Source organism: Massilia sp. P1_C10, assembly GCF_056406475.1.
This window is the reverse complement of the sequence record NZ_JBFUAC010000001.1, coordinates 1-111983: the sequence shown is the minus strand read 5'-3', so window position 1 is coordinate 111983 and position 111983 is coordinate 1. Positions and strand designations below refer to the sequence as shown.

Below are 111983 nucleotides of genomic sequence, written 5' to 3'. Positions count from 1 at the left end.
CCAGTAGCGCGCGCGTACAACGTCTTGCAACCGACCCATTCGCGCGATCCTTCCTCGCGAACTAGATCGCGATTACGGATACGCCCGATCCAATCGAGATCGAGCTCGCTGGCCAACTTGAACCAAGTCGCGCGAAAGCCCGCGTCCGTGACCAGTACTGGTTTGCAGTGTGCCGGTAGAACCGCGCGCAGATTGATGAGGAATTCTCGGTGGACCTTGGACGCCCCATAGTCTTTGCCAGCATGTACTTCCTCATACACGACGAAGGCCCGACCTTTTACAATCGCCGCGGCGCGCAGCAAATGGGCGCTGCCATCAGGGCGCAGGTCGGACCAGTCAATGATGATGCCGATATTTTTCTGTTGTGCGAGAACTCCGTCATTCATCGCTCGGTAGATTTGGCCGCGCTCCTTTAACAGGTGCGGATTGCTCAGCAAACGATCGCAGCACTTAATCCGGTGACGCAGCGCGGATGCGCCGCCGAGTGCTCGGCTCATTCTCAGCAGGCTAAGTCCGCTCTTTCGCCCAGCCTCCACCAACTTCGCCAGACAATGCCGCCGCTTGGCATGAATAGACGCGCATTTTTTGCTGAGCAAATCTTGTATGATTCTCGCTGCATGCATGGTTGTCTCTCTTTCGCAGTTTGGACGCTACGAAACAGAGGGTTAACACAGCCATGCATGCACCGTTTTTGACAGTAAAGTTAACAGCGACTGAGATTGTTTACAAGAAAAATTTGAGGGGAAGGGTCAGGGCCAGGTCCGCAGGACCAGACCCAGCCCGCGGACTCAGTGCGCCTCGTCCCAGTTCTTGCCGATGCCGACTTCGGCAAGCAGCGGCACCTTCAGCTCGGCCACGCCGGCCATCAGCTCGGGCAGCTTCACTTTCACCAGCTCCAGTTCGGCCTCCGGGACCTCGAGCACCAGTTCGTCGTGCACCTGCATGATCATGCGCGTGCCCAGCTTCTCGGCCTCGATCCAGCCCTGCACAGCGATCATCGCCAGCTTGATCAGGTCGGCGGCGGTGCCCTGCATTGGCGCATTGATCGCGGCCCGTTCGGCGCCCTGCCGGCGCGGACCGTTCGGCGAGTTGATCTCGGGGAGCCACAGGCGCCGTCCGAACACCGTCTCGACATAGCCGCGTGCCTTGGCCTGCATGCGCGTGTCGTCCATGTACTGCTTCACGCCGGAGAAGCGCGCGAAGTATTTGTCGATGTAGCTTTGCGCCGCGCCGCGCTCGACGCCCAGGTTGCTGGCCAGGCCGAACGCGCTCATGCCGTAGATCAGGCCGAAGTTGATCACCTTGGCGTAGCGCCGCTGCTCGCTGTCGACGTCGGCCGGCGCCACGCCGAAGATCTCGGCGGCGGTGGCGCGGTGGATGTCCTCGCCCTCGGCGAACGCGCGCAGCATCGCCGCGTCCTCGGAGATATGCGCCATGATGCGCAGTTCGATCTGCGAATAGTCGGCCGAGACGATCACGTTGCCCGGGCCGGCGATGAAGGCTTCGCGGATGCGCCGCCCTTCCGCTGTGCGAATCGGGATGTTCTGCAGGTTCGGATCGTTCGACGACAGCCGGCCCGTCACCGCCACCGCCTGCGCGTAGTTGGTGTGCACGCGGCCGGTGTCGCGGTTGACCATCTTCGGCAGCTTGTCGGTGTAGGTCGACTTCAGCTTCGACATGCCGCGGTATTCGAGCAGGATCTTCGGCAGCGGGAAATCCTCGGCCAGCTTCTGCAGCACTTCCTCGTCGGTCGATGGCGCGCCGCTCGGGGTCTTCTTCACCACCGGCAGTCCCAGTTTGCCGAAGAAGATCTCGCCGATCTGCTTGGGCGAGCCGAGGTTGAACGGGCCGCCCGCCAGTTCGTGCGCCTTGGCCTCGAGCTCCATGATGCGCTTGCCCAGTTCTGCCGACTGCACGTCAAGCAGCGCGGCGTCGATCAGCACGCCGTTGCGCTCGATTTTCTGCAGCACCACCGACGTCGGCAGCTCGATCTGGCGGTAGATGAAGGCCAGCTTCGGTTCGCCCTCGACCGAGTCCTTCATCGCGTGGTGCAGGCGCAGCGTGATGTCGGAGTCTTCGCCGGCATATTCGGTCGCGCGCGACAGCTCGACCTGGTCGAAGCAGATCTGGCCGGCGCCCTTGCCGCACACTTCGGTGAACGGGATGGTGGTGTAGCCGAGGTGGCGCAGCGCCATGTTGTCCATGTCGTGCGGCTTGTGCGACTCGAACACATAGGACTGCAGCAGCGTGTCGTGCACGATGCCGCGCAGCGTGATGCCGTGGTTGGCGAAGATGTGGCTGTCGTACTTGAGGTTCTGCCCAAGCTTCGGCTTGGCCGGGTCTTCCAGCCAGGCCTTCATCTGTTCCAGCACCTGCTCGCGCGGCAGCTGCTCGGGCACGCCGGCGTAGCGGTGCGCCAGCGGGATGTAGGCGCCCTTGCCTTCTTCGACCGACAGCGAGATGCCGACCATCTGCGCCGTCATCGGCTCGAGCGAGGTGGTCTCGGTGTCGACCGAGGTCAGCTCCGCCGCGCCGATCAGCGCCAGCCATTTATCCAGCTGCTCCTGGGTGGTGACGGTTTCGTACTCGCCGCGGATCAGCGGCACCAGCTGCGGCTCGCCGAACAGGTCGGGCGAACTCGGCGCCGGGCCTTGCGGGCGGCCGGCGTCCGGGCTGCCGACGATTTCTTTGAGCAGCGTCTTGAAGCCGTAGCGCTGGAAGAAGTCCTTCAGGCCCTCGAGGTTCTCCGGCTGGCCGACCAGCGATTCGGTGATCGACACCATGTGCCCGGCCAGGTCGCAGTCGCACTTCACGGTGATCAGCTCGCGCCCTTTCGGCAGCCATGCGAGCGCGCTTCGCAGGTTCTCGCCGACCGCGCCGGTGATCTTGGCGTGGTTCTCCATCACGCCTTCCAGGCTGTCGTGCGCGGCCAGCCATTTGAGCGCGGTCTTCGGGCCGCACTTCATCACGCCGGGGATGTTGTCGACGGTGTCGCCGATCAGGGTCAGGTAGTCGATGATGCGGTTCGGCGGCACGCCGAACTTGGCCAGCACGCCCGCTTCGTCGAGCTTCTCGTTGGTCATCGTGTTGATCAGCATGACCTTGTCGTTGACCAGCTGCGCCAGGTCCTTGTCGCCGGTCGAGACGATGGTGTTCATGCCGAGCCTGGTCGCTTCGACCGACAGGGTGCCGATCACGTCGTCCGCTTCGACGCCTTCGACCATCAGGATCGGCCAGCCCATGTGCTTGACCCCTTCGTGGATCGGCTCGATTTGCAGGCGCAGGTCGTCCGGCATCGCCGCGCGCGTGGCCTTGTAGTCGGGATACATGTCGTCGCGGAAGGTCTTGCCCTTGGCGTCGAACACGCAGGCAATGTAGGCCGCCGGGTAATCGGCGCGCAGGCGGCGCAGCATGTTGACCATGCCGTGCATGGCCCCGGTCGGATGGCCTTCCGGGCTGCGCAGGTCCGGCAGGGCGTGGTATGCGCGGTACAGGTAACTGGAACCGTCGACTAACAGCAGGGTATTTTGCATGGTGCTCTATATGGATGAGGGCCGCGGCAGGCGGCGAAGCGGCTGTCATTATCGCAGAATCCCGCTTGGAGAAAACGCAACAATTGACAACGCGGTATGCTCTCCATATGGGGACGGATTCGACACGTTCCACAGGCGATCGTGTCGATTTGTTACAATGGCATATAACGAATGACTAGGCAAAACATCATGGCGCGCTCTACCTCTGTTGGGAAATTTTTGCTGCTCGGCACGCTCGCGCACGCCAGCCTCATCCAGGCCCAGCAGACGCCGCCGGCCGCGACGCCGCCCAAGCTCGAGCAGATCCAGGAAGGCGCCGACACCCCGGTCACCATCACCCCGCAGCAGCGCGGCAAGCAGAAGATCACCGAAAAACGCGACGGCGGGCGCGTCACCGAAGTGCAGGTGACCACCGGCAAGAGCAGCTACACGATGAAGGCGCCGACGCCGGGCTCGGTCAACGACCAGGCCGACCTGACCGGCAGCAAGCTGCGTCCGCCGCAGTGGAAGGTGCTCGAATTCGACTTCGGCAAGAAGAAGCAGACCGACGCCGAAGCAGCCGCCGCCGCCGCCGAAGTGCCTGTGCTGGCGCCGGCCCCGCCGCCGCCCGTCATCGTCAAGTAAGCCACGCGGGGGCGCGCGCGCCCTCCCCCACCACCCTTTTCCTTACGCTCGCACATGGCAGTTTTCACCTCGGTCAGCCTGGACGACCTCTCCCACTGGATCGAGCAATTCCCCCTAGGTAAAGCCACGGCGATCAAGGGGATCGCGTCCGGCATCGAGAACAGCAATTTCTTCATCAGCACCGAGCGGGGCGAATACGTCCTGACGATTTTCGAGAACCTCGATTTCGACCAGCTGCCGTTCTACCTGAACCTGATGCGCCACCTGGCCGAACGCGGCGTGCTGGTGCCGGCGCCGGTGGCCAGCGAACAGGGCGAGCTGATCGTGCCGCTGCACGGCAAGCCGGCCGCCATCGTCAGCAAGCTCGACGGCGCCTCGCAGATGGACCCGCAGCCGGTGCACTGCGCCGCGGTGGGCGCGATGGTGGCGCGGATGCACCTGGCGGCGCGCGACTTCCCGCTGACGCAGCCGAATTTGCGCGGCCTCGACTGGTGGAATGAAGCCACGCCGCAGGTGCTGCCTTACCTGGCGCCCGAAAATGCCGCATTGCTGAGCGCCGAACTGGCGTTCCAGCAGCAGTTCGCCGCCAGCGAGGCGTATCGCCAGCTGGTGCGCGGCCCGGTGCACGCCGACCTGTTCCGCAACAACGTGATGTTCGACGGCGAGCGCCTGACCGGCTTCTTCGATTTCTACTTCGCCGGCTGCGACACCTGGCTGTTCGACCTGGCCGTCACCGTCAACGACTGGTGCATCGACCAGGCCAGCGGCGTGCTCGACGCGGCGCGCGTGACTGCGATGCTGGACGCCTATCACGCGGTGCAGCCGTTCCCGGACGCCGAGCGCGCCTGCTGGCAGGCGATGCTGCGCGCCGCCGCGCTGCGCTTCTGGCTGTCGCGGCTGTACGACCTGTACCTGCCGCGCCAGGCCGAACTGCTGACGCCGCACGACCCGGCCCACTTCGAGCGCATCCTGCGCGAGCGCATCGCGACCGCGGCGCCGGGATTGCCGGCATGAGCGCCATTCCCGCAAGCGCAGGCTGGAGCTGGCTCAAGCAAGGCATGGGGCTGTTTCGCAAGCAGCCGGGGTCGCTGACAACGCTGCTGTTCGCCAACGTGCTGTTCAGCCTGGTGATCGGCGCCGTCCCGATCCTCGGACAAATCGCCGCAGTGGTGCTGATTCCGTCGCTCAGCATGGCCTTCATGCAGGCCTGCCTGCTGATCGAGAACAACCAGCGCGTCACGCCGGCGGTGCTGCTGACCGGCTTTCGCAAGCCCGGGGTGAAGAACCTGTGCAAGATCGGGCTGGCTTACCTGGCCGTCACGGTCGTGCTGAGCCTGGTCGCCTGGCTGATGATCGGCGAGGAGTTCTTCAAGCAAGCCATCAAGCCGGGCGTGGCGCCGGTCGCGGCGGCGTCCGACCTGCTCGGCATCCTGCTGATCGGCGTGCTGCAGATCGCCACGGTGGTGGCGCTGTGCTTCGCGCCGCCGCTGGCGCTGTGGCAGCATATGCCTCCGGGCAAAGCCATCTTCTTCAGCTTCTTCGCGGTGCTGCGCTCGGCGCGGGTGTTCGTCGTGATGCTGCTGGCCTGGCTCGGCATCTTCATGGTCTCGGCCGCGGTGCTGATGATGCTGTTCGGCGCCTCGTCGTTCGGCCGCATTGCGCTCACCTGGCTGGGCTTCCTGTTCGTGCTGTTCCTGCAGTGCGCGATGTACGTGGGCTACCGCCAGATTTTCGGCGTGCCGGAAGCGGTGGCGCCGGCCGGTGCGCCGCGCTAGCGCTCCGCGTCCGCGATATTGCCCAAAAACAACATCGCGCGACCTTTGTCTTTACAGTCGGCATTGCCAGATGCACTATACGAACGATCACCTCTGTTGAGGCCGTTCCAAATTTCGTCTGGAGACCGCATGAAACATCTCACCGTGACCCGTACCCTGCTCGGCGCCGCCTGCGCCGCCGCCGTCCTGGCCGCCTGTGGCGGCGGCAGCGCCAGCGCCCCGGCCGCCCCGGCGCCGGCCGCGCCCGCGCCCGTGCTGCTCGGCATGTCCACCGTGTCGGGCACCGTCACCGGATTCGGCAGCGTGATCGTCGATGGCGTACGCATCAAGGACGATAAGGTCGCCCCTGGCAAGGAGAAAGCCGACGGCACGGTCGCGGCGGCGGAACTGAAAATCGGCCAGCACGTCGAGGTCGAGCACGACGGCAGCCTGGTGGCAACGAAAATCCGGGTCAGCGCCGAAGTCGAAGGCTCGGTTGCCACCGTCGACCTGGCCGCCAGGACCCTCACGGTGCTGGGCCAGACGGTGACCATCAACGCCGACGCGGCGCTCGGGCCGGTCACGGTGTTCGGCGCTCCGTACACCAAACTCGACGACGTCAAGGCCGGCGACGCGGTCGAAATCCACGGCCTGATCAAGACCGACGCCGCGGGCAAGGTCTCGCTCCAGGCGACCCGCATCGAGAAGAAGAGCGTGGACATCGCCGACCGCGTCAACGGCATCATTTTCGACCTGTCGGCCACGGCGCACACCTTCAAGATCGGCAAGCTGCTGGTCGACTATTCCAGCGCGACCGTGATGCCGGCGGGCGCGGTGCTGGCCAACGGCAGCGAAGCGACGGTGGCGATCCCGGTCGGCACGGTAGAGGCCGGCGTCGCGGTCAAGGCCAGCGCCATCAAGGTCAGGGACCGCAAGGCCGAAAGCCAGGGCAAGGAAGTCGAACTGGGCGGCGCCGTGTCGGCGTTCGACACGGCCGCCAAGGTGCTGACGGTAAACGGCGTGAAGGTCGACGTGTCGGCGATCGCCTTCAACCAGACCGGCAAGACGCTGGCCGACCTGAAGCCGGGCGCGTACATCGTCGTCAAGGGCACCTACGGCGCCGACGGCGTCCTCAAAGGTGCCACGGTGGTGGTGCGCGGCGTCGAGCAGGAAAAGGACCAGGCCGTTGAACTGCACGGCTCGATCTCCGACTTCCGCTCGCTGGCCGACTTCAAGCTGCGCGGCGTATCCATCGACGCCACCGGCGCCACGATCGACACCGCCTCGTGCGCCGGCATCTCCCACCTGGCCAACGAGATGCAGGTGTTCGTCACCGGCAGCCTGAGCGCATCAGGCGTGGTCAAGATCACCTCGGTGAAATGCGAAAAGGTCGACAGCGCCGGCATCGTCGTCACGCGCCAGGGCAAGGTCAGCAAGGTCGACACGGCCGCGAAGACGTTTGCCATCACGACCACCAAGGAGACGATCAACGTGACCTGGGGCGCGGCGACGACCTTCGTCGATGTCGAAGCGGCCAACATGGCCGACAAGTACGTGACGGTTGAGGCGAGCACGTCGTCTACGGGCCTGCAGGCGCGCAAGATCTCGCTGATCAAATAGTAGCCGGGCCGGTCCGGCCGCAGACTCTCCCCCGGAGCAATCCGCGGGAGAGTTTTTTTGCCCGGCGACCGCGTCTGCCGCGCGATGTTAAACTTCGCCCTTCAGACCAGAGAATAGAGCCATGACCACCCCTACCAAGACGCCGGCCGCCAAGCGCACCGAGCCGAGCGCCGAGCGCGCCCCCAATCCTTTCCTCGACGGCGACCTGTACGTCCGGACCCGCGAATATTCGCCGCGCGAAGCGATCTTCTCGAAGGAGATGAAGGCCATCAACGAACGCGGCGCCGGCAAGCGCAACCGCGATCCGCTGCAGGCGCCATCGCTCAAGCCGCTGCTGGGCATGGTCAAGAAAGGCAAGTCGCTCAAGGACATGTTCGGCCAGATCATCGCCGGCAACGACAAGGGCCTGTGGACCGGCTGGATGGAAACCTTCGGCTTCGAAATCCGCTCGGTCAACTACGCGGCGACCGGCAAGCGCAACGCCGTGATCGCGCTCGACCTGGGCATCTCGTCGAAGGCCAACGCGCTGTTCGCCAAGGAAGGCGTGCCGAACTGGCGCAGCCTGGTGGTGGAAGACTGCGCCGAGCTGAAGATTCGCCATGCGACGGAAAAGACACCATTCGAGGCGTGCGCGGTGTTCTACCTGGACAAATAATGATTCCGAAGAAACCGGATGCGGCGCGGCTCGACAAGATCGTGGCCGACGCGCGCAAGGCGGCGGAAACCCGCGAGAGCGGTTACCGGGCGCGCTCGCTGAAGATGTATCCGTGGATTTGTGGGCGCTGCATGCGCGAATTTACCAACGCGAACGTGTCTCAGCTGACGGTGCACCATCGCGACCACAATCACGACAACAATCCGCCCGATGGCAGCAACTGGGAGCTGTTGTGCCTGTACTGCCACGATAACGAGCACTCGCGCTACCTGGAAGCCGATCGCGGCGCCGGGCTGCAGGCGCCGGAGATGCAGGCGGCGACGCACAATCCATTTGCGGGATTGGCCGGCCTGATCAAGAAGAAGGACTAAGCAGTTTGTCGTAGCTGCGAAGGCAGGTACGACAAGCGTGAAGCTAGCGCCCCAGGCGTTCCAGCTTGGCCACCGACAGGTCCAGCACCTTCATCCCGGCGCGGCCGAAGTTGATCTGCGCGCGCGCATTGCCGCCGCTGCCCTCGATGTTGACGATCACGCCTTCGCCGAACTTGGCATGTTCGACCGACTCGCCGATGCGCCATCCCGGCCCCGACGTCTGCTTCTGCGTGATCTGCTGTGCGATCTTGTTGTCCGACCCGCCCTCTCTGAACTTCGCATCGTCCCACGCCGATTTCTTGTTGCCGAACCAGTGCGCCTGCACCCGCGGCGAAATCCACTTGAGCGCCTCTTCCGGCAGCTCGTCGAAGAAGCGCGACTTCATGTTGTAGCGCGTCTGCCCGTGCAGCATGCGCGACTGCGTGAAGCTCATGTACAGCCGCTTCTTGGCGCGCGTGATCGCGACGTACATCAGGCGCCGCTCTTCGTCGACGCCATCGAGTTCGCGCGAGCTGCTCTCGTGCGGGAACAGGCCCTCTTCCAGCCCGGTGATGAACACCGCGTCGAATTCGAGGCCCTTGGCCGAGTGCACCGTCATCAGCTGCACCGAGTCCTGGCCGGCTTGCGCCTGCGCGTCGCCCGCTTCCAGCGACGCGTGCGACAGGAACGCCGACAGCGGCGACATCACGGTCGGCAGCGGCGCGTCGGCGTCGAGGATCTCGATGCCGTCCTGGTTGACGATCGCTTCGCCGGCCTGCGCCTGAGCGCGCGGTCCCAGGTGCGCCGGCGCGCCCTGGCCGAAGCCTTCTTCCTGCACGAACTGGGTTGCCGCGTTGACCATTTGCTCGAGGTTCTCGATGCGGTCGGCGCCTTCCTTCTCGTTGGCGTAATGGGTCAAGAGGCCGCTCGCCTCCAGCACCACCCGCACCATTTCCGGCAGCGGCAGTTGCTGGGTCTCGAAGCGCGCGCCTTCGATCAGCTTGACGAAGCCGCCCAGCGACGAGCCGGACTTGCCGGTCACGTAAGGCACCGCCGCATACAGCGAGATGCCGTACTGCTCGGCCGCCGCCTGCAGTGACTCGATCGAGCGCATGCCGATGCCGCGCGTGGGGAAGTTCACCACGCGCAGGAAGGCCTGGTCGTTGTTCGGATTGTCCATCAGCTGCAGGTAGGCGATCGCGTGCTTCACCTCGGCGCGCTGGAAGTAGCGCTGGCCGCCGTACACGGTGTACGGCAGGCCGGCCGCGAACAGCGCGTGCTCGATCACGCGCGACTGCGCGTTGGAGCGGTACAGGATCGCGATCTCGCTGCGCATGGCGCCGTCGGCGACCAGGCTCTTGATCTCTTCGATCAGCCACTGCGCTTCCTCGAGATCGGACGACGCTTCGTAGATGCGCACCTGTTCGCCGTGGCCGGCGTCGGTGCGCAGGTTCTTGCCGAGGCGCTTGCTGTTGTTGGCGATCAGCGTGTTGGCGCTGTCGAGGATGTGGCCGTGCGAGCGGTAGTTCTGCTCCAGCTTGATCAGGTTCTCGACGCGGAACTCGCGCTCGAACGCGCTCATGTTGCCGACGTTGGCGCCGCGGAAGGCGTAGATGCTCTGGTCGTCGTCGCCGACGGCGAACAGCGCGCCGCCGAACTGCTCGCCGTGACCGGCCAGCATCTTCAGCAGGCCGTATTGCAGGTCGTTGGTGTCCTGGAACTCGTCGACCAGGATGTGCTTGAAGCGCGCCTGGTAATGCTCGCGCAGCGGCTGGTTACGCTGCAACAGCTCGAACGAGCGCAGCAGCAGCTCGGCGAAATCGACCACGCCTTCGCGCTGGCATTGCTGGTCGTACAGCTCGTACAGCTCGACCAGCTTGCGCTCGATCGGATCGTAGGCCTCGACCTTGTTGGCGCGCAGGCCCTGGTCCTTGGCGTTGTTGATGAAGTACATCAGCGTCTTGGCCGGATACTTCTCGTCGTCGACGTTGTTGGCCTTGAGCAGGCGCTTGATCATCGACAGCTGGTCCTGCGAGTCCATGATCTGGAACGCCTGCGGCAGCGCGGCGTCGCGGTAGTGCGTGCGCAGGAAGCGGTTGCACAGGCCGTGGAAGGTGCCGATCCACATGCCGCGGGTGGATACCGGCAGCATCGCCGACAGCCGGGTCAGCATCTCCTTCGCCGCCTTGTTGGTAAACGTCACCGCCATGATGCCGGCCGGCGAGACCTGGCCGGTCTGGATCAGCCAGGCGATGCGGGTGGTCAGCACGCGCGTCTTGCCCGAGCCGGCGCCCGCCAGGATCAGGGCGCTTTGCTGAGGCAGGGTGACGGCGGCGAGTTGTTCGGGATTGAGGTTGTGGAGGAGATTCTGCATCCCGCCATTATACCGGCAGGGGCAGGCGCGCCGGGTTCGGCCGGCGCTTAACGGGCGGGTGTTGTCGCTTCAACCACCAGCACGCTAAGCTCGCATCCAGGCGCTGCATGCACTGTTATTTCCTGGCCAAGGCGCGCGACCAGGGCCGGGCGGACCGGCGGCGCATTGGCGCACTCGACAGTACCGTCGAGCTTGACGCTGCCGGCGCCCTCAGGCGTCAGCACGAACGACGCCATCGATTTGCTGCCGCTGTCGTCCACCTCGACCTTGATCTGCTTGCCTGCGCTGACTTGCCCGGCGGGGGTCGATTTACCGCCGGGCTTGACGAAGGTGATCGACACGTCATAGATCTTGTCGGCAGGCGCCTCCTTCTGTCTGATCAGGGTGCCGTAGGTGCCGGCCAACAGCAGTCCGACTGCGGCGACCCGGAGTGCATTGCGAGGAGACGAGAAAAACTTGGCAAGGCCTTGATTCAAGCGGCGCTCCCTTATCGCGGTGTGGCAGGCTGCGTTTCTTCGGAAACGAGCATGGAGAGTTCGCACGGCCGGTCGCCAGGACCCTGGGCTTTGACGGTGGCGGTTTCGCCCAGGCGCGCGATCAGCACCGGACGCGATTCCTTGCCGTCGGCGCAGCGCACGCTGCCTTCGAGCTTGACCGTGCCCGCGCCGGAGGGCGTCACGACAAACGATGCGGCCATCTTTTCATCGGCTTCGCCAACGCTCACCTTGAACGATTCCGCTTCGCGCACGATCAGGCGCGGCGAGGTCGTGCTGTTCGGCGTGGTGATGGTCATGGCGATGCTGTAGGTTTTCGGGTCGGCGGCGTGGGCGATACTGGCGATGAGCGCCGCGAGCAGGACTATTTTTTTCATGATGCTCCTTTCGTGTGCAAAAGCGGGATCAGGCCCGGCGGACCTGACCCCAGGTTCTCGCTACCAGACGCGGCAACGCTTGACGGCGACCATCGGCTGGCCCGGCTTGCACGAGAAGGCTTTCTCGAACTCCGGCATGTTCACCACCAACCCGTTCACGCGGAACTTGCCCGGCGAGTGAGGATCGGTCATCGCATTGACGCGCAGGTTCTCCGGCCGGTCGTTCTCGCACGCCCACTGCGCGTAGCCGACGAAGAAGCGCTGCTCCGACGTCAGGCCGTCGCGCGGCGCTGCGGCCTGCTGCGGCATCGTCGCCATCTGCGTCTTCCACGCCATCCAGCCCAGGATCAGGCCACCGAGGTCGGCAACGTCTTCGCCCAGCGTCAGCTTGCTGTTGATCTTGACGTCGTCCACCACCACGTACTTCGCGTACTGGTCGACGATGCACTGCGCGCGGTCGTTGAATTCCTTGGCGTCCTTCTTGGTCCACCAGTCCTTCAGATTGCCCTGCGCGTCGAACTGGCGCCCCTCGTCGTCGAACGCGTGGGTCAGCTCGTGGCCGATGGTGCCGCCGGTATTGCCGTAGCCCGGCGCATCGTCCATCTTCGGGTCATACAGCGGCGGCTGCAGCACGCCGGCCGGGAAGTTGATGTCGTTCATCTGCGGGTTGTAATATGCGTTGACGGTCGGCGGCGTCATGCTCCACTCGGTGCGGTCGAGCGGCTTGCCGATCTTCGCCAGCAGGCGGCGCGCCTCGAACATCGTGCCGCGTTCGACGTTGCCGGCGAAGTCGTAGCGCTTGACGACATACGCGCTGTAATCGCGCCACGTGTCCGGATAGCCGATCTTGTTGACGATCGCGTGCAGCTTTTCCTGCGCGCGCTTCTTGGTCTCGGGGCTCATCCAGGCCAGCGACTCGATGTCCTTTTCCATCGCATCCTCGACCTGCTTCGTCATGTGCAGCGCCTTCGCCTTCAGCTCGGGACTGAAGGCGCGGCTGACGAATTCCTGGCCGAGCGCTTCGCCCAGTTGCGCGTCGACCAGCGTCACGCAGCGCTTCCAGCGCGGCTTCTGCTCTTTCACGCCGCGCAGCGTGCGGCTGAAGAAATCGAAATGCTCGTTGTCGAAGCTGGACGACAGGGCCGGCGCCATCGAGCGCGCGACGTGCCAGCGCAGGTAGGTCTTGAGCGTGGCCATGTCGTTGCCGCGCCACTGCTTCGACAGCTCCTTGTAGAACTTAGGCTCGGTGACGTTGAAGGTGTCCAGGCTGCCCTCGCCGATCGCGGCCAGATAGGCGTGCCAGTCGAAGCCGGGCGTGAGCGCCTGCAGGCCCTTGGCATTCATCTTGTGATACAGCTTGTACGGATCGCGCTTGTCGACGCGCGACAGCGAAGCCTTGGCGAGCGCGGTCTCGATGCGCATGATGGTCGCGGCGGAGCGCTTCGCCTGCTCGGCCGGCTCGCCGAGCAGCTCGAACATCTTGCCGATGTGGGCGACATACTTGGTGCGGATCTCGGCCGACTTGGCGTCGGTCTTGAGATAGGAGTCGCGGTCCGGCAGGCCAAGGCCGCCGCCGTTGGCGAAGGCGATCACCTGCGAGGAATTGCCGAAGTCCTGGTTCGAGCCGAAGCCGAAGAACAGGCCTTCGTCGGCCAGCGCCAGGTGCAGGCGCGCCAGCACGGCCGGCAGGTCGCGCAAGGTGCGCATGCCGTCGATCTGGTCGAAGTAGGGTTTCAGTGGCGCGGCGCCGCGCGCCTCGATGGCTTTTTCGTCCATGCAGGCGGCGAAGTAATCGCCGGTCTTTTGCTGGGTGACGCTGCGGCCTTCGGTGTTTTTCGCGAGGCCGTCCAGGATGCCCCACAGGTAGCGCTGATTGTCCTGGGTTAGCTTGCCGTACACCGACCAGCGGGCCTGGTCGGCCGGGATCGGGTTGTTCTTCATCCAGCCGCCGCAGGCGTACTGGTAGAAGTCGACGCAGGGGTCGGCCGTCTTGTCCATCGCCGTCACGTCCAGTCCCGGCGTGTACGGGAAGCTCGTCACCGGCTGCTCGGTCTGGGCGGCGGCCAGCGGCGACAATCCGGCCAGGCCGAGTGAAAGAAGGATGGGGGCAAGCTGGCGCATCGGCGTTCACTCCAAATCGTCCATGCTGCCATAGAATATTTGACAACGCAACGCTTCGGGGGCGGTGTCAGGTCCGCAGCACCTGACACCCAGCGTAGCTTACGCCGACGGCGCCGGTGAGGCCAAACCCTTGGCCATTGCATCCTTGATCAACGCGCGCGTGGTCTTCTCCGCGGCCCGCGCTTCGATCTCCATCTGCTTGCCCAGCACCGTCATCTGCTTGCCCAGCGCGTCCATCGGCTTGGTCGCTTCCTGCATCTGCTGGGTGATCTCCTGGTGCTGCGCCCGGCCGATCTGCTCGCCCTGCTGCCCCATCTGGCGTCCCAGCTCGCGCATCTGGTCGCCCAGATCTTCCATCTGGCGGTGCAGGCTGGCGCGCTGCGCGGCGTTCGCATCTTCCATCTGGCGGCCCAGCTTTTCCATCTGGCGCGACAGGCGCTGCTGCTCGCGCGCCAGCTTTTCCATCTTGCGCTCGACGTCGCGCTCGCCGCGGCTGTGCTCCATCTTCCGGCCCAGCACTTCCATCTTTTTGCCGTGCTGCTCCATCTCGCGGCCGTAGCCTTCCATCTCGACGCCGAGCCGGTCCACCGGCGCCCAGGCTTCGATCACCTTGGCCACCACGCCTGCGTCGCGCACCACGTAGCCCTTGCCGTCGTGGCGGAACCACAGGAACTCGCCGGGGATCGCGCGTTTCGCCGCTTCGATGTCGCGCCAGTCGGCGCGGTCGCCATTGCCGCTGGTGCCATCGCGGCCGGGGCGCACCAGTGCGAAGGGCTGGGAGTCGCCGCCGCGGATCGCGACGCGCTCGGATTTGGTGACGGCGGGTTCGGCGTGGGCCGCGAGGCCCCCGAATGCTGCGGCGAGGGCCAGGATGGGCAGGGCGAATTTCATGGTATGCATAAGTTCCTCCGGTCGATGGTTGGAATGAACCAAGGGTAGGCGCGCGCCGCTCCGCCAGCCAGCGGCGTGCGATGGACTGCGGAAATCGGGGAATGGAGCGTCAAAGTCGGGGCAAGGTCCGGCGGACCTGACCCCAGGTATGCATGCGTCAGTAGATGACGACCGAGCGGATCGATTCGCCGGCCTTCATCAAATCGAAGCCTTCGTTGATGCGCTCGAGCGGCAGGCGATGCGTGATCAGGTCGTCGATGTTGATCTTGCCTTCCATGTACCAGTCGACGATCTTGGGCACGTCGGTGCGCCCGCGCGCGCCGCCGAATGCGGAGCCTTTCCACACGCGTCCCGTCACCAGCTGGAACGGCCGCGTCGATATTTCCGCGCCGCCCGGCGCGACGCCGATGATGATCGATTGCCCCCAGCCTTTGTGGCAGCACTCCAGCGACTGGCGCATCGTCGCGGTGTTGCCGATGCATTCGAAGCTGTAGTCGGCGCCGCCGTCGGTGATGCCGATAATTTCATCGACCACGTTCTCCGACGTCGTGGGGTTGACGAAGTGGGTCATGCCGAACTTGCGCGCCATCGCCTCGCGCGCCGGGTTGATGTCCACGCCGATGATCTTGTCGGCGCCGACCATGCGCGCGGCCTGGATCACGTTCAGGCCGATCCCGCCCAGGCCGAACACGACGACATTGGCGCCCGCTTCCACCTTGGCGGTAAACAGCACCGCGCCGACGCCGGTGGTGACCCCGCAGCCGATGTAGCAGATCTTGTCGAACGGCGCGTCCGAGCGCACCTTGGCCAGCGCGATCTCCGGCACCACGATGTAGTTCGAAAAGGTGGAGGTGCCCATGTAGTGGAAGATGCGCTTGCCGCCGGCCGAGAAGCGGCTGGTGGCGTCGGGCATCAGCCCGCGTCCTTGCGTGGAGCGGATCGCCTGGCACAGATTGGTCTTTTGCGACAGGCAGAATTTGCACTGGCGGCATTCCGGCGTGTACAGCGGAATGACATGGTCGTCCTTGCGCAGCGTCTTCACGCCAGGCCCGACGTCGACCACGACGCCGGCGCCCTCATGCCCGAGGATCGCGGGGAACAGGCCTTCGGGGTCGGCCCCGGACAAGGTGTAGTAATCGGTGTGGCAGATGCCGGTGGCCTTGATCTCGACCAGCACTTCGCCTTCCTTCGGCCCTTCCAGATCGACTTCTTCGATCGTCAGGGGATGCCCCGCTTTCCATGCAATCGCCGCCTTGGTTTTCATGATGCTCCTGTGCCTGAAAGGTTAGTGAGCCATCATATCAAAGCCGGCGCCGCAGGCGCGCAATCAGGCCGGCTCGAGCCACTGCTCCCACAGTTCGTGGACCTGGCTGACCAGGCGCAGCGGCACCAGCGGCTTGGGGATCATGCCGATCGCGCCGGCCGCCAGGTAGCGGTCCAGGTCCGCGGGGGCGCTCAGGCTGGTGACGAACAGGGCCGGCGTATCGGCCAGGTGCGGCAAGGTGCGCAGCAGGGCCAGCGTTTCGAGGCCGTCGAGTTCGGGCATCATCACGTCGAGCAGGATCAGGTCGGGCTGAAAGTCGGCGGCCGCGGCCAACGCTTCGTGCCCCGAGCTGCAGGCGCGCACGGTGAATTTGCCGATCACCTCGAGCACCAGGGTGGCCGTGGTGCGCACGTGCAGGTCGTCTTCGACGTACAGGATAGTTTGGGGGGTGTCGGACATGTCAGTCTCCGGCAAAGGTTGGGTGGGTGATACCGAGCATGCTTGCAATCGTCGCCCACAGGCGGCGCGGCTGCGTCCATGGCTTCGGCAGGTAGGCGCCGGCATGGCCGCGCCACAGCGGCTCGCTGGCCGAGTACACCAGCAGCGGCGTGGCGTCCAGCACCGGCAGCAGTTCGGCGGCATCGCCATCGGGCAGCTCATGGTCGATCACCACGGCGGAAAAGACCTGGCGCTGCAGCTGTTCGCGCGCGGCGGCCAGTGTCGTCACGTGGGTGACGCGCGCTTCGGGCGTGAGCAGGATCGCCAGCGCCAGCGCGGCCGCCTCGTCCTTGTCGATGTGCAGCACGTGCGGCGCGACGTCCGGCACTTCGTTGAGGATCCGGGCGTCGCACGCGCACTCCCCGGCGCGCGCCGCGGGCAGGAGGATCGATTGCGCGTGCCGCGTCGATGCGATGCCGGCCGGCGCGTGGCCAGGCCAGTGTTTAGGGGTGTCTGCAGTCGCTGTCATCGCGACCTCCTTCATTGAACCAATACGATTGACTGACGGATGACGGCGGCGCGAAATCAGCGATGGGTCATCCGAAAGGGAAAATCGGCGGAGCGGGGCCGGAATGCTGCTGTCGGCCGCAGGGAGAAGGCGGCGCTGGGAGATCGACAATCGGGCGTGCGGGATCGTCGTTGATTACTTACCAAGAAACAATAATACTTAGGGGCAAGTGTACCGCATTTGCGGAACGCTTGCCATTCAATTGGTTTTCGCCGCCGGAAAGTGTGGCGAAAGATGGGTTCTGGCCGTGCGGACCGCCCCCATCGTCGGCATCGCCGCCCTACTTCGACTTGAGCCGGCTGGCGAAGCCCGCGTGCAGGCTGTTCAGCACTTCTTCGGCGGCCAGCAGCTGGTCGGCCACTTCGTTGATCTTGCGCCGGCTCGAACGCGCATGGTCGCGCAGCACCTCGAACGCGGTGTTGCGGTCGGCCTGGAAGCGGCCCATCAGCAGGCCCACGGCCAGGCTGGTCTCGCGCCCCGCCGCCAGCGCGGCGTTCAGGTTGGTCTCGGTGCGGCGCAGCTGGCGGATTTCGTCGGCGCGCGCCAGGCCGGACTCGAAGGCGGCCATCAGGCGCCCGGCGTCGATCGGCTTGAGCACGAAGCCGACCGCGCCGGCGCTGGCGGCCTGCTTGGCCGACTCGGCGTCGCCGCTGGCCGACAGGAACATGAACGGCACCGCGGTGTTCTCGTGCAGGTGGCGCGCCAGTTCCAGGCCGGACATGCCGGGCATCGTGATGTCGAGCAGCGCCATGTCGGGCTCGCGCGCCTCGATCTTGCGGATCGCTTCGGCCGCCGAGGACGCGCTGGTCGTCTCGTAGCCGGCGTGGCCCAGCACCTCGGCGAGGAATTCGAGCAGCAGCGCGTCGTCGTCAACCAGCAGGACCAGGCGTTTGGCGGTGGAGGAAGGGTTCATTTGTTTGGGAATCCGTCGAAGTCCAAGGTGGGCGAATTATACGCTTGGTTCGCCCGGGCATCATTTCCAGTGTCCTGGACATCTCGGCAAGAAAGCGCATTCACGCCGATCGCATTAGAATGTCGCCATGATTTCAGACGACAAAGCCAACGCGATCGCTGACGAACTGCTGGCCCAGGTGCGCTCGCAGCGCCAGCAGGCGCCGATCCTGCTTTTTTACCGTTCGCCCGAACTCATGGCGCTCGAGCCGGCCCTGAGCGCTGAAGTGCTGCGCCACGCCCAGCGCCTGCTGCGCACCGACCCGAAGGTTCTGCTTGCGCTGCTGCTCTACTTCGGCGCGGTGATCGCCAGCCTGCTGGCGTGGGACGGCGCCCCCGTCGCGCCGCTGGCCATCGCCGCGCTGGTCCCGGTGATCCTGGTGCGCAACCTGCTGGTGCGCGGCACCGCGCGCCGCCTGGCCGCCGAGCTGCTGGCGCGTCCCTGACCAGGGGGGCGCCGGCGCGGCGCAGGCAACGCCACGGTCATCTATAATGGCTGTTTTCGCCACAAACACACGCGCACACCATGGAATTAGCCAAGTCTTTCGAGCCAGCCGACATTGAACAGTTCTGGCGTACCGAGTGGGAGCAGCGCGGCTACTTCGCCGCCAGCACCGACGCCGACAAGCAAAGCTTCAGCATCCAGCTGCCGCCGCCGAACGTCACCGGCACGCTGCACATGGGGCACGCGTTCAACCAGACCATCATGGATGGCCTGACCCGCTACTACCGCATGCGCGGCTACAACACCGCCTGGATCCCGGGCACCGACCACGCCGGCATCGCGACCCAGATCGTGGTGGAGCGCCAGCTCGACGCGCAGAAAGTCTCGCGCCACGACCTCGGGCGCGACAAGTTCATCGAGAAGGTGTGGGAGTGGAAGGAAAAGTCGGGCAACATCATCACCGGCCAGATGCGCCGCCTGGGCGCCTCGGCCGACTGGGCGCGCGAGTACTTCACGATGGACGAGCCGCGCTCGAAAGTGGTCACCGAAGTGTTCGTGCGCCTGTTCGAGCAGGGCCTGATCTACCGCGGCAAGCGGCTGGTCAACTGGGACCCGGTGCTGGGCACCGCGGTGTCCGACCTGGAAGTGGCGCAGGAAGAAGAAGACGGCTTCATGTGGTACATCCGCTATCCGTTCGCCGACGGCAGCGGCCACGTCACCGTCGCCACCACCCGTCCTGAAACGCTGCTCGGCGACGTCGCCGTGGCGGTCGATCCGACCGACGAGCGCTACACCGCGCACGTCGGCAAGATGCTCAAGCTGCCGCTGACCGGGCGCGAGATCCCGCTGATCGCCGACGAATACGCCGACAAGGAATTCGGCACCGGCTGCGTGAAGATCACGCCGGCCCACGACTTCAACGACTACGCGGTCGGCCAGCGCAACAAGCTGCCGATGATCTGCGTGCTCACGCTCGACGCCAAGATCAGCGACGAGGCCCCGCAAGCCTACCGCGGCATGGACCGCTTCGCCGCGCGCAAGCAGATCGTCGCCGACCTCGATGCTGCCGGCCTGCTGCAGGAAGTCAAACCGCACAAGCTGCAAGTGCCGCGCGGCGACCGCACCGGCGTCGTGATCGAGCCGATGCTGACCGACCAGTGGTTCGTCGCCATGAGCAAGCCGGCGCCGGAAGGCACGCACTTCCCGGGCAAATCGATCGCCGAAGTCGCGCTCGAAAAGGTGGCCGACGGCGAGATCAAGTTCGTCCCTGAAAACTGGAGCACCACCTACAACCAGTGGCTGGCCAACATCCAGGACTGGTGCGTGTCGCGCCAGCTGTGGTGGGGCCACCGCATCCCGGCGTGGTACGACGACGCCGGCAACATCATCGTCGCGCGCTCCGAAGAGGAAGCGCAGGAAAAGGCCAAGGCCGCCGGCATCACGGGCGCGCTGCGCCGCGACGACGACGTTTTGGATACCTGGTTCTCGTCGGCGCTGGTGCCGTTTTCGACCATGGGCTGGCCCGAACAGACGCCGGACATGAAGATGTTCTTGCCGTCGTCGGTGCTGGTGACCGGCTTCGACATCATCTTCTTCTGGGTCGCGCGGATGGTAATGATGACCACCCACTTCACCGGCCAGGTGCCGTTCGAGACCGTGTACGTGCACGGCCTGGTGCGAGACGCCCAGGGCCAGAAGATGTCCAAGTCAAAGGGCAACACGCTCGACCCGATCGACCTGATCGACGGCATCGACCTCGAGACCCTGGTCGCCAAGCGCACCACCGGCTTGATGAACCCGAAGGACGCGGCCAAGATCGAGAAGGCCACGCGCAAGGAGTTCCCGAGCGGGATCGCGGCTTACGGCACCGACGCGGTGCGCTTCACGATGGCCAGCTACGCCTCGCTGGGCCGCTCGATCAACTTCGACCTGGGCCGCGCCGAAGGCTACCGCAACTTTTGCAACAAGATGTGGAACGCGACCCGCTTCGTGCTGATGAACACCGAAGGCCACGACTGCGGCGCCAGCGACGCCGACCTGTCGCAGGCCGACCGCTGGATCATCTCGATGATGCAGCGCGCCGAGCAGGATGTCGCCAAGGGCTTCGAGGACTACCGCTTCGACAACATCGCCGCGACCATCTACAAGTTCGTGTGGGACGAGTACTGCGACTGGTACCTGGAAGTGGCGAAGGTGCAGGTCCAGCATGGCACCGAAGGCCAGCAGAAGGCCACGCGCAACACGCTGCTGCGCGTGCTCGAAGTGGTGCTGCGCATGGCCCATCCGATCATCCCGTTCGTCACCGAAGCGCTGTGGCAGACCGTCGCGCCGCTGGCCGGCAAGACGCTCGCCGCCGGCGGCGATTCGATCATGGTGCAGCCGTACCCGATCGCCAATCCGGCGCTGATCGACGAAGCCGCCGAAAGCTGGATGGCGCAGCTCAAGCAGATGGTCGACGCGACGCGCAACCTGCGCGGCGAGATGCAGATTTCGCCGTCGGTGCGGGTGCCGCTGATCGTCGAGCCGGGCGACGCCGGCGCCAAGGCGCAGCTGGCCGCGTTCGCGCCGTACGTGCAGTCGCTGGGCAAGCTGTCGGAAGTGCAGATCGTCGATGCGCTGCCGGAGTCGCCGGCCGCGGTGTCGATCGTCGGCACCACGAAGCTGATGCTCAAGGTCGAGATCGACGTCGCCGCCGAGCGCGAGCGCCTGTCGAAGGAGATCGCGCGGATCGACGCGGAAATCGCCAAGGTCAACGGCAAGCTGGGCAACGAGAGCTTCGTGGCGCGCGCGCCGGCGGCCGTGGTGGCGCAGGAAAACGAGCGCCTGGTGAACTTCTCCGCGACGATCGCCAAGCTGCGCGAGCAGTTCGCCAAGCTGTCCGCTACCTGATCCCCTACCGGAGAACGATGATGCGTGTCCTGCCCTTCGCTATTGCAGCTGCCGCCGCGCTGTCCCTTCCCGCCGCCTGGGCCAACGATGCGTCGCCGGTCGGACTGTGGAAGAATATCGACGACGTCAGCGGGAAGCCGAAGGCGTTAATCCGCATCAGCGAGAACAAAGGGGAGCTGGAAGGCCGGATCGAGAAGCTGTACCGCCCGGCCGACCAGGACCAGAATCCGAAATGCGAGCGCTGCGAAGGCGTCAACAAGGACCAGCCGATCGTCGGCATGCAGTTTATGTCGGGGCTGAAAAAGGCGGGCGATGAGTACACCGGCGGCCAGATCCTCGATCCGGACAACGGCAAGGTCTACAAGAGCAAGCTGACTTTGATCGAGGGCGGCAAAAAGCTCGATGTGCGCGGCTATATCGGGATTCCGATGCTGGGACGCTCGCAGGTGTGGGTGCGTCAGGAGTAGGTTTTCTCGTGAGAGCGCAGCCCAACACCTGGGGTCGGGTCCGCCGGACCCGACCCCTTTTTTCTATTTCGCATAGCGCGCCAAGTGGCGATCGAGCTGGTTGGCGAAATTCTGGCGGTCGGCGTTGCCATACGGCGCCGGGCCGCCGGTGTCGACGCCGCCGCTGCGCAATTCTTCCATGAACGCCCGCATCGTCAGCAGCTGGGCGATATTGTCGCTGGTGTAAAAATCGCCGCGCGGATTGAGCGCGAAGCCGCCCTTCTCCAGCACCTGGCTGGCCAGCGGAATATCGGCCGTCACCACCAGGTCGCCCTTGGAAACCAGCCGCACGATCTCCTGGTCGGCCACGTCCATCCCGCCCGGCACCTGCACGGCGCGGATGAAGCGCGAGCCCGGCACCCGCAGCAACTGGTTGGCCACCAGGACCAGGTTCAGCTGCAGGCGCTCGGCCACCCGGTACAGGATTTCCTTGCACACGATTGGGCAGGCGTCGCCATCCACAAAAATTTGCATCATGCTATCGTTCAATTAATGTCTGGTGTAAATGTGAAATGTGGCCGAATTGCCGCAAGCATCCTTGCATTTAGGAAAAATTTCGGGGTCTGTGTTATCTTTGGTCAACTGCACTAGACTGGGTGCAACCCCTTGTTTGATGGAGCAAGGCATTGGCCTTGAAGCCGCTATGATCCTTATTCGGTGTTTTTCGTTCCTGATCGGTAGCCTGATCGTGGCGGGAGCCCCATTTTTTCTGTTGCCGGAAACGCCGCAACGGCCCAGCGATTTCACCGCTGTGCTGCTGGGCTGCACCGTCATCGCCCTGTGCGCCTCCGGCTTCCTGCTGGTCGGCGTCGCGGGCAACCACATGAAGCGCTCGATGCGCACCCGCATCCTGGCCGCGCTGCTGCTCGCCTTCCCCATGCTCGGCAGCATCGCCGTGCTGACCCGCGACGAACTGCCGGACGACATTTGGGTCGTCGCGCCGCTGTTCAGCTGCGCGCTGCTGCTGTTCCTCGGCTTCGTCTACCCGGGCCGCAAGAGCCGCAAATACCGTGCGCTGCGCCCGCGCGATCCGGCAGCGACCGTCGTCAACGACATCGCCGCCTAGTCTGGCACCCTGTCCCACAGATCGCCCGTCAGGCTGGTGCGCGGCGGCGCCACGCCGAAGTGCGCGTAGGCCAGCGCCGTCGCAATCCGACCGCGCGGGGTGCGCTGCAGATAGCCTTGCTGGATCAGGTAAGGCTCGAGCACATCCTCAATGGTGTCGCTCTCTTCGCCGATCGCCGCGGCCAGGTTTCCCACGCCGACCGGTCCGCCGCCGAACTTGAACAGCACCGCTTCCAATAACTTCCGGTCCATCACGTCGAAGCCGACCGCGTCGACGTCGAGCATCGCCAGCGCCGCATCGGCCATCGCCTTGGTGATCTCGCCGGTGCCCTTCACTTCGGCGTAGTCGCGCACGCGGCGCAGCAGGCGGTTGGCGATGCGCGGGGTGCCGCGCGCGCGCAGGGCGATCTCGCGGGCGCCGTCGTCGACGATCGGCGCGCCCAGCAGCGAGGCGCTGCGCGTGACGATGCGCGCCAGTTCCTGGGCGTTGTAGAACTCGAGCCGCGCGACGATGCCGAAGCGGTCGCGCAGCGGATTGGTCAGCATGCCGGCGCGCGTGGTGGCGCCGACCAGCGTGAACGGCTGCAGGTCGATCTTCACCGAGCGCGCCGCCGGCCCTTCGCCGATCATCAGGTCGATCTGGTAGTCCTCCAGCGCCGGGTACAGGATCTCCTCGACCACCGGTGACAGGCGGTGGATCTCGTCGATGAACAGCACGTCGTTGGCCTCGAGATTGGTGAGGATCGCGGCCAGGTCGCCCGGGCGTTCGAGCACCGGCCCGGACGTCTGGCGCAGGTTCACGCCCATCTCGCGCGCGATGATGTGCGCCAGCGTGGTCTTGCCCAGGCCGGGAGGGCCGAACAGCAAGGTGTGGTCGAGCGCTTCTTTGCGCTTGCGCGCGGCCGAAATGAAGATTTCGAGCTGGCTGCGGATCTTTTCCTGGCCGACGTATTCGTCGAGCTGCTTGGGGCGCAGCGCGCGTTCGATCGCCTCCTCGTTGGGCGAGGCCGGCGTGGCCGCGATGATGCGCTGCTCGCTGAAGTCGTCGGTCTGGATACTCATGCTTTACGCTTTCGACAGCGCTTTCAGCGCGTACTTGATGCCATCGGAGACACTGGCGCCGGCCGGCATGTTCTTGATCGCGGCCAGCGCTTCCTTGTCAGAATACCCCAACGCCAGCAGCGCGTTGAGGATATCGGACTTCGAATCGTGCTGCACCGCGCCCCCGGCGGCGCCGATGTCCGCGCCCAGCTTGCCCTTCAGTTCGAGCAGCAGGCGCTCGGCGGTTTTCTTGCCGATGCCGGGCACCTTCACCAGGCGCCCCGCTTCCTGCAAGGTGACGGCCTGGGCCAAGTCGGCGATCGACATGCCCGACAGGATGCCGAGCGCGGTGCGCGCGCCGACGCCGGTGATCTTGATCAGCTGGCGGAACACGGCGCGCTCCTCGGCGTTGCCGAAGCCGAACAGCAGGTGCGCGTCCTCGCGGATCGCCTGGTGGGTGAACAGCACCACCTTCTCGCCCAGCGGCGGCAGGTTGTAGTAAGTGCTCATCGGCACGTCGACTTCGTAGCCGACGCCCTGGCAATCGACCAGCAACTGCGGGGGATTTTTTTCGAGCAGGATTCCGGAAATGCGACCGATCATCGAGAGCCTTCGAGAGAATTAATCAGACGAGCCGGCCGCGCTTCATGCGCAGCCCGTTCAATGCCGGCGCCAGCGCGCCGATCAGCGCCAGCGCGTCGTAACTGTTGGCGTGGCAGATGGCGACGCCGAGCGCGTCGGCCGCGTCGCTGCCTGGCAGGCCGGGCAGCACCAGCAGGCGCGCCACCATGTCCTGCACCTGCTCCTTGACCGCCTTGCCGGTGCCGACCACGGCCTGTTTGATCTGGGTCGGGCTGTATTCGGCCACGTCGAGGTCGGCGCCGACCAGCGCGGTGATCGCCGCGCCGCGCGCCTGGCCCAGCAGCAGGGTCGATTGCGGATTCACGTTGACGAACACTTTTTCGATGGCCGCGCAGTCGGGCTGGTAGGTGCGGACGATTTCGGCGATGCCGCCGAAGATGATCTTCAGGCGCGGCGGCAGCGCGCCCTCGCCGCCGGTCTGGATGGTGCCGGAAGCGATGTAGCGCAGCTTGTTGCCCTGCTTTTCGATCACCCCAAAGCCGGTGGTGCGCAGGCCGGGGTCGATGCCAAGAATAATCATGCCAGCATGTTATACCGGCTGGCACGGTCCGTGGGGAAATACTGTGTAAAAACACAGCATTATGCGCAATCTCGCATCATTCACCCCACCGGGGTCAGACCCGCTTTTCGTTTTGCGAAAAACCAAAAAACCGTCAAAAGAACGGGTCTGACCCTGTCGGATTAATGCCGGAAGCGGCGGATGCCCGTCTACAGCGTGACGCCGTCGCGCTCACAAAAAACACCGGGGTCAGACCCGCTTTTCGTTTGGCGAAAAGCGAAAAGGCCGTCAAACAAACGGGTCTGACCCCGCGGGGATCCCGCGGGGATCAGTGGCGGAAGTGGCGGGTGCCGGTGTAGAGCATCACCACGCCGCGCTCGTCGGCCGCGTCGATCACTTCCTGGTCGCGCATCGAGCCGCCCGGGTGGATCACGCAGCTCGCGCCCGCATCGACCACCACGTCGAGGCCGTCGCGGAACGGGAAGAAGGCGTCCGACGCCACCGCGGAACCGGCCAGCGACAGGCCGGCGTTCTGCGCCTTGATCGAGGCAATGCGCGCCGAGTCGATGCGGCTCATCTGGCCCGCGCCCACGCCCAGGGTCATGCCGTTGGCGCAGAATACGATCGCGTTCGATTTGACGAACTTGGCCACGCGCCAGGCGAACATCAGGTCCTGCAACTGCTGCTGGGTCGGCTGCTTCTTGCTGACCACGCGCACGTCGCCCAGGCCGACGTTCTTGAAATCCGGCGCCTGCACCAGCAGCCCGCCGCCGACGCGCTTGACGTCGAAGGCGTTGCTGCCTTCGCCCAGCGGGATTTCCAGCAGGCGCACGTTCTGCTTGGCCGACATGATCTGCAGCGCTTCCGGCGTGAAGGCCGGCGCGATCAGCACTTCGACGAACAGCTTGGCGACTTGCTCGGCCGTCCTGGCGTCCACCGGCACGTTGAAGGCGATGATGCCGCCGAAGGCCGAGGTCGGATCAGTCTGCAGCGCACGCACGTACGCTTCGTGCGCGTCGGCGCCGATCGCCACGCCGCAGGGATTGGCGTGCTTGACGATCACGCAGCCGGCCGCGCCTTCGCCGCCCAGCGTCTTGACGCATTCCCACGCGGCGTCGGCGTCGGCGATGTTGTTGTACGACAGTTCCTTGCCCTGCAGCTGCTTGTAGGCGGCCAGCGAGCCGGCCACCGGCGCCAGGTCGCGGTAGAACGCGGCCGACTGGTGCGGGTTCTCGCCGTAGCGCATGTCCTGGATTTTCTCGACCGTAATGTTGAGCGTCTGCGGATAAGCCGCGCGCGTCGCGTGGGCCTTGTCGGCGCCCAGGCTGGTCAGGTAGTTGGTGATCGCGCCGTCGTACTGCGCGGTGTGGGCGAACACTTTTTTCGCCAGCATGAACTTGGTGTCGTAGCCGACCGCGCCGGCGCCGCCGCCCGTGCCCTTCATCTCCGCCAGCACGACGCCGTAGTCGGCCGGATCGCACACCACCACCACGTCGCGGTGGTTCTTGGCCGCCGAGCGCAGCATGGTCGGGCCGCCGATGTCGATGTTTTCGATCGCGTCCTCCAGCGAGCAGTCGGCCTTGGCCACGGTCTGCTGGAACGGGTACAGGTTCACCACCACCATGTCGATGGTCGGGATCGCGTGCTCCTGCAGCTTGGCGACGTGCTCGGGAAAATCGCGGCGCGCCAGGATGCCGCCGTGCACCTTCGGATGCAGGGTCTTGACGCGGCCGTCCAGCATTTCCGGGAAGCCCGTGTAGTCGGCCACTTCGGTGACCGGCACGCCGTTGTCGGCCAGCAGTTTCGCGGTGCCGCCGGTGGACAGGATGTTGACGCCCATGGCGGAAAGCGCGCGCGCAAAATCCAGCACGCCGGTCTTGTCGGAAACGGAGATGAGAGCTTGTTTGATCATGGGGTGGCCCGTTGATGGTGGAAATTCGGTCATGCGGTCCGGCGCGGCGTGGCGCGCGCGGACCGCGCCACCACCCGGCGCCGGCAGGTTTACAGCAGTCCGTGCTCTTGCAGCTTCTTGCGCAAGGTATTGCGATTGATGCCCAGCATCTGCGCCGCGTGCGACTGGTTGCCGTCCGCGCGCAGCATCACCACCTCGAGGATGGGTTTCTCGACGGTCAGCACGACCATGTCGTAGATATTCGATGCCTGCTGTTCGCCCAGGTCGTTGAAGTACTCTTCAAGACTCTTCTGGACAACTTCCTGGATACTTTCTTTGCTCATTTTCTACTTCATCCCGCACTGATTAGTGTTGTCGCCGCTGCTCTTGGGGCAGCGTTCGTCCCATAATTTCTTCTTTTAACTCCCGCCGTTTTTCACGCGGCCATGGCCTCCTCGACCACGCTGGCGGGCCGGTATTGTAACCGCTCGCCGAGACTGCCCTGCATTTCGAAGAACTGGTCGAGCGCGGCCAGCTGCTGCGCCGTCGATTCGAGCAGGTTCATACGGCGCCGGAATTCCTCGCCGCCGTCGAGCTCGCGTACATACCAGCCGATGTGCTTGCGCGCCGTGCGCACGCCGAGAAACTCGCCGTAGAACGCGTAATGCGCCTCGAGGTGCTCGTGCATCAGGCCGCGCACTTCCTCGACCAGAGGCGCCGGCAGATGCTCGCCGGTGCGCAGGAAATGGTCGATCTCGCGGCAGATCCACGGCCGGCCTTGCGCGGCGCGGCCGATCATCACCGCGTCGGCGCCGGTGAAGGCCAGCACGTCGCGCGCCTTTTCCGGCGTGGTGATGTCGCCGTTGGCCACCACCGGAATCTTCACGGCGGCCTTGACCGCGGCGATGGTGTCGTATTCGGCCTCGCCGGAGTAACCGTCGGCGCGGGTGCGGCCGTGCAGGGTCAGCATCTGGATGCCGGCCTGTTCGGCGATGCGCGCGATGCGCAGCGCATTCCTGTTCTCGCGGTCCCAGCCGGTGCGGAATTTCAGCGTGACGGGCACGTCAACCGCGCCGACCACGGCGTCCAGTATCCTGGCGACCAGGTCTTCGTGCTGCAGCAGGGCCGAGCCGCACCAGCTGTTGCAGACTTTCTTGACCGGGCAGCCCATGTTGATGTCGATGATCTGGGCGCCGCGCTCGACGTTGAATTTGGCGCAATCGGCCAGGTCCTGCGGATCGGCGCCGGCGATCTGCACCGCCTTCGGCTCCATCTCGCCGGCGTGGTCGGTGCGGCGCGAGCTTTTCTCGGTCGCCCACAGGCGCGGATTCGACGCCGCCATCTCCGACACGGCGTAGCCGGCGCCCAGCTGCTTGCACAGCTGGCGGAACGGGCGATCCGTGACGCCCGCCATCGGGGCGACGAACACATTGTTACGCAGGAGGTGGGGGCCGATTTGCACGGTAGTGAAATTGGAAACGGTTACAGAGCCAGCCATTTTACCCGATGGCTGCTCAAATAATAAGCACTAATTTGTTACAGTCAGGATAATTCGTCGAGCGCGCGCGGCGCCAGGTGGGTGGTCTCGCCCCAGCTTTGCAGGCGCAGTGCGCCGCCGGCGACCTCGAAGCGGTTGATGCTGGCGTTGAGCACGGGGAAATTGCGCGGGGTTTCGAGCGGCAGGCCGAGCGCGGCGCGGTAGGCGCATTCGAGCACGCCGCCATGGGCGACGATGGCGATCGCCTGGCCCGGATGCAGGGCTGCCCAGGACAGGATCGCGCCGACCGAGCGCGCGTAGAACTGGCGGAAGCTTTCGGCCTGGCGCGCGCCGTGCGGCATCAGGGCGTCGACGTCGCGCGCCTGCCATGCCGCGAACTCGCTCGGGAAGCGCTGTTCGATCTCGGCGTACAGCAAGCCCTCGAAGCCGCCGTAGCAGCGCTCGCGCAGCGCGGCATCCTGGTGGACTGGCAGGCCGCGGCCGCCGGCGACGGCTTGCGCGGTCTGCAGCGCGCGCTGCAGGTCGCTGGCGATGACGGCGTCGAGGCGCTCGCCGGCCAGCGCGGCGGCCAGCGCATCGGCCTGGCGCTGCCCCTCGCCGTTGAGGCCGATGTCGATGTGGCCTTGCAGGCGGCGTTCGGCGTTCCAGGCGGTTTCGCCGTGGCGGATCAGGATGAGCTGGGTGGAAGACATGGGCGACATGATACCAGCGCCCCAAGGTTGTCGTTCCTGCGAAGGCAGGAACCCATGCTGAATATGCTCAGTATGGGTTCCTGCCTTCGCACGAAGTCGTTTTCGCCAGTGGCGGAAACGACAGTCACCTGGCCAGCGCTTCGGCGACCTCCGGATTCAGCGAGTACACGCCGAACACTTGTGCTTCGTCGAGAATGTGGCCCTGGATCGCCTCGCGCGCTTCCGGGCCCGTGAACCGCCCCTCCAGCGGCAGGCGCGCAATGTCGAGCGCGTACAGGCAGAACAGGTAGGCGTGCAGGCGCAGGTCGTTCCACGGCGGGCAAGGCCCATCGTAGCCGTAGTATTCGCCGGCCATGCCGGGATCGTGGGCAAACCAGCCGGTGTAGTCGTTGACGCCCTGGCGCAACGGGTGCCCGATCCCGTTCCTGATGGCGAACGGCAGCAGCGGCCCGGTTTTTCCGTGCGGCGTGACCACGTCGGAAAACTTCCCCTCCGCCAGCGACGCGAGCGCAACCGGGATGTCGACCAGCGTCCAGTGATAAAAGTCGCCGCGCGCGCGTTCCGCGGGCACCACCCTGCCCTCCTGGTTGACGTCGGCGCCGGACAGGGGCGCATCGACGTCGCGGCAGAACAGCGCCAGCGACCGGGTGCCGGCGGGAACCTCGTCCCAGGCCAGGTGCGGATTGCGGTTGCGCGAGAGGCGCAGGTGCGACGCGGGATCGATCAGCGCGAACGCGCATTCGGGCGGGATGACCCCGCCCTCGGTGAACGAATCACTCCACAGTCTCATCGCAGCCTCCCCGTGTAAGACAGCGGAAGATGCGTGCAGGTTCAGCCCGCGCGCGCCGCCGGAGCGACTTGCAGCCAGAAAGTGACCGGGCCATCGTTGGTCAGCGAGACTTTCATGTCCGCTCCAAACTGGCCCGTGGCTACCGTAGCATGGCTGGCGCGCGCCCGGCGCACAAAATGGTCGAACAGGCGCAGCCCTTCCTGCGGACCGGCTGCCGGCGAAAACGACGGCCGCGTGCCCGAATTCGTGTCGGCCGCGAGGGTGAACTGCGGCACCAGCAGCAGGCCGCCGCCGGTGTCGGTGACGCTGAGGTTCATCTTGCCGGCGGCGTCGCCGAACACGCGGTAGGCCAGCAGTTTGGCCAGCAGCGCGTCGGCTTCCTTCTCGGTGTCGCCCTTTTCGGCGCACACCAGCACCATCAGGCCGGCGTCGATGGCGCCCACCTGCGCGCCGTCGACCACCACGCTGGCGTGGCTGACCCGCTGCAGCAGGGCGATCATGCGGACAGCGTCACGCGGGCGAACTTGCGCTTGCCGACCTGCAGCACGAAGGTGCCGGCGTCCAGTTTCAAGGCCTTGTCGCTGACCACCGCGCCGTCGATCCGCACGCCGCCCTGGTCGACCATGCGCATCGCCTCGGAGGTCGAGGCGCACAGGCCGGCCTGCTTGAGCAGCTGCGGCAGCCCGACCGGGGCGCCGGCCAGCGCCAGCTCCGGTACGTCGTCCGGAATCCCGCCCTTGGAGCGGTTGACGAAGTCGGCCAGCGCATCCTCGGCCGCCTGGGCCGAATGGAAGCGCGTGACGATTTCCTGCGCCAGTGCCACCTTGGCGTCGCGCGGGTTCGCGCCGCCGTCGATGCGCGCCTTCAGCTCGGCCAGGTCGGCGATCGAGCGGAACGACAGCAGTTCGAAGTAGCGCCACATCATGGTGTCCGAGATGCTCATCAGCTTGCCGAACATGGTGTTGGCCGGCTCGGTGATGCCGATGTAGTTGTTTTTGGATTTCGACATCTTCTCGACGCCGTCCAGGCCCTCGAGCAGCGGCATGGTCAAGATGCACTGCTGCTCCTGGCCGTAATCTTTCTGCAGCTCTCTTCCCACCAACAAATTAAATTTCTGGTCTGTTCCACCTAGCTCAAGGTCTGCCTTCAAAGCGACCGAATCGTAGCCTTGCATCAAAGGATAAAGGAACTCATGGACAGAGATCGGTGTCCCACTCTTGTAGCGCTTGGTGAAATCGTCGCGCTCCATCATCCGTGCCACGGTGTAACGCGACGACAGTTCGATCATGCCGCGCGCGCCGAGCGGATCGGACCACTCGGAGTTGTAGCGGATTTCCGTGCGGCCGGCGTCGAGCACCAGCGACGCCTGCTTGAAGTACGTCATCGCGTTGACTTCAATCTGCTCGCGGGTGAGCGGCGGACGCGTGATGTTGCGGCCGGACGGGTCGCCGATCATCGAGGTGAAGTCGCCGATCAGGAAGATCACCTGGTGGCCCAGGTTTTGCAGCTGGCGCATCTTGTTGAGCACCACGGTGTGGCCCAGGTGCAGGTCCGGCGCGGTCGGGTCGAGGCCGAGCTTGATGCGCAGCGGCTTGCCGGTCTGTTCCGAGCGCGCCAGTTTCTGGGCGAATTCGGACTCGATCAGCAGTTCGTCGACGCCGCGCTTGGTGATGGCGAGCGCCTCCCGCACGGCGTCCGTGAGCGGCAGCGGGGCGACGGCCGGCGCGGCGGCGGTGTTCTTGGATGGTGCGGAAGAGGTCATGAATACTTTATCAACAGAAAGAAAAAAAGAAGGTCCGGTCTCGGGAGTTTGCTATAATGCCCGATCCTATTAACGTTGCCCAATGAAAAGAATACGCAATAACAACAAGAAAATGTAATCTTCGTCTGGAAGTTCAGCGGCAAATTTTAACTGATTGCATGAACCCTACCCAACAAAACTCAGGCAAAAGCTGGACCGGCCTGCTAGGAACGACGCGAAAGGTGCGCATCATCAGCGCCGGCGCAGTGTTTCTCGCAGTCTGCGCATTCGGAGCCGCCGGCGTCGCGCCGCTCGCCCCCGATGCCTCCGACCTCCCAGTCAAATCCATCGCGCAAGATCTGGAACTGCCAAACCTGGCGGAACAGATCGCTGCGCTCGATAAAGAACCCCAGCAATTCATCCACGAAGAGCGTGTGCGCGCCGGCGATTCGCTCGCCTCGCTGCTGTCGCGCCTCGGCGTGGACGACCAGGCTGCCTTCGCCTTCATCAAGAGCGACAAGGTCGCCAAGGGCGTGATGCAGCTCAAGACCGGCAAGCGCGTGCAGGCCAAGACCGACGACAACGGCCAGCTGCAGTGGCTGCGCGCGACCGTGGTCGACGCCCAGGACGTGCCGGTGAAAACCATTTCGATCACCCGCCAGGACAACAAGCTGGTCGCGACGGAAGCGGCGCCCAAGCTGGAGCGCCGCGTGGAAATGCGCGCCCGCACCATCACCAATTCGCTGTACTCGGCGACCGACTCGTCGGCCGACGGCGGCAAGCTGCCCGACACCATCGTGGCACAGATCATCGAGATGTTCTCGACCTCGATCGACTTCCGTTCCGACCTGAAGCGCGGCGACCATTTCAACGTCGTCTACGAAACCTTCTGGCAGGACGGCGAGATGGTGAAAACCGGCCGCATCCTGGCGGGCGAATTCGTCAACCGCGGCGTGACCTATCAGTCGGTGTGGTTCGAAGATCCGGCCACCAAATCGGGCGGCGGTTACTACACGCTGGACGGCAAGGCGCTGAAGAAGTCCTTCCTCAAGTCGCCGCTGGAGTTCTCGCGGATTTCGTCGGGCTTCTCGATGCGCGTGCACCCAATTTCGGGCAACTGGAAAGCGCACAAGGGCATCGACTTCGCCGCCGCGCTGGGCACCCCGATCCGCGCGTCGGGCGACGGCGTGATCGACTTCGCCGGCGTGTCCGGCGGCTACGGCAACATGGTCGTCATCAAGCACTGGGCCAACTACAGCACCGCATATGCGCACATGAGCCGTTTCGCGCCGGGCTTCCGCAAGGGCAGCAAGGTACGTCAGGGTGACGTCATCGGTTATGTCGGCTCGACCGGCTGGTCGACCGGCGCCCACCTGCACTACGAATTCCGCGTCGCGAACGAAGCGCAAGATCCGGCCAAGGTCAACGTGATTGCGCAAGCGCCGCTGACGGCGGGCGAACTGGCCCACTTCAAGATGGCCGCGGCCGACATGAGCCACCGCTTCGCGCTGCTGCGTCCGGGCGCGGCGGGGACTGCGCTGGCGGCACGCTAAGCTCTATAATCGAATGGGCGGGAAAAGCGAAATGCTTTCCCGCCCATTTTTTTTGGCTGCAGATCCACGCGGCGGCGACAAAAAAAGGGGTCAGGTCCGCCGGACCTGACCCCAGCCTTTGGGATGCGGCGCGTGATCCTCATTTATGTAGAATCACACACGATGACCAATATTTCTTCGCTCTACATCGGCATGATGTCCGGCACCAGCCTCGACGGCGTGGACGCCGTCCTCGCCGATTTCTCGGACGACGGCGCGATCCGCACCCTCGGCGCCGCCTTCGTCCCCTTCTCCGCCGAATTGCGCGCCGACCTGATGGCGCTGCAGGCGTCCGGCGTCAACGAGATCGAACGCGAAGCGATCGCCGGCAACCGCATCGCCGAGCGCTACGCCGCCTGCGTGGCCGAGCTGCTGGCGCACGCGACGGGACCGGTGCAGGCGATCGCCGCGCACGGCCAGACCATCCGCCACCGTCCCGAACTGGGCTTCACGCGCCAGACCATCAACGCCTCACTGCTGGCCGAACTGACCGGCATCGACGTCATCGCCGACTTCCGCAGCCGCGACGTGGCGGCCGGCGGCCAAGGCGCGCCGCTGGTGCCGGCCTATCACTCCGCCGTATTCGGCGCGCCGGGCCGCACGCGCGTGGTGGTCAACATCGGCGGCATCTGCAACATCAGCGTGCTGCCGGCCGACGGCGAGGTCACCGGCTACGACACCGGCCCCGGCAACGTGCTGATGGACGGCTGGATCGCGCGCCACCTGGGCAAGGAGTACGACGCCGACGGCGCCTGGGCGGCAAGCGGCAAGGTCGACGTGCACCTGCTGGCGGCGCTGCTGGACGAGCCCTACTTCGCGCTGCCGGCGCCGAAGAGCACCGGCCGCGACCTGTTCCACATGGACTGGCTCGACGCCGTGCTGGCGCGCTGCCCCGGCCTGGCGCCGGCCGACGTGCAGGCGACGCTGACGCAGCTGACGGCCGTCAGCATCGCGCGCGCGATCGAAGGCGCGACCGATCAGGTCGATGCGGTATATGTGTGCGGCGGCGGCGCCTACAACGGCACGCTGATGCGCGCGCTGGCTGACGAACTGGGAGGCACTGTGCCGGTGGAATCGACCGCGGCGCTGGGCGTGCCGCCGAACCGGGTCGAAGCGCTGGCGTTCGCATGGCTGGCGTACCGCTTCCACCAACGCAAAGCGGGCAACCTGCCCGCTGTGACGGGGGCCAAAGGCGCCAGGATCCTGGGCGCGCTCTACCCCGCGTGATTGAAACGCGCCGGCGTGGGCCGGCGCAATCGGCTTACACCGAGAACGACGATCCGCAGCCGCAAGTCGAGGTCGCGGTCGGATTCTTGATGACGAACTGGGCGCCCTCGAGGTCGTCCTTGTAATCGATCTCGGCGCCGACCAGGTACTGGTAGCTCATCGAATCGATCAGCAGCTGGACGCCGTTCTTGACCATCGTGGTGTCGTCTTCGTTGACGATTTCGTCGAACGTGAAGCCGTACTGAAAGCCCGAGCAGCCGCCGCCCTGCACGAACACGCGCAGTTTCAGGTCGGGATTGCCCTCTTCCTCGATCAGCTGCGCGACTTTTTGCGCGGCGCTGTCGGTGAAAATGATCGGCGATGGCATAACGTCTTGCATTTCGGCTACTGCATTCATGGGGGACTCCTACTTGGATACGATTGGAGCCATTATAGACTGTTGACGCAACTCACGCTTCAGATACATCCGGCACGGCGGCCAAATGAAACACCGGCTCGCCCACCTGTTCGTGGGTCAGGGTGCCGGTGACGGTGGCGCCGCCATGCATCTCGAGCAATTTATAATGGACATCACCGAAGATGCGGCCTTTCGGCTGCAATTCAAGTAGCTCGGACGCATGGACGGGGCCGGCAATGAAGCCGTTGACCACCAGGTTGGCGCAGCGCACCTCGCCTTCGATGCGCGCGTGCTCCGAGACGATCAGCAGGTGATCCGGGCCCTCGGCCGAGATCACGTTGCCCAGCACCTCGCCGTCGATCCGCAGGCCGCCGGTAAAACAGAGATTGCCCTCGATGCGGGCGGAAATGCCGATCAGGCTATCAATTTCGCTTTTCGCGTTACGACCGAACATGATGGTTGCCCCCGCGGTGATGTCCAATTGCAAATCGATCAGACATTAATCAATTTACCGCGCCCAACACGCGCCACTTTGATCTAGATCGTTGCCGCGAGGGTATTTCCGAATGGCCTACGAATTATGGCAGCAGCGCGATCTGCTGCAGGCCGGTGGTCTCGGGCAGGCCGAACATCAGGTTCATGCACTGCACCGCTTGGCCGGATGCGCCCTTGACCAGGTTGTCCTGCACGACCAGGATGATGACGGTGTCGCCGCCTTCCGGACGATGCACGGCCAGGCGCAGCATGTTGGCGCCGCGGGTGGAGCGGGTCTCCGGGTGCGAGCCGAACGGCATCACGTCGACGAAGTAGTCGTCCTTGTATTGCGTCTCGAACAGCGCCTGCAGCTCCTCGTTGGATACGTCCTTGGTCAGGCGCGCGTACAAGGTCGAATGCATGCCGCGGATCATCGGCACCAGGTGCGGGGTGAAGGTCAGGCCGACTTTCTGGTCGGTGAAGCGCTGCAGCTGGGCCGAGGTTTCCGGCGTGTGGCGGTGGCCGGACACGCCGTAGGCCTTGAAGTTGTCGCTCGACTCCGAGAACAGCGTGCCGATCTCGGCTTTGCGGCCGGCGCCGGACACGCCCGACTTGGCGTCGGCGATCAGGTGGGTCGCATCGATCAGGCCGGCCTTGAGCAGCGGATAGAAGCCCAGCTGCATGGTAGTCGGGTAGCAGCCCGGATTGGCGATCAGCCTGGCCGACTTGATGGCGTCGCGGTTCAGTTCGGGCAAGCCGTAGACGGCCTGCTCCAGCAGTTCCGGCGCGGTGTGCGCAATCTTGTACCACTTCTCGAAGGACGCCTGGTCCTTCAGGCGGAAGTCGGCGGCCAGGTCGATGACCTTGACGCCGGCGGCGAGCAGCGCGGGCGCCTGCGCCATGGCCACGCCGTGCGGGGTGGCGAAGAACACCACGTCGCACTGGGTCAGGTCGACTTTGTCGGGGGCCGAGAATGCCAGGTCGACGTGGCCGCGCAGCGACGGGAACATGTCGGCGACCGGCAAGCCATCTTCCTTGCGCGACGTAATGGCGGTCAGCTTCACGTCGGGATGGACGGCCAGCAATCGCAGCAATTCCACGCCTGTGTATCCGGTGCCGCCAACGATGCCAACTTTGATCATGTCTGTTCCTTCGAGGATAAATAAATAAGGTAATGCAACGAGCAAGGTGCAATTTTAACAGCCTGCCAAAATCCGCGCGCCCGGAAGCCCCGCCGGGGTCAGACCCGTTTATTTTCAAGGGAATGACCGCTTCCGGCGAATAACCAACGGGTCTGACCCCATCAGTTGCAGGCTTTGGATCTGCCCCCACGCAGTCCGACCCAGGTGTTGTTGTTCACCGCCGCACCGCCGGGGTCAGACCCGTATTTTTCAGGAAAATGGCCTGTGGCAGGCGAATAATAAACGGGTCAGACCCCGCGGGGTTTGACTCAGGTGCGAGCTGGGCCGGACGAAAAAAAACCGCCAGCAAGTGGCGGTTTTTTGCGAGCGGCGCCGCAGCGCCGCCGTGAGGCGAATTAACGCTTCGAGAATTGCTTTGCGCGACGTGCTTTGCGCAGACCAACTTTTTTACGCTCGACTTCACGGGCATCGCGGGTCACGAAGCCGGCACGTGCCAGATCGCCCTTCAGCGTTGCGTCGTAGTCGATCAGGGCGCGGGTGATGCCGTGGCGTACTGCACCTGCCTGGCCCGACTCGCCGCCGCCGTGCACGTTGACTTTGATGTCAAAACGCTCGACGTTGCCGGTCAGTTCCAGCGGCTGGCGAATGACCATCAGGCCGGTTTCGCGCGAGAAGTAATCCGCCGCTGGCTTGCCGTTGACGATGATTTGGCCAGTGCCAACTTTGATGAACACGCGAGCGACTGCACTCTTGCGACGGCCGGTGCCGTAATTGTAGTTACCGATCATGTCAGCTCCTTACTTGAACAGCACGAGTGCTTGAGGTTGCTGGGCCGCGTGCGGATGGGAACCTTCCGCATACACTTTGAGCTTCTTGATCATGGCGTAGCCGAGCGGGCCCTTAGGCAGCATGCCCTTGACCGCTTTCTCGAGCGCGCGACCTGGAAAACGCTCTTGCATTTTCTTGAAGTTGGTCTCGTAGATGCCGCCCGGATAGCCCGAGTGACGGTAGTACGTCTTCTCAGTGGCCTTGGTGCCGGTGACGCGCAGTTTGCCTGCGTTGATGACGACGATAAAGTCGCCGGTGTCGACGTGCGGAGTAAATTCTGGCTTGTGTTTGCCGCGCAGTCGGAGTGCCACTTCGCTGGCAACACGTCCGAGGACCAAGTCCGTCGCGTCAATCACCAACCAATCGCGCTGGACTTCATGTCCTTTAGCGGAAAAAGTTTTCATGTTGACTTCCTAATTCAAAAAATCGCTCAAATGGTGGTTCCGCTCATGCCACTCGCGGACTCTGCCTTATTGTCTTTCCTGAGCAAACGGAAAGCCGGCTATCATCGCATAGTCACGCCCTCCGGTCAACCCGCAGCGCTCCCGGCTGTCGCATTCGCGCCGCTCCTGTCGCACCATCCATGGCATTGCCGCAAGGCATGATTCAAAACTGAAACTATCGGTTGACCGAGGCAACAGTGCGAATTTACTATGGACTGATACACCGATGGGAGACCCCGTGAAATTTCGCCCCTGCCTAGGCGCCGCCCTGACCGCCCTGGCGCTGCTGCCGGCGGCAAGCCTCGCCGCCGCACCGACCCGAACCTGCCACCTGCCCGGCGCCGAAGAGCCGCTGCGCTGCGTCACCCTGCCGGTCGCGCTCGACTACGCCAACCCGGCCGGCGCCAAACTCAAGCTGCACGTGACCGTCGCGCCGGCGTTCCGCGAGTCGGCCCGCCCCGACCCGCTGTTCGTGCTCGCCGGCGGCCCCGGCCAGGCCGGCTCCGACGTGCTGCAACTGCTCAACACCACCTTTCGCCGCACCCGCGCGACCCGCGACATCGTCTTCATCGACCAGCGCGGCACCGGACTGTCCGGCAAGCTCGATTGCGAAAGCACGCCGGCCCAGGAAGCGATGACCGAGGAGCAACTGGAAGCCGAAGTGGTCGCCTGCATCGGCCGCCTGAAAGCCAACTACGCCGCCTACGGCACCGCCAGCGCCACGCGCGACATCGAACAGGTGCGCCAGGCGCTCGGCTACGCCAAAGTCAACCTCTGGGGCGGCTCCTACGGCACCCGGCTGGCCCAGGCGTACGCGCGCGCCTACCCGGCGCAGGTGCGCTCGCTGGTGCTCGACGGCGTCGCCGCGCCCGACCAGGTGATCCCGGCCGGCGGCAGGGACAGCCAGGCCGCGCTCGACGCCCTGTTCCGCCAGTGCGCCGCGGAGCCGGGCTGCGCGCGCGCCTTCCCCAACGCGCGCGCCGAATTCACCGCGCTGGCCGCCAAGGTGGCCGCCGGCGGCGTGAAGGTGGAGATCGCCGATCCGCGCACCGCCGCGCCGCTCAGGCTGCCGATGACCAGCTCGCGCTTTCTCGCCACCGTCCACAGCATCCTGTATTCGCCCGCCGACAGCCGGCGCCTGCCGTTCCTGATCCACAGCGCCGCGCAGGGACGCTGGGAACCGTTCATGGCGCGCCGCAACGTCGCCGCCGATTTCTCGGCCGACGGCGCCACCTCGATGGTGCTGCACCTGGCCGTTATTTGCGCCGAGGACCTGCCGCGGCTGACACCGGAACTGCGCGCCGCCGACGCAAGCGAAGCCGCCCTGAGCGCGCCGATGGCCGCGCGCCTCCCCGCGCTGTGCCGCGCGATCAATGTGCCGCCGGTGCCGCTGGCCGCGCCGACGCAAATCACCGCGCCGACCTTGATGCTGTCGGGCGCGCTCGATCCGGTCACGCCGCCGCGCCGCGCCGAGGCCGCCGCGAAGGCGATCGCCCATGCCCAGCACCTGGTGGTGGCCAACGCCGGCCACGGCATCTCGCCGCTGGGCTGCGCGCCGCGCCTGCTGCGCGAATTCCTCGACCGTCCGGACGCCCCGGTGCAGGCCGCGTGCCTGAAAGACATCCCGGTGCCCGGCTTCCAGCTCGGCAGCGCCGGACCGCAACCGTAACCGCGAGACCGACATGATTGAAACAACAGATGTGCGCAAACAGTTCGGCGCCGTGCAGGCGCTGGGCGGGGTCAGCTTCACCGCGCGCGACGGCCAGATCACCGCGCTGCTGGGGCCGAACGGCGCCGGCAAGACCACCCTGTTGCGCCTGCTCGTCGGCCTGCTCAAGCGCGACCACGGCACGATCCGCATCGACGGCGTCGATCCCGAAAAGGATCCAATGGCCGTGCGCAAGAACATCGGCTTCCTGACCGACCAGTTCGGCCTGTACGAACGCCTCAGCACGCGCGAGTACCTGTGCTATTTCGGCGAATTGAACGGCATGGACGGCGCCAGCCTGAACGGCCGCATCGACGAAGTGTCGGAACTGCTGGCGATGACCGACATCCTCGAGCGCCGCAGCAAGGGCTTCTCGCAGGGCCAGCGCATCAAGGTGGCCCTGGCGCGGACGCTGCTGCACCGGCCGCGCCACCTGCTGCTCGACGAGCCGAGCCGCGGCCTCGACGTGATGAGCACGCGCGCCTTGCGCACCGCGCTCAACACCCTGCGCGCCGACGGCTGCTGCGTGATCATGGCCACCCACGTCATGCAGGAAGTCACCCATCTGTGCGACGACGTCATCGTCATCGCCAAAGGCCACACCGTCGCGCAGGGCTCGCCGCAGCAGCTGTGCGAGCGCACCGGCATCGCCAGCCTGGAAGACGCGTTCGTCAGCCTGGTCGGCACCGAAGAGGGAATCGCATGAAGTCGAAATGGAAGATCGTCTACCTGAAGGAGTTGCGCGAGACCGTGCGCGACAAGCGCTCGCTCGGCCTGCTACTGCTGTTCACGCTGATGTACCCGGTCATGCTCGGCATCATCCTGAACCAGTCGATCAAGCGCGCCACCAAGCCCGAGCGGGAAGGCATCGAGCTGGCCGTGATCGGCGCGCAGCAAGCGCCCAACCTGATGGCCCAGCTCAAGCAGAAGAACGTGCTGGTCAAGGAGGTCGCGCCGATGAGCGAGGAAGCGATCACCGAGCTGCTGCAGGCGCGCAAGGTGGTCGCGCTGCTGCGCCTCACCGACAAGTATGCGGAAAACTACCAGGCGATGCGCCCGGCGCGCATGGAACTGTGGTTCGATTCGGCGTCCGACAACGACAAGCGCCAGCGCGACATCGAGGACGTGATCCGCGCCTACAGTTCCAGCGTGACCGGTGCGCGGCTGCTGGCGCATGGCGTGTCGCCGGTGCTGGTGCAGCCGGTGCTGCTGCAGCGCTACGACACCGGCAGCACCGCGGCGCGTTCGGCCGGCCTGATCGGCAGCATCCTCGGCCTGCTGTTCTTCCCCGCCTTTATCTGCGGCTTGTCGGCCGCGGTCGACAGCACCGCCGGCGAACGCGAACGGCGCTCGCTCGAGGTGCTGATGTCGCAGCCGGCGCACGCGTGGGAACTGGTGGTCGGCAAGTGGATGGCCGCGGCCAGCCTGTCGCTGATCGGCGTCACCTTCGGCCTGCTGCTGGCGCACGGCATCCTGACCTGGCTGCCGCTGGAAGAAATCGGCATGTCGTGGCGTGTGACGACGGCCGACCTGGCGCGCGTGATCCTGGCGTCGATTCCGCTTTCGCTGTTCGCCGCGGCGATCCAGATCGCGGTGGCGATGAACGCCAAGTCGTTCAAGGAAGCGCAGAGCACGCTCAGCTTCCTGATGCTGCTGCCGCTGCTGCCCGGCGTGGTGGTGTCGATGATGGAGCTGAAGACGGCGCTGTGGATGTACCTGGTGCCGATCCTGTCGAACCAGACCTTGCTGCGCGAAATCGCCAAGGGCGAGGACATCGGCTCGCTGCCGTACGTGCTGACGTTTTTCAGCTCGCTGCTGCCGGCGCTGGCCGCGGCCGCATTCGCCAGCTGGCGCATGAAGAGCGAGGCCTACGTGCTTGGCGTGTAGACGCTACAATAATAGCCACTACACCTGGGTCTGACCCCGAGGGGTCAGACCCTTTTTTACGAGAGAGCGCGATGGAAGTGAAAGTCAGCTGGAACGGCCCGTCGGGCATGAGTTTCCGGGCCGAGACCGGCTCCGGCCACATGGTCAACATGGACGGCGCGCCCGAAGGCGGCGGCCACAACCTGGCGCCGCGGCCGATGGAGATGGTGCTACTGGGCACCGGCGGCTGCACCGCCTACGACGTCGTGCTGATCCTCAAGCGCGGCCGTGAAGACGTGCGCGGCTGCGACGTCACGCTCAAGGCCGAGCGCGCGGACGTCGATCCGAAAGTCTTCACCAGGATCCACTTCCATTTCATCGTCACGGGCAAGAACCTCAAGCCGGCAACCGTCGAGCGCGCGGTCAGCCTGTCGCACGACAAATACTGCTCGGCGTCGATCATGCTGGCCAAGATGGCCGAGATGACCCATTCCTTCGAGATCGTCGAAGCATAAACAAGGGGTCTGGTGCTGCGGCCCCGACCCATCTTCAGCGCTTAGATGTAGTAAGCGGTACTGGTCATCACCTTCGCCATCGCCGTCATCGCGGCGCGCGCCGGTCCCGGCACCTCCACCGCCCCCAGCGATTGCGCCGCCGCGCCATGCTGCGCCTCGTCCGTGCGCATCTGGGCGACGATCGCGCGCGACTTTGCGTCCTGCGCCGGCAAGTCGACCAGGTGGCTGTTCAGGTGCGCCTCGACCTGGCGCTCGGTCTCGACCACGAAGCCCAGGCTGCGCGCATCGCCCAGGTGCGCCGCCACCGCGCCCAGCGTGTAGGCGCCGGCATACCACAAGGGATTGAGCAAACTCGGCTGCGTGCCCAGCTCGCGCAAACGCTGCGCGGTCCACGCCAGGTGATCCTCTTCCTCGCGCCCGGCCTGCTCGAACTGGGTGCGCATGGCGTCGGTCTTGGCAAAGCGGGCCTGCGCGTCGTACAGTGCCTGCGCGCACACTTCGCCCACGTGGTTGACCCGCATCAGCCCCGCGCTGCGGCGCAGGTCGGCGCCTTCCAGGTTGACGTCTTCGGCGTGCGCCGCGGGATTCGGCCGGGTCGCCGTGGCCACGCCGGAAATCACGCGCAGGGCCTTGTCGAAGCCGCTGATCAGGTTGTCGAGGGGATGCAGATTCGGATTGGCGTTCATGGACGACCTTGTAAAGCTGTCAAAAACGCCATTATAGGATGCCGGGCAAGGCCGGGTCGCCCGGCTGCGCCGCCAGGTTCTGCTTTTCGATCCAGTCCAGCACCGGGCCGCCCACGTCCAGCTTGGAAATCGCCTTGGCCACGCCCAGGTTCAGCGACAGCAAAAAGCCGATGGTATCGATCGGTACCTCCGGGCAATGGGCGGCGAACGCGGCGGTAAAGCGCGCCGAGTCCACCACCGGCACCACCTTGCCGCCGCTCATGAACTGCAGCGCGCTGGCGATGCTGTGGCCTTTGCCGATCGCGTGATAGATGAAGCGGTTGTAGGCCCGGTCCACTTGCTTGAAGTCGATCGCCTCCGGACGCACCATCGCGGCCAGGTAATGCAGCCCGACCGCGGTGCGGAACCAGGCCAGGGATTCGTCGCGGTCGCGGGCGTCGCGCATGACCGCGAGAATGTTCTCTTGAATGGCAGTATCCATGCGGGCATTATCCACAATTCGGACAACTTTGGACGAGTTTTGCGGTCAAACTGACCTAGAATGAAATCAGGTTCGCCGGATTCTGTCCCGCCAACCCAAGGAGGTCGCCATGAACCGGACCCTGCCCCTCAATCCGCGTCGCCAGTTCCTCGGCGTGGCCACCAGCGCGATGGCCAGCCTCGGCCTGGTCGCCACCGCCATTCCTTTCGTCAAGAGCATGAGCCCCAGCGAGCGAGCGCGCGCCGCCGGCGGACCGGTCGAGGTGGACCTCGCCACTGTCGCGCCGGGTACGCTGACCACGGTCGAGTGGCGCGGCCGGCCGGTCTGGATCCTGCACCGCACACCCGCGATGGTGGCGCAGCTGGGCAAGCACGACGGCGACCTGGCCGACCCGAAGTCGGACGAAAACCAGCAGCCCTTCTACGCCCACAACGCCACCCGCTCGGTGCGCCCGGAGTTTTTCGTCGCCACCGCGGTGTGCACCCACCTTGGCTGCATCCCGGGCTTCCGGCCCGACGTCGCGCCGGCCGACCTGGGACCGGACTGGCCCGGCGGCTTCTATTGCCCCTGCCATGGCTCGCGCTTCGACCTGGCCGGGCGTGTCTACCGCAACGTGCCGGCGCCGCGCAACCTCGAAGTGCCGCCGTACAGCTTCGTCGGCAACACCCTGCACATCGGCGTCGAGCCGAATACGGCGAATACCTGACCTCGTCACGCGGCGGCGACCAACCCGGGGCCGGCAGCACCTCCCCTGCTCCACTGATTGCGCACTCTGGGCGCCCCAAAGCGCCGACTGTCGCAAGAGCACGCCCTGCGCGCCATAAATTTTATACAATGCAATTATCGAGAAGCTCGTCAGTTCGGTTGGCAGGGCTTCGCACGGAATCAGGCCCAGGAGTCAACGCATGGAATTACGCATCCGCAATTTGTCCAAGACCTACGCCAATGGCGTGGTTGCCCTGGACAAGGTCACCCTCACCATCCCGGCGGGGATGTTCGGCTTGCTCGGCCCGAACGGCGCCGGCAAGTCGACCTTGATGCGGACCCTGGCCACCTTGCAGGAATGCGATTCCGGCTCGGTGTTCTTCGGCGACCTCGACGTACTCGACGAAAAGGATGAGATCCGCCGCCTGCTCGGCTATCTACCGCAGGACTTCGGCGTCTACCCGAAAGTGACCGCTTACGAACTGCTCGACCATTTCGCAGTCCTGAAGGGCCTGTCGAACAAGGCGCGCCGGCGCGAAGTGGTCGATGGACTATTGCAGCAGACCAATCTTTTCGAAGTCCGCCACCAGCGCCTCGGCGGCTTTTCCGGCGGCATGCGCCAGAGGTTCGGGATCGCCCAGGCGTTATTGGGCGATCCCCGGCTCATCATCGTCGATGAGCCGACCGCCGGCCTCGACCCGCAGGAGCGGGTGCGGTTCCACAACCTGCTGTCCGACATCGGCGACGACAAGACCGTGCTGCTGTCGACCCACATCGTGTCCGACGTCGCCGACCTGTGCGCCAACATGGCGATCATCAACAAGGGCCACGTGCTGCTGTGCGGCGAGCCGCAAAAGCTGATCGCCGACATCGACGGCAAGATCTGGAGCCGCTTCGTCGCCAAGCACGAGCTGGCCGCGTTCCAGCAGCAGTACGCCGTGATCTCGTCGCGCCTGCTGACCGGCCGCACCCTGATCCACGCCTACGCCGAGAGCGACCCGGGCAACGGTTTCGAGCCGGCGCGCGCCGACCTCGACGACGTCTACTTTGCCACCATCGCCGGGCGCCACGTGGCCGCCAGCAACTGCTAAGGCCGATCATGCTGGCAATTGCGTTTTTCGAGGCCAGGCAGCGGCTCAAGTTGCTCTCGACCTGGGTGTATTTCGCCATGTTCCTGGCGCTGGCGATGCTGTGGATGGCCGCCGCCGGCGGCGTGTTCAAGGAAGCCGTGATCAGCTTCGGCGGCAAGGTCTTCATCAACGCGCCCCGTTCGATCGACCTGACCTGCGCCGTCCTCGGCAGCCTGGGCGTGATCGTCGTCGCGGCGATGATGGGCCGCTCGGTGCAACAGGACTTCGAGTACGACATGCACCACTTCTTCTTCAGCGCGCCGATCGGCAAGCACGCCTACGTGTTCGGCCGCTTCCTCGGCGCCTACCTGACACTCGCGGTGGTGTTTTCCAGCATCGTGCTGGGCGCCTGGCTGGGCACTTTCCTCCCCGGCATCGAGCCGGAGCGGCTGGGCCCGGCCTCGCTGTCGCTGTACCTGCGCCCTTATTTCCTGACCCTGCTGCCCAACCTGTTCATCTTCGGCGCCCTGTTCTTCGTGCTCGCCGCGCTGACCCGGCGCATGCTGCCGGTCTACGTCGCCGGCGTGGTGATGATGATCGGCTACATCGTCGCACCCTCGCTGGCGCGCGACCTCGACTACAAGACCCTGGCCGCGCTGATCGACCCGTTCGGCACCACCTCGCTGATCCGCATGACCGAGTATTGGACCATCGCCGAGAAGAACGCGCGCGCGATTCCGTTCGACGGCGTCTACCTGATCAACCGCCTGATCTGGTCGGGCTTCGCGCTGGCCGTGCTGCTGCTTGGCTACTGGCGCTTCCACTTCGTCAGCACGGTCGACAGCCGCGCCGCCCACCGGCCCGAGGGCGAAGCGGCGCCGCGCCTGTCCGGCGCCGCCGTCGCCACCCGCGAGCAGCCCGACTTCGCCGGCCGCAGCCTGGCCGCTCTGTTGCTGCAGTCGGCCTGGCTGAACCTGCGCGAGTCGGTCAAGAACGTCTACTTCCTGGCCATCGCGCTGGCCGGCATCCTGCTGCTGTTCGCCAGCTCGCTCGGCCTCGGCTCGATCTACGGCACCAACACCTACCCCGTCACCTACCAGGTGCTGGAAATGATCGGCGAAGCCTACACGCTGGTCATGCTGGTGATCACCACCTTCTTCGCCGGCGAGCTGATCTGGCGCGAGCGCGAGGCGCGCGTCGCCCAGATGCTCGACGCGATGCCGGTGCCGAGCTGGCTGCCGCTGCTGGGCAAGACCCTCAGCCTGGTCGCGCTGCAGGCGCTGATGCTGCTCATCGCCATGGTGTGCGGCATGCTGATCCAGCTGTTCAAGGGCTACTTCGCGCTCGAGCCGGGCCTGTATTTCCAGGCGCTGTTCCTGATCAAGCTGCCGCAGTACGCACTGGTTGCGGTGCTGGCGATCGCGCTGCAGGTGCTGATCGATCAAAAGTACCTGGCGTTCTTCGCGATGATCCTGTACTACGCCGCGACCTTGACGGCCAGCTCGTTCGGCCTCGACCATCCGTTGCTGCTGTACGGCACCTCGCCCGACTTCATCTACTCTGCCATGAACGGCTGGGGCCACTACCTGCTGCGCGAACGCTGGTTCGAGCTGTACTGGGGCGGCGCCGCGCTGATGCTGCTGGTGCTGTCGGTGGTGTTCTGGCCGCGCGGCTACAACGCCGAAATGGGCAGCCGCCTGCAACTGGCGCGCCGCAACCTGACCGTGCCGGTGCTGGCGATGTTCTGCGCGGGGCTGGCGATTTTCGTCGGCGCCGGCGCGCTGCTGTACTACAACCTGCAGGTCGCCAACGACTTCCAGACCGCCTGGCGCAAGGACCAGTCGCGCGCCGAGTACGAGCAGCGCTACAAGCAGTTCGCCGCGGCGCCGCAGCCGCGCATCGTCGACGTCAAACTGCAGGTCGACATCGTGCCCGAACAGCGCACCCTGCGCGTGCGCGGCTACTACCAGCTGGAAAACCGCAGCGGCGCGCCGATCGCCGAAATCTTCGTCCACCAGGCACGCACCAGCAAGCTGGCGATGCACTTCTCGCCCGGCGCGCGCCTGCTGCTGGCCGACAAAGAGCGCGGCTTCTACGCCTGGCGCCTGGCCGCCCCGCTCGAGCCCGGCGCCAGGATGGCGCTCGAATTCGACCTGACCGACGCGCCGCAAGGCATCCTCGGCCTCGGCATGGACACGCCCGTGGTCGGCAACGGCACTTTCTTCGGCAACGACGCGCTGCCGCGCATCGGCTACCAGCCGAACGCCGAGCTGACGGACGAGCGCGACCGCAAGCGCCACGGCCTGGCGCCGCGCGCGCCGATGAAGGCGGCGGCCGATCCGCAAGGGGCCGCCAACAGCTACCTGGCCAACGACGCCGACTGGATCAATTTCGACGCCATCGTCAGCACCAGCCCGGACCAGATGGCGATCGCGCCCGGCACCCTCGAGCGCGAATGGATCAGCCAGGGCCGCCGCTATTTCCACTACAGGATGGACAAGCCGATCCTCAATTTCTACGCCTTCCAGTCGGCGAAGTACGAGGTGCGCCACGAGCGCTGGCAGGACGTGACGATCGACCTGTACTACCATCCGGGCCACGATTTCAACCTCGACCGCATCATCAAGGGCGCCCGCGCCGCGCTCGATTACAACACGGCCAGCTTCAGCCCCTACCAGTACAAGCTGCTGCGCATCGTCGAGTTCCCGCGCTACCAGATGTTCGCCCAGTCCTACCCGAACACGATCCCGTTTTCGGAAGCGGTCGGCTTCATCGCCAAGGTCGACGACAAGAACCCGAAGGACATCGACTATCCGCTGTACGTGACGGCGCATGAAGTGGCGCACCAGTGGTGGGGCCACCAGCTGATCGGCGCCGAGACCCGCGGCGGCACGGTGCTGTCCGAAACGCTGGCCGAATATTCGGCGCTGATGGTGATGAAGAAGACCGTCGGGCCGGCCAAGATGCGGCGCTTCCTGCGCTACAACCTCGACCGCTACCTGATGGGGCGCGCGGGGGAGAACCGGCGCGAGTTGCCGCTGGCCCAGAACGAGAACCAGAAATACATCCATTACCGCAAGGGGGGCCTGGCGATGTACCTGCTGCAGGACCTGGTCGGCGAAGAAAAAGTCAACAGTGCGCTGCATGAAATGCTTGTGCGGTACGCTTTCCATGCGGCGCCGTATCCGAACGTCACCGCACTGACGGCGGAATTGCGGCGCGTCACCCCTCCGGAGCTGGCTTACCTGGTCGACGACCTGTTCTACGGCATCGTGTTGTATGAAAACCGCGCCACCCAAGCCAGCGCCGTGCGGCGCGCCGACGGCAGCTACGTCGTCACCCTGACGGCCAGCGCGGCCAAGGTCAGGGCGGGCGAACTGGGCGACGAGCAGGACATGCCGCTGAAGGACATGGTCGAGTTCGGCGTGGACGACAAGGACGGTAACCCGTTGCTGCGCGAACGGCGCCTGGTGGACCGCAAGGAAGTGACGGTCACGATGGTGGTGGCCAGCCGTCCGGGCAAGGCTGGAATCGATCCCGACAATAAATTAATCGACAAGAAGCCTTCGGATAACCTGATTGATGTGGAAATGCGTTAGACTTAGGAAATAATTCAAATAATCACGCTTTTGGGAGTTGCCACTATGTCCACCCTTGTCGCCGAGATTGCCGGAAAACTGAAGCTGTTGACCAGCGCCGAGAAAAACGACCTGTTGCGTTTGCTGTTGCTCGACATCGACGGCGCGGTGGACCAGGATGCCGACGAGGCATGGCGCAACGAGATCGTCAGCCGGGTCAAGGCGATCCGCAATGGCGAAGCGGCGATCAAGGCCCTGCAGGAAGAGTGGCACGAGTAATCGTCGTCCGCGCATAAAAAAACCGCGTCCCTTCGCAGGCACGCGGTTTTTTCATTTGGGGATCAGCGCCGCAGCCCAAGGGCTCGGGTCAGGTCCGGCGGACCTGACCCCGCGCCGGCTTATTCCTTCGGCGCAGCCTTCTTGGCCGCAGCTTTCTTGGCCGCAGGTTTCTTCGCCGCAGCTTTCTTGACCGCCGGCTTCTTCGCCGCCGCCTTCTTCGCCGCCGGCTTGACCGCCGCCTCTTCCCCGCCCTGGTCCGCTACCGGCTTCGCCTTGCCTTTTGCCGGCGCTTTTTCCTTGCGCGGCTCGAACTCGAAGCTGATCTTGCCGTCCTTGCCCTTGACCAGGAAGGCCTTGAACGGCCGGCGCGTGCGCTGCGACACGAAGCCCGGCATCAGGTCGGTCTTGCCGTCGTTGAGCAGCTTGGCCATCTGCTCGGGCAGTATCTCCTGCTGCAGGATGATGCGGCCGCTGCGGAAATCGCAGGTCTTCGGCTTGGCCACGCTGTGCTCGCACACATACGCCAGGCCCATCTCGTAGACGCCCGCGTTGCATTTCGGGCACGGTCCGAGCGGCGTCTGGCCGGTGAAGTCGACGCCCTCGCCGTTCTCGCCTTCCTCGTCGTTCTGGCCGAAGTCGAACTCCAGCTTGAAATTGTTGATGTCCTCGTCGCGCACGATGCGCAGGATCGCCGCGAACGGCCGTCCCATCTTCGAGCGGAAACCCTGCATCGGACCGATCGTGCGGTTCTTCAGCAATTCCTCGACTTCGGCGATCTCGAACTGCCGGCTGCCCGGCGTCTTGCTCATGTTGAAGTCGCACTTGGTGCAGGCGAAACGACGGTAGTTTTCCTTGACCACGCCGCCGCAGTTCGGGCACGGCGTCGTCAGGGTCGCGTAGTCGCCCGGGATGGTGTCGTTGTTGTATTCCTTGGCGCGCTTGACGATGATCTGGGTCATCTTCTCGATCTCGAGCATGAACTGCTCGCGCGAGATTTTGCCCTTCTCCATCTGCGACAGCTTGTATTCCCACTCGCCGGTGAGCTCGGGCGCCGTCAGCTCGTTCACGCCCAGCCCGCGCAGCAAGGTCATCAGCTGCGCCGCCTTGGCGGTCGGCATCAGCTCGCGGCCTTCGCGCAGCAGGTAGCGCTCGCCCAGCAGGCCCTCGATGATCGCCGCGCGCGTTGCCGGCGTGCCCAGGCCCTTGCCGGCCATCGCGTCGCGCAGTTCGTCGTCGTCGATCAGCTTGCCGGCGCCTTCCATGGCCGACAGCAAGGTCGCTTCCGTGTAGCGCGCGGGCGGCTTGGTGACCAGGCCGTTGGCCGTGACTTTCTCGGTATGCACCTTCTCGCCCTTGGCCACAGGCACCAGCGTGCCGGCGTTGTCCTTGTCGTCGGCGGTGGTGGTGTCCTTGCCGTAGATCGCCATCCAGCCGGCGTTGGTCATGACCTTGCCTTCGGTCTTGAACTGGTGGCCGGACACTTCGGTGTAGCGGGTCGTCACCTGGAACTCGGCGGCCGGGAAGAACACCGCCATGAAGCGGCGCGTCACCAGGTCGTACAGCTTCTGTTCCGGCTCGGACAAGTTCTTCGGCGCCACGCCGGTCGGGATGATCGCGAAGTGGTCCGAGATCTTGGTGTTGTCGAAGATGCGCTTGTTCGGCTTGACCCAGCCCTTGTCGGTGATCTGCTTGGCGAACTGGTGGTAATTGTTGTTCTCGGCCAGCGACGCCAGCGTCTCCTTGACGGTGGCGATGTAGTCTTCCGGCAGGTGGCGCGAATCGGTACGTGGGTAAGTCAGCACCTTGTGCTTTTCGTACAGCGCCTGGGCCAGGCCCAGCGTGTTCTTGGCCGAGAAACCGAAGCGGCCGTTAGCCTCGCGCTGCAGGCTGGTCAGGTCGAACAGGCCGGGCGCCATCGACGTGGTCGGCTTCGACTCTTCCGTCACATTGCCCTGGCGGCCCTTGCAGGCCATCGCGATGGTGTCGGCGGCGGCCTTGCTCCACAGGCGCTCCGGGCGCTTCTCCGGATCGTTCTCGTCCTTCTTGAACGACTGGTCGAGCCAGCGGCCTTCGTAGACGCCGGCCGCGCAGATGAACTCGGCGCGCACTTCCCAGTAGTCGCGCGCGACGAATTTCTTGATCTTCTCTTCGCGCTCGACCACGATCGACAGGGTCGGCGTCTGCACGCGGCCCACGGTGGTCAGGTAGAAGCCGCCCTCTTTCGAGTTGAACGCGGTCATCGCGCGGGTGCCGTTGATGCCGATCAGCCAGTCCGCTTCCGAGCGGCAGCGCGCGGCGTCGGCCAGCGGCAGCATCTCTTCGTCGCTGCGCAGGTTCTGGAAGCCGTCGCGAATCGCGCCGGCCGTCATCGACTGCAGCCACAGGCGCTTGACCGGCTGCTTGGCTTTTGCGTTCTGCTGGATCAGGCGGAAGATCAGTTCACCCTCGCGGCCGGCGTCGCATGCGTTGATCAGGGAAGTGACGTCCTTGCGCTTGATCAGCTTGTTGAGCACCTTCAGGCGCGCCTCGGTCTTGGCGATCGGGTTCAGCGCGAAGTACGGCGGAATCATCGGCAGGTGCGCGAAGCTCCATTTGCCGCGCTTGACGTCATGCTCTTCCGGCACCGCGATTTCCAGCAGGTGGCCGACGGCCGACGACAGCACGTACTCGTCCGACTCGAAATACTCATCGTGCTTGGTGAAGCCGCCCAGCGTCTTGGCGATATCGTTCGCGACTGAAGGCTTCTCGGCGATGATGAGGGTTTTTGTCATATGTGTTCTCGTCGTACTTATTTAGTTGATTCGGCTGGCGCATGATACATGGCTTCGCCGGGGCACTGGTTTTTTGGTCCAGATATCTTATTGGTAACCCGTAAGGTGCGGCCAATGATAAGCGGGTTGCGCGCCGGTTCGCAAGGGGGCTGTGCCGGCCCGGCTGTCCAAAACAACAGGAAATGGCGCGGCAGCGCCTAGTGCAGCAGGCGCGGGGATTGCTCGTCGTCGGAGCCGAACAGGTCGTCGAACATCAGCGCGTCCGGCTCCTTGCCCTGGCTCCACAGCAGCATCAGCACGATGATTTTCAGCTTGCCGAGGCTGACCGGCGATTCGCCCAGCGCCAGCGCGCGCTCGATGACGATCTCGCGTTGCAGGGCGCTGATCACATTGGCGCTCTCGAGGAACTGGATGAAGCCGACCGCGCCGCGGCCCAGCGTGTCGAATTCCTGGCCGACGTAGAAGCGCGTGCCGGTCGAGGCGGTGACGGCGCTGTGCTCGGCGCCGGCCATTTCGGTCAGGTCGGTCAGCCAGGACAGCGCTTCGGAGATTTCGACATCGTCGAAACCGACCGCCGACAGCTTGCGCGCCAACGCCTCCGGCTCCGGACAGGCGTCCGGGCGGTAGTAGGTTTCGTACAGGTAGACCAGGATATCGAACATGGCTCTACTCTATCAGTTAAGGCCATCGCGGCACAAGTGGCGCGCGGCGAACGGCCCTTCCCGGCGTAGTTGCCCTACAATCAGGCCGCCAGAATCGACCAAAGGACTGCATGACCCGCATTTACCGCTGCCTCGCGCTGACCGCATTGCTCTGCGCCAACGGCGCGCACGCCCTGGCGCCGGCCGGCGCCCGGCCCGTGTATGGCCGCGCCGATTGCGCCCGGATGCTGGCCGGCGCGCCGGCGGGGGCCATCGACCGCACGCCCGATGGCGCCGCCTTGCTGGCGGTGCTGCCGACGCCTCACTCGCCGCAGGTCGCGCGTACGCTCGCGGGCGCCGGCGAGGAGGTGCTGTGGTGGCTGCGGCACAATGGCAAGATCGATTTCAATTCGGTGGCGACCGCGTTCCACGAAGCCAACCACGCGCTCGACATGACCTTGTCGGCCTGCGCCGGCGAGAAGGCGACCTACGTGTTCGAGGGCCGCAGCTGGCCGACCGAGATCGTGCGCGGCACCACCCCGCCCTATCCGATCGCCGCGCCGCTGGTGCCGGCGCGCTTCAAGTCCGGGCAGCCGGGCCGCTACCAGACCTACATGGTGCAGACGCCGGCGGCCGCCGGCAACGACTTCACCACCCTGCTCGACGAGCTGAACGCCTACGTCGGCGCGGCGCAGCTGGAGCAGGCCCTGGCGGCAACGCCGCTGTATGCGCGCTTTCGGGCCGAAGGCGTCGTCAAGCTCGACGGCAGCGTGGGTGGCAGCGCCGACATGATGCTGTACGTGCTGTGCTACCTGAAAGCGGTGCGCGCGCAGCATCCGAGCGCGTATGCACACTTGCGCGACAGCCCGCTCGCGCTGGCGCACCTGCAGCGGCTGTGGAGCGCCGGCGAACGCGCAATCATGGCGGCGGCGCCGCACAGCGCGGCGCGCGGCGGGCTGATCGAGTTTCCCCAGCCTGCGCTCGACAGCATTTATTCGAACGAGTTCATCGGCGAGCTCGATCGCCTCGGCATCCGCCACGAGCGCGAGATCAAACAGTAGCAATCAGCGCACCAGGCGCTGCACCAGGCCGCCCGGCAGCCTTTCGACCTTTCCCGCCAGCTCCAGCTCGAGCAGCACCAGGCTCAGCTCCGCCGGCGCCAACCCGGCCCGCCGCGCCAGCTCGTCCTGCCCGACCGGATCGTGGCCCAGCGCGGCCAGCAAGGGATGGCCGTCCAGCGCGGGCGCGGGCGCCGCCGCAACCAGCACCTGGCGCAATTCGCCCAGCACATCGGCCGCCGTTTCAACCAGCTTGGCCCCTTCCTTGATCAGCTGATGGCAGCCCTTGGCCAGCGACGCGTGGATCGAACCGGGAATGGCGAACACGTCGCGCCCCTGCTCGATCGCCAGGTGCGCCGTGATCAGCGAGCCGGACTGCGCGGCCGCTTCCACCACCAGCACGCCCTCGGACAGCCCGCTGAGGATGCGGTTGCGGCGCGGGAAGTGATGCGGCAGCGGCGGCGTGCCCGGCGCATGCTCGCTGACCACGCAGCCCTCTTCGGCGATGCGCTGCCACAGGGCGCGGTTGCGCGCCGGGTAGGCGATGTCGGGCCCGGTGCCGATCACCGCGACGGTGGAGCTGGCGCCGTGCAGCCCGCCGGTGTGGGCGGCCGCGTCGATGCCCAGCGCCAGCCCCGACACGATGGTCAGCCCGGCGCAGCTGAGGGCCGCTGCGAACACCTCGGCGTTGGCAACGCCCTGCCGGGAGGCGTTGCGGCTGCCGACGATCGCCAGCGCGGGCGCCGCCAGCAGGTCGACGCGGCCGGCCGCGAACAGCAGCGGCGGCGGATCGGGGATCTGCAGCAGCAAGGCCGGATAATCCGGGTCGGTCAGGGTAATCAGATGATGGCCGGGGCGGCCCAGCCAGTCGCGGGCGCGCTCGACCTGGCGATGGTGCTCGGCGGACGGGGCCGGCCACTTGCGCGGCGCGCCGTCGAGGATGGCTTGCGGGGAGCCGAACTCGGCGATGAGAGAGCGGATCGTCGCCGCCCCGACGCCCGGGGTCTGTTCCAGGCGCATCCAGGCGGCCAGTGCGGCCGCATCGATCGGGGGGCGAAGGTCCGTGTCCTGCACGGCGGTTTTACTCCGGTGATCTTGCCACGTCGCCGACTTCCACCGGCTGCGTCGTTTGCATGATCAGGCCGTAGGAAACGTGCTTGAACACGCGGAAGATGAACAGTGTCCCGACCTGCTCGTCGGGCAGCTTGATCATCGTCTTGCCCATGCCGAACAGGCCCTTGTTGCCGCCCGGGTCGGCGATGGTCTTCCCAAAATGGTACAGCTGCAGCACGGCGCCGACATCGAGTCCGTCAAGCGAACCGCGATTGATGCTGACCACCTGGTTCTGGCCGGCGTAGGTCACGCCCGAGTAGATGCCCAGCACGCGCGCGCCGATCTGGCGCTCCGGCTGGTGCGGCACGTAGTTGCGGATCGGCGTGGGCGGCGCCGGCAGCAGGCGGTCGCCCACGCCCATTTCCTGTTTCGAGCTCGACACTGTGAAGGTGTGCACGTCGACGCCCGGCTTCGCTTCGGCGCGCAGCGCGGCGGTGCCGAGGTACACCGCTTCGTAGGCCAGCACGCGGCCGCTGTCCGGGTCGCGCAGCGGCGTGCCCGGGCGGAACACCTGGAACGAGGTGCCGCCCTTCAGCGCGCCGCGCACGTAAATCTTGTCGTCCTTGCCGATGTAAACGTGGCCCTCTTCGGCCGCGGCGATGCGCGGCGCCGTCTCCAGCTCGTTGGTCTCGACGATCAGCGGCATCGACAGGAAGGGCTCGATCAGGCCGGACGCGATCGACTGCACCGCGTCGATGCCCAGGCCTTCGGTGCGGATCTGCGGCGACAGGCGCGTGGTGCCGGCGATGCCGTCGGCGTCGCCGGAGCCCGGCTTGTTGAGCGTCAGGCGCCCGGTCTTGCGGTCGAAGTAAACGATCTGGCCCGGATAGATCCAGTGCGGATTGCGGATCTCGTCGCGGTTCATGCCCCACACCTGCGGCCAGCACCACGGATGCTCGAGGAATTTGCCCGAAATGTCCCACAGCGTATCGCCGCGCACCACCAGGTGCTGGTCCGGGGCATTCGGACGGAACTCACATGTGGCGGCTTGAACCGGGCTCGCCGCAGCGCACGCAAATAGCGCGGCGCAAGCGATGCGCGTGCCGACTGTGATAAAATTTTTCATTAAGTTGTCCGTAAAATGCGGCATGAAAACGGCATTGCTGGCTGCGCCTGGCGCCCGCCATCAAGGCATGGGCATCGGCAAACGCCGGCCCCTTGCATCCCGCAGACGGATGAAAAGGTTGCCCTACTGGATCAAATTCTGCACATAAATCCTTGAACTAGCAAGATAAACCACGCTCGGCCCTGTGGCCGATCTGTTGCGTTTTTGTTGATTTAGGGCATTAAATTTGTGTGGCGCAGTCAAACCCTTATTCAATTACTACCGAGTTGTCCGACCTATGGCCTTACTGAACATCCTGCGCTATCCCGATCCCCGCCTGCACAAGGTGGCCAAGCCGGTGACCGAATTCGGCGATCGCCTGAGCAAACTGGTGACCGACATGGCCGAGACCATGTACGACGCGCCCGGCGTCGGACTGGCCGCCAGCCAGGTCGACGTGCACGAGCAGCTGGTGCTGGTCGACATCTCCGAGACCAAGGACGACCTGAAGGTGTTCGTCAATCCCGAGATCACCTGGGCCAGCGAGGAAAAGCAGGTCTACGACGAAGGCTGCCTGTCGGTGCCCGGCATCTACGACGGCGTCGAGCGGCCGGCGCGCGTCAAGGTGCGCGCCCTCGACCAGCACGGCAAGGAATTCGAGCTCGAGGCCGACGGCCTGATGGCGGTCTGCATCCAGCACGAGATGGACCACCTGCTGGGCAAGGTGTTCGTCGAATACCTGTCGCCGCTCAAGCGCAACCGCATCAAGTCCAAGATGGTCAAGGAAGTGCGCGGCCTCGAACGCGAGGCCGCGCTCAAGGCCGCCGGCCGCCGTTACTGACCGGCCCGGCCCCCCCCCGATGAAAATCGTCTTCGCCGGCACGCCGGAGTTCGCCGCGCAGGCGCTGGCCAAACTGCACGCGGCCGGCTTCGAGATCCCGCTGGTGCTGACCCAGCCCGACCGCCCCGCCGGCCGCGGCCTGCAATTGCACGCCTCCGCCGTCAAGCAGTTCGCGCTGGCGCACGGCATCGAAGTGCTTCAGCCGCTGTCGCTGCGCCAGGACAGCGCCGACCCGCAGCGCGCCGAGGAAGCGCGCGCCGCCCACGCGCGCCTGCTGGCGACCGATTACGACGTGATGGTGGTGGCGGCCTACGGCCTGATCCTGCCGCGCAGCACGCTCGACATCAGACCCTGTATCAACATCCATGGCTCGCTGCTGCCGCGCTGGCGCGGCGCCGCGCCGATCCACCGCGCGATCGAAGCGGGCGATCTTGAGACGGGGGTGACGATCATGCAGATGGAAGAAGGCCTGGACACCGGCCCGATGCTGGCGATCGAGCGCGTCGCGATCCAGGCTGCCGACACCACCGCCAGCCTGCACGATACGCTGGCCGCGCTGGGCGCCGACATGATCGTCGCCGCCTTGCGCAAAATGGAACAGGGGCCGCTCGAAGCGGTGCCGCAGCCGGCGGCCGGCGTGACCTACGCGGCCAAGATCGGCAAGGAAGAAGCGCGCCTCGATTTCAATTTGTCGGCGCAGGAACTGGGGCGCAAGATCCGCGCCTTCAACCCGTTCCCGGGCGCGCAGGCGCTGGTGCACGGCGTGACCATCAAGATCTGGGGCGCGGAAGTATTGGATGCCGACAGCCGCGCGCTGCCGGGCCAGGTGCTGGCGGCCGACGCCACGCACGGCATCGTGGTGGCCTGCAAGAGCGGCACCTTGCGCCTGACCGAACTGCAAAAGCCTGGCGGCAAGCGCCTGCCGGCCGCCGAATTCCTCAAAGGGTTTCCCTTGGCGGAACTCTGTTTCGACTAGCGAAACAGTCCCTCTTTACTTAATTGACCTGCGCTGTGGCCTCATCGCGATGATCGGCCATGTACTGCCGCAGGATCTGGTTGATCCGCGTCTGGTACCCCGGCCCCGCACCCTTGAACCAGTCCAGCATGTCGGTGTCGAGGCGGATCGTGACGATCTGCTTGAGCGCCACCACGTTGTTTTTCGGCGCGGCCGAGCGCGACTCGAGGGCTGAAGTGGGTGCTTCCCAATCCTGTGCAAATTCTTTGTTCATGTTGCCTTCCGATACGAAATCAATAAGAGGGGGCGGCACTGCGGCCAACCCGTTCAATGATTTTGTTACCAGCTTGTATCGGAAAGATTGCTAACCAATCGGTAATTGTATCGTTATGTAACAATCGCCCTGTAGATACAGAACGATACATACACAGGTCAACGAAACCGGTATCCGGCCGCGCAAAGGCAGGAAGAGGCCGCGGGAAAACCAAAATGGATTGATGCCGTATAATTTTATGGCACTGCGCTCCTCTCCTCCCCATCGAAAGCCCAAGCATGATCATTGCCACCAACGCCGCCGTTTCGCAGACCGACACCCAGCTGCGCGAGATTCTCGCACGGCGGATCATGATCCTCGACGGCGCGATGGGCACGATCATCCAGCAGTACAAACTGGGCGAGGCGGAGTACCGCGGCGAGCGCTTCGCCGACTTCGCGGCGCCTGTCGGCAGCGGTGCGCGCGAGCTGTTCGTCAAGGGGAACAACGAGCTGCTGACGCTGACGCAGCCGCACATCATCCAGGAGATCCACGAGCGCTACCTCGCTGCCGGCGCCGACCTGATCGAGACCAACACCTTCGGCGCCACCAGCATCGCCCAGGACGACTATCACATGGGCCACCTCGCCTACGAGATGAACGTCGCCGCCGCCAGGCTGGCGCGCGCCGCCTGCGACAAATACAGCAGCGCCGACAAGCCACGCTTCGTCGCCGGCGCGCTCGGGCCGACGCCGAAGACCGCGTCGATTTCGCCCGACGTCAACGACCCGGCCGCGCGCAACGTCACCTTCGACCAGCTGGTCGCGGCCTACCACGAGCAGGTGCGCGGCCTGGTCGACGGCGGCGCCGACGTGCTGCTGGTCGAGACCATCTTCGACACCCTCAACTGCAAGGCCGCGCTGTTCGCGATCGACCTGTATTACGAACAGCACCCGGCAATGGCGCGCCTGCCGCTGATGATCTCCGGGACCGTTACCGACGCCTCCGGCCGCATCCTGTCCGGCCAGACCGTGCCGGCCTTCTGGAACTCGGTGCGCCACGCCAAGCCGCTGACGATCGGCCTCAATTGCGCCCTCGGCGCGGCGCTGATGCGCCCTTATGCCGAGGAGTTGTCGCAGATCGCCGACACCTTCGTCTGCATCTACCCGAACGCCGGCCTGCCCAACCCGATGAGCGACACCGGCTTCGACGAACTGCCGGCCGACACCTCGTCGCTGCTGCGCGAATTCGCCGACGCCGGCTTCATCAACATCGCCGGCGGCTGCTGCGGCACCACGCCGGAGCACATCGCCGCGATCGCCGGCATGCTGGCCGCGACCAAGCCGCGCGAAGTGCCGGTGGCGCCGGTCGCGCTGCGCCTGTCCGGCCTCGAGCCGTTCACGGTCGACGCCGATTCGCTGTTCGTCAACATCGGCGAGCGCACCAACGTCACCGGCTCGAAAGCGTTCGCGCGCATGATCCTCAACGAGCAGTTCGACGAGGCGCTGTCGGTCGCGCGCCAGCAGGTGGAAAACGGCGCGCAGGTCATCGACATCAACATGGACGAGGCGATGCTCGACTCGGTCGCCGCGATGACGCGCTTCCTCAACCTGATCGCGTCCGAGCCGGACATCTCGCGCGTGCCGATCATGATCGACTCGTCGAAGTGGTCGGTGATCGAGGCGGGCCTCAAGTGCGTGCAGGGCAAGGCCATCGTCAACTCGATCTCGATGAAGGAAGGCGAGGAAGAATTCATCCGCCAGGCCCGCCTGTGCCGCCGCTACGGCGCCGCCGTCATCGTCATGGCTTTCGACGAGCAGGGCCAGGCCGACACCTTCGAGCGCAAGACCGAAATCTGCAAGCGCGCCTACGACGTGCTGACGCAGCAGGTCGGCTTCCCGCCCGAAGACATCATCTTCGACCCGAACATCTTCGCCATCGCCACCGGCATCGAAGAGCACAACAACTACGCGGTGGACTTCATCAATGCCACGCGCTGGATCAAGCAGAACCTGCCGCACGCGCACGTGTCGGGCGGCGTGTCGAACGTGTCGTTCTCGTTCCGCGGCAACGACCCGGCGCGCGAAGCGATCCACACCGTGTTCCTGTACCACGCGATCAAGGCCGGCATGACAATGGGTATCGTCAACGCCGGCATGATGGGCGTCTACGACGACATCCCGGCCGAACTGCGCGAGCGCACCGAGGACGTGGTGCTGAACCGCCGCGACGACGCCACCGAGCGCATGATCGAGATCGCCGGCACGCTCAAGGCCGGCGACAAGCAGGACGCGCAGAACCTGGCCTGGCGCGAGGGCACGGTGCAGCAGCGCCTGTCGCACGCGCTGGTGCACGGCATCACGCAGTGGATCGTCGAGGACACCGAGGAAGCGCGCCAGGAATTGCTGGCGTCGGGCGGGCGCCCGATCCACGTGATCGAAGGCCCGCTGATGGACGGCATGAACGTCGTCGGCGACCTGTTCGGCCAAGGGAAGATGTTCCTGCCGCAGGTGGTCAAGTCGGCGCGCGTGATGAAGCAGGCCGTGGCCCACCTGATCCCGTTCATCGAAGAAGAGAAGAAGCTCGAAGAGCAGCGCACCGGGATCGTCGCCAAGCCGAAGGGCAAGATCGTCATCGCCACCGTCAAGGGCGACGTCCACGACATCGGCAAGAACATCGTTTCGGTGGTCCTGCAATGCAATAACTTCGAAGTGGTGAACATGGGCGTGATGGTGCCCTGCTCCGAGATCCTGGCGCGCGCCAAGGTGGAGAACGCGGACATGGTCGGCCTGTCCGGCCTGATCACGCCGTCGCTCGAAGAGATGGCGCACGTGGCCAAAGAGATGCAGCGCGACCCGCATTTCCGCATGCTGAAAATTCCGCTGCTGATCGGCGGCGCCACCACCAGCCGCGCGCACACCGCGGTGAAGATCGCGCACAACTACGAGGGCCCGGTGGTGTACGTGCCTGACGCGTCGCGCTCGGTGTCGGTGGCGCAGGCGCTGCTGACGCCCGAAACGCGCGAGCAGTACATCGACGACATCGCGCAGGACTACGTGCGCATCCGCGAGCAGCACGCCAACAAGAAAGCGCTGCCGATCCTGCCGCTTGCCGAGGCGCGCGCCAACAAGGCCAGGCTGCCGTTCGCGCCGGTCAAGCCGAAGTTCATCGGCCGCCGCGTGATCAAGAACGTCGACCTGGCCGTGCTGGCGCGCTACATCGACTGGGGCCCGTTCTTCCAGACCTGGGACCTGGCCGGCCCGTATCCGGCGATCCTGACCGACCCGGTCGTCGGCGAGGCGGCGTCCAAGGTGTTCGAGGAAGGCCAGGAGCTGCTCAAGAAGATTATCGAAGGACGCTGGCTGACGGCGAACGGCGTCATCTCGCTGCTGCCGGCGAACAGCGTCAACGACGACGACATCGAGGTCTACACCGACGAATCGCGCAGCGACGTCGCGCTGACCTGGTACGGCCTGCGCCAGCAGGGCGTCAAGCCGAAGGTCGACGGCGTGCAGCGGCCGAACCAGTGCCTGTCCGACTTCATCGCGCCCAAGGACTCGGGCGTGCAGGACTACATCGGCATGTTCGCCGTGACGGCCGGGCTGGGAATCGAGAAGCACGAGAAGCGCTTCGAGGACGCGCACGACGACTACTCGTCGATCATGCTCAAGTCGCTGGCCGACCGCCTCGCGGAAGCGTTCGCCGAATACCTGCACGAGCGCGTGCGCACCGACCTGTGGGGCTATGCGACGGGCGAAGACCTGAGTAACGAAGCGCTGATCGGCGAAGCGTATTCCGGCATCCGTCCGGCGCCAGGCTACCCGGCGTGCCCGGAGCACACGGTCAAGGCCGATATGTGGAAGGTGCTGCAGCCGGAGGAAATCGGCATGACGCTGACCGAGTCGTACGCGATGTCGCCGGGGGCCGCGGTGTCCGGCTTCTACCTCGCGCACCCGGACTCGAAGTACTTCGTGGTCGGCAAGATCGGCGCCGACCAGTTGGCCGACATGTCGGCGCGGCGCGGCGTCGACGTATCGCAGATGGAAAGCTGGCTCGCGCCCAACCTGTAAGCAGGTGCGGGGTCAGGTCCGGCGGACCTGACCCCATACTCAATGCTGGTCGCGCCGGAATTTGGTCAGCGCCAGCGCCGCGAACAACAGCGCGAATCCCAGCTCCGCCGCCATCGCCATGCCGGCCGCGTCCATCCCCAACCCGCGCCACGTCATCGCGTCCAGTCCGTCGATCGCCCAGCGCGTCGGCACCGCCACCGTGATCTTCTGAACCCAGTCCGGGAACATGAACGAAGGCACCCAGGCACCGCCCAGCATCACCATGATCAGCGTCGCAAACACTGCGATGCCGCGCGCCGCTTCCGGTGTCTTGCCGAACGCCGCGATCAGCAGCCCGAAGCTGGCCGTCAGCATGCCGAAGCAGACCGCGACGCCAAGGAAGCCGGCCAGGTTGGCGATGTGGACGCCGAACACCGCGACCGCGAAGCCGAACATCACGCACAGCAGCACCACCGAGATGATCGCCGCCGACGCGGCGCGCGCCAGCAGCACCGTGGTCAGGGTCACCGGCGCGGCCAGCAGCCGGCTCCAGATGCCGCTGCGGCGCGCCAGCAATATCTCGATCCCCATGTTCACGCCCATGAACAGGATGAACTGCACGCCCATGCCGGCGAACGAATGCGCGTAGCCGTTGTAGCCTTCCTTCACCCGGCCCGACGTGACCTGCTGGTCGCTCGTCGTGAACGGCATCGACAGCCCTCCCCCGGATGCCCCGCCCGTCTTCCGCACTTCCGGGCGCGCCTGGAATTTCTTCAGGCTGCCGAGAAAATCCTTGAGCGCCGGATCGGACGAATCGTTCTGCTCCAGCTGCGCGATGCTCTTGTCGGTGAATGCCTTGCCGCTCTGCCCGCCGAACATCTCGGCGCTCACCACCTGCATCACCTGCTGCGTCAGCAGGCCCTTGACCATCGCCAGCACCGCTTGCTGCGACGGGTCGTACAGCACGTCGATGCGCGGCTTCTCGCCGGAGCCGAACAGCGCCGCGCCGGCCGCTTCGCCGAAGCCCGCGGGGATGATGATCGCCGCCTTCTGCTTGCCCTTGCCGACCGCTTCGCGCGCCGCAGCCGCGTCCATGTCGGTGATGTGCAGCGCGGTGTCGGCCCGCAGCGCCGCGGCGACCTTGGCGCCAACTTCGCCGCTGTCCTGCTGGACCAGAGCGACGTCGATGGCGCCGCCCTTGGCCGGGCCGGAGCCGCCGAACAGGTAGCCGAAGAAGGTCGCGATCAGGATCGGCAACACCAGGTTGACCAGCAGCGCGCGCCGGTCGGACAGGAACAGGATCAGGTCTTTGCGTACGAGTGCGAGGAATGCGGTCATGTCAGTCGCGCAGCGAGCGCCCGGTCAGGTTGAGGAAAATGTCTTCGAGCTTGGTCTGCGCGGTGGCGAAGTGCAGCGGGCGCACGCCCTGGCGTTCCAGGTAGCCCATCACCGGCAGCGCGGAATCGGTCGACGCCAGCATGATGTCGAGCCGCCCTCCTTCGCTGCTCGCCGACGTCACGCCGTGCATCGCGCGCACGCCATCGAGCAGGATCTGCGGCGCCGCCTCGTGCAGTTCGATGCGCAGCGCGGCCTGCGCCGGCAGGCGGCGGTGCAGCGCGGCCGGGCTTTCGTCGGCCAGCACCTTGCCGTGGTCGATGATGACGATGTGGTCGGCCAGCCGCTCGACTTCTTCCATGTAGTGGCTGGTGTAGATCAGCGAGCGGCCCATGCGCTTCAACTGTTCGAGCGTGTCGAAGATGGCGTTGCGGCTCTGAGGGTCGACCCCGACGGTGGGCTCGTCGAGGATCAGCAGCTGCGGGTCGTGCATCAGCGCCGCAGCGATGTTCAGGCGCCGCTTCATCCCGCCAGAGAACGTCGCGGGCTTGTCGCCGGCGCGGTCGAGCAGGTTAACCAGCGCCAGCACGTCGTCGCAGCGTTTCTTCGCGTCGGCGCCGCGGATGCCGTACAGCGCGGCGAACAGCTTGAGGTTTTCGCGCGCCGAAATATCGTCGTACAGCGCCAGGTCCTGCGGCACGAAACCGATCTTGCGCTTGGCGCCGGACTGCCCTTGCGTGACCGCCTCGCCATCGAGTTCGACGCTGCCGGCGTCGGCACGCAGCAGGCCGCAGATCATGCTGACGGTGGACGATTTTCCGGCGCCGTTCGGGCCGATCAGGCCGACCGTCTGGCCGGCCTGCACGTTGAACGAGACGTCATCGACCGCGCGCCGGGCGCCGTACGATTTGGTCAGGTGTGAAACTTTGAGAAGAACAGAAGCCATGGCGGCGATCCCCGTGTAGACAGTGACGCAAGTGTAGCGGGCGGCACGCGGCCTGGCCCATTACATTTGTCACCACTTTCAAGGGAACGTCGTACCAGCGAAGGCTCGTACGGCAGGCCTAAATAGCGTAGCGCACCACGTTGTCGCTCCACGCGTACGCGTCGACTTCGAACTGCACCAGCTCGTCGCTGGAGATGGCCAGCTGTTTGAGGGTCGGCAGCACCAGGTCGTCGCTGCCTTCCATCTGCTCGATCGACTCGGCAAGCTTGAGCAGCTCGCCGAAGAAGCCGGTGCGGTGCACCAGCGCCGCCGACACTTCGTCGACCACCGGGATCTGCGCCACGATGTCTTCCATCGTCATGCCGAACAGCGCGTCCATCAGCGACATGATGCCGACCGTGAAGGCCGCTTCGGCGACGTTGCGCTGGCTCGGGCGCAGCCGCTTGGCCAGCAGCTCGAGCAGGCGTCCGCGCGTGGTGGCCAGCATCAGCAGCGGCGAGGCGCTGTGATGGCGCTGCGCCGGGTCGGCGTACAGCATGATCTGCAGCCAGCGCTGCAACTGGCGCCGCCCCAGCACGATCAGCGCCTGGCTGACCGAGTCGATTTTCTGGCGCATGCCGACCGCCGGCGTGTTCACCAGCCGCACCAGGTTCAGCGCCAGCGTCACGTCGTTCTTGACCGCGCGTTCGATCTCGATGTTTTCGGCGTCGGACGTCACCAGCGACATCAGGTTCGTGATCGCCATTTGCGACGGCGTCAGCTTGCGTCCGCCGATCACCAGCGGCTTGGCGAAGTAGTAGCCCTGGAAGTAGTCGAAGCCCAGTTCGCGGCAGTGATCGTATTCTCCGCGCGTCTCGACCTTCTCGGCCACCAGGCGCTTGCCGTCGCGCTTCAGTTCCGGCGCGAGCCGCAGCAGTTCCGACGGCGCCATCGCGCTGGTGTCGATCTTGACGAAGTCGGCCACGGGCAGCAGGCGTTCGAAATTCGGAGTAACCGCGCCGACGTCGCCGAGCGCGAAACGGAAGCCGTGGCCCTTGAGCTGTGCCATCCGGTCCAGCAGCGCGTCGCTGGCGTCGACGCTGTCGACCACTTCCAGCACCACTTTCTCGCGCGGGAGGAACACGAAGATGTCGCTCATGATGACGTCGGCGTCGACGTTGAGGAAGCCCTGCGCGTCGCCGATCACCTTCTCGAGCCCGAGCTGGCCCGCGTGGGCGATGACGCCGGCGGTGGCCGACAGGCCGCTGGCGATGTTCGCCGCCCCGGCCGCCGATCCGCGGAACAGCAGCTCGTAGCCGAACAACGCCTGGTTGCGGTCCAGGATAGGCTGGCGCCCCAGGTAGAAGTCGCGCGCGCCGAATTCTTTCAAAGCGTGGGAAGTGCTGGCGTAGTCGGTCATCGCAGTCGTCGCAGGAACGGGAGAATGCAGGTACTTTACCTTATTCTCTTGCGTTGGTGAATTTTTGTCATCGAGCAAGCAAAGATATTCTGTGCTTTTGACAAACTTTACGGCAATGGCGCCCCATCGACGAACACTTTCAGTTCGCCGGGCCGGAATTCGGTCCAGGTTTCGTTGGTCGTCAGCGGCTCGGTGACGATGATCGCGACCCGGTCTTCCGGCGTGGTGACTTCGGAGAAATCGACGCTGACGTCTTCGTCCGACAGCTTGGCCGTGACGAACGGGTATTGGCGCACCACGTAGCACAGCCGGGTCGAGCAGTGCGCGAACAGCGCCGAGCCGTCCGACAGCATCAGGTTGAAGGCGCCGTGCGCGGCGATGCCGGCCACCAGCTCGGCCAGTGCCGCGCGCAAGGGGCCCAGCGCCGGCGCGGTGTCGCCGAAACGCGCGCGCAACTGTTGCAGCAGATAACAGAACGCCAGTTCGCTGTCGGTGTTGCCGACCGGGCGGAACGGGCCGTCGAGCGCGGGTGCGAATTCCTTCAGGTCGCCGTTGTGGGCGAACACCCAGTAGCGGCCCCACAATTCGCGCACGAACGGGTGGCAGTTTTCGAGCGCGACATGGCCCTGCGTCGCCTTGCGGATGTGGGCGATGACGTTTTTCGATTTGATCGGATAATTCTTGATCAGCTCAGCGATCGGCGATTCGACTGCGGCCTGGTGATCGACGAAATGGCGCACGCCGGCGCCTTCGAAAAATGCGATGCCCCAGCCGTCATGGTGGGTGTCGGTGTGGCCGCCGCGCTTGGCGAAGCCGGTAAAGCTGAAGACAATGTCGGTCGGGACATTGCAGTTCATTCCGAGGAGTTGGCACATGGTATCGAGCTTACCATATGCGGTGCAAAAGAACGGGGTCAGGTCCGCCGGGGCGACGGGGACGCCTAGTCCCCGGGTTTGCCGAGACAGGGAGCGCTGATCAGTGCAGCAGCACAGGCTGGCTCATCAGCGAATCGTAGGAGCCGAGAAAGTCGTCGATCTCTTCCATCGTCGGTTCGCTCGCGATCAGGTTGTTGACGTCGCGCCGGAACGACTGCGCGAGCTTGCCGCCGATAAACGCTTCGCGCCGGCCGGACTTGTCGACGATCTCGTACCCGCCAAAACGCAAGGCTTCGAGATTATGGTCGACGCCGAACTCGACGACGCTGTACTGCTCGCTGTTGTAGATCATGTTCATGGTGACTCCTCTCGATCAGACGGTTAAGCAGGCTGACTTTCCGCTCCGCCTTCAGTGATGAAGTGGGGCTGGCCGGTCCGATTTCAAGGGTGCAGGTCCGGCGTCAGTTCCAACAGCTGATCGTATGGCGATTGCTCCAGCCACGATCTCAACTGATCAAGGTGCTCCGTTGTTGCCAGACCGATATACAGCCGTTCGGGCCGACGCCGCAGGAGACGATTTAATGTTACACGTAAAACGAGATTGCCGGTGCAGCACAGGCAACCGGGCGCGATGCGTTCCAGCCACAGCGTGGCGGAAGGGACGAGGATGGTGTGACCGTCCGGCAGGCCCTCGAGCAGGACGGCGGTGGCGCAGTGCGTGGCGGACGTCAGTTGATCGGCGATCAGCCGCTCGCGCGCGCCGGCGTCGGCGCCGGTGACCAGCGTGGTGATCACCCGGGCCGGCGCGGCGGCGCCGGTCATCCGCCTTTTTTGGCCAGCTTGCCCGGCTCGACGCCGAGCTGCTTGAGCTTGCGGTACAGGTGGGTGCGTTCGAGGCCGGTCTTCTCGGCCACGCGCGTCATGCTGCCGCCTTCGCGCCCCAGGTGGTGCTCGAAGTACATGCGCTCGAATGCGTCGCGCGCTTCACGCAGCGGCAGGTCGAAACTGAGGTTGTGGCCCTGCGCCTCACCGCCGTTCGGCAGGCCGCCCATGCGCGGCGCGATGCCGGACGATTGCAGCGACTGCGCGGCGAACATCGCCGACGGCGCGACGCTCTCCTCGGCCTGCGGCGCCATCATCGGGCGCGCCGCCGCGACCGGCGCGCGCGGCGCTTCCTGCGCGCGGGTCAGACCCTGCTGGACCGCCTTGAGCAGCTTTTGCAGCGCGATCGGCTTTTCGAGGAAGTTGAGCGCGCCGATGCGGGTCGCCTCGACCGCGGTGTCGATCGTCGCATGGCCCGACATCATGATGACCGGCATGGTCAGCAGGCCGTCGCGCTGCCACTCCTTGAGCAGGGTGACGCCGTCGGTGTCGGGCATCCAGATATCGAGCAGCACCAGGTCCGGCGCGCCGGCATTGCGCGCGTCGCGCGCCTGCTGGGCGTTTTCGGCGAGCTGGATCGCGTGGCCTTCGTCGCCCAGGATCTCCGAGAGCAGCTCGCGGATGCCCATTTCATCATCAACTACGAGAATGTTTGCCATCTGTGTGTATGCCTTCTCTGATTTCACGCCCCCCGGATGCGCGCGGCGCAGCGGTCGATTAACGGTATTCTAAGTGCGATTGTATGGTTGCAGTAACGTTTACGCCATATTTCCATTCTCAGGCGCTAACTTTAACAGCAAAATCAGGACCGACGCGCCGGATCCGTCCTGCCTGTTCTGGATGTCGATGCGGCCACCGTGTTCATCGACGATTTTTTTCACCATCGGCAGCCCCAGTCCGGTGCCGCGCGCCTTCGACGTCACGTACGGCTCGAACGCGCGCGACAGGATGCGCGGCGCAAAGCCCGGCCCGTTGTCGATGATCGCCAGGCGCACCGCGGTGCCCTGCCCGCCCTCGGCGTTCTGGTAGTAGATCGCCTCGGTGGTCAGGTCGATGCGCGCGGGCGGCGCGTCGGCCGGGCGCTCGCCCATCGCGTCCTGCGCATTCTGCAGCAGGTTGTGGATCACCTGGCGCAGTTGGGTCGCGTCGCCCATCACCGCCGGCAGGTCCGGCGCCAGCGCAACGTGAATGATGTCGCTCTCGTCGCCGGCCAGGTACAGGTCGAGGATGTCGCCGATCAGGCGGTTCAGGTCGAGCCGCTGCAGCACCGCCGGCGGCGCCTTGGCGTAGTCGCGGAAGTCGTCGACCATGCGCTTCATCGCGTCGACCTGGTTGACGATGGTGCTTGTGCTGCGATGGAGCAGGTCGGCGTCGGCCCCGGTCAGGTGGCCCTCGAGCTTCATCTGCAGGCGTTCGGCCGACAGCTGGATCGGCGTCAGCGGGTTCTTGATTTCGTGCGCCAGCCGGCGCGCCACCTCTCCCCAGGCGACCGAGCGCTGGGCCGAGATCACGTCCGAGATATCGTCGAACACCACCAGGTAGCCGCTGCCGGCGCCGACCGGCAGGCGCGAGCCGCGCGCCAGCAGCATGATGTCGTGGTCGTCCGCGGTACCGGCGCGGCGCGGGATCTCGATCTCCTGCTGCCAGTGGGTGCGCTGGCGCGCGCTGCCGGCGGCCGACTGCGCGCTCTGCGCCGAGAAGGCGCGCGTGACGGCGCCGGCGAACACTTCCAGGCCCTCGATTTCGGACAGCCCGCGGCCGAGGTGCGCGCCGGCCTCGCTCAAAAGGATGCGGTCGGCGGCGTCGTTGGCGTTGACCACATTGAAGTCGGTGTCGAGCACGATCACGCCGGCCGACATATTGGCCAGCACCGACTCGAGGTGGACCTTGGCGCTTTGCAGCGCGGCGCGGTTGCGCTCGACCGCGCTGCGCGCTTCGAACAGCTGGCCGGTCATGGCGTTGAACGACTGGGTCAGCGTGCCCAGTTCGTCGGAGGTCTCGACGATCGGGCGCGGCGACAGGTCGCCCTCGGCCACCGCGCGCGTGCCTTCGGCCAGCACCAGCAGCGGCGCAGCCAGGTTCGACGCGATCAGGAAGCCGCTGGCGACGGCGCCGAAGATCGCCAGCAGCAGCGTCAGCGACAGCGTCGTGATGTACATCTTGCGCAGGCCCGACCGGGCCACGAAGCGCGATTTGTATTCGGCCGAGGCGTTGCGCAGCACTTCGGCGTTGGTGGCCAGGTTGACCGGCACCGACTGCACCAGCTGCAGGAAGTGCGGCGCGGTGCCGGGCGGCTCGGGAACCGCCATCACGGCGCGCATGCGCAGGCCGGTGGCGGCGTCGAGGCCGTCGGACGCGCTGGCCGCCGCCTCGTTGAAATCGCGCTCGATGCCGCCTTCGGACTGCATGAACCCGCTCGGCATCATGGCCTGCTTGATCATCGCCGGCGTCGGCAAGTCGGCCGCCATGTTGGCGTTCTTGTCGTCGGAGGCGGCCACCAGCAGCTTGCCGTCGGCGTCGACCAGCATCGCGCTCTGGATGCCGTCCTGCTCGCTGACGATGCGGTTCAGGATCGCCTGCGACGCCGGCCCGTCCTGCCCTGCCAGCGTGGCGCTGGCAGTTTGCGTGGTGGCGCCAAGTTCGGACAGCGCCTGGTCGAGCGCGGCGACGCCCAGGTCGAGTCCCGACTTAAGCGCCGCTTCGATCTTGACGTCGAACCACGAGTCGATCGAGTGCGACACGAAGCGCGCCGACACCATGAAGATCACCACGCCGGGCAGGATGCCGATCATGGCGAACAGCAGCACCAGGCGCGCCATCAGGCGCGAGCCGAATTTGCCGGCGCGGTAGCGCGCGTACAGGCGTCCCAGCGCGACCACCACGAAGATCAGCAACGCCATGGCGACGGCGGTGTTCAGTCCAAGCAGCCAGGAATAATAGCGATCGAGGAAGCCCGAGTTCTCGGAGGCGGTGGCGAGCAGGAACAGCAGGATGCTGACGATCGCGCCGCCGACGATCAAGCCATACCGCAAGGCCTGTTTCACCGCTTACTCCGCCCTGTAGGTGAAGTACTTCTTCCCGGAGCTGAGCTGCCAGCCGGCGTTGTTCAGGGCGTTGACCTGCAGCGGCTTTTCGAGGAAGGCGCGGTCCATGAACATGCGCACGCTGACGTTGTAGGTCTCGCCCGGCTTGAGCGCGCCGCGCGGCGCGATGACCCAGCGGCTTGGCCGGCGGATCAGCAGCAGCGCCTCGTCGAGGGTCTGGAAGCTTTGCTGGACGCTGCCCAGCGCGCGCACGTTGAAGCGGCGCAGCAGCGCGTCATATGAAATCATCAGGGTCTGGCGCGTCGCCACCGCCTTTTCGTCGTACCAGTACCAGCGCGGGCGGGTCAGTTCGATCTCGGTGGTGAAGTGCAGCTTGACGCCGTGCTGGAGCGCGTCCTCGAGGTCGTGATTGAGGTCGAACGCGAAGCTCGCGGCCAGCTTGTATCCGTCTTCGCTCGACTCGATATGCGCATGCACGATATCGACCGCGTCGGCCGCCAGCGCCTGAGCGCACGCGAACAACAGCAGCAGCTGGCAGGCGAGGAGTCGAAAAAATCGGGTTGTCACAAGTGGGCCGAAACCTTAAAAAAACATCGCATGGTCAAAGACCCGTTACGCCGCGCCTTTCTGAAACAGGGCGTAGAACAAACCGTCGTGGTCCTCCTCGGCGCCTCCGGTGGGAAGCAGCTGGCCGGGCGCCGCGAGTCGAATCGCGCCGTGGCGTGCAGCGAATGCCGCCGCTTGCGCCTCCGATTCCTGGGGCCATAGCGAGCAGGTCACGAACAGCAATTTACCATTGGGCCGCAGCATCTGCCAAAGGTTGTCGAGAATTTTGGATGAAAGTGTTGCAAGTTGGAGCGCGTCGCCCTTGCGCCGCAGCCAGCGGATGTCGGGGTGGCGCCGCACGATGCCGGACGCGGTGCACGGCACGTCGGCCAGGATGCGGTCGAACGGCTCGCCGTCCCACCACACCCTGGTCTGCGCTTCGAAGGCCTTGAGCGTGGCGCTCAGGCCAAGGCGCTGCAGGTTCTCTTCGACCCGCACCAGGCGCTTCGGATCCGAATCGATCGCGGTCAGCTCGACGTCGGCCAGTTCCAGCACGTGGCCGGTCTTGCCGCCCGGGGCGGCGCAGGCGTCGAGCACGCGCATGCCGTCATGAACGTCGAGCAGCGGCGCGGCCAGCTGGGCGCCGGCGTCCTGCACCGAGCATAGGCCCTCGTCGAAGCCGGGAATCAGGGTCACGCCGATCGCCTTGTCGAGCCGTACGGCGGACGGGCCGATGCGGCTCGCGCCGATGCCGGCGTCCTGCAAGGTTTGTAAATACGCCTCCACGGTGGTCTTGCGCACGTTGACGCGCAAGGTCAGTGGCGGCTGCTCGTTGCCGGCCGCGAGGATCGCCTGCCAGTCGTTCGGATAGGCTGCCTTCGCCGTGTCGATCCACCACTGCGGGTAGTTCCACATCGCCACCGGATCCTGCAGCGCGGTCTTGACCAGCTCCGCGCGCTCGCGCAGGAAGCGGCGCAGCACCGCGTTGACCATGCCCTTCGCGTGCGCCATGTCGGGATGCGACGAGGCGACCGTCACGGTCTGGTCGACCACGGTGAATTCTTCGTACGGCGGCTTGGCGCCGTCGGGCGTGTCGATCAGCGCCAGCGCGCAGCACAGCAGGCTTGCGAGCATCGGCGGCTCCGGCGCCTTCGACGTCATCAGGCCAAGCAGGACTTCGCTGCGTCCCAGCTGGCGCATGGTCCGATAGGCGATGTCCTGGATCGCGCCGCGCGTCTGCGGCGTGGCCTGGGTCACGCCGAACGCGGTGGTCAAAGCCTGCGGCAGGGTCACGCCGGCGCGCACCTGCGACACCGCATTGGCCGCGCCCAGCAGCGCCAGCGCCAGCGAGTCGGCCTTCAGCTGCGGCAGGTAGCCGGGCTGCAGCACCGGCTTGACCTCATAGCTGGCGCGCACGCGCGGCGCCGGCTTCGGCGCTGAAGGTTTGATGGAGAGCGTTGGGCGCTTGGCGGTCATGGTGATCTTTGCGTGAGGCGCGGGCGCCGCGGCGCCCACTATATAAAGGCGCCAATTGTAACGGCTACGGCTTGCGGCACGTTAAATACGATACATTTTGACAACTAAATCGCTCAAAACTGTATCATGGGCAACATATTCCCCACAGCTTCAAACCAGTATAATGGGCACTGTTTGCCCGTGGCCCGGCCACCGTTTTTTCACTCTGACAGAATACCAGCACATGCTCGCCCAACAAAAACTCGAAATCGTCGCCCTGTTCCAGGCCGCCCTCGCCCCACTGACCGCCGGCACCGACCTGGCGCCGACGGTGGTGCTGGAGCGGCCGCGCGACCCGGCGCACGGCGACATCGCCTGCAACATCGCGATGCAGTTGGCCAAGCAGCTGAAAATGAACCCGCGCGAACTGGCGACCAGGATCGTCGCCGCGCTGCTGGCCGATCCCGCTGCCAAAGGCATCATCGAGGCGGCCGACATCGCCGGCCCGGGCTTCATCAACCTGCGCGTGGCAGCGAGCGCCAAGCAGTCGGTGGTCTCGACCATCCTGACCCAGGGCGCGCAGTTCGGCCGCAGCGAAGCGGGCGCCGGCAAGAAGGTCATCATCGAATTCGTCTCGGCCAACCCGACCGGCCCGCTGCACGTGGGCCACGGCCGCCAGGCCGCGCTGGGCGACGCGCTGTCGGCGCTGTTCGAGTCGCAGGGCTACGCGGTCACCCGCGAGTTCTACTACAACGACGCCGGCGTGCAGATCCAGACGCTGGCCAACTCGGTGCAGGCGCGCCTGAAGGGCTTCCGCCCCGGCGACACGCAATGGCCCGAGTCGGCCTACAACGGCGACTACATCGCCGACATCGCCGAAGACTTCAAGCTGGGCAAGACGGTCGCCGCCAGCGACGGCCAGCCCGCCACCGCCAGCAAGAACGTCGAGGACATCGACTCGATCCGCTCGTTCGCCGTGACCTACCTGCGCAACGAGCAGGACATCGACCTGCAGGCCTTCGGCGTCAAGTTCGACAACTACTTCCTCGAGTCCTCGCTGTACTCGGACGGCAAAGTGAACAAGGCGGTCGACACCCTGGTCGCGGCCGGCCACACCTTCGAAGAAGGCGGCGCGCTGTGGCTGCGCACCACCGACTACGGCGACGACAAGGACCGCGTGATGCGCAAATCCGACGGCACCTACACCTACTTCGTGCCCGACGTGGCCTACCACATCGTCAAGTGGCAGCGCGGCTTCGTCCAGGCGATCAACGTCCAGGGCAGCGACCACCACGGCACCATCGCGCGCGTGCGAGCCGGCCTGCAGGCGGTGGACATGGGCATCGCCAAGGGCTATCCCGACTACATCCTGCACAAGATGGTCACGGTGATGAAGAACGGCGAAGAGGTGAAGATCTCCAAGCGCGCCGGCTCCTACGTGACGGTGCGCGACCTGATCGAATGGTCGGGCAACGGCGACATCGCGCGCGGCCGCGACGCGGTGCGCTTCTTCCTCATCTCCCGCAAGGCCGACACCGAATTCGTGTTCGACGTCGACGTCGCGCTGAAGCACTCGGACGAGAACCCGGTCTACTACGTGCAGTACGCCCACGCGCGCATCTGCTCGGTGCTGGCGCAATGGAACGGCGACGAATCGACGCTGGCCGGCGTCGACCTGTCGCCGCTGACCGCCCCCCGCGAAGCGACCCTGCTGGCGACGCTGGCGCACTATCCGGAAGCGCTCGAGCGCGCGCTGACCGAGCTGGGCCCGCACCAGATCGCGTTCTACCTGCGCGACCTGGCCGGCGAGCTGCACGGCTACTACAACGCCGAGCGCGTGCTGGTCGACGACGAGGCGACCAAGCTGGCGCGCCTGGCGCTGATGGTCGCCACCCGCCAGGTGCTGCGCAACGGCCTCGCGCTGATCGGCGTTTCGGCGCCGAACAAGATGTAATCGATCCCGGACAGACAACCTGAAGGCACCAATGCACCTCACACTTCGTCGCCAGCAAGGCAATACCCTCACCGGAATCATCATCGGCCTGATCGTCGGCCTGGCCATCGCGGTCGCGGTCGCCCTGGCGATCACCAAGGGCGCCACGCCGTTCACCGACAAGACGGCAAAAGCCAGGACGGCCGAGCCGACGCCGGGCCAGGTGTCCGATCCGAACAAGCCGCTGTACGGCGGCCGCGAAGCCGCCCGCGAAGCGAACAAGCAGTTCGCCGAGAAGGCCAGGCCGGCGCCCGACGCCGACCCGCTGGCAAAAGTCATCGCGGGCCTGAAGGATCCGGCCGACGTGAAGGCCGAGGGCAAGGCGCCGGTCGCGGCGCCCGCCGTCGAAGCGCCGGCGCCGCATGAACTCGCGCGCGTCGTGGCGGCCCGCGCCGAAGCGGCCGGCGACGACAAGGTGGTCTACTTCCTGCAGGCCGGCGCCTTCCGTGAAATGTCGGACGCGGAAGCGGCGCGCGCCAAGCTCGCGCTGCTCGGCTTCGAGGCGACCATCAGCGACCGCACCAGCGACGCCGGCGTGCTGCACCGCGTGCGCATCGGCCCGTACAGCCAGGTCGAGGCAAGGGACCGCGCCCGCGCAAAACTGATCGATAACGGCATCGACGTCGCTATCGTCCGCAACCAGAAATAACCCAGGAGTATTCGATGCGATTGATCCGGACCTTGCTGTGTATTGGCGCCTTCCTCCTGGCCGGCTGCACCAACGCCGCGGAGCCCAAGAACGGCGCCGATTACCTGACCCTGCCCGAGGCGCAGAACACCGATGCCGGCAACAAGGTCGAGGTCACCGAGTTCTTCGCCTACTACTGCCCTCACTGCAACCGCTTCGAGCCGCTGATCAGCGCCTGGGCAAAGAAGCAGGGCGCGAACATCGTCTTCAAGCGCGTGCACGTGGGCGGCAGCAGCGGCATCGCGGCGCAGCAGCGCCTGTTCTATACGCTCGAAGCGCTCGGCATGCTCGATCCGTATCACCAGAAGGCGTTCGACGCGATCCACATCGAGCGCCTGCGCCTGGGCACCGACGACGAGGTATTCGCCTGGGCCGCGAAGGCCGGCATCGACCGCGCCCGCTTCGTCGAGGCGTGGAATTCGTTCGGCGTGCAGGCCAAGCAGCGCCGCGCCAACACGCTGATGGGCGCCTACCGCGTCGACTCGTGGCCGCTGGTCGCCGTCGACGGCCGCTACATCACGGCGCCGTCGATCGCCGGCGAAGCCGACAAGACCGCAACGACCGAGGAAGCGCAGCAGCAGGCCGCGCTGAAGGTCATGGATTTCCTCGTCGCGAAAGCGAAAGCGGAAAAGAAATAGGCCCGCGCGCCATGCAACGCGTCTTCATCACCGGCGCCTCCAGCGGCCTGGGTGCGGCGCTGGCGCGCGAATACGCCGCGCAGGGCGCCACCCTCGGTCTGCTGGCGCGCCGCCGCCGCGCGCTCGAGGAACTCGCCGCAAGCCTGCCCAATCCCGAACGCCATCGTGTGTATGAAGCCGACGTCACCGACCGCGCCGCGCTCGCCGCTGCCGCCGCCGACTTCATCGCCTGCGCCGGCGGCGCCGACATCGTCATCGCCAATGCCGGCGTGTCGGCCGGCACACTGACCGAGCACGCCGAAGACCTGGCCGTGTTCGACATCATCCTCGCCACCAACGTCAGCGCCACCGTCGCCACCTTCGCGCCTTTCATCGCCGGCATGAAGTCGAACGGCGGCACGCTGGTGGGCATCGGCAGCGTCGCCGGCATCCGCGGCCTGCCGGGCGCCGGCGCCTACAGCGCGTCGAAGGCGGCGGTGCTGAGCTACTGCGAGTCGCTGCGCCTCGAACTCAAGCCGCACGGCATCCGCGTCGTCACCATCGCGCCCGGCTACATCGACACCCCGATGACCCGGCACAACCCGTACAAGATGCCGTTCCTGATGCCGGCCGCGCGCTTCGCCGAAAAGGCCGCGGCGGCGATCGCCGCCGGCGACAGCTACCGCGTGATCCCGTGGCAGATGGGCGTGGTCGCCAAGCTGCTGCGCGCGCTGCCCAACGCGCTTTACGACAAGGCCTTCATCCGGGCGCCGCGCAAGCCGCGCGGGAGCGCGCTGTGAACGCCGCCGCCATCATCGCGCTGCGCGCGGCCGCCGCCGATGTCGAAGTGGTGGCGCAGACCGGATCGACCAACGCCGACCTGATGGCGCGCGCGGCGCACCTTGCGCGCCCTCTCCTGCTGATCGCCGAACACCAGACCGCAGGGCGCGGCCGCGCCGGCCGCAGCTGGCTGTCGGCGCCGGGCGATTCGCTGACCTTTTCGCTGGCCTGGAAATTCGACGGTTCGCCGCAGAAGCTGCTCGGCCTGCCGTTGGCGGTGGGCGTCGCGCTGGCCGAGGCGCTCGCCGCGTTCGACGTGCCGGTGCAGCTGAAGTGGCCGAACGACGTGCTGAAGGACGGCGAGAAGCTGGCCGGCATCCTGATCGAGACCCAGGGCGCGCCAGGCGGCGGCACCTGGGCCGTGATCGGCATTGGACTCAACCTGCAGATGCCGGGCGGGCTCGAAGCCAAAATCGACCGCGCCGTTGCAACCGCGCCGTGGCTGGCGCGCATGGACCGCAACACACTGATGGCCGCCCTGCTCGACGCGCTGGCCGCGGCGATGATCGAATTCGAACGCGAAGGCTTCGGCGCCTTCCGTTCGCGCTGGGACGCGCTGCATGGCTGGCGCGGCCAGCCGGTGCGCATCCTCGACAACGGCGCGTGCGTCCAGCAGGGACTGGCCGTGGGCGTCGACGACAGCGGCCGCCTGCTGCTCGACACCGACACCGGCCGCCTCGCCGTGCTGGCCGGCGACGTGTCGCTGCGCCTGGGGGGCGCCTGACATGCTGCTGCTGATCGACGCCGGAAACACCCGCATCAAATGGGCGCTGGCCGCGAACGGCGCGGCCCCGGGCGACTGGATGGACTCGGGCGCCGCCATGCATGACGAATTCGAATCGATGCGCGCCGCCTGGCAGGGACACCCGGTCACACGCGCGATCGTCTCCAACGTCGCCGGCGCCAGGGTGCGCGCCGCGCTCGAACAGGTGCTCCCGCCAGTCGAATGCGAATGGTTCGCCTCGGTGCCGCAACGCGCCGGCGTGCGCAACGGCTACCGCGATCCGGCGCAACTGGGCTGCGACCGTTTTGCCGCGGCGATCGGCGCGCATGCGCTCGAACCGGGCCAGCCGCTGGTCGTGGCCACCTGCGGCACCGCCACCACCATCGACGCCCTGGCCGCCGACGGCAGCTTCCTCGGCGGGATGATCCTGCCGGGGCTCGGCCTGATGGCCAGTTCGCTGGCGCGCAACACGGCGCAGCTGCCGCACATCGCGCCCAACGACGCGGCGCCGGCCGGCTTCGCCGACAACACCGACGACGCGATCCTGTCCGGCTGCGTGTCGGCGCAGGCCGGTGCGATCGAACGCGCGTGCCGGCTGCTCGGCGCCAGCCTGTGCATGCTGTCGGGCGGCGCTGCGCGCTACATCGCGCCGGCGCTGTCGGCGCCCTTTCGCATGGTCGACAACATCGTGCTGGTCGGCCTGCACGCCGCCGCAACTTCAGGGGAATAGCCCGTGCTGAAATTTATCTTCTGGTCCCTGCTGGCCGTGAACGCCGTGCTGCTCGCGTACAGCCAGGGCATGCTGGGCCACTTCAGCGGCAATGAACGCGAGCCGGCGCGCATGAAGAGCCAGCTCAATGCCGGCAAGCTGGTGCTGGTGGCGGCGCCGCCGCCGGAGCCCGCCCCGGTGGATACGCCGACAGCGGCGGAGCCAGTCGCTTGCTATGCGGTGGGCAATCTCGCCGCCGCGGAAGCGCGCCGCTTCGAAAGCCGGGTCGCGCCGCTCCGGCTGGGCGAGCGCATGACGCGCGAAACCACCGCGGCAAACGACGCCGCAAGCCACATCGTCTACATCCCGCCGCAGGGCAGCAAGGAAGCGGCCGATAAAAAGGCCGGCGAGCTCAAGGCGCTGGGCGTGACCAACTACTTCATCATGTCCGACAGCTCGGCGTTGAAGTGGGGGATTTCGCTGGGAGTGTTCAAATCGGAAGCGGCGGCGCAGTCGCTGCTGGCCTCCCTCGTCAAGCAGGGCGTGCACAGCGCGCGCATCGTCTCGCGCGGCGGCGGCAAGGTGGAGTTCCGCTTCCGCGGGATCGACGCGGCCGCGAAGGCGCGCATCGACGACATCGCCAGCAGCTTCGCTTCGGCCGAAACCGCTAACTGCAAGTAAGCCGGTTCAATCGGCGCTGCGGCGCACGACGATCGGCTTGATCCCCAGCGACGACGGCAACGCGCGCGCCGCTTTCAAGGCGTCTTCCCGGCTGTCGAACGGCCCGCCGTACAGTCGGTGCACCGCGCCGGCCTGCACCACTTCCACCATGTCGACCGCCCCCGATGCGAGCACGCGGGAGCGCACGCCGGCGGCGCTTTCCTGTTTGCCGAATGCGCCGAGCTGGAGATAGAACCCGTCGGTCGGCCGGCGCACCAGCGGTTCCGCGTCGACGCGCGCTTCGTTCACCTGCGTCGTGCGCTCTTCCATCACCATCGCGGTGATCGGCGCCGGCTGTTCCGCCCGGCCTGCGAACAGTCGCTCGACTTCGACTTCGTGGCTGCCCTTGCCCAGCAGGCCGAGTTTCAGCGCCGCCGTGTACGACACGTCGACAATGCGGCTCGAATGGAACGGCCCACGGTCGTTCACGCGCACCACCACCGACTTGCCGGTTGCGACGCTGGTGATCCGCGCGTACGACGGGATCGGCAGGGTCGGATGCGCCGCGGTCATCTTGTACATGTCGTACAGTTCGCCCGACGAAGTGCGCTGGCCGTGAAACTTCTTGCCGTACCAGCTCGCCACGCCGCGCTGGAGGAACGGCGCGTCGCCGGTGATCGGCGTATAGGTTTTCCCGAACACGACGTAAGGCCGGTTGCCGTATTTCGACAGCACCTCGGCCTTGACCAGGGCATCGGGCACGTCGCGCAGGCCCGGCGGCGGATTGTCGCCCGGTCCGTCGTCGAGGTAGTAGCCGCCGCGTCCCGAACCGGCGGCCGGCATCGCCGGCAGGTCCACCGCTTTCGGATGCGCGGCGGCCGGCGCGCGCGGCGCGGGCGCCGATGTCGCCGGCGCGGCCTGCTGGCGCGGCGCGCTGGCGCAGCCGGCCAGCGCCAGCGCGGCCGCCGTGGCGATCAGGCGCCGCATCACGTCTGCACCAGCTTGCGGTTCTTCTGGATGCTCATCAGGATGCCGGCGCCGAGGCCCAGCGTGAACAGCGCGGTGCCGCCGTAGCTCATGAAAGGCAGCGGCACGCCGACCACCGGCAGGATGCCGCTGACCATGCCCATGTTGACGAAGGCATAGGTGAAGAAGATCATCGTGATCGCGCCGGCCAGAAGGCGCGTAAACAGGGTCGGCGCGTTCGCCGCGATCATCAGGCCGCGGCCGATCAGCAGCAGGTACAGGAACAGCAGGAACAGGTTGCCGACCAGGCCGTACTCCTCCGAGTACACCGAGAAAATGAAGTCGGTGGTGCGCTCCGGGATGAACTCCAGGTAGGCCTGGGTGCCCTTGTGGTAGCCCTTGCCCATCACGCCGCCCGAGCCGATCGCGATGGTCGACTGGATGATGTGAAAGCCCTTGCCCAGCGGGTCGGAAGTCGGATCGATCAGCGTCATCACGCGCTCGCGCTGATAGTCGTGCATCATCGACCAGGCCACCGGCAGGCTCGCGCCCACCGCCGCCACCAGGCCGACCAGCGCCTTCCACGACAGGCCGGCCAGGAAGATCACGTAGAAGCCGGACGCCGCCACCAGCAGCGCGGTGCCGAGGTCGGGCTGCTTGGCGATCAGGCCGACCGGGATGAACAGCAGCACCGCCGCCAGCAGGAAGGAATGCCAGCGCAGCATGCCGGAACGCTGCTGGAAGTACCACGCGAGCATCAGCGGCATCGCGATCTTCATGATCTCGGACGGCTGGATGTCGAAGCCGATGTGCAGCCAGCGCCGCGCGCCCTTCTTCACCACGCCGAACAGGAACACCGCCACCAGCAGCCCGACCCCGACCGTGTAGATCGGCACCGCAAAGCGCATCAGCGTTTGCGGCGGCACGTTCGCCGCGATCCACATGATGATGAAGGCCAGGACGATATTGCGGATCTGTCCTTCGACGCGGCCGGGGAAATCCATGCCGGCCGAGCTGAGCGTGACCAGGCCGGTCGCCAGCAGCAGGAACAGGATCAGCGCCAGCGCCGGGTCGAACACGTTGAAGTAGTGCTTGGTGCGGCGCCACAGCGAGCGCCGTTCTTGAAAGTGCGCCACCGCTTACTCCTTGTTGCCGGGGGTCTCGCCGCCCGGCTTGAAATCGCTGCTGACACCCGCCGGCGCTTCCACCGGCAGCACGTTGGCGTCTTCGGCCGGCACCGGGATCTTGGTCTTGTCGCCTGGGCGCTTGCCGAGCAGGTAGTAGTCGAGCGCCTTGCGCACGATCGGCGCGGCAATGGTCGCGCCGAAGCCGGCGTTCTCGACCACGACCGCAATCGCGATGCGCGGCTTCTCGGCCGGCGCGAACGCGATGAACAGCGCATTGTCGCGCAGCCGTTCGGGCGTGGCCGCCGCGTTGTATTTGCCGCCGCGCAGGCCCACCACCTGCGCGGTGCCCGTCTTGCCGCCGGCCGTATAGCCGGCATTGCGGAACGCCTGGTAGCCGGTGCCGCTTTGATCGGTGATGACGCCGACCATGGCGTGCTTGACGATGTCGATGTTCTCCTGCTTGAGCGGAATGCGCCCGCTTGCCTTGGCCACCGTCAGCGTGCGCGCGCGCGTGCCGCCGTCTTCCATGATCTTGACCAGATGCGGCTTCATCACGACGCCGTCGTTGGCCAGGGTCGCCACCGCGTGCGCCATCTGGATCGGCGTGTAGCTGTTGAAGCCATTGCCGATGCTGATCGAGATGGTGTCGCCGCCGACCCACTTCTGCGCCGCGCGGTTCTTCTTGAAGCGGTCGCGCTTCCACTCCTGCGACGGCAGGATGCCCATCTTTTCGTGTTCGAGGTCGATCCCGGTGATCTGGCCGAAGCCGAACGGCTTCATGAAATCGTGGATGGCGTCGATGCCCATCTCGTTGCCGAGCTGGTAATAGTAGGTGTCGCACGACACGACGATCGAGCGGTACATGTCGATGTAGCCGTGGCCGCCCTTCTTGTCGTCGTTGAAGCGGTGCCCGCCCAGCATGAAGAAGCCGGCGTCGCTGATGCCCTGCTCCGGCCGGCGCTTGCCCAGTTCCAGCGCGGCCAGCGCCATGAACGGCTTGAAGGTCGAGCCGGGCGGATAAGTGCCCGACAGCGCGCGGTTCATCAGCGGCCGGTCCAGCGAGGTATTGAGTTCGTTCCAGTTGGCGCTGTCGATGCCGTCGACGAACAGGTTCGGATCGAAGCCCGGGCGCGACACGTAGGCGAGCACGTCGCCCGTCGCCGGTTCGATCGCCACCAGCGAGCCGCGGAAGTCGCCGAACGCTTCCTCGATCACTTTCTGCAGCTCGATGTCGATCGACAGGATCAGGTTGGCGCCGGGCGTGGCCGGGGTGCGCGACAAGGTGCGGATCGCGCGCCCGCCGGCAGAACGCTCGACCTGCTCGTAGCCGGTCTGGCCGTGCAGCTGGCGCTCGTAGCTCTTCTCCAGGCCTTCCTTGCCGATATGGTCGGTGCCGTTGTAGTTGGTCGCGTCCTCGCCGTCCTCGAGCACTTTCGCTTCGGCGCTGTTGATGCGGCCAATGTAGCCGATCACGTGCGACGCGGTTTCGCCCAGCGGATACTGGCGGAACAGGCGCGCCTGCACTTCGACGCCGGGGAAGCGGAAGCGCTGCGCGGTGAAGCGCGCCACTTCGTCGTCGGTCAGGCGGGTGCGCAGCGGCACGCCGGAAAAGCTTTTCGACTCTTCCAGCAGGCGCTTGAAGCGCTTGCGGTCCTTCGGCTCGATCTCGACCAGCTTGGCCAGTTCGTCGATCACCGATTCGAGGCTCGCTTCCAGTTTCGACGGCGTGATCTCGAGCGTGTAGGCCGAGTAGTTGCGCGCCAGGACCACGCCATTGCGGTCGACGATCAGGCCGCGGTTCGGCACCACCGGCACGATCGCGATGCGGTTGTCTTCGGCCTGCGCCATGTACTGGCTGTGCTTGACCACCTGCAGCCACACGAAGCGCGCCACCAGCAGTCCGAAGCACACGAACACGAAGCCGACCACCGCGGTCAGGCGCATCCGGAACAGGTGGATTTCGCGGTCGTTGTCTTTAATTTCAGTCATTGCGGGAGCCGGATCAAATCGGCCGGGTGTGGTCTTTGTCGACCGCGCGGCGCTGCGGCGCAAGCAGCAGCCAGGTCACGACGGGCCACAGGGCCACCGCCACGGCGCTTTCGATGAACTGCAGCCAGCCGGGAAATTTGCCGGACACGAAAAAGCGCACCGCGACCTGGATCGCCTGGGTGAACAGCAGCAGCGGGAATACGTGGACCGCCTGGGTCATCACCGGGAACCACAGCACGCGCCGGTGAATCATGATCGCCAGGTAGGACAGCAAGGTGTAGGCCAGCGCGTTCTCGCCCAGCAGGGTCGAATCGTGCACGTCCATCATCAGGCCCATGAAGAAAGCGATGCCGATGCCGACCTTGCGCGGCTGGTGGATGCCCCAGAAGACCAGCACCAGCGCGACGAAATCGGGCGCGCCGACCCAGTGCCCCCAGGGGAACAGGTTGAGCATGAAGGCGCCGGTCAGGCTGACCGCGATGAACAGCGGGCTGACGGGCTGCAGGATGTAATGAGGGCGGTTCATGGCGCGGCTTTCTTTTCGGGCGCGGGCGCCGCGGCAGGCGCCGGCGCAGCCGGAGCGGCAGTCGCCGGCGAGGCTTTCGGCGGCAGCGGCGGCACGTTCTCCAGCGGCGTCATTTTCGGCAGGCCCTGCTTCTTGCCGACCACCTTGGGCGCTTCGATCGGAGGACGCGGCAGCACGTCGGGCGCCGCCATCAGGATCAACAGCTGGCGATGGCGATCGATGCCGGCCAGCGGCTGGCACACCACGCGGCCGAACACGCCGCCGGCGCTGCTTTCTACCTGCACCACCCGCGCCACCGCGAGGCCGGCCGGATACACGCCGTCCATGCCGGAGGTGATCAGCACGTCGCCGACGACGATATCGGCGTTCGGCGCCATGAAACGCAAATCGAGCAGGCCTGACTGGCCGCGGCCGTAGGCGACGCTGCGCAGGCCGTTGCGCAGCACCTGCACCGGAATCGCCTGCTCCTTGTCGGTCAGCAGGGTCACTTCGGACGTGAACGGGAACACGCGCGTGACCTGGCCGACCACGCCGGCGTTGTCGATCACCGGCAGGCCGAGCGCGACGCCCTGGCGCGTGCCGCGGTCCAGCACCACCTTGCGGGTGGACGGGTCGCGCGCGTCGTACAGGATCTCGCTCATCATCGATTTGACGGGCAGGTGCTCGCGCGCGCCCATCAATTTACGCAACTGGGCGTTTTCGGCCATCTGCAGCTGGGCCGCCTGCAGTTGCTGCGCGACCGCGACCTGCTGGCTTTTCAGGTCGCGCACTTCGCGCTGCAACGACGACAAGGTGGAAAAGTAGGTGCCCATGTTGGCGAACGCGTCGCGCGGCATCAGGGCTGCCATCTGGAAGGGGTACAGCACGGTGCCGGCAGCCTGACGCACCGTGGCCAGCACGTGCAGGCGCGCGTCGAGCATCAGCAATGCGATCGAAATGAATGCGAATACCGTCACCTTGACGCGGGCAGGAGCGCCTTGCTTGAAGAGTGGCGGAGGACTGTATTCCATGTGTTCCAATAATGGGGCCAGGTCCGCGGGACCAGACCCCGAAGCCGCATATTACTCGTACGAGAAGATCGATCCGAGCTTGTCCATGCGCTCGAGGGCCATGCCCGAACCGCGCACCACGCAGGTCAGCGGATCTTCGGCCACCAGCACCGGCAGGCCGGTTTCTTCCATCAGCAGGCGATCCAGGTCGCGCAGCAGCGCGCCGCCGCCGGTCAGCATCATGCCCTTTTCGGCGATGTCGGCGCCCAGTTCCGGCGGGGTCTGCTCGAGCGCGTTTTTGACCGCCGAGACGATGTTGTTCAGCGGGTCGGTCAGCGCTTCGAGGATCTCGTTCGACGAGATGGTGAACGAGCGCGGGATGCCTTCGGACAGGTTGCGGCCCTTGACTTCCATTTCCTTGACTTCCGAACCCGGGAACGCCGAGCCGATCGCCTTCTTGATCGCTTCGGCGGTCTGCTCGCCGATCAGCATGCCGTAGTTGCGGCGGATGTAGTTGACGATCGCCTCGTCGAATTTGTCGCCGCCCACGCGCACCGAACCCTTGTAGACCATGCCGCCCAGCGAGATGATGCCCACTTCGGTGGTGCCGCCGCCGATGTCGACCACCATCGAGCCGGTCGCGTCGGAGACCGGCAGGCCGGCGCCGATTGCCGCGGCCATCGGCTCTTCGATCAGGTACACCTGCGAGGCGCCGGCGCCGAGCGCCGATTCGCGGATCGCGCGGCGTTCGACCTGGGTCGAGCCGCACGGCACGCAGATGATGATGCGCGGCGAAGGACGGAAGAACTTCGAGTCGTGCACCATGCGGATGAACTGCTTGAGCATTTGCTCGGTGACGGTGAAGTCGGCGATGACGCCGTCCTTCATCGGGCGGATCGCCTCGATATTGCCCGGCACTTTGCCCAGCATCTGCTTGGCTTCCTTGCCCACTGCCTGAATGGTCTTCTTGCCGTTAGGGCCGCCTTCCTGGCGGATCGCGACGACCGATGGCTCGTCGAGGACGATGCCCAGGCCGCGCACGTAGATCAGGGTGTTGGCGGTTCCGAGGTCGATCGCCAGGTCATTCGAAAAGTAGCTGCGTAAAAAACCAAACATGTGTGTCCTGATGCGCAAACGCTGCGCCTAAGCTTTTTAAAAAAGGGTCATCGGTGACGCTCGCCACGTCGCCCGCCGGGCGGTGCGGACATGGTCTTTATATGCTGCGACAGCCCGTTTTCGGCGCCGGCAACGCATTAGCCCGCCATTCTACCTTATAATTTGCCCGTTAAATGCCGAAAAGCCTCTCAATCGCAGACTGCCGTGCCGAGCCAGATCGGCGGCATTGCCAAGCTTTTACGATCTTTTAGTGCGGCGTTGTGTAAACTTCTTCACTTTCCTCAACCAGACGACCGCGGCCCGCGCCGCGTTATTTGCCATGTCCCTGACTCTTTCAGACGTAAAACGGATCGCCAACCTGGCCCAACTCGATATGGACGACGCGCACGCCGAGACCGCGCTGGGTGAACTGAATGGCATCTTCGCCCTGGCCGAGCAGATGCAGGCGATCGACACCGACGGCGTGGCGCCATTGTCACAGCCGCTCGCCGCCTACCTCGGCAGCCTGCCGCTGCGCCTGCGCGAGGACGTCGTCACCGAGCAAAACCGCCGCGACGACTACCAGGCGCCGGCGCCGAAGACCGAGGATGGCCTGTACCTCGTGCCGAAAGTGATCGAATAACACGCCCCCGACGAATCCGAACTCGAAGCCATGCATACTAAAACCATCAAACAGCTGTCCGACATGCTGCACGCGAAGCAGGTCTCCGCCACCGAACTGGCGCAGCACTACCTGCAGCGCGCCCAGGCCAGCGACCTGAACGCCTTTTTGCACATCGATCCGGCCATGACGCTGGCGCAAGCCGCCGCCGCCGATGCGCGCCTGGCCGCCGGCAGCGCCGGCCCGCTGACCGGCGTGCCGATCGCCCACAAGGACATTTTCGTCACCGAAGGCTGGCGCTCGACCGCCGGCTCGAAGATGCTGGCCAATTACGTCAGCCCGTTCAACGCCACCGTCGTCGAGCGCTTCAACGCGGCCGGCATGGTCACCCTGGGCAAGCTCAATTGCGACGAATTCGCGATGGGCTCCACCAACCAGAACTCCGCTTTCGGCGCCGTCAAGAACCCGTGGGACAAGCTGGCCGTGCCGGGCGGCTCGTCGGGCGGCTCGGCCGCGGCGATCGCCGCGCGCATCGCGCCGGCCGTCACCGCCACCGACACCGGCGGCTCGATCCGCCAGCCGGCGGCGTTCTGCGGCGTCACCGGCATCAAGCCGACTTACGGCCGCGTGTCGCGCTTCGGGATGATCGCCTTCGCCTCCTCGCTCGACCAGGGCGGCCCGATGGCGCAGACGGCCGAAGACTGCGCGATGCTGCTCAACGAAATGGTCGGCTTCGACGAGCGCGACTCGACTTGCCTGACCGCGGCCCAGGGCAACATGCGCGAAGACTTCGCGCGCGACCTGCACACGCCGCTGGCCGGCCTGCGCATCGGCGTGCCGAAGGAATACTTCGGCGAAGGCCTTGCGGCCGACGTCGAAGCCGCCGTGCGCGCCGCGCTGGAGCAGTTCGTCAGGCTGGGCGCCACGCTGGTCGACATCTCGCTGCCGAAGACGTCGCAGTCGATCCCGGTGTACTACATCATCGCCCCGGCCGAAGCCTCGTCCAACCTGTCGCGCTTCGACGGTGTGCGCTACGGCCACCGCGCCAGCGAGTACAAGGACCTGGCCGACATGTACAAGAAGACCCGCGCCGAAGGCTTCGGCCGCGAAGTCCAGCGCCGCATCATGGTCGGCACCTACGTGCTGTGCCACGGCTACTACGATGCCTATTACCTGAAGGCGCAGAAGATCCGGCGCCTGATCGCGGAAGACTTCCAGGCCGCGCTGGGCAAGACCTGCGACGTGATCATGGGTCCGGTCGCGCCGACCGTCGCCTGGGACCTGGGCGAGAAGACCGACGACCCGGTCGCCGCCTACCTGGCCGACATCTTCACCTTGTCGACCAGCCTGGCCGGCCTGCCCGGCATGTCGATCCCGTGCGGCTTCGGCCAGGGCGAGAAGAACGGCAAGCGCCCGGTCGGCCTGCAGATCATCGGTAACTATTTTGCGGAAGCGAAGCTGCTGGGCATCGCCCACCAGTACCAGCAGGTCACCGACTGGCACACGCGCGCGCCTGCCGGCGTCTGAACCCGCTAGAGAAGAAGAGAGAACACTATGCAATGGGAAGTCGTCATCGGTCTTGAGAACCACGTCCAGCTCACGACCAATTCGAAAATCTTCAGCGGCAGCTCGATCCAGTTCGGCGCCGAGCCGAACACCCAGGCCAGCCCGGTCGACCTGGCGCTGCCGGGCGTGCTGCCGGTGATGAACAAGGGCGCGGTCGAACGCGCGATCCGCTTCGGCCTGGCCGTCAACGCGAAGATCGCGCCGCAGTCGATTTTCGCGCGCAAGAACTACTTCTACCCCGACCTGCCGAAGGGCTACCAGATCAGCCAGTTCGAAGATCCGGTCGTCATCGGCGGCCAGGTCAGTTTCGGCTTTGAAAAGGACGGCAAGTTCGAGACGCGCACCATCAACCTGACCCGCGCCCACCTCGAGGAAGACGCCGGCAAGTCGCTGCACGAGGACTATCACGGCATGACCGGCATCGACCTCAATCGCGCCGGCACGCCGCTGCTGGAGATCGTGTCCGAGCCGGAGATGCGCAGCGGCGCAGAAGCGGTAGCCTACGCCAAGGCGCTGCATTCGCTGGTGGTGTGGCTTGGTGTCTGCGACGGCAACATGCAGGAAGGCTCGTTCCGCTGCGACGTCAACGTCTCGGTGCGCCCGGTCGGCCAGAAGGAATTCGGCACCCGCTGCGAGATCAAGAACCTCAACTCGTTCCGCTTCATCGAGGAGGCCGTGCAGTACGAAGTGCGGCGCCAGATCGAGCTGATCGAAGACGGCGGCAAGGTCGTGCAGGCCACGCGCCTGTGGGACCCGGACAAAAAGGAAACGCGCTCGATGCGCACCAAGGAAGACGCGCAGGACTACCGCTACTTCCCCGATCCGGACCTGCCGCCGCTCGAGATTTCCGAAGAGTGGATCGCGCGCGTCAAGGCCGACATGCCGGAACTGCCGGCGGCGATGCGCACGCGTTTTGTGAGCGACTACGGCATCCCCGAATACGATTCGCTGATCCTGACCTCGTCGCACCAGCTGGCCGCGTACTTCGAGGCGGTGGTGGCGATCGCCGGCAAGCAGAATGCCAAGGCCGCGGCCAACTGGCTGATGGGCGACGTCGCCTCGACGCTGAACCGCGAGAACGTCGACATCGCCGACTCGCCGGTGGAAGCGTCGCAGCTGGCGCTGCTGCTGGTGCGCATCGCCGACGGCACGATCTCCAACAAGATCGCCAAGGAAGTGTTCGCGGCGATGTGGGAAGCGAAATCGAACGACGAAATGATCGCCGACAGGATCATCGACCAGAAGGGCCTGCGCCAGATCTCGGACAGCGGCGCGCTGGAAGCGATCGTCGACGAAGTGCTGGCGGCGAACGCCAAGTCGGTCGAGCAGTACCGCGCGGGCAAGGAAGCGGCGATCAACGCGCTGATCGGCCAGGCGATGAAAGCGTCGAAGGGCAAGGCCAATCCGGCGCAGTTGACGGAGCTGTTGAAGAAGAAGCTGGCCGGCTAAATCAGCGGCGCTTACCAGAACGGCGACCCGAGGGTCGCCGTTTTCTTTGGCGGGTCAGATTCAAATTGACCATGTCAATTTGACCGCGCGCGAGGCACTTTAGTTCACGTTATATTCAATTGAAACGTGATCGCATGTCGCCACAGGGACGACAATTCCGTCCTTGCGCGTGAGCTTCACGAGCGTGAAGTTCGCCATTGTTTGAAGCGATTCAGCGACTTCGCTGACAGGCTTGCCCATCGCGTGGGCCAACGCATCTACCGATTCCGGCTTCTGCTCACGCAGCACGCGCAGCATGGCCATATTTTCGTCGGAGACGACCCGCGTCGCGTCGCGAATCGAAGGGAACCAAATTTTCGGCTCATCGGGCAGAACCTTGCGCGTACCCGCAACCACTGCCTGCGTCCTCGCATGCATCTCTGGAACGGACGCAATACCGATCTTAATGGACTTGCTCATCATTCACCTCCTTGAGCACCCGCCTTACTTCATTGAGAAAATCGAACCACAATCGATCCGCTCCGCGGTATTCGTAAGGAACTGGAGTCTCGAACCTGCCGCGATGAAAATGATCCCATGCAAGCCGAAGCTTTTCTTTACCCTTGGACGGGACCGGATGCGCATTATCGAATCCGATCAGTCGTTCCCCGCCGGGCGCGTGCAAAGTCAAACTGTACTTGAGTCCAAACGGACGTGCATTACTCAGTCTTACGCGGCGCACCTCAATCCTAGTCCAATAGCCCGAACCTGTTTGACTTTCGATTGTCCCATCCAGTTCCAGCAAATGTGTCAGACCAGGATCTTGGGGCGTCGTGCGCCGTCGTCGCGAGTTCATGCGAAAACATATCAAGCCTCATTATGCTTCGCCATCTAGCCGCTCAACACCAGAACGAATAACTTAAAGATTTAGCAGTAGAAATTATGCGCAATTACGCATATTTAAACGCCGTAGCGCGTCCGGTAGGCCGCCACCGCATCCTTGTGCTGCGCCAGTTGCGGGTCGGCGCCTTCGCGCGACAAATAGCTGAACAAATCGTCCAGGTTACCGATCGAGATGACCGGGATGCCGAACTCGCGGCTCACTTCCTGCACCGCCGAACTGGCCGACAGCGCACCGTCCGTGCCCGAGCGCTCCATCCGGTCCAGCGCGATCAGCACCGCGCAGGGCTCGGCGCCGGCGGCGCGGATCATGTCGACCGATTCGCGCACCGAGGTGCCGGCCGAAATCACGTCGTCGATGATGACGACCTTGCCCTGCAGCTTGGCGCCGACGATGGTGCCGCCTTCGCCATGGTCCTTGGCTTCCTTGCGGTTGAAGGCGAACGAGGTGTTGCGCCCCTTGCCCGCGAGCGCCACCGCGGTGGCCGAGGCCAGCGTGATGCCCTTGTAGGCCGGCCCGAACAGCATGTCGAATTTGACGCCGGAGTCGAGCAGCGTCTGCGCGTAAAACTGCGCCAGCTGGGCCAGCGTGGCGCCTTCGTGGAACAGGCCCGCGTTGAAGAAGTACGGCGACAGGCGCCCCGCCTTGGTGGTGAACTCCCCGAAGCGCAACACTCCCGCCGAGACTGAAAACGCGATAAACTGTTGCCGCAAATTGTCCACGATGACCCCTGTCCGATAAAAAGTGGCTGTATTTTAATCCGGCGCCACCTTCAGCGCACGCGCCCTCCTTCTTTTGCCTCTGGAACCATGCCTAAAATTATCTCCGCCAACCTCAACGGAATCCGTTCCGCCCACAAAAAAGGCTTTTTCAACTGGATGGCGGCGCAGGATGCCGATTTCATCTGCGTGCAGGAGCTGAAGGCGCAGCACGGCGACATGACCGAGGAATTCCTGATGCCGGGCGGCTATCACGGCCATTTCCACTATGCCGAGAAGAAGGGCTACTCCGGCACCGGCGTGTACAGCCGCAGCAAGCCGGACGCCACGCGCATCGGTTTCGGCTGCGCCGAATTCGATGCCGAAGGCCGTTACACCCGCTGCGATTTCGGCAACCTGACGATCATTTCGGTGTACTGCCCGTCCGGCTCGTCGTCGCCGGAGCGCCAGGAAGCCAAGTTTCGTTTCATGGAATCGTTCCTGCCGCACCTGCTGGAACTGAAGGCCGAGGGCCGCGAAGTGGTGATCTGCGGCGACTGGAACATCGCGCACAACGAGATCGACCTGAAGAACTGGAAGGGCAACAAGAAGAACTCCGGCTTCCTGCCGGAAGAGCGCGCGTGGCTGACCCGCATCTTCGACGAAGTCGGTTTCGTCGACGTGCACCGCGGCCTGGACAAGCGCGAAGAGCAGTACACCTGGTGGAGCAACCGCGGGCAGGCATGGGCCAAGAACGTCGGGTGGCGCATCGACTATCATGTCGCAACGCCAGGCATCGCGGCGAAAGCGAAGGCCGTCTCGATTTACAAGGACGAGCGCTTCTCCGATCACGCTCCGCTGATCATCGACTACCACCTCGAGTGAAGCGCGACGAGGTTCCGGCGCCGCTCTGCGTCATCCATTTGACTGCCTCTCGAAACAATGGCACTCTGGTCGAAGGCGCCCGTCCGGGCGCCCGCACCTTGGCCTGAGACCGCCACATGGAAATAATCGGCACTGGCATTTATCCACTCAATCAAGCCGCACGGCTGATCGGGGCTGATCCGCGCGCGTTGCGCCGTTGGGTTATGGGATATTCGCGCCGGTACAAAGATGAACCGGTGCGCTCGCTTCCACTTTGGGAGACCCAACTCAAAAATGAGGGGTTGCCGGGGGATGTCATCGGCTTTCGGGATCTGCTGGAGCTTCGAATGGTTTCCGCGTTTGTTCGTCATGGCGTGGACTTCAAAGTGATTCGCGCCACCGTCGAATCAGCTTCGCGTGATTTCGGCCAAACTTACCCCCTCACGAATAAACAGTTTCTGACGGACGGCAAACGCATATTTCTGCAGGCGGTCGAAGAGGAAACCGGCGAACCAAGGATGATCGATGTCCTGCGCAAGCAATTCGTTTTCTCGGACATCATCAAGCCCTCGCTGTATGCGGGCATTGAATACGGCCAAGACGGAGCCATTCGCTGGTATCCGCTCGGCAAACGCAAAACCATCGTCCTGGACCCGGCACTGCAATTTGGCACACCGGTCGTCGCCAACGCGGGCGTGCCGACCGACACGATCTATGCGTCCTATCTGGCCGAAGGTCGCGACAAAGGGATGGTGGCGCGAATATTCGATTTGACTCCGAATATGGTCAGCGAGGCTGTTGAATTTGAAGAGAGACTTGCCGCTTGAAGTTCTTCTTCGATAACAATTTATCGAAGCATCTGGCGCACGGCATTCGCGAGCTGTCGCGAATCACCCCCGAAGTGGAACAAGTTCTCCATCTTACCGATCGGTTCGCGCGCGATGCCGAGGATATCGCATGGATCGGCGACCTTGCATAGGACGGGCCCTGGTATATCGTTTCCATCGATCGTTTCAGGAAACAACACGGCGCCGAGCGCGAGGCGATCCGAAGAGCTGGCCACCCGGTATTAATCCTTGACGCACAGTGGTCCAAGCACACCTTCTGGCTGCAGTCGGCACGCCTCGCCAAGTGGTGGCCACAGGTGATTGCGCATTCCGCCCTAGTGACTGGAGGCGCATATCGCATTCCTTGGCAACACAGCCCGACGACCAAGCTGCAAGCCATCGCCTTTTAGCGGACGGCGCCGATACGCCGGGGGACTCGGCGTCCCCGTCGCTCCGGCGGACCTGACCCGATTCCCTACAATGCCAGCGTCCGCTGGCTGAAAAATTCGCGCTGCTCGCCGGTCAGCGGATCGGGGAAGGCGATCGAGCGCGCCAGCAGTTGCAGAGGGCGCGTGAAGTCGTCGCCCTTGCACGGCAGCGCGACGGGGTAGAAGGCGTCGTTGACGATCGGCGCGCCCAGCGAGGCCATGTGGACGCGCAGCTGGTGCTTGCGGCCCGTGTGCGGATGCAGGCGGTAGAGCGCCAGCTCTCCCCGCATCTCGATCATCTCGACGATGGTCTCCGAATTCGGTTCGCCCTGCTCTTCCTTCATCAGAAAGAACTGGTCGGCGTCGACCATGCGGCTGCGGTGCAAATGCGGATAGTCCAGCGCCAACGGGGCGGCCAGCGCCTCGTACACTTTTTTCACGCTGCGTTTCTGGAACAGCGACTGGTAGGCGCCGCGCGAGCGCTGGCTGGCCGAGAACACGACGACGCCGGCGGTCTCGCGGTCGAGCCGGTGGATCGGCGTCAGGTCGGGGAGCGCCAGCTTGTCCTTCAGCCGCACCAGCAAGGTCTCGCGCAGGAAGCGGCCGGTCGGCGTCATCGGCAGGAAGTGCGGCTTGTCGACCACCACCAGGTGCTCGTCCTGGAACAGGACCCTTTCCTCGAACGGGATCGGCGTCTCGGCCTCGAGCTCGCGGTAGTACCAGATGCGCGCGCCGGGACGCACGGCGCTGTCGGGCGCCAGCGGCGTGCCGGCGCCGTCGACCACCTGCCCGCGCGCCATGCGGTCGCGCCACGAGGCTTCATCAACCGCGGGGAACTGGTCGACCAGGAATGCCAGCATGCCGTCCCAGCGGCCCTGCGGCAGCCAAAGGTAGCTGGGCGCCACGCCGCGCAGAATCGGCAGCGGCACAAAGGCGTTTTTTTCTGCTTGCCGTCCCATCGCCTAGTTCGGAAGCGCGGTGGTCCGGTATGGCGGCAACTGCGCCACGCTGGTGCTCTTGGAGCGCGCGTACAGCGGCAGCAGCACGTTCATGTGCTCGCTGATCAGTTCTATCCGATTGGCGCCGCTCGGGTGCGTCGACAGGAACGTCAGCGGTTGGCGCTTGTTCAGCGCGGCCATCTTTTTCCACAACACGATGCCCGCGCGCGGATCGAAACCGGCGCGCGATGCCAGGTCGAGACCGATCAGGTCCGCTTCGCGCTCGTCGTCGCGTGAAAACTTCAGCGCTACAACTTGTCCTGCCTGCTGCGCCATTGAGTCCGTCAGACGAGGGTCGATGCCGAAGTAAGCCGCGGCAGCGGCCCCACCCAGCCGCGCGAGAATCTGCGTGCCGGTATTCTTGACCTGACGCGCGCGCCCATGCTCGCGCAGCGCGTGGCTGATTTCGTGGCCCATGATGGCGGCGATTTCATCGTCGGTCAGGTTGAGCGTGTCGAGGATGCCGCTGAAAAAGGCGATGCGGCCGCCCGGCATGCAGAATGCATTGACCTGCTTCGAGCCCAGCAGATTGACTTCCCACTTCCATTTGGCGGCGTCCGGATTCCAGCGCGCGGTGTACGGGATGATGCGCTTGGCGATCGCGCGCAGGCGGATCAGCTGCGGATTGTTGTCGGGCGCGAGCGCATGCTTTTCGTTCGCCTTCGACATCAGCTGCGCATACTGCAGCTGGGACTCGCGTTCGAGCTTTTCTTCCGACGCGAACACGCGGTACGACGGCAGCGGCTTGACCTGGATGCCGTCCTGTACCACCGGGGCCTGCGCGGCGCCGGCGCCGAAGCTGGCGCACAGCGTGGCGGCTAAAACGATCTGCTTGAGTGTCTTCATTGCTTGTTCCATGGTGCGATTTTCGGCAGCATCATCATCGCAGGAATCGCCAGCGCGAAGCACACGATAAAGAATACAAACCAGCCGGTTTGCGCGACGATGAAGCCGGTCATCGAGTTCATGAAGGTGCGCGGAACGGCCGCCAAGCTGGAGAACAATGCGTATTGAGTAGCGGTGTAGCGCGGGTCGGTCGAGCGCGAAATAAAGGCCACCAGCGCGGCCGCGCCCAGCCCGAGGCTGGCAAACGATTCGAAGCCGATCACCGCGGCCAGCAGCAGCGGATTGGGGCCGACGTGCGCAAGCCAGGCGAAGCCGAGGATGGCGAGCGCCTGCAGCGCGCCGAACACCCACAGCGCGCGGTTGATCCCGAGCTTGATCATCCAGATGCCGCCGACCACGCCGCCGGCGAGGCTGGCCCAGAGCCCGGTGGCGTTGGCGGCCAGGCCGATCTGCGTGGTGGAGAAGCCCAGGTCCAGATAGAACTTGGTCGCCAGCGCGGTGGCCATGCTGTCGCCGATCTTGTACAGCAGGACGAACGCAACGATGATCAATGCCTGGCGCCAGCCGTCGCGGGCGATGAATTCCCGGAACGGCATGACGATCGCTTCCTGCATGTTCTTCGGCGGCGCGCCGTACACCTGCGGCTCGGGCGCCAGCAAGGTGCAGACGAAGCCCGGCAGCATGAAGGCGCCGACCACCCAGAACACGCTGGACCACGGCAAGGTGTCGGCCAGGATCAGGCCCAGCGCACTGGGCACCAGGCCGGCGGCCTTGTAGGCGTTGACGATCACCGCGGCGCCGAAGCCCTGCTCGTTGTCGGCCAGGATCTCGCGGCGATACGCATCGATCACGATGTCCTGGCTGGCCGACAGGAAGGTCATCAGGCCGGCGGCGGCCACGATCAGCGGCAGTTGCGTGTGCGGATCGAGCATGCCCATCGAGCCGATCACGCCGAACAGCGCCAGCTGGGTCAGCGCCATCCAGCCCCGGCGCCGGCCCAGCCGTCCGACGCTGAAGCGGTCCATGAACGGCGCCCACAGGAACTTGAAGGTGTACGGGAAGCCGACCAGCGCGAACAGGCCGAGCGCCTTGATGTCGACGCCGGACTTGGCGAGCCAGGCCTGCATCAGGTAGATCAAGGTGAACAGCGGCAGGCCGGAACTGAAGCCGAGGAACAGCACCGCCAGCATGCGCGTGCTGAGCAAGCTGCGCCAGCTTGGCGAGGCCGGCACGGCGGTCATGGACGGGCCTTCTTCCGCAGCCGGAATACCGCCAGGCTGCCGCGCAGGTTCGGCATCACCGAGACCACGCGCCCGCCCTCGGCAAGCGCCACGCGCTCGAGCACCTCGAGGCCGCATTCGGCGGCCAGTTCCTCGAAATCGAAGATGGTTGCGCAGCGCACGTTGGGCGTGTCGAACCACTGGTACGGCAGCGACTTCGACACCGGCATGCGCCCGCGCGCCAGCGCGACGCGGTGCGGCCAGTAGGCGAAGTTGGGGAAGGAAACGATGGCCTCGGCGCCGACCCGCACGATGTCGCGCAGCAGCGGCTCGACGTGCTGCATCATCTGCAGCGACTGCAGACACAGGACGGTGTCGAAGGAGTTATTCCCGAACAGGCCGAGGCCCTTTTCCATGTCCTGCTGGATCACGTTGACGCCGCGCTGCGCGCTTTCCAGCAGCTTGTCGTCGGCGATCTCGATGCCATAGCCGGTGCAGGCCTTGTCGGTCTGCAGGTAGCTCATCATGGCGCCGTCGCCGCAGCCCACGTCCAGCACGTGCGCGCCGGGACGCACCCAGTGCGCGATGAAGGCCAGGTCGGGCCGCTCGATGCTCAGTTCCTGGAAATTCATGCGCGCTCCGTTGCAGTGGTGTCGATCTGGCTCCAGATTTTCTGGTACCAGGCGCCGACCATGTTCATGTAGCGCGGGTCTTCCAGCAGGAAGGCGTCGTGGCCGTGCGGCGCGTCGATCTCGGCGTAGGTCACCTTGCGGCGGTTGTCGACCAGTGCGCGCACGATTTCGCGCGAGCGCTCGGGCGAAAAGCGCCAGTCGGTGGTGAACGAGGCGAGGAAGAACTCGGCCTTCGTGCCTTCCAGCGCGCGCGTCAGGTCGCCATTGAACGGCCGCGCCGGGTCGAAGTAGTCGAGCGCCTTGGTGATCAGGAGGTAGGTGTTGGCGTCGAAGTACTCGGAGAACTTGTCGCCCTGGTAGCGCAGGTAGGACTCGATCTCGAAGTCGATGCCGAAGTCGAATTTGTAATCGTTGTTTTCGGCGGCGTTGCGCAGCTTGCGGCCAAATTTTTCGGCCATGTCGTCGTCCGAAAGATAGGTGATGTGCCCGACCATGCGCGCGACCCGCAGGCCATTCTTCGGCACCACCCCGTGCTCGTAGAAGTCGCCGCCGCGATAATCCGGATCGGACAGGATGGCCTGGCGCGCGACGTCGTTGAAGGCGATGTTTTGGGCGGTCAGCTTGGGCGTCGACGCGATCACGACGCAGTTGCGCAGGCGGTCCGGATACATCATCGACCAGGCCAGCGCCTGCATGCCGCCGAGCGAGCCTCCCATCACCGCGGCGAACTGCGCGATGCCCAGCTTGTCGGCAAGGCGCGCCTGCGCCGCGACCCAGTCCTCCACCGTCACCACCGGGAACGCGGCGCCGTACGGCTTGCCGGTGGCGGGGTTGGTGTGCATCGGGCCGGTCGAGCCGAAACACGAACCGAGGTTGTTCACGCCGATGACGAAGAAGCGGTTCGTGTCGAGCGGCTTGCCCGGGCCGACCATGTTGTCCCACCAGCCGACCTTCTTCGGGTCGTCCGCGTAAACGCCGGCGACGTGGTGCGAGGCGTTCAACGCGTGGCACACCAGCACCGCGTTCGATTTGTCCGCGTTGAGGGTGCCGTAGGTTTCGTACATCAGCGTGTAGTCGGCCAGCTGCGCGCCGCTTTGCAGGGGCAGCGGGTCGGCGAAATGCATCGCTTGCGGGGACACTATTCCAATGGATGCCATGAGACTCGCAATAAATTAAAGGTGGGCAGACGTCCGGGCAACCGGGGTCAGACCCTGAAAAAACAAAACCGGGGTCTGACCCCTCAAATAATATGTAGCTGTTCGACGGCTTCGGCGATTGCCGCGGGCTCCATCGAGCGCAGGATCTTGCGCGCCTGCGGCGTGATGGTGGTCAGGTCGGCGCCGAGGATCTCCTGCTTCACCGACAGCAGCTGGGCCGGGTGCATCGAGAACTCGCGCAGGCCCATCCCCAGCAGCAGACGCGTGAGCTTGACGTCGCCGGCCATCTCGCCGCACACCGCGACGTCGATGCCGGCCTTCCTGCCGGCCGCGATGGTCATGGCAATCAGCTGCAGCACGGCCGGATGCAGCGGGTTGTACAAATGCGCCACTTCGTAGTCGACGCGGTCGATCGCCAGCGTGTACTGGATCAGGTCATTGGTGCCGATGGACAGGAAGTCCATGCGCTTGACGAACATCGGCAGCGCCAGCGCGGCGGCCGGGATCTCGATCATCGCGCCGACCGGAATCGATTCGTCGAACTTCTGGCCGGCTTCGCGCAGCTGCGCCTTGGCCTGCTCGATCATCGCCAGCGACTGGTCGATCTCGAACGCGTGCGCCAGCATCGGGATCAGCAGCTTCACCTTTCCGTGCGCCGAGGCGCGCAGAATCGCGCGCAGCTGGGTCAGGAACAGCTGCGGCTCGGCCAGGCAGTAGCGGATCGCGCGCAGGCCCAGCGCCGGATTCAACGCGGTGTGCTCGGTCGGGTCGAGCGGCTTGTCGGCGCCGATGTCGAGCGTGCGAATGGTGACCGGGCGGCCCTTCATCGCCATGACGGCCTTCTTGTACTGCTCGAACTGCTCGTCCTCGCTCGGCATCAGGTGGCCGTGCCCTGCCCGGCCCATGAACAGGAACTCCGAGCGGAACAGGCCGACGCCGGCGGCGCCCGCTTCGAGCGCGACGTGGCAGTCTTCCGGCAGCTCGATGTTCGCCTCGAGCAGAATGGACGTGCCGTCGCGCGTGACGGCCGGCGTCTTCTTCAGCTTGAGCAGCTTCTTGCGCGCCTTGAGCAGCGCGGCCTGGCGCGCTCGGTACTGCTCGAGCACCAGCGGGCTCGGATTGGCGATCACCACGCCGGCGTCGCCGTCGATGATGACCCAGTCGTCCTGCTCGATCAGCTGCGAGGCCTGCGACATGCCGACCGCCGCCGGGATGTCCAGGCTGCGCGCGACGATCGCGGTGTGCGAGTTCTGGCCGCCGACGTCGGTGACGAAGCCGATGAAGGAGCGGTCGCGGAACTGCAGCATGTCGGCAGGCGAAATGTCGTGCGCGACGACGATCATCTGCGGCTGGTATTCGTCGTTCGGCAGGCGCACCGGCGCCAGCTGGGCGGTCCCCATCAGCACCTTGAGCACGCGCTCGGCGACCTGCTGGATGTCGGCCTTGCGCTCGCGCAGGTACTCGTCCTCGATCTCGTCGAACTGCGCCGACAGCTCGTCGATCTGCGTCACCAGCGCCCATTCGGCGTTGTAGTGGCGGGTGCGGATGATGTCGAGCGGCGCTTCCGAGATCATCGGGTCGGACAGGATCAGCGCGTGGACGTCGATGAAGGCGCCCAGTTCGGTCGGCGCGTCGCGCGGCAGGTCGGTCCACAGCGCCTGCAGCCCGCGGTGGACTTCGGCGATGGCGTCCTGCAGGCGTTTGACTTCGGCTTCGAGCTGCTCCTCGGCGACCAGGTAGTGCTTGACGTCGAGCGCGGCCGGCGTCAACAGGTGCGCGCGGCCGATCGAAATGCCGCGCGATACCGGAATGCCGTGTAGCGTGAACGATGCCATCGATGGTCCTTGGGGGAAGCGCGGGCTGTACGCCATTTACTCGCCTTCGCCGAACTTGTCGCCGATCAGGGCAGTCAGTGCGGTGATGGCGTCGCCTTCGTCGGCGCCGTCGGCTTCGAGAGTCACCTTGGCGCCCTTGCCGGCGGCGAGCATCATCACGCCCATGATGGATTTGGCATTGATGCGGCGGCCGTTACGGGTGAGCCAGATCTCGCTTTGGTATTTTGCTGCGAGCTGGGTGAACTTGGCGGAGGCGCGCGCGTGCAAACCCAGCTTGTTGATGATTTCCAGTTCTTGTTGAATCATGTTTTTATCGTCTTTATCACACAGCGCCACATTGGAAGGCCACTCGGCCCTCCCCAAAAAAATTCTATTCCCCGCCCAGCCGTTTCCGGTTGTCGACCCGCACCGCGCCGCTCTGCGCGCCGGCCAGCGCCATCTCCACCACCACGTCGAGATTGTCGCGGCGGTAGGTGATCGCGCGCAGCAGCATCGGCATGCTGATGCCGGCGATGACTTCGACGTGGCCGGGAACGGCCAGCGAATTGCAGCAGTTCGACGGCGTGCCGCCCTTGATGTCGGTGATGACCAGCACGCCGCTGCCGTCGTCGATGCGCGCGATCGCCGCGCGCGCCAGGGCGTTCACCTGCGCGGTGTCCTGGTCGGCGGTGACGTCGATCGCCTCGAAGCGCTCGGTCACGCCGTGAAACACGTGCGCCACCGCGGCGATGAACGCCTGTCCCAGCGGTGCGTGGGTCAACAGCAGAATGCCTACCATGTCATTTGTCCGATACCTTGCGCTCGACGGCGTCGATGAACATCGCCGCGACGTCGAACCCGGTCTGGTCGAAGATCTCCTGGAAGCAGGTGGGGCTGGTGACGTTCACCTCGGTCAGGAAATCGCCGATCACGTCTAATCCTACCAGCAACAGGCCGCGCGCGGCCAGCGTCGGGCCGATGGCTTCGGCGATCTCGCGGTCGCGCGCCGAAATCGGCTGGGCGCGGCCCATGCCGCCGGCGGCCAGGTTGCCGCGCACTTCGCCGGCCTGCGGGATGCGCGCCAGCGCGAACGGCACCGGCTTGCCGTCGATGACCAGCACACGCTTGTCGCCGTGGACGATGGCGGGGATGTACTTCTGCGCCATGATCGTGCGGGTGCCAAGCTCGGTCAGCATCTCGACCACCGAGCCGAGATTCATGCCGTCGTCCTTGATGCGGAAGATGCCGGCGCCGCCCATGCCGTCGAGCGGCTTGAAGATCACATCGCCATGTTCGGCGTGGAAGGCGCGCAGGCGCGCCTCGTCGGACGTCACCAGGGTCGGCGAGGTGAAGTGCGAGAACTGCGCAATCGACAGCTTCTCGTTGTGGGCGCGGATCGCCGACGGCTTGTTGAAGATGCGCGCGCCCTGGGCTTCGGCCAGGTCGAGCAGCTGCGTCAGGTAGACGTACTCCATGTCGAACGGCGGGTCCTTGCGCTCGATGATGGCGTCGAACTCGGACAGGCGCATCGATTGCTGGCGCTCGACGCGGTACCACTCGTCGGCCTCGCCGGTCAGCGTGATGTGGGCGACGTAGGCGCTGACGATGCCTTCTTCGAGCGCCATGTCGCGCTGTTCGAACGCGTACAGGGTGTGCCCGCGCTTCGCCGCTTCGCGCATCATGGCGAAGGTGGAGTCCTTGTAGATCTTGAAGCCGGACAGCGGATCGGCGAGAAATGCGATTTTCATGGGCTTTCCATTAAGGCTAATGCATCGATTTTAGCTGGAAATGCCGATTGCCGCCGTGGGGCGGTGGTACGCCGCCCGCGCCGACAAAGGCGGGGTCAGGTCCGGCGGACCTGACCCCAGCTTCTTAGTACACCTCGGGGTTGGGATCGGTGCGCTCCATCTCGAGCGAGGCGGCCAGCAATCCCAGTCGCGCCACCACGCCGTAGACGTAGAAGCGGTTCGGCGCCGCGGTACCCGGCTTGGCCTTCAGGTCCGGCACGGCGTGCTGCTGCGCGAACGCCAGCGGCACGAACTGCGAGCCCGGGGCGTTCAGGTTCTGGTCGACGCCGCGCTCGGCGTGGATGCGGTAGAAGCCGCCCACCACGTAGCGGTCGATCATGTACACCACCGGCTCGGCCACCGCGTCCTTCATGGTCTCGAAGGTCGGCACGCCTTCCTGGATGATCACGTCCGACACCTGCACGCCGTCCTTGATCACCGACATGCGCGCGCGCTGGTTGCGGCTCAGGTCTTTCAGCTCGTTGGCGTCCTTGACGGTCAGGATGCCCATGCCATAGGTGCCGGCGTCCGGCTTGACGATGACGAAGGGCTTCTGATCCTTGATGCCGTATTCCTTGTACTTCTTGCGGATCTTGGCCAGCAAGGTGCTGACGTTGTCGGACAGGCACTCGAGGCCGTTCTCGTCGTCGAAGTTGACTTCGCCGCACTTGGCGTGGAAAGGATTGACCAGCCACGGATCGACGTCGATCAGCTTGCCGAACTTCTTGGCCACTTCGTCGTAGATGGCCAGGTGGTTGCTCTTGCGGCGGATCGCCCAGCCGGCGTGCACCGGCGGCAGCAGCGACTGCTCGTGGATGTTCTGCAGGATCGCGGGAATGCCGGCCGACAGGTCGTTGTTGAGCAGGATGGTGCACGGGTCGAAATCGATCAGCCCGACGCGCCGCCCGTTAGGCGAGCGCACCAGCGGCTCGATCACCAGCATGTTGCCATCAGGCAGCGCCAGCGGGGTCGGCTGGGTAATGTCGGGATTGAGCGTGCCGAGGCGCACGTGCAGGCCGGTCTGGCGGAAAATCTGCATCAGGCGCGCGATATTCTGCAGGTAGTGCGGATTGCGCGTGTGGGTCTCCGGGATCAAGAGCAGGTTGCGCGCATCCGGGCAGTATTTGTCGATCGCGGCCATCGCGGCCTGCACCGACAGCGGCAGCATCTCAGTGGCAAGATTGTTAAATCCACCAGGGAACAGATTGGTGTCCACCGGCGCCAGCTTGTAGCCGGCGTTGCGCAGGTCGACCGAGCAGTAGAACGGCGGGGTGTGCTCCTGCCATTCCATGCGGAACCAGCGCTCGATGGCCGGGGTGGCGGCCAGGATTTTCTTTTCTAGGTCGAGCAGCGGGCCGGTCAGGGCCGTGACGAGGTGGGGAACCATGTAGCGTGTCCTTCAGAACTTCTATGTATTGTAGAAACCGTAAATCGGGGCGAAACCGGCAATTTAAAGGACACCAATGCAAAAAGCGCCCCGCAAGGAGGCGCCGGACGGCCCGCTCGCGCGGACCGGGTCGAGTCGGGAAGGTCAGGCGTGGTAAGCGGACTCGCCGTGGCTCGTAATGTCGAGCCCTTCCCGTTCTTCTTCTTCCGGTACGCGCAGGCCGACCACCAGGTCCACCAGCTTGTAGGCGATCAGGGAGACCACCGCCGACCAGATGATGGTGGTGCCGATGGCTTGCGCCTGGATCCACACTTGCGAACCGATCGAATAGGCATCGGCCGACATCTTGTTGGTGGTGTAGTCGAAAATCCCCTGGCCGCCCAGTTGAGGCGACGCGAACACGCCGGTCAGCAAGGCGCCGAGGATACCGCCGACGCCGTGCACGCCGAACACATCCAGCGAATCGTCGGCGCCGATCATGCGCTTCAAGCCATTCACGCCCCACAGGCAGATGATACCAGCGAGCAGGCCAATGACCAAGGCGCCCATCGGGCCCACGTAGCCGCAGGCCGGGGTGATCGCCACCAGGCCGGCCACCGCGCCGGAGGCGCCGCCCAGCATCGACGGTTTGCCCTTGGTGACCCATTCGCCGAATACCCACGAGACGGTGGCGCAGGCGGTGGCCAGCAGGGTGTTGATGAAGGCCAGCGCGGCGACGTCGCCCGCTTCCAGCGCCGAGCCGGCGTTGAAGCCGAACCAGCCGACCCACAGCATCGAGGCGCCGATCATGGTCATCGTCAGCGAGTGCGGGGCCATCGATTCGCGGCCGTAGCCGACGCGCTTGCCAATCATGAAGGCGCCGACCAGGCCGGCGACGGCGGCGTTGATGTGGACCACGGTGCCGCCGGCAAAGTCGAGCGCGCCCTTCTGCCACAGCCAGCCCGCCTTGGCCGTTTCGGTGGCCAGGGTGGCGGCGTCCTTGATTGCGTCAGGACCGGTCCAGAACCAGACCATGTGGGCGACCGGCAGGTAGCCGAAGGTGAACCACAGCACGATGAACAGCAGCACCGCGGTGAACTTGGCGCGCTCGGCGAAGGCGCCGACGATCAGGCCGCAGGTAATCGCGGCGAAGGTGCCCTGGAAGGCGACGTAGATGAACTCGGGAATCACGACGCCTTTGCTGAAGGTCGCGGCAGTCGAGAACGTGGCCTTGGCCGGATCCCAAATGCCCGACAGCAGCGCGCGGTCGAACTTGCCGATGAAGGGGCTGCCTTCGGTGAACGCGAGCGAGTAGCCGTAGATACACCAGAGCACGATGATGACGGCAAAAATCATGAACACCTGCAGCAGCACCGACAGCATGTTCTTGGCGCGCACCAGGCCGCCGTAGAACAGGGCCAGGCCGGGGATCGTCATCATGATCACCAGCACCGTGGCGATGAACATCCAGGCAACGTCGCCCTTGTTCGCGGTGGGCGCGGCGGGAGCGGCAGGCGCCGGCGCTGGAACGGCAGCGGCGACGGGCGCGGCGGAGGGTGCGGCGGCGGGCGCGTCCACGGCGCCTGGGGCGCTCACCGGCACGGTGGTGACGGCGCTGGACGCGGCCGGCTTCGGCGCCTCCTGGGCGCTGGCGCTGAAGGCGCCGCACAGGGCGACCGCGACGGCGATCCCGGACAGCCACTTGGCGATATTCTTATTCATCTGGATTCCCCTTAAAGTGCTTCGTTGCCGGTCTCGCCGGTACGAATGCGGACGACCTGTTCCAGGTTGTACACGAAGATTTTCCCGTCGCCGATTTTGCCGGTACGGGCTGCTTTTTCAATCGCTTCGATGGCCTGGTCGACGATGGCGTCGTCGACCGCCGCCTCGATCTTGGTTTTCGGCAGGAAATCGACCACATACTCGGCGCCGCGATACAGCTCGGTGTGGCCTTTCTGGCGGCCGAAGCCCTTGACTTCGGTGACGGTGATGCCCTGCACGTTGATCGCGGACAGCGCCTCGCGCACCTCGTCCAGCTTGAACGGTTTGATGATGGCGGTGATCAGTTTCATGACGGCTCGCTTAGAAGGTTTTGGACACGGACAACACGGCGCCGGTCTTGCCGAGGTTCTTTCCTGCTGGGCTGAAATAGGCGTCGGTGTTGGCGTAGACCGCCGCCAGCGACACGCTGCAGATGCCGAAGTCCTTGGTCACGCCGACCTTGTAGTCGGTGTAGGAGGCGGCATTATTGTTTTTTACCTTCTGGTGGCCGGCGTGCAGGTTCAGCACCAGGCCGGTGGCGATGTCGATGTTGGCGCCGATGTCCAGGTAGCCGCTGTTCTTGCTGTTGGCGAAGCCGAACAGGTTCGTGGTCGAGTGCGAATACTTGATGTAGCCGGGGCCGTAGCCGAGCTGGCCGTAGACTTCGAAGGTGTTGGCGCTCGGCGACAGCTTGTTCGACGGGTAGAAGTAGTAGAGGCCGCCGACGTCGTAGCTGATGCCGGGCGCGATCTCGCCCTTCTTGCCGCCGTAGATGTCCCACTCGATGTTGCCGTCGCCGCCGCCGTCCTTGACCCAGTGAATGGTCGACGCCCAGGTGCCGAGGTAGAAGCCGGTCGGATTGTTGACGTAGTCGGCGCCGCCTTGCAGGGCCGGCTTCAGGCGCGACTGGGAAATGCCGCGATAACGGTAGTCGGTCGTGACGGCCGCGTTGAAGCTGACCTCATTGTCGGGCTTGGCGTCCTCCGCGCGCGCGGTCGAAGCGAGGGACGACAGGGCAAGAGCGATCGCTGCGGCAAGTTTCAACTGGCTTTTCAGGTTTTTCATGGCGATTCCCTTATGGTTTGAACGAACGATGCGGATGCGGATTACAATCTGGCGTTGAGAAGCTCTACGGATTCATTAGCAGATTGCATGCCAGCCAAAATTCGCCCCGCGCTGCTTGTTTTTTCGCCCTTGCGTCCCAATTTTGTAGTTAATTAACGAAAACTTTTGTGCACCGCACGATCGACGTCGCAGTGCGCACCGAATCAATGCGAAAGATGCACCAATTTGGTGCATCTGGGTGCGCCGACCATAAGGAACCGACATGGACATGAACAGCTTCTTCAACGACTTGCAGGGCAAGATCCACAATGCGATCGAAAACTCGCCGGCCAAGGACATCGAAAAGAACGTCAAGGCGATGATGACGCAGGGTTTCTCCAAGCTCGACCTGGTCACGCGCGAGGAATTCGACATCCAGGCGCAGGTGCTGGCCAAGACGCGCGCCAAGCTCGAGGCACTGGAACTGCGCATGGCGGAACTGGAAGGCAAGGCGACGCCGGATCCGACGCCGCCGAAGTAATTCTGACGGGTCGCGGATCAACACCTTGGGGTCCGGTCCGCCGGACCTGACCCAAGCCCTTGTCCGCGCGGCCTATGCGCCGTCGCGTTTCGGTTGGTACCCCTGCTTCGACAGCCACTCCATCACCAGCGCGCAGTGATCGCCCTGCACTTCGATCACGCCGTCCTTGACGGTGCCGCCCGAGCCGCACGCGGTGCGCAACTGCTTCCCCAGCACCGCCAGCGCCATCGCATCAAGCGCGACGCCCTTGACCACCGTGACGCATTTTCCGCCGCGCCCTTTGGTCTGGCGCGACACGCGCACCTGGCCGTCGCCCACGATCGGCGCGGCCTGCCCTCCCTTGCACACACACTCGGCGAGCGCGCGCCGGCACTCCGGGCACATGCGCCCGCTCTCGGTCGAATAAACCAGGCCGCTCGATTTGCCGCTATTCATGGACTCCCTCTGCTTTGATCATGTCAGTGCGACATGATAGCTTCGGCCCGTCGTTCCTGGCGCGGTTTGCAAGCCAGCGCACGATTGGCCGCCCTCAATAAGGCACATCCAGAGTCAGTCATGATCGACTGGTCCCCGCTCTCGCCAAAAACTTCCCATGAGCCTTGCCGTATTGCGTAGCCGCGCACTGGCCGGCATGGAAGCGCCGCCCGTCAGCGTCGAAGTGCACCTGGCGAACGGCCTCCCCAGCTTCGCCATCGTCGGCCTTCCCGACACCGAAGTGCGCGAGTCGAAGGACCGCGTGCGCGCCGCCTTGCTCAACGCCGGCTTCGAATTCCCGCACCGGCACATCACCGTCAACCTGGCGCCGGCAGATCTTCCGAAAGAATCGGGCCGCTTCGACCTGCCGATCGCACTCGGCATCCTGGCTGCATCACGCCAGATTCCGAGTCGAGAACTGGACCAGTACGAGTTCGCCGGCGAGCTTTCCTTATCCGGCGAGCTGCGGCCAATCCGCGGCGCGCTGGCGATGACGTTTGCAATGCATCGCCACCCCGGCCACGCAGCCCGCGCCTTCATCCTGCCGATGGCCAACGGCGACGAAGCGGCGCTGGTGGGCGACGCCGTCATCTATCCGGCCCAAACGCTGCTGCAGGTCTGCGCGCATCTGAACGCCGGGGATCCCGCCACGCGCCTGGCGCGCCATCGCAACAACAGCGCCTCCAGCGCGCCCGCCTATCCCGACCTGTCCGACGTGAAGGGCCAGCAGCACGCCAAGCGCGCGCTGGAAGTGGCGGCCGCCGGCAACCACAGCCTGCTGATGGTGGGTCCGCCCGGCGCCGGCAAGACCATGCTGGCGTCGCGCTTCGTCGGCCTGTTGCCGCCGATGACGGATGAAGAGGCGCTTGAATCGGCGGCCGTGCAATCGCTCACGCGCGGCTTCAGCGCGTCCAGCTGGAAGGTGCGGCCGTTTCGCAGCCCGCATCACACCACCTCGGGGGTCGCGCTGGTTGGAGGCGGCACGATGCCGCGGCCCGGCGAAATCTCGCTGGCGCACTGCGGCGTGCTGTTCCTCGACGAGCTGCCGGAGTTCGACCGGCGCGTGCTCGAGGTGCTGCGCCAGCCTATGGAGTCGGGCGCCGTGACGATCTCGCGCGCCGCGCACCAGGCCGACTTCCCCGCGCGCTTCCAGCTGCTCGCGGCGATGAATCCCTGCCCATGCGGCTTCCACGGCCACGCATCGGGCAAATGCCGCTGCACGACCGACGCCATCGCGCGTTACCAGGACCGCATCTCCGGCCCCCTCCTCGACCGCATCGACATGCAGATCGAAGTGGCCGCGATGGCGCCAACAGCGCTGGCGGAAGAGGCCACCGGCGAGCCCACTGCGGCGATCGCGCTGCGCGTCGAGCATGCATTTCTTCTGCAGCTGCAGCGCCAGGACAAGTCGAACCAGCGCCTGACCACGCGCGAGATCGACCGCCACTGCAAGCTCGATGCGGCCGGCGACAAGCTGCTGCGCGAGACCATGCTGCAGTGGCACTGGTCGGCGCGCGCCTATCACCGCGTGCTGAAAGTGGCGCGCACCATCGCCGACCTGGCCGGGACCGAGCGCATCGCACGCGCGCATGTGGCCGAGGCGATCCAGTACCGGCGCAGCCTGCGCGAACGATGAGGTGGCGCCGCCATGCGCGCACTGATACTATCTGCGCATGCGCAAATCCTTGATCAAATCGGCAATGTTTACATTGCTCGCGAGCGCCGCTCTCGCGGCCTGCAGTCCCACCTACAACTGGCGCGACTACATCAGCCCGGACGCGCCCTACCGCGTGATGTTTCCGGATAAGCCGTCGGTCCACAAACGCACGATCGACATCGGCGGCATGCAGGTCGAGATGACGATGACCGCGGTCGACGTCGAAGGCGCGATGTACGCTGTCGGCAGCGCGCAGGCGCCCGACGCGGCCAAGGCACAGGCGGCGCTGACGTCGATGAAGACGGCGCTGGTAAACAACATCGGCGCCACCGTGACCAGGGAGAAGGCGTCGGCGGCGGCTTCGATGCGCGGCAGCAGCGGCACCCAATCGGCGGCGCTCGATATCGAGGCCACCGGCATGCGGAACGGCGCGCCGATGAAGCTGATCGGCCATTTCGAATCGCGCGACAAGCGCTTCTACCAGGTGATCGTCATGGGCAAGGAAGGCCAGATCCCGCGCGAGCCCGCCGACCAGTTCATCTCGTCGTTCAAGCTGCTGTGACATCTACCCTTCAAGGAATCGCCGATGAACAATGACGCCCCCGCAGCCCTTCGGCTCAGCGGCCTGTGCAAGAATTTCGGCCGGCCCGCGGTCGACCAACTCGACCTGACCGTCCATCAGGGCGAACTGTATGCGCTACTGGGGCCTAACGGCGCCGGCAAGACCACCACGCTACGCATGGTCGCGGGCCTGCTGGCGCCGGACGCGGGCAGCGTCGAGGTGCTGGGCATCGACCTCGCCATCGACCCGGCGGCCGCGAAGCAGCGCATGGCCTACCTGCCGGACGATCCGATGTTGTACGGGAAGCTGAAGCCCACCGAGTACCTGGAATTCGTCGCCGGCCTGTGGGGCATCGCCGCAGCCGACGCCGAGCCGCGCGCGCGCCGTCTGCTCGACTGGCTCGACCTGACCAAGCACGCGCACGAACTGACCGAGGGCTTCTCGCGCGGGATGAAGCAGAAGCTCGCGCTGGCCGGCGCCCTGATCCACGAGCCGCAGTTGCTGATTCTCGACGAGCCGCTCACCGGCCTCGATGCCGCGGCCGCGCGCCAGGTCAAGGACCTGCTGCTCGACCACGTGCGCGGCGGCGGCACCGTCGTGCTGACCACGCACATCCTGGAAGTGGCGGAGCGCCTGGCGCAACGCATCGGCATCATCGAGCACGGGCGCCTGATCGCGCAGGGAACGCTGGACGAACTGCGCGCGCGCACCGACGGCGGCACGCTCGAAGACGTCTTCCTGCAGCTGACGGGGCAGCCTTGAGCGCGCGTCCCGGCAGTTCGCTCTGGCTGTTGAAGCATGAAGTGCGGATGTTCTTCTACAACCTGAACGACAAGGTGTCGAAGGGTCCCGCAAAACGCGGCATGGGCAAGAGCACCATCGCCATCCTCATTCTGGCGAGCCTGGCGATTCACGCCCTCGCCTACAAGCTGCTGTCTGATGCGTCCGATGCCGATGCGCGGGTGCTGGCGATGCTGCCTGTCGTCGCTACTGCCGTTCTCGCCATCTTGTTCAGCTTGATGCTCTCGGGCGCATTGACCGCGAGCGTGAAGGCATTGTTCGAACGCGGCGACCTCGATTTGCTGCTCTCGTCGCCGCTGCCGACGCGCAGCATTTTCGTCGTGCGGCTGGCCGGCATCACCATCGGCGTGGCCGCACTGTACCTGTTCCTGCTGGCGCCTTTCGCCAATGCGGGCCTGGTGCTCGGCCAGTTCCGCTGGCTGACCATCTATCCGGTGGTGCTTGGGATTGCATCGGTGGCCGCGTCGGTGTCGATGCTCCTGACCTTGGGCCTGGTGCGCCTGATCGGCGTGCGCCGCACGCGCACCGTGGCGCAGGTGCTGGGCGCGGTCGCGGGCGCATTCATCTTCCTCGCTACGCAAGCCCAGTCGCTGCTGGGCGTCGGAGGCCGGGGCAAGCTGGCTTCCTGGATCGGCCCAATGTTCGCGCCCGGCGCCGCGCTCGGTCCGGACAGCATCGCGTGGCTGCCAGGACGCGCGGTCCTCGGCGCGCCGCTCTCGCTGCTTGCGTTGTCCTTGGTGGCCATCGCGGCGTTCGGATTTACCGCGGCCTTCACGCATCGCTTCTTCGTGCACGGCCTGCAGCAGGCAGTGAGCTTGGTGCGGGCGGCGAAAGCGCCGGCTGGCGGATTGCGCTTCCGGTTCGATCGCAGCCTGGCGCACGCGGTCATCGCCAAGGAATGGCGGTTGATCGCGCGCGACCCGCAACTGATTTCGCAAGTGCTGCTGCAATTGCTCTACCTGCTGCCGGCAGGGTTGATGGTCTTCAGGTCGAACCAGGTGTGGGCCGGCATTGGCTCGGCGCTGACCTTTCTCTGCGCGTCGCTGACCGCCTCGCTGACCTGGATCATCGTCTCCGCGGAGGAGGCGCCGGACCTGCTGAACGCGGCGCCGTGCAAATCGGCCACGATCCGGCGTGCCAAGCTGGCCGCCGTCACGCTGCCGGCGCCGCTGATCGTCGCGCTGCCGCTGATATGGATGGCGACGCGCGCGCCGGTCGCCGCGCTGCTGGTAGCGACGGCTGTGCTTGCAGCTGTGGCCAGTTCGGCACAGATTGCCATATGGTGCGGCCGTCCCGCGAAGCGCGGGGATTTCAAACGGCGCGGCCACGCCAACGCGATCGGCAACCTCATTGAATTGCTGAGCGCGGCATCATGGACAGGGATCGCGTATATCCTGCTCGCCATGGTCACGGGACAGGCCATTCCGGATTTCTTCGCCATCCTCCTCGGCGGCCTGTGCGCCGGCGCCCTGCTCGCTCTGCTGTTCGGCTGGATGCGGCGCGAACGGCTTGCTTGAAGAGGGAGCCGCGCGCACGCGTGCGGCATGACTGCGAGCGCAACTCGTGTTATCGTTTCGACATTGCAGCGCACCTTAGAAAGCACCTATGTTAATTACGTTTACCTCCAAAGCAGCAGCTGAAGTGACCATGTACAAGGAGCACGCCAAGCGCATCCTCGATTTGCTCGGCAAGGAAGTCGATCGCGGCGTGATCACCGCGGCCGAGGCGCCGCGCGCGGTGGATGTGCTGGAGAAGGAAATTGCCGAGACGCGCCTGCACACGGCGTCCGACGACGTCCAGCGCGACATCCACGCGCACCATGGCGAAGTCGGCGACGACACCGATCACGAAGGCATGGAAGTGGTCAGTTTCGCGACCCGCGCCTATCCTCTGCTGGAAATGCTGCGCGCAGCCAAGGCCGGCGGATACGACGTCCTCTGGGGCGTGTAATGCCACAACTGGTGGCGCTCCAGAGCCACCAAGTCAGTGCCGCCGACGGCACGTTGCTGCACGTAACCGACTACCTCCTGCCTGCCGCGCAGGCGCGCGGGAGCGTCGTCATCATGCACGGCCTTGGCGAGCACAGCGGCCGATACCAGCATGTGGCCGGCTTCTTCAACGAGTGCGGCCTGTCGGTGCGCTGTTACGATCACCGCGGACATGGACGTTCCCAGGGCCGACGCGGCGACGTCATCTACGGCGATCCGATGCTGCTGGATGCCGAAATCCTCATCGACGATTTTTCCGCGCGCTTTTCCGAGCCGCCCTTCCTGTTCGGCCACAGCATGGGCGGCCTGTTCGCGGCCCGGCTCGCGCTGGCCAGGCTGTCACCGTTGCGCGGATTGATCCTGTCGTCGCCCGCCCTCGCAGTGACGCTGTCTCCATTTCAATACCGGATGTTGAAAGTGATGTCGGCGCTGGCGCCATCGCTCGGCGTGCCGAACGGGGTATCGCCAGGCTTCTTGTCGCACGACCCGAAAGTCGTCGCGGCCTACAACGCCGATCCGCTGGTGCATCACCGCATCAGCGCGCGCCTGCTGCGTTCGATGCTGTCGTCAGTCGAGTATTGTCACTTGCATGCGGACGCGCTGTCGACGCCGACCCTGATGCTGGTGTCGGGTGACGACCGCGTGGTCGATGTCGAAGGGAGCCGGCGCTTTTTCCTGCGCGTGCCGCCGGGGATGGCGATCATGCGCGAATTTCCCGGCCTGTATCACGAAATTCTCAATGAACCCAATGCCCAGCAAGTGTTCGACGATGTGAAGCAATGGCTCGAACCGCTGCTTGCCGTCCGCAAGCAGCACTGAGCGTGCAGATTCAACAGACGAAAAAAAACCCAAGCATCTCTGCTTGGGTTTCTTCTTTATAACTAGCCTGACGATAACCTACTTTCACACTGGTTGCAGCACTATCATCGGCGTAAGCTCGTTTCACGGTCCTGTTCGGGATGGGAAGGGGTGGTACCGAGTTACTATGGTCATCAGGCATAACTTGTACAGGTCTTGCTCCCGACGGGGCAGCAATTCCTTGAATCTGGAAGAAGTAAGTTTTGAATTACATGGGTAATGAGTATGAATCAGAACAATCAACAGCGCCGTTCTTCTTATCTCTGTACCTGTTAAGGTTATAGGGACAAGCCGTACGGGCAATTAGT

Annotated in this window: 111 protein-coding genes and 1 rRNA gene (1 of these 112 running past the window's edge); 44 read left to right on the top strand and 68 right to left on the bottom strand. The window is 65.4% G+C overall.

The annotated features are described in order from the left end of the window. Positions 1-623 carry the 5' portion of an IS4 family transposase gene (locus AC1D02_RS00560; RefSeq protein ID WP_477312618.1) on the bottom strand. 565 nt of this gene lie to the left of the window's left edge, so the window shows 623 of its 1188 coding nt (coding positions 1-623); its start codon is at positions 621-623; its stop codon lies off the left edge, out of view. Between the two features lie 165 nt (positions 624-788). Then, a complete protein-coding gene (polA, locus tag AC1D02_RS00555; protein ID WP_477312616.1) occupies positions 789-3533 on the bottom strand; it encodes a DNA polymerase I in 2745 nt (914 codons plus the stop codon). A 189-nt stretch (positions 3534-3722) separates the two neighbouring features. On the opposite strand from polA, the gene AC1D02_RS00550 reads away from it, so the two are divergent. The 6 genes from AC1D02_RS00550 to AC1D02_RS00525 all read left to right on the top strand — a co-directional run bounded on the left by AC1D02_RS00550 (position 3723) and on the right by AC1D02_RS00525 (position 8557). Beyond that, on the top strand, positions 3723-4157 hold the full coding sequence (locus AC1D02_RS00550; protein ID WP_477312614.1) for a DUF2782 domain-containing protein: 435 nt from the start codon (positions 3723-3725) through the stop codon (positions 4155-4157). Between the two features lie 54 nt (positions 4158-4211). After that, positions 4212-5171 carry a homoserine kinase gene (locus tag AC1D02_RS00545; RefSeq protein WP_477312612.1) on the top strand — a complete coding sequence of 320 codons (960 nt, stop codon included), beginning with the start codon at positions 4212-4214 and terminating at the stop codon, positions 5169-5171. Then, a complete protein-coding gene (locus AC1D02_RS00540) occupies positions 5168-5932 on the top strand; it encodes a BPSS1780 family membrane protein (RefSeq protein WP_477312610.1) in 765 nt (254 codons plus the stop codon). Before AC1D02_RS00545 ends, AC1D02_RS00540 begins: the two co-directional genes overlap by 4 nt. A 129-nt stretch (positions 5933-6061) precedes the next feature. After that, positions 6062-7531, top strand: coding sequence for a DUF5666 domain-containing protein (locus AC1D02_RS00535; protein WP_477312608.1), 1470 nt, complete (start codon positions 6062-6064; stop codon positions 7529-7531). Between the two features lie 121 nt (positions 7532-7652). Beyond that, positions 7653-8186 (top strand): hypothetical protein, encoded by a 534-nt coding sequence (locus AC1D02_RS00530; RefSeq protein ID WP_477312606.1) that lies wholly within the window; start codon positions 7653-7655, stop codon positions 8184-8186. Then, entirely contained in the window at positions 8186-8557 is a 372-nt protein-coding gene (locus AC1D02_RS00525) for a YajD family HNH nuclease (protein ID WP_477312604.1), read from the top strand. The genes AC1D02_RS00530 and AC1D02_RS00525 overlap by 1 nt, the downstream gene beginning before the upstream one ends. Positions 8558-8600: 43 nt before the next feature. Here the strand turns inward: AC1D02_RS00525 and AC1D02_RS00520 are convergent, their stop codons facing one another. From AC1D02_RS00520 to AC1D02_RS00480, 9 genes are all read right to left on the bottom strand, one after another. Next, the gene (locus tag AC1D02_RS00520; protein ID WP_477312602.1) at positions 8601-10910 is read right to left on the bottom strand and encodes a UvrD-helicase domain-containing protein; all 2310 of its coding nucleotides are present in this window, start codon (positions 10908-10910) and stop codon (positions 8601-8603) included. Between the two features lie 47 nt (positions 10911-10957). Further along, positions 10958-11386 carry a hypothetical protein gene (locus AC1D02_RS00515; protein WP_477312600.1) on the bottom strand — a complete coding sequence of 143 codons (429 nt, stop codon included), beginning with the start codon at positions 11384-11386 and terminating at the stop codon, positions 10958-10960. An 11-nt stretch (positions 11387-11397) separates the two neighbouring features. After that, positions 11398-11781 (bottom strand): hypothetical protein, encoded by a 384-nt coding sequence (locus tag AC1D02_RS00510; protein WP_477312598.1) that lies wholly within the window; start codon positions 11779-11781, stop codon positions 11398-11400. Positions 11782-11841: 60 nt separating this feature from the next. Further along, on the bottom strand, positions 11842-13902 hold the full coding sequence (locus tag AC1D02_RS00505) for a M13 family metallopeptidase (protein ID WP_477312596.1): 2061 nt from the start codon (positions 13900-13902) through the stop codon (positions 11842-11844). Positions 13903-14001: 99 nt separating this feature from the next. Next, positions 14002-14802, bottom strand: a complete 801-nt coding sequence (locus AC1D02_RS00500; RefSeq protein WP_477312594.1) for a hypothetical protein — start codon at positions 14800-14802, stop codon at positions 14002-14004. 148 nt (positions 14803-14950) lie between these two features. Beyond that, positions 14951-16057 carry an S-(hydroxymethyl)glutathione dehydrogenase/class III alcohol dehydrogenase gene (locus tag AC1D02_RS00495; RefSeq protein WP_477312592.1) on the bottom strand — a complete coding sequence of 369 codons (1107 nt, stop codon included), beginning with the start codon at positions 16055-16057 and terminating at the stop codon, positions 14951-14953. A gap of 63 nt (positions 16058-16120) precedes the next feature. Then, entirely contained in the window at positions 16121-16516 is a 396-nt protein-coding gene (locus AC1D02_RS00490) for a response regulator (RefSeq protein ID WP_477312590.1), read from the bottom strand. Position 16517: 1 nt separating this feature from the next. Continuing rightward, on the bottom strand, positions 16518-17024 hold the full coding sequence (locus AC1D02_RS00485) for a hypothetical protein (RefSeq protein WP_477312588.1): 507 nt from the start codon (positions 17022-17024) through the stop codon (positions 16518-16520). Positions 17025-17343: 319 nt separating this feature from the next. After that, a complete protein-coding gene (locus AC1D02_RS00480; protein WP_477312586.1) occupies positions 17344-17976 on the bottom strand; it encodes an ANTAR domain-containing response regulator in 633 nt (210 codons plus the stop codon). A 127-nt stretch (positions 17977-18103) separates the two neighbouring features. Between AC1D02_RS00480 and AC1D02_RS00475 the strand changes: the two genes are divergently transcribed. The 3 genes from AC1D02_RS00475 (at position 18104) to AC1D02_RS00465 (ending at position 21815) form a co-directional block, all read left to right on the top strand. After that, positions 18104-18460, top strand: a complete 357-nt coding sequence (locus AC1D02_RS00475; protein ID WP_477312584.1) for a hypothetical protein — start codon at positions 18104-18106, stop codon at positions 18458-18460. An 80-nt stretch (positions 18461-18540) separates the two neighbouring features. Continuing rightward, a complete protein-coding gene (locus AC1D02_RS00470; RefSeq protein ID WP_477312582.1) occupies positions 18541-21348 on the top strand; it encodes a valine--tRNA ligase in 2808 nt (935 codons plus the stop codon). A gap of 20 nt (positions 21349-21368) precedes the next feature. Then, positions 21369-21815: a DUF2147 domain-containing protein gene (locus AC1D02_RS00465; protein ID WP_477313962.1), complete on the top strand. Its 447-nt coding sequence runs from the start codon at positions 21369-21371 to the stop codon at positions 21813-21815. 63 nt (positions 21816-21878) lie between these two features. Here AC1D02_RS00465 and AC1D02_RS00460 read toward each other — a convergent pair whose 3' ends face one another. Beyond that, a complete protein-coding gene (locus AC1D02_RS00460; protein WP_477313960.1) occupies positions 21879-22328 on the bottom strand; it encodes a YaiI/YqxD family protein in 450 nt (149 codons plus the stop codon). Positions 22329-22497: 169 nt separating this feature from the next. Between AC1D02_RS00460 and AC1D02_RS00455 the strand changes: the two genes are divergently transcribed. Further along, positions 22498-22920 carry a hypothetical protein gene (locus AC1D02_RS00455; RefSeq protein ID WP_477312580.1) on the top strand — a complete coding sequence of 141 codons (423 nt, stop codon included), beginning with the start codon at positions 22498-22500 and terminating at the stop codon, positions 22918-22920. Here the strand turns inward: AC1D02_RS00455 and ruvB are convergent. The 10 genes from ruvB to tyrS all read right to left on the bottom strand — a co-directional run bounded on the left by ruvB (position 22917) and on the right by tyrS (position 31734). Next, the gene (ruvB, locus tag AC1D02_RS00450) at positions 22917-23981 is read right to left on the bottom strand and encodes a Holliday junction branch migration DNA helicase RuvB (RefSeq protein ID WP_477312578.1); all 1065 of its coding nucleotides are present in this window, start codon (positions 23979-23981) and stop codon (positions 22917-22919) included. The genes AC1D02_RS00455 and ruvB overlap by 4 nt on opposite strands. A 3-nt stretch (positions 23982-23984) precedes the next feature. After that, positions 23985-24563 carry a Holliday junction branch migration protein RuvA gene (gene ruvA / locus AC1D02_RS00445; protein ID WP_477312576.1) on the bottom strand — a complete coding sequence of 193 codons (579 nt, stop codon included), beginning with the start codon at positions 24561-24563 and terminating at the stop codon, positions 23985-23987. Positions 24564-24585: 22 nt separating this feature from the next. Next, positions 24586-25122: a crossover junction endodeoxyribonuclease RuvC gene (ruvC, locus tag AC1D02_RS00440; protein ID WP_477312574.1), complete on the bottom strand. Its 537-nt coding sequence runs from the start codon at positions 25120-25122 to the stop codon at positions 24586-24588. A gap of 307 nt (positions 25123-25429) precedes the next feature. Beyond that, positions 25430-27013 (bottom strand): bifunctional phosphoribosylaminoimidazolecarboxamide formyltransferase/IMP cyclohydrolase, encoded by a 1584-nt coding sequence (gene purH, locus AC1D02_RS00435; RefSeq protein ID WP_477312572.1) that lies wholly within the window; start codon positions 27011-27013, stop codon positions 25430-25432. A gap of 89 nt (positions 27014-27102) precedes the next feature. Next, positions 27103-27336 carry a helix-turn-helix domain-containing protein gene (locus AC1D02_RS00430; protein WP_477312570.1) on the bottom strand — a complete coding sequence of 78 codons (234 nt, stop codon included), beginning with the start codon at positions 27334-27336 and terminating at the stop codon, positions 27103-27105. 92 nt (positions 27337-27428) lie between these two features. Further along, positions 27429-28454: a tRNA dihydrouridine synthase DusB gene (dusB, locus tag AC1D02_RS00425; RefSeq protein ID WP_477312568.1), complete on the bottom strand. Its 1026-nt coding sequence runs from the start codon at positions 28452-28454 to the stop codon at positions 27429-27431. 80 nt (positions 28455-28534) lie between these two features. Beyond that, positions 28535-29182 carry a histidine phosphatase family protein gene (locus AC1D02_RS00420; RefSeq protein ID WP_477312567.1) on the bottom strand — a complete coding sequence of 216 codons (648 nt, stop codon included), beginning with the start codon at positions 29180-29182 and terminating at the stop codon, positions 28535-28537. A 124-nt stretch (positions 29183-29306) separates the two neighbouring features. Continuing rightward, positions 29307-29972 carry a YbhB/YbcL family Raf kinase inhibitor-like protein gene (locus AC1D02_RS00415; protein ID WP_477312565.1) on the bottom strand — a complete coding sequence of 222 codons (666 nt, stop codon included), beginning with the start codon at positions 29970-29972 and terminating at the stop codon, positions 29307-29309. 41 nt (positions 29973-30013) lie between these two features. Further along, positions 30014-30472 (bottom strand): D-aminoacyl-tRNA deacylase, encoded by a 459-nt coding sequence (gene dtd / locus AC1D02_RS00410; protein WP_477312563.1) that lies wholly within the window; start codon positions 30470-30472, stop codon positions 30014-30016. After that, positions 30469-31734 carry a tyrosine--tRNA ligase gene (tyrS, locus tag AC1D02_RS00405; RefSeq protein ID WP_477312561.1) on the bottom strand — a complete coding sequence of 422 codons (1266 nt, stop codon included), beginning with the start codon at positions 31732-31734 and terminating at the stop codon, positions 30469-30471. Before tyrS ends, dtd begins: the two co-directional genes overlap by 4 nt. 158 nt (positions 31735-31892) lie before the next feature. On the opposite strand from tyrS, the gene AC1D02_RS00400 reads away from it, so the two are divergent. Continuing rightward, entirely contained in the window at positions 31893-33266 is a 1374-nt protein-coding gene (locus AC1D02_RS00400; RefSeq protein ID WP_477312559.1) for a peptidoglycan DD-metalloendopeptidase family protein, read from the top strand. Between the two features lie 162 nt (positions 33267-33428). Further along, complete coding sequence (locus AC1D02_RS00395) at positions 33429-34532, top strand: anhydro-N-acetylmuramic acid kinase (protein WP_477312557.1); 1104 nt, start codon at positions 33429-33431, stop codon at positions 34530-34532. Between the two features lie 34 nt (positions 34533-34566). Here the strand turns inward: AC1D02_RS00395 and erpA are convergent, their stop codons facing one another. The 5 genes from erpA to rplM all read right to left on the bottom strand — a co-directional run bounded on the left by erpA (position 34567) and on the right by rplM (position 37777). Continuing rightward, positions 34567-34929, bottom strand: a complete 363-nt coding sequence (gene erpA / locus AC1D02_RS00390; RefSeq protein WP_477312555.1) for an iron-sulfur cluster insertion protein ErpA — start codon at positions 34927-34929, stop codon at positions 34567-34569. Between the two features lie 52 nt (positions 34930-34981). Further along, a complete protein-coding gene (locus AC1D02_RS00385; protein WP_477313958.1) occupies positions 34982-35383 on the bottom strand; it encodes a bactofilin family protein in 402 nt (133 codons plus the stop codon). Between the two features lie 124 nt (positions 35384-35507). Then, on the bottom strand, positions 35508-36545 hold the full coding sequence (argC, locus tag AC1D02_RS00380; RefSeq protein ID WP_477312553.1) for an N-acetyl-gamma-glutamyl-phosphate reductase: 1038 nt from the start codon (positions 36543-36545) through the stop codon (positions 35508-35510). A gap of 395 nt (positions 36546-36940) precedes the next feature. Next, positions 36941-37333, bottom strand: coding sequence for a 30S ribosomal protein S9 (rpsI, locus tag AC1D02_RS00375; RefSeq protein ID WP_477312551.1), 393 nt, complete (start codon positions 37331-37333; stop codon positions 36941-36943). A gap of 9 nt (positions 37334-37342) precedes the next feature. Beyond that, positions 37343-37777 (bottom strand): 50S ribosomal protein L13, encoded by a 435-nt coding sequence (rplM, locus tag AC1D02_RS00370; protein ID WP_477312549.1) that lies wholly within the window; start codon positions 37775-37777, stop codon positions 37343-37345. Positions 37778-38054: 277 nt separating this feature from the next. Between rplM and AC1D02_RS00365 the strand changes: the two genes are divergently transcribed. The 4 genes from AC1D02_RS00365 (at position 38055) to AC1D02_RS00350 (ending at position 41905) form a co-directional block, all read left to right on the top strand. Continuing rightward, positions 38055-39485 carry an alpha/beta hydrolase gene (locus tag AC1D02_RS00365; protein WP_477312547.1) on the top strand — a complete coding sequence of 477 codons (1431 nt, stop codon included), beginning with the start codon at positions 38055-38057 and terminating at the stop codon, positions 39483-39485. 13 nt (positions 39486-39498) lie between these two features. After that, positions 39499-40230 (top strand): ABC transporter ATP-binding protein, encoded by a 732-nt coding sequence (locus AC1D02_RS00360; protein WP_477312545.1) that lies wholly within the window; start codon positions 39499-39501, stop codon positions 40228-40230. Next, on the top strand, positions 40227-41411 hold the full coding sequence (locus AC1D02_RS00355) for an ABC transporter permease (protein WP_477312543.1): 1185 nt from the start codon (positions 40227-40229) through the stop codon (positions 41409-41411). Before AC1D02_RS00360 ends, AC1D02_RS00355 begins: the two co-directional genes overlap by 4 nt. A 71-nt stretch (positions 41412-41482) precedes the next feature. Continuing rightward, entirely contained in the window at positions 41483-41905 is a 423-nt protein-coding gene (locus AC1D02_RS00350) for an OsmC family protein (RefSeq protein ID WP_477312541.1), read from the top strand. A gap of 41 nt (positions 41906-41946) precedes the next feature. Here the strand turns inward: AC1D02_RS00350 and coq7 are convergent, their stop codons facing one another. Next, a complete protein-coding gene (gene coq7 / locus AC1D02_RS00345; RefSeq protein ID WP_477312539.1) occupies positions 41947-42591 on the bottom strand; it encodes a 2-polyprenyl-3-methyl-6-methoxy-1,4-benzoquinone monooxygenase in 645 nt (214 codons plus the stop codon). A gap of 31 nt (positions 42592-42622) precedes the next feature. Further along, a complete protein-coding gene (locus AC1D02_RS00340; protein ID WP_477312537.1) occupies positions 42623-43072 on the bottom strand; it encodes a hypothetical protein in 450 nt (149 codons plus the stop codon). A 109-nt stretch (positions 43073-43181) separates the two neighbouring features. On the opposite strand from AC1D02_RS00340, the gene petA reads away from it, so the two are divergent. The 4 genes from petA (at position 43182) to AC1D02_RS00320 (ending at position 48704) form a co-directional block, all read left to right on the top strand. Further along, positions 43182-43778 carry a ubiquinol-cytochrome c reductase iron-sulfur subunit gene (gene petA / locus AC1D02_RS00335; RefSeq protein ID WP_477312535.1) on the top strand — a complete coding sequence of 199 codons (597 nt, stop codon included), beginning with the start codon at positions 43182-43184 and terminating at the stop codon, positions 43776-43778. A 199-nt stretch (positions 43779-43977) separates the two neighbouring features. After that, entirely contained in the window at positions 43978-44868 is an 891-nt protein-coding gene (locus AC1D02_RS00330) for an ABC transporter ATP-binding protein (RefSeq protein WP_477312533.1), read from the top strand. Between the two features lie 8 nt (positions 44869-44876). After that, positions 44877-48446 (top strand): ABC transporter permease/M1 family aminopeptidase, encoded by a 3570-nt coding sequence (locus AC1D02_RS00325; protein WP_477312531.1) that lies wholly within the window; start codon positions 44877-44879, stop codon positions 48444-48446. Between the two features lie 45 nt (positions 48447-48491). Beyond that, on the top strand, positions 48492-48704 hold the full coding sequence (locus tag AC1D02_RS00320; RefSeq protein ID WP_477312529.1) for an addiction module protein: 213 nt from the start codon (positions 48492-48494) through the stop codon (positions 48702-48704). A gap of 119 nt (positions 48705-48823) precedes the next feature. Here AC1D02_RS00320 and AC1D02_RS00315 read toward each other — a convergent pair whose 3' ends face one another. Further along, the gene (locus AC1D02_RS00315; protein WP_477312527.1) at positions 48824-51475 is read right to left on the bottom strand and encodes a DNA topoisomerase III; all 2652 of its coding nucleotides are present in this window, start codon (positions 51473-51475) and stop codon (positions 48824-48826) included. 197 nt (positions 51476-51672) lie between these two features. Beyond that, positions 51673-52137: a Smg family protein gene (locus AC1D02_RS00310; RefSeq protein WP_477312525.1), complete on the bottom strand. Its 465-nt coding sequence runs from the start codon at positions 52135-52137 to the stop codon at positions 51673-51675. Between the two features lie 110 nt (positions 52138-52247). Between AC1D02_RS00310 and AC1D02_RS00305 the strand changes: the two genes are divergently transcribed. After that, the gene (locus tag AC1D02_RS00305; RefSeq protein WP_477312523.1) at positions 52248-53177 is read left to right on the top strand and encodes a hypothetical protein; all 930 of its coding nucleotides are present in this window, start codon (positions 52248-52250) and stop codon (positions 53175-53177) included. 3 nt (positions 53178-53180) lie between these two features. Here the strand turns inward: AC1D02_RS00305 and dprA are convergent, their stop codons facing one another. After that, positions 53181-54248, bottom strand: coding sequence for a DNA-processing protein DprA (gene dprA / locus AC1D02_RS00300; RefSeq protein ID WP_477312521.1), 1068 nt, complete (start codon positions 54246-54248; stop codon positions 53181-53183). A 7-nt stretch (positions 54249-54255) separates the two neighbouring features. After that, on the bottom strand, positions 54256-55353 hold the full coding sequence (locus AC1D02_RS00295) for a LysM peptidoglycan-binding domain-containing protein (RefSeq protein WP_477312519.1): 1098 nt from the start codon (positions 55351-55353) through the stop codon (positions 54256-54258). A 277-nt stretch (positions 55354-55630) separates the two neighbouring features. On the opposite strand from AC1D02_RS00295, the gene def reads away from it, so the two are divergent. Together def and fmt are read left to right on the top strand one after the other, a co-directional pair. Next, positions 55631-56173, top strand: coding sequence for a peptide deformylase (gene def, locus AC1D02_RS00290; RefSeq protein WP_477312517.1), 543 nt, complete (start codon positions 55631-55633; stop codon positions 56171-56173). 19 nt (positions 56174-56192) lie between these two features. Next, positions 56193-57149 carry a methionyl-tRNA formyltransferase gene (gene fmt / locus AC1D02_RS00285; RefSeq protein ID WP_477312515.1) on the top strand — a complete coding sequence of 319 codons (957 nt, stop codon included), beginning with the start codon at positions 56193-56195 and terminating at the stop codon, positions 57147-57149. Between the two features lie 19 nt (positions 57150-57168). Here the strand turns inward: fmt and AC1D02_RS00280 are convergent, their stop codons facing one another. Further along, a complete protein-coding gene (locus AC1D02_RS00280) occupies positions 57169-57402 on the bottom strand; it encodes a BrnA antitoxin family protein (RefSeq protein ID WP_477312513.1) in 234 nt (77 codons plus the stop codon). A 278-nt stretch (positions 57403-57680) separates the two neighbouring features. On the opposite strand from AC1D02_RS00280, the gene metH reads away from it, so the two are divergent. Further along, positions 57681-61451, top strand: a complete 3771-nt coding sequence (gene metH, locus AC1D02_RS00275; protein ID WP_477312511.1) for a methionine synthase — start codon at positions 57681-57683, stop codon at positions 61449-61451. A 39-nt stretch (positions 61452-61490) separates the two neighbouring features. Here metH and AC1D02_RS00270 read toward each other — a convergent pair whose 3' ends face one another. The 10 genes from AC1D02_RS00270 to rsmB form a co-directional block, all read right to left on the bottom strand. Beyond that, positions 61491-62768, bottom strand: coding sequence for an ABC transporter permease (locus tag AC1D02_RS00270; RefSeq protein WP_477312509.1), 1278 nt, complete (start codon positions 62766-62768; stop codon positions 61491-61493). 1 nt (position 62769) lies between these two features. After that, positions 62770-63711, bottom strand: a complete 942-nt coding sequence (locus tag AC1D02_RS00265) for an ABC transporter ATP-binding protein (protein ID WP_477312507.1) — start codon at positions 63709-63711, stop codon at positions 62770-62772. Between the two features lie 118 nt (positions 63712-63829). Next, positions 63830-65110, bottom strand: a complete 1281-nt coding sequence (locus AC1D02_RS00260) for an EAL and HDOD domain-containing protein (RefSeq protein WP_477312505.1) — start codon at positions 65108-65110, stop codon at positions 63830-63832. A gap of 107 nt (positions 65111-65217) precedes the next feature. Continuing rightward, entirely contained in the window at positions 65218-65985 is a 768-nt protein-coding gene (locus AC1D02_RS00255; RefSeq protein ID WP_477312503.1) for a class II glutamine amidotransferase, read from the bottom strand. 100 nt (positions 65986-66085) lie between these two features. After that, entirely contained in the window at positions 66086-66343 is a 258-nt protein-coding gene (locus tag AC1D02_RS00250) for a BTH_I0359 family protein (protein ID WP_054266260.1), read from the bottom strand. Positions 66344-66426: 83 nt separating this feature from the next. Beyond that, positions 66427-66807: a GTPase gene (locus tag AC1D02_RS00245; protein WP_477312501.1), complete on the bottom strand. Its 381-nt coding sequence runs from the start codon at positions 66805-66807 to the stop codon at positions 66427-66429. After that, a complete protein-coding gene (locus tag AC1D02_RS00240) occupies positions 66804-67526 on the bottom strand; it encodes a response regulator (protein ID WP_477312499.1) in 723 nt (240 codons plus the stop codon). Before AC1D02_RS00240 ends, AC1D02_RS00245 begins: the two co-directional genes overlap by 4 nt. A gap of 99 nt (positions 67527-67625) precedes the next feature. Continuing rightward, positions 67626-69911, bottom strand: a complete 2286-nt coding sequence (locus tag AC1D02_RS00235) for a sensor histidine kinase (protein ID WP_477312497.1) — start codon at positions 69909-69911, stop codon at positions 67626-67628. A 3-nt stretch (positions 69912-69914) separates the two neighbouring features. Beyond that, positions 69915-70478: a DUF4390 domain-containing protein gene (locus AC1D02_RS00230; RefSeq protein WP_477312495.1), complete on the bottom strand. Its 564-nt coding sequence runs from the start codon at positions 70476-70478 to the stop codon at positions 69915-69917. A gap of 45 nt (positions 70479-70523) precedes the next feature. Continuing rightward, positions 70524-71933 carry a 16S rRNA (cytosine(967)-C(5))-methyltransferase RsmB gene (gene rsmB, locus AC1D02_RS00225; protein ID WP_477312493.1) on the bottom strand — a complete coding sequence of 470 codons (1410 nt, stop codon included), beginning with the start codon at positions 71931-71933 and terminating at the stop codon, positions 70524-70526. Positions 71934-72156: 223 nt separating this feature from the next. On the opposite strand from rsmB, the gene argS reads away from it, so the two are divergent. From argS to AC1D02_RS00190, 7 genes are read left to right on the top strand one after another with little or no spacing between them, the layout of a single operon-like run. After that, positions 72157-73866, top strand: a complete 1710-nt coding sequence (argS, locus tag AC1D02_RS00220) for an arginine--tRNA ligase (RefSeq protein ID WP_477312491.1) — start codon at positions 72157-72159, stop codon at positions 73864-73866. 31 nt (positions 73867-73897) lie between these two features. Then, positions 73898-74554 (top strand): SPOR domain-containing protein, encoded by a 657-nt coding sequence (locus tag AC1D02_RS00215; RefSeq protein ID WP_477312489.1) that lies wholly within the window; start codon positions 73898-73900, stop codon positions 74552-74554. A gap of 14 nt (positions 74555-74568) precedes the next feature. Continuing rightward, positions 74569-75231, top strand: a complete 663-nt coding sequence (locus AC1D02_RS00210; protein ID WP_477312487.1) for a thiol:disulfide interchange protein DsbA/DsbL — start codon at positions 74569-74571, stop codon at positions 75229-75231. A gap of 11 nt (positions 75232-75242) precedes the next feature. Next, the gene (locus tag AC1D02_RS00205) at positions 75243-76010 is read left to right on the top strand and encodes an SDR family oxidoreductase (protein WP_477312485.1); all 768 of its coding nucleotides are present in this window, start codon (positions 75243-75245) and stop codon (positions 76008-76010) included. Further along, entirely contained in the window at positions 76007-76774 is a 768-nt protein-coding gene (locus AC1D02_RS00200; RefSeq protein ID WP_477312483.1) for a biotin--[acetyl-CoA-carboxylase] ligase, read from the top strand. Before AC1D02_RS00205 ends, AC1D02_RS00200 begins: the two co-directional genes overlap by 4 nt. Position 76775: 1 nt before the next feature. Next, positions 76776-77504: a type III pantothenate kinase gene (locus AC1D02_RS00195; RefSeq protein WP_477312481.1), complete on the top strand. Its 729-nt coding sequence runs from the start codon at positions 76776-76778 to the stop codon at positions 77502-77504. 3 nt (positions 77505-77507) lie between these two features. Beyond that, on the top strand, positions 77508-78164 hold the full coding sequence (locus tag AC1D02_RS00190) for an SPOR domain-containing protein (RefSeq protein ID WP_477312479.1): 657 nt from the start codon (positions 77508-77510) through the stop codon (positions 78162-78164). 6 nt (positions 78165-78170) lie between these two features. On the opposite strand, the gene AC1D02_RS00185 is transcribed toward AC1D02_RS00190, so the two are convergent. Genes AC1D02_RS00185 through AC1D02_RS00160 form a run of 6 tightly spaced genes read right to left on the bottom strand, consistent with a single transcriptional unit; the run spans position 78171 to position 84856 of the window. Beyond that, entirely contained in the window at positions 78171-79130 is a 960-nt protein-coding gene (locus AC1D02_RS00185; protein ID WP_477313956.1) for a septal ring lytic transglycosylase RlpA family protein, read from the bottom strand. After that, positions 79130-80245, bottom strand: coding sequence for a rod shape-determining protein RodA (gene rodA, locus AC1D02_RS00180; protein WP_477312477.1), 1116 nt, complete (start codon positions 80243-80245; stop codon positions 79130-79132). Before rodA ends, AC1D02_RS00185 begins: the two co-directional genes overlap by 1 nt. 3 nt (positions 80246-80248) lie before the next feature. Further along, on the bottom strand, positions 80249-82225 hold the full coding sequence (mrdA, locus tag AC1D02_RS00175; RefSeq protein ID WP_477312475.1) for a penicillin-binding protein 2: 1977 nt from the start codon (positions 82223-82225) through the stop codon (positions 80249-80251). Positions 82226-82238: 13 nt separating this feature from the next. After that, the gene (mreD, locus tag AC1D02_RS00170) at positions 82239-82751 is read right to left on the bottom strand and encodes a rod shape-determining protein MreD (protein ID WP_477312473.1); all 513 of its coding nucleotides are present in this window, start codon (positions 82749-82751) and stop codon (positions 82239-82241) included. Further along, positions 82748-83761: a rod shape-determining protein MreC gene (mreC, locus tag AC1D02_RS00165; protein WP_477312471.1), complete on the bottom strand. Its 1014-nt coding sequence runs from the start codon at positions 83759-83761 to the stop codon at positions 82748-82750. The genes mreD and mreC overlap by 4 nt, the downstream gene beginning before the upstream one ends. Before the next feature lie 51 nt (positions 83762-83812). After that, entirely contained in the window at positions 83813-84856 is a 1044-nt protein-coding gene (locus AC1D02_RS00160; protein WP_018057985.1) for a rod shape-determining protein, read from the bottom strand. Positions 84857-85175: 319 nt separating this feature from the next. On the opposite strand from AC1D02_RS00160, the gene gatC reads away from it, so the two are divergent. Genes gatC through gatB form a run of 3 tightly spaced genes read left to right on the top strand, consistent with a single transcriptional unit; the run spans position 85176 to position 88472 of the window. Next, entirely contained in the window at positions 85176-85478 is a 303-nt protein-coding gene (gatC, locus tag AC1D02_RS00155; RefSeq protein ID WP_477312469.1) for an Asp-tRNA(Asn)/Glu-tRNA(Gln) amidotransferase subunit GatC, read from the top strand. 30 nt (positions 85479-85508) lie between these two features. Beyond that, on the top strand, positions 85509-86984 hold the full coding sequence (gene gatA, locus AC1D02_RS00150; RefSeq protein WP_477312467.1) for an Asp-tRNA(Asn)/Glu-tRNA(Gln) amidotransferase subunit GatA: 1476 nt from the start codon (positions 85509-85511) through the stop codon (positions 86982-86984). A 27-nt stretch (positions 86985-87011) separates the two neighbouring features. Then, positions 87012-88472, top strand: a complete 1461-nt coding sequence (gatB, locus tag AC1D02_RS00145; protein WP_477312465.1) for an Asp-tRNA(Asn)/Glu-tRNA(Gln) amidotransferase subunit GatB — start codon at positions 87012-87014, stop codon at positions 88470-88472. Between the two features lie 99 nt (positions 88473-88571). Here the strand turns inward: gatB and AC1D02_RS00140 are convergent, their stop codons facing one another. From AC1D02_RS00140 to pyrE, 3 genes are all read right to left on the bottom strand, one after another. Further along, positions 88572-88934 carry an HVO_A0114 family putative DNA-binding protein gene (locus AC1D02_RS00140; protein WP_477312463.1) on the bottom strand — a complete coding sequence of 121 codons (363 nt, stop codon included), beginning with the start codon at positions 88932-88934 and terminating at the stop codon, positions 88572-88574. Then, positions 88915-89307, bottom strand: coding sequence for a toxin-antitoxin system TumE family protein (locus AC1D02_RS00135; RefSeq protein ID WP_477312461.1), 393 nt, complete (start codon positions 89305-89307; stop codon positions 88915-88917). The genes AC1D02_RS00140 and AC1D02_RS00135 overlap by 20 nt, the downstream gene beginning before the upstream one ends. 104 nt (positions 89308-89411) lie before the next feature. Continuing rightward, positions 89412-90074: an orotate phosphoribosyltransferase gene (gene pyrE, locus AC1D02_RS00130; RefSeq protein WP_477312459.1), complete on the bottom strand. Its 663-nt coding sequence runs from the start codon at positions 90072-90074 to the stop codon at positions 89412-89414. 87 nt (positions 90075-90161) lie between these two features. On the opposite strand from pyrE, the gene AC1D02_RS00125 reads away from it, so the two are divergent. The 3 genes from AC1D02_RS00125 to AC1D02_RS00115 all read left to right on the top strand — a co-directional run bounded on the left by AC1D02_RS00125 (position 90162) and on the right by AC1D02_RS00115 (position 91893). Then, positions 90162-90935, top strand: coding sequence for an exodeoxyribonuclease III (locus AC1D02_RS00125; RefSeq protein ID WP_477312457.1), 774 nt, complete (start codon positions 90162-90164; stop codon positions 90933-90935). A 116-nt stretch (positions 90936-91051) separates the two neighbouring features. Next, positions 91052-91741 carry a DUF433 domain-containing protein gene (locus AC1D02_RS00120; protein ID WP_477312455.1) on the top strand — a complete coding sequence of 230 codons (690 nt, stop codon included), beginning with the start codon at positions 91052-91054 and terminating at the stop codon, positions 91739-91741. After that, positions 91738-91893, top strand: coding sequence for a PIN-like domain-containing protein (locus AC1D02_RS00115; protein WP_477312453.1), 156 nt, complete (start codon positions 91738-91740; stop codon positions 91891-91893). Before AC1D02_RS00120 ends, AC1D02_RS00115 begins: the two co-directional genes overlap by 4 nt. 323 nt (positions 91894-92216) lie before the next feature. On the opposite strand, the gene AC1D02_RS00110 is transcribed toward AC1D02_RS00115, so the two are convergent. The 13 genes from AC1D02_RS00110 to AC1D02_RS00050 all read right to left on the bottom strand — a co-directional run bounded on the left by AC1D02_RS00110 (position 92217) and on the right by AC1D02_RS00050 (position 104815). After that, positions 92217-93128 (bottom strand): pseudouridine synthase, encoded by a 912-nt coding sequence (locus AC1D02_RS00110; RefSeq protein WP_477312451.1) that lies wholly within the window; start codon positions 93126-93128, stop codon positions 92217-92219. Between the two features lie 3 nt (positions 93129-93131). Further along, entirely contained in the window at positions 93132-94013 is an 882-nt protein-coding gene (locus AC1D02_RS00105) for a M48 family metallopeptidase (protein WP_477312449.1), read from the bottom strand. Further along, positions 94010-95254, bottom strand: a complete 1245-nt coding sequence (locus tag AC1D02_RS00100; RefSeq protein ID WP_477312447.1) for an AmpG family muropeptide MFS transporter — start codon at positions 95252-95254, stop codon at positions 94010-94012. The genes AC1D02_RS00105 and AC1D02_RS00100 overlap by 4 nt, the downstream gene beginning before the upstream one ends. Next, positions 95251-95865, bottom strand: a complete 615-nt coding sequence (gene metW, locus AC1D02_RS00095) for a methionine biosynthesis protein MetW (protein ID WP_477312445.1) — start codon at positions 95863-95865, stop codon at positions 95251-95253. Before metW ends, AC1D02_RS00100 begins: the two co-directional genes overlap by 4 nt. Further along, positions 95862-96989, bottom strand: coding sequence for a homoserine O-succinyltransferase MetX (gene metX / locus AC1D02_RS00090; protein WP_477312443.1), 1128 nt, complete (start codon positions 96987-96989; stop codon positions 95862-95864). The genes metW and metX overlap by 4 nt, the downstream gene beginning before the upstream one ends. Before the next feature lie 116 nt (positions 96990-97105). After that, positions 97106-98857, bottom strand: a complete 1752-nt coding sequence (gene ptsP / locus AC1D02_RS00085) for a phosphoenolpyruvate--protein phosphotransferase (RefSeq protein WP_477312441.1) — start codon at positions 98855-98857, stop codon at positions 97106-97108. 36 nt (positions 98858-98893) lie between these two features. Beyond that, positions 98894-99163 (bottom strand): HPr family phosphocarrier protein, encoded by a 270-nt coding sequence (locus AC1D02_RS00080; protein WP_305508202.1) that lies wholly within the window; start codon positions 99161-99163, stop codon positions 98894-98896. Positions 99164-99227: 64 nt separating this feature from the next. Beyond that, positions 99228-99635: a PTS sugar transporter subunit IIA gene (locus tag AC1D02_RS00075; RefSeq protein ID WP_477312439.1), complete on the bottom strand. Its 408-nt coding sequence runs from the start codon at positions 99633-99635 to the stop codon at positions 99228-99230. A gap of 1 nt (position 99636) precedes the next feature. Continuing rightward, positions 99637-100584 carry a glutathione synthase gene (gene gshB, locus AC1D02_RS00070; protein ID WP_477312437.1) on the bottom strand — a complete coding sequence of 316 codons (948 nt, stop codon included), beginning with the start codon at positions 100582-100584 and terminating at the stop codon, positions 99637-99639. A gap of 124 nt (positions 100585-100708) precedes the next feature. Next, the gene (gene gshA, locus AC1D02_RS00065; protein ID WP_477312435.1) at positions 100709-102010 is read right to left on the bottom strand and encodes a glutamate--cysteine ligase; all 1302 of its coding nucleotides are present in this window, start codon (positions 102008-102010) and stop codon (positions 100709-100711) included. A 144-nt stretch (positions 102011-102154) separates the two neighbouring features. Beyond that, a complete protein-coding gene (locus AC1D02_RS00060) occupies positions 102155-103711 on the bottom strand; it encodes an ammonium transporter (protein ID WP_477312433.1) in 1557 nt (518 codons plus the stop codon). A gap of 11 nt (positions 103712-103722) precedes the next feature. Continuing rightward, positions 103723-104061 carry a P-II family nitrogen regulator gene (locus AC1D02_RS00055; RefSeq protein WP_304359838.1) on the bottom strand — a complete coding sequence of 113 codons (339 nt, stop codon included), beginning with the start codon at positions 104059-104061 and terminating at the stop codon, positions 103723-103725. Between the two features lie 10 nt (positions 104062-104071). Beyond that, positions 104072-104815: a TorF family putative porin gene (locus AC1D02_RS00050; protein ID WP_477312431.1), complete on the bottom strand. Its 744-nt coding sequence runs from the start codon at positions 104813-104815 to the stop codon at positions 104072-104074. Between the two features lie 262 nt (positions 104816-105077). Between AC1D02_RS00050 and AC1D02_RS00045 the strand changes: the two genes are divergently transcribed. Next, positions 105078-105335, top strand: coding sequence for an accessory factor UbiK family protein (locus tag AC1D02_RS00045; protein WP_477312429.1), 258 nt, complete (start codon positions 105078-105080; stop codon positions 105333-105335). Positions 105336-105407: 72 nt separating this feature from the next. Here AC1D02_RS00045 and AC1D02_RS00040 read toward each other — a convergent pair whose 3' ends face one another. Further along, positions 105408-105770: a translation initiation factor Sui1 gene (locus AC1D02_RS00040; protein WP_477312427.1), complete on the bottom strand. Its 363-nt coding sequence runs from the start codon at positions 105768-105770 to the stop codon at positions 105408-105410. Between the two features lie 157 nt (positions 105771-105927). On the opposite strand from AC1D02_RS00040, the gene AC1D02_RS00035 reads away from it, so the two are divergent. The 6 genes from AC1D02_RS00035 (at position 105928) to AC1D02_RS00010 (ending at position 111636) form a co-directional block, all read left to right on the top strand. After that, positions 105928-107445: a YifB family Mg chelatase-like AAA ATPase gene (locus AC1D02_RS00035; protein ID WP_477312425.1), complete on the top strand. Its 1518-nt coding sequence runs from the start codon at positions 105928-105930 to the stop codon at positions 107443-107445. 64 nt (positions 107446-107509) lie between these two features. Beyond that, a complete protein-coding gene (locus AC1D02_RS00030; RefSeq protein WP_477312423.1) occupies positions 107510-108028 on the top strand; it encodes a hypothetical protein in 519 nt (172 codons plus the stop codon). A gap of 24 nt (positions 108029-108052) precedes the next feature. Continuing rightward, positions 108053-108790, top strand: a complete 738-nt coding sequence (locus tag AC1D02_RS00025) for an ABC transporter ATP-binding protein (protein WP_477312421.1) — start codon at positions 108053-108055, stop codon at positions 108788-108790. A 47-nt stretch (positions 108791-108837) separates the two neighbouring features. Further along, positions 108838-110346 carry a putative ABC transporter permease subunit gene (locus AC1D02_RS00020; protein ID WP_477312419.1) on the top strand — a complete coding sequence of 503 codons (1509 nt, stop codon included), beginning with the start codon at positions 108838-108840 and terminating at the stop codon, positions 110344-110346. 88 nt (positions 110347-110434) lie between these two features. Next, positions 110435-110779, top strand: a complete 345-nt coding sequence (locus tag AC1D02_RS00015; RefSeq protein WP_477312417.1) for a DUF1840 domain-containing protein — start codon at positions 110435-110437, stop codon at positions 110777-110779. Next, positions 110779-111636, top strand: a complete 858-nt coding sequence (locus AC1D02_RS00010) for a lysophospholipase (protein ID WP_477312415.1) — start codon at positions 110779-110781, stop codon at positions 111634-111636. Before AC1D02_RS00015 ends, AC1D02_RS00010 begins: the two co-directional genes overlap by 1 nt. Before the next feature lie 65 nt (positions 111637-111701). On the opposite strand, the gene rrf is transcribed toward AC1D02_RS00010, so the two are convergent. After that, positions 111702-111814: ribosomal RNA gene (gene rrf, locus AC1D02_RS00005) — 5S ribosomal RNA — on the bottom strand. Between the last annotated feature and the right edge of the window lie 169 nt (positions 111815-111983).

Excerpts from the sequence above, each read along its gene's own strand:
- AC1D02_RS00075 (WP_477312439.1), bottom strand. The coding sequence starts at position 99,635 with ATGGTAGGCATTCTGCTGTTGACCCACGCACCGCTGGGACAGGCGTTC.
- AC1D02_RS00355 (WP_477312543.1), top strand. The coding sequence starts at position 40,227 with ATGAAGTCGAAATGGAAGATCGTCTACCTGAAGGAGTTGCGCGAGACC.
- AC1D02_RS00255 (WP_477312503.1), bottom strand. The coding sequence starts at position 65,985 with ATGTGCCAACTCCTCGGAATGAACTGCAATGTCCCGACCGACATTGTC.
- AC1D02_RS00185 (WP_477313956.1), bottom strand. The coding sequence starts at position 79,130 with ATGCGGCGCCTGATCGCCACGGCGGCCGCGCTGGCGCTGGCCGGCTGC.
- AC1D02_RS00485 (WP_477312588.1), bottom strand. The coding sequence starts at position 17,024 with ATGACAGCGACTGCAGACACCCCTAAACACTGGCCTGGCCACGCGCCG.
- def (WP_477312517.1), top strand. The coding sequence starts at position 55,631 with ATGGCCTTACTGAACATCCTGCGCTATCCCGATCCCCGCCTGCACAAG.
- AC1D02_RS00490 (WP_477312590.1), bottom strand. The coding sequence starts at position 16,516 with ATGTCCGACACCCCCCAAACTATCCTGTACGTCGAAGACGACCTGCAC.
- AC1D02_RS00420 (WP_477312567.1), bottom strand. The coding sequence starts at position 29,182 with ATGTCTTCCACCCAGCTCATCCTGATCCGCCACGGCGAAACCGCCTGG.
- AC1D02_RS00195 (WP_477312481.1), top strand. The coding sequence starts at position 76,776 with ATGCTGCTGCTGATCGACGCCGGAAACACCCGCATCAAATGGGCGCTG.
- gatB (WP_477312465.1), top strand. The coding sequence starts at position 87,012 with ATGCAATGGGAAGTCGTCATCGGTCTTGAGAACCACGTCCAGCTCACG.
- AC1D02_RS00100 (WP_477312447.1), bottom strand. The coding sequence starts at position 95,254 with ATGACCGCCGTGCCGGCCTCGCCAAGCTGGCGCAGCTTGCTCAGCACG.
- argC (WP_477312553.1), bottom strand. The coding sequence starts at position 36,545 with ATGATCAAAGTTGGCATCGTTGGCGGCACCGGATACACAGGCGTGGAA.
- AC1D02_RS00305 (WP_477312523.1), top strand. The coding sequence starts at position 52,248 with ATGACCCGCATTTACCGCTGCCTCGCGCTGACCGCATTGCTCTGCGCC.
- AC1D02_RS00495 (WP_477312592.1), bottom strand. The coding sequence starts at position 16,057 with ATGAAAACCAAGGCGGCGATTGCATGGAAAGCGGGGCATCCCCTGACG.
- AC1D02_RS00360 (WP_477312545.1), top strand. The coding sequence starts at position 39,499 with ATGATTGAAACAACAGATGTGCGCAAACAGTTCGGCGCCGTGCAGGCG.
- AC1D02_RS00035 (WP_477312425.1), top strand. The coding sequence starts at position 105,928 with ATGAGCCTTGCCGTATTGCGTAGCCGCGCACTGGCCGGCATGGAAGCG.
- AC1D02_RS00015 (WP_477312417.1), top strand. The coding sequence starts at position 110,435 with ATGTTAATTACGTTTACCTCCAAAGCAGCAGCTGAAGTGACCATGTAC.
- AC1D02_RS00080 (WP_305508202.1), bottom strand. The coding sequence starts at position 99,163 with ATGATTCAACAAGAACTGGAAATCATCAACAAGCTGGGTTTGCACGCG.
- AC1D02_RS00430 (WP_477312570.1), bottom strand. The coding sequence starts at position 27,336 with ATGAGCAAAGAAAGTATCCAGGAAGTTGTCCAGAAGAGTCTTGAAGAG.
- AC1D02_RS00415 (WP_477312565.1), bottom strand. The coding sequence starts at position 29,972 with ATGAGACTGTGGAGTGATTCGTTCACCGAGGGCGGGGTCATCCCGCCC.
- AC1D02_RS00110 (WP_477312451.1), bottom strand. The coding sequence starts at position 93,128 with ATGGGACGGCAAGCAGAAAAAAACGCCTTTGTGCCGCTGCCGATTCTG.
- ruvC (WP_477312574.1), bottom strand. The coding sequence starts at position 25,122 with ATGATTATTCTTGGCATCGACCCCGGCCTGCGCACCACCGGCTTTGGG.
- AC1D02_RS00465 (WP_477313962.1), top strand. The coding sequence starts at position 21,369 with ATGCGTGTCCTGCCCTTCGCTATTGCAGCTGCCGCCGCGCTGTCCCTT.
- AC1D02_RS00025 (WP_477312421.1), top strand. The coding sequence starts at position 108,053 with ATGAACAATGACGCCCCCGCAGCCCTTCGGCTCAGCGGCCTGTGCAAG.
- argS (WP_477312491.1), top strand. The coding sequence starts at position 72,157 with ATGCTCGCCCAACAAAAACTCGAAATCGTCGCCCTGTTCCAGGCCGCC.
- AC1D02_RS00535 (WP_477312608.1), top strand. The coding sequence starts at position 6,062 with ATGAAACATCTCACCGTGACCCGTACCCTGCTCGGCGCCGCCTGCGCC.
- mreC (WP_477312471.1), bottom strand. The coding sequence starts at position 83,761 with ATGGAATACAGTCCTCCGCCACTCTTCAAGCAAGGCGCTCCTGCCCGC.
- AC1D02_RS00340 (WP_477312537.1), bottom strand. The coding sequence starts at position 43,072 with ATGGATACTGCCATTCAAGAGAACATTCTCGCGGTCATGCGCGACGCC.
- mreD (WP_477312473.1), bottom strand. The coding sequence starts at position 82,751 with ATGAACCGCCCTCATTACATCCTGCAGCCCGTCAGCCCGCTGTTCATC.
- AC1D02_RS00455 (WP_477312580.1), top strand. The coding sequence starts at position 22,498 with ATGATCCTTATTCGGTGTTTTTCGTTCCTGATCGGTAGCCTGATCGTG.
- fmt (WP_477312515.1), top strand. The coding sequence starts at position 56,193 with ATGAAAATCGTCTTCGCCGGCACGCCGGAGTTCGCCGCGCAGGCGCTG.
- AC1D02_RS00140 (WP_477312463.1), bottom strand. The coding sequence starts at position 88,934 with ATGATGAGCAAGTCCATTAAGATCGGTATTGCGTCCGTTCCAGAGATG.
- gshB (WP_477312437.1), bottom strand. The coding sequence starts at position 100,584 with ATGAAAATCGCATTTCTCGCCGATCCGCTGTCCGGCTTCAAGATCTAC.
- AC1D02_RS00470 (WP_477312582.1), top strand. The coding sequence starts at position 18,541 with ATGGAATTAGCCAAGTCTTTCGAGCCAGCCGACATTGAACAGTTCTGG.
- AC1D02_RS00215 (WP_477312489.1), top strand. The coding sequence starts at position 73,898 with ATGCACCTCACACTTCGTCGCCAGCAAGGCAATACCCTCACCGGAATC.
- ruvA (WP_477312576.1), bottom strand. The coding sequence starts at position 24,563 with ATGATCGGTCGCATTTCCGGAATCCTGCTCGAAAAAAATCCCCCGCAG.
- AC1D02_RS00250 (WP_054266260.1), bottom strand. The coding sequence starts at position 66,343 with ATGAACATGATCTACAACAGCGAGCAGTACAGCGTCGTCGAGTTCGGC.
- AC1D02_RS00545 (WP_477312612.1), top strand. The coding sequence starts at position 4,212 with ATGGCAGTTTTCACCTCGGTCAGCCTGGACGACCTCTCCCACTGGATC.
- rplM (WP_477312549.1), bottom strand. The coding sequence starts at position 37,777 with ATGAAAACTTTTTCCGCTAAAGGACATGAAGTCCAGCGCGATTGGTTG.
- AC1D02_RS00125 (WP_477312457.1), top strand. The coding sequence starts at position 90,162 with ATGCCTAAAATTATCTCCGCCAACCTCAACGGAATCCGTTCCGCCCAC.
- AC1D02_RS00240 (WP_477312499.1), bottom strand. The coding sequence starts at position 67,526 with ATGGCAAACATTCTCGTAGTTGATGATGAAATGGGCATCCGCGAGCTG.
- AC1D02_RS00315 (WP_477312527.1), bottom strand. The coding sequence starts at position 51,475 with ATGACAAAAACCCTCATCATCGCCGAGAAGCCTTCAGTCGCGAACGAT.
- AC1D02_RS00530 (WP_477312606.1), top strand. The coding sequence starts at position 7,653 with ATGACCACCCCTACCAAGACGCCGGCCGCCAAGCGCACCGAGCCGAGC.
- AC1D02_RS00060 (WP_477312433.1), bottom strand. The coding sequence starts at position 103,711 with ATGAATAAGAATATCGCCAAGTGGCTGTCCGGGATCGCCGTCGCGGTC.
- AC1D02_RS00385 (WP_477313958.1), bottom strand. The coding sequence starts at position 35,383 with ATGTTCGGTCGTAACGCGAAAAGCGAAATTGATAGCCTGATCGGCATT.
- metX (WP_477312443.1), bottom strand. The coding sequence starts at position 96,989 with ATGCATTTCGCCGACCCGCTGCCCCTGCAAAGCGGCGCGCAGCTGGCC.
- AC1D02_RS00265 (WP_477312507.1), bottom strand. The coding sequence starts at position 63,711 with ATGGCTTCTGTTCTTCTCAAAGTTTCACACCTGACCAAATCGTACGGC.
- AC1D02_RS00350 (WP_477312541.1), top strand. The coding sequence starts at position 41,483 with ATGGAAGTGAAAGTCAGCTGGAACGGCCCGTCGGGCATGAGTTTCCGG.
- AC1D02_RS00280 (WP_477312513.1), bottom strand. The coding sequence starts at position 57,402 with ATGAACAAAGAATTTGCACAGGATTGGGAAGCACCCACTTCAGCCCTC.
- AC1D02_RS00525 (WP_477312604.1), top strand. The coding sequence starts at position 8,186 with ATGATTCCGAAGAAACCGGATGCGGCGCGGCTCGACAAGATCGTGGCC.
- AC1D02_RS00030 (WP_477312423.1), top strand. The coding sequence starts at position 107,510 with ATGTTTACATTGCTCGCGAGCGCCGCTCTCGCGGCCTGCAGTCCCACC.
- AC1D02_RS00050 (WP_477312431.1), bottom strand. The coding sequence starts at position 104,815 with ATGAAAAACCTGAAAAGCCAGTTGAAACTTGCCGCAGCGATCGCTCTT.
- coq7 (WP_477312539.1), bottom strand. The coding sequence starts at position 42,591 with ATGAACGCCAATCCGAATCTGCATCCCCTCGACAACCTGATCAGCGGC.
- rpsI (WP_477312551.1), bottom strand. The coding sequence starts at position 37,333 with ATGATCGGTAACTACAATTACGGCACCGGCCGTCGCAAGAGTGCAGTC.
- AC1D02_RS00325 (WP_477312531.1), top strand. The coding sequence starts at position 44,877 with ATGCTGGCAATTGCGTTTTTCGAGGCCAGGCAGCGGCTCAAGTTGCTC.
- rsmB (WP_477312493.1), bottom strand. The coding sequence starts at position 71,933 with ATGACCGCCAAGCGCCCAACGCTCTCCATCAAACCTTCAGCGCCGAAG.
- AC1D02_RS00105 (WP_477312449.1), bottom strand. The coding sequence starts at position 94,013 with ATGAAGACACTCAAGCAGATCGTTTTAGCCGCCACGCTGTGCGCCAGC.
- AC1D02_RS00135 (WP_477312461.1), bottom strand. The coding sequence starts at position 89,307 with ATGAACTCGCGACGACGGCGCACGACGCCCCAAGATCCTGGTCTGACA.
- dtd (WP_477312563.1), bottom strand. The coding sequence starts at position 30,472 with ATGATCGCCCTGCTGCAGCGGGTCAGCCACGCCAGCGTGGTGGTCGAC.
- erpA (WP_477312555.1), bottom strand. The coding sequence starts at position 34,929 with ATGAATGCAGTAGCCGAAATGCAAGACGTTATGCCATCGCCGATCATT.
- AC1D02_RS00205 (WP_477312485.1), top strand. The coding sequence starts at position 75,243 with ATGCAACGCGTCTTCATCACCGGCGCCTCCAGCGGCCTGGGTGCGGCG.
- ruvB (WP_477312578.1), bottom strand. The coding sequence starts at position 23,981 with ATGAGTATCCAGACCGACGACTTCAGCGAGCAGCGCATCATCGCGGCC.
- AC1D02_RS00505 (WP_477312596.1), bottom strand. The coding sequence starts at position 13,902 with ATGCGCCAGCTTGCCCCCATCCTTCTTTCACTCGGCCTGGCCGGATTG.
- AC1D02_RS00245 (WP_477312501.1), bottom strand. The coding sequence starts at position 66,807 with ATGACCGGCGCCGCCGCGCCGGCCCGGGTGATCACCACGCTGGTCACC.
- purH (WP_477312572.1), bottom strand. The coding sequence starts at position 27,013 with ATGATCAAACAAGCTCTCATCTCCGTTTCCGACAAGACCGGCGTGCTG.
- gatA (WP_477312467.1), top strand. The coding sequence starts at position 85,509 with ATGCATACTAAAACCATCAAACAGCTGTCCGACATGCTGCACGCGAAG.
- AC1D02_RS00475 (WP_477312584.1), top strand. The coding sequence starts at position 18,104 with ATGATTTCAGACGACAAAGCCAACGCGATCGCTGACGAACTGCTGGCC.
- AC1D02_RS00330 (WP_477312533.1), top strand. The coding sequence starts at position 43,978 with ATGGAATTACGCATCCGCAATTTGTCCAAGACCTACGCCAATGGCGTG.
- AC1D02_RS00295 (WP_477312519.1), bottom strand. The coding sequence starts at position 55,353 with ATGAAAAATTTTATCACAGTCGGCACGCGCATCGCTTGCGCCGCGCTA.
- petA (WP_477312535.1), top strand. The coding sequence starts at position 43,182 with ATGAACCGGACCCTGCCCCTCAATCCGCGTCGCCAGTTCCTCGGCGTG.
- gshA (WP_477312435.1), bottom strand. The coding sequence starts at position 102,010 with ATGGTTCCCCACCTCGTCACGGCCCTGACCGGCCCGCTGCTCGACCTA.
- polA (WP_477312616.1), bottom strand. The coding sequence starts at position 3,533 with ATGCAAAATACCCTGCTGTTAGTCGACGGTTCCAGTTACCTGTACCGC.
- AC1D02_RS00520 (WP_477312602.1), bottom strand. The coding sequence starts at position 10,910 with ATGCAGAATCTCCTCCACAACCTCAATCCCGAACAACTCGCCGCCGTC.
- AC1D02_RS00540 (WP_477312610.1), top strand. The coding sequence starts at position 5,168 with ATGAGCGCCATTCCCGCAAGCGCAGGCTGGAGCTGGCTCAAGCAAGGC.
- ptsP (WP_477312441.1), bottom strand. The coding sequence starts at position 98,857 with ATGGCATCGTTCACGCTACACGGCATTCCGGTATCGCGCGGCATTTCG.
- AC1D02_RS00270 (WP_477312509.1), bottom strand. The coding sequence starts at position 62,768 with ATGACCGCATTCCTCGCACTCGTACGCAAAGACCTGATCCTGTTCCTG.
- AC1D02_RS00020 (WP_477312419.1), top strand. The coding sequence starts at position 108,838 with ATGTTCTTCTACAACCTGAACGACAAGGTGTCGAAGGGTCCCGCAAAA.
- AC1D02_RS00480 (WP_477312586.1), bottom strand. The coding sequence starts at position 17,976 with ATGAACCCTTCCTCCACCGCCAAACGCCTGGTCCTGCTGGTTGACGAC.
- AC1D02_RS00045 (WP_477312429.1), top strand. The coding sequence starts at position 105,078 with ATGGACATGAACAGCTTCTTCAACGACTTGCAGGGCAAGATCCACAAT.
- AC1D02_RS00550 (WP_477312614.1), top strand. The coding sequence starts at position 3,723 with ATGGCGCGCTCTACCTCTGTTGGGAAATTTTTGCTGCTCGGCACGCTC.
- AC1D02_RS00010 (WP_477312415.1), top strand. The coding sequence starts at position 110,779 with ATGCCACAACTGGTGGCGCTCCAGAGCCACCAAGTCAGTGCCGCCGAC.
- AC1D02_RS00120 (WP_477312455.1), top strand. The coding sequence starts at position 91,052 with ATGGAAATAATCGGCACTGGCATTTATCCACTCAATCAAGCCGCACGG.
- AC1D02_RS00510 (WP_477312598.1), bottom strand. The coding sequence starts at position 11,781 with ATGAAAAAAATAGTCCTGCTCGCGGCGCTCATCGCCAGTATCGCCCAC.
- AC1D02_RS00460 (WP_477313960.1), bottom strand. The coding sequence starts at position 22,328 with ATGCAAATTTTTGTGGATGGCGACGCCTGCCCAATCGTGTGCAAGGAA.
- AC1D02_RS00310 (WP_477312525.1), bottom strand. The coding sequence starts at position 52,137 with ATGTTCGATATCCTGGTCTACCTGTACGAAACCTACTACCGCCCGGAC.
- AC1D02_RS00055 (WP_304359838.1), bottom strand. The coding sequence starts at position 104,061 with ATGAAACTGATCACCGCCATCATCAAACCGTTCAAGCTGGACGAGGTG.
- AC1D02_RS00210 (WP_477312487.1), top strand. The coding sequence starts at position 74,569 with ATGCGATTGATCCGGACCTTGCTGTGTATTGGCGCCTTCCTCCTGGCC.
- AC1D02_RS00040 (WP_477312427.1), bottom strand. The coding sequence starts at position 105,770 with ATGAATAGCGGCAAATCGAGCGGCCTGGTTTATTCGACCGAGAGCGGG.
- AC1D02_RS00160 (WP_018057985.1), bottom strand. The coding sequence starts at position 84,856 with ATGTTTGGTTTTTTACGCAGCTACTTTTCGAATGACCTGGCGATCGAC.
- mrdA (WP_477312475.1), bottom strand. The coding sequence starts at position 82,225 with ATGACTGAAATTAAAGACAACGACCGCGAAATCCACCTGTTCCGGATG.
- metH (WP_477312511.1), top strand. The coding sequence starts at position 57,681 with ATGATCATTGCCACCAACGCCGCCGTTTCGCAGACCGACACCCAGCTG.
- AC1D02_RS00500 (WP_477312594.1), bottom strand. The coding sequence starts at position 14,802 with ATGCATACCATGAAATTCGCCCTGCCCATCCTGGCCCTCGCCGCAGCA.
- AC1D02_RS00320 (WP_477312529.1), top strand. The coding sequence starts at position 48,492 with ATGTCCACCCTTGTCGCCGAGATTGCCGGAAAACTGAAGCTGTTGACC.
- AC1D02_RS00395 (WP_477312557.1), top strand. The coding sequence starts at position 33,429 with ATGACCAATATTTCTTCGCTCTACATCGGCATGATGTCCGGCACCAGC.
- tyrS (WP_477312561.1), bottom strand. The coding sequence starts at position 31,734 with ATGACCTCTTCCGCACCATCCAAGAACACCGCCGCCGCGCCGGCCGTC.
- gatC (WP_477312469.1), top strand. The coding sequence starts at position 85,176 with ATGTCCCTGACTCTTTCAGACGTAAAACGGATCGCCAACCTGGCCCAA.
- AC1D02_RS00400 (WP_477312559.1), top strand. The coding sequence starts at position 31,893 with ATGAACCCTACCCAACAAAACTCAGGCAAAAGCTGGACCGGCCTGCTA.
- AC1D02_RS00260 (WP_477312505.1), bottom strand. The coding sequence starts at position 65,110 with ATGACCGACTACGCCAGCACTTCCCACGCTTTGAAAGAATTCGGCGCG.
- metW (WP_477312445.1), bottom strand. The coding sequence starts at position 95,865 with ATGAATTTCCAGGAACTGAGCATCGAGCGGCCCGACCTGGCCTTCATC.